Source organism: Pararhizobium sp. (assembly GCF_035497515.1).
In the GTDB taxonomy this organism is placed as follows: domain Bacteria; phylum Pseudomonadota; class Alphaproteobacteria; order Rhizobiales; family Rhizobiaceae; genus Pararhizobium.
The window spans coordinates 1-115,343 of record NZ_DATJDJ010000103.1 but is presented as its reverse complement, the minus strand read 5'-3'; the positions used below and the strand labels follow the sequence as shown (position 1 = coordinate 115,343).

General features: G+C 61.9%; 101 protein-coding genes and 2 pseudogenes (1 of these 103 running past the window's edge). 35 read left to right on the top strand and 68 right to left on the bottom strand.

All coding sequences use genetic code 11. The features are described from left to right. The 16 genes from VL202_RS10760 to VL202_RS10685 form a co-directional block, all read right to left on the bottom strand. Positions 1–576, bottom strand: the 5' portion of a protein-coding gene (locus tag VL202_RS10760) for a transglutaminase family protein (RefSeq protein WP_325464105.1). It extends 342 nt beyond the left edge of the window; only the first 576 of its 918 coding nucleotides appear in the window; the start codon lies at positions 574–576; its stop codon lies beyond the left edge, outside the window. 411 nt (positions 577–987) lie between these two features. Continuing rightward, on the bottom strand, positions 988–2,307 hold the full coding sequence (locus VL202_RS10755) for an extracellular solute-binding protein (protein ID WP_325464104.1): 1,320 nt from the start codon (positions 2,305–2,307) through the stop codon (positions 988–990). 93 nt (positions 2,308–2,400) lie between these two features. Beyond that, positions 2,401–3,246 carry a carbohydrate ABC transporter permease gene (locus VL202_RS10750; protein ID WP_325464103.1) on the bottom strand — a complete coding sequence of 282 codons (846 nt, stop codon included), beginning with the start codon at positions 3,244–3,246 and terminating at the stop codon, positions 2,401–2,403. Next, positions 3,246–4,178 carry a sugar ABC transporter permease gene (locus VL202_RS10745; RefSeq protein WP_325464102.1) on the bottom strand — a complete coding sequence of 311 codons (933 nt, stop codon included), beginning with the start codon at positions 4,176–4,178 and terminating at the stop codon, positions 3,246–3,248. Before VL202_RS10745 ends, VL202_RS10750 begins: the two co-directional genes overlap by 1 nt. A gap of 1 nt (position 4,179) precedes the next feature. Beyond that, entirely contained in the window at positions 4,180–5,271 is a 1,092-nt protein-coding gene (locus tag VL202_RS10740) for a sn-glycerol-3-phosphate ABC transporter ATP-binding protein UgpC (RefSeq protein ID WP_325464101.1), read from the bottom strand. A gap of 210 nt (positions 5,272–5,481) precedes the next feature. Continuing rightward, complete coding sequence (locus VL202_RS10735; protein ID WP_325464100.1) at positions 5,482–6,993, bottom strand: alpha-N-arabinofuranosidase; 1,512 nt, start codon at positions 6,991–6,993, stop codon at positions 5,482–5,484. 116 nt (positions 6,994–7,109) lie between these two features. Continuing rightward, the gene (locus VL202_RS10730) at positions 7,110–8,036 is read right to left on the bottom strand and encodes an ArsR/SmtB family transcription factor (RefSeq protein ID WP_325464099.1); all 927 of its coding nucleotides are present in this window, start codon (positions 8,034–8,036) and stop codon (positions 7,110–7,112) included. A 110-nt stretch (positions 8,037–8,146) separates the two neighbouring features. Next, positions 8,147–9,415, bottom strand: coding sequence for a glycerate kinase (locus VL202_RS10725; RefSeq protein ID WP_325464098.1), 1,269 nt, complete (start codon positions 9,413–9,415; stop codon positions 8,147–8,149). Positions 9,416–9,421: 6 nt separating this feature from the next. Further along, positions 9,422–9,736: a Dabb family protein gene (locus VL202_RS10720; RefSeq protein ID WP_325464097.1), complete on the bottom strand. Its 315-nt coding sequence runs from the start codon at positions 9,734–9,736 to the stop codon at positions 9,422–9,424. Between the two features lie 9 nt (positions 9,737–9,745). Beyond that, entirely contained in the window at positions 9,746–11,401 is a 1,656-nt protein-coding gene (locus VL202_RS10715; protein WP_325464096.1) for a GMC family oxidoreductase, read from the bottom strand. A 124-nt stretch (positions 11,402–11,525) separates the two neighbouring features. Then, a complete protein-coding gene (locus VL202_RS10710; RefSeq protein ID WP_325464095.1) occupies positions 11,526–12,299 on the bottom strand; it encodes a 3-ketoacyl-ACP reductase in 774 nt (257 codons plus the stop codon). Then, positions 12,296–13,795, bottom strand: a complete 1,500-nt coding sequence (locus VL202_RS10705; protein ID WP_325464094.1) for a GMC family oxidoreductase — start codon at positions 13,793–13,795, stop codon at positions 12,296–12,298. The genes VL202_RS10710 and VL202_RS10705 overlap by 4 nt, the downstream gene beginning before the upstream one ends. A gap of 9 nt (positions 13,796–13,804) precedes the next feature. After that, positions 13,805–14,917 (bottom strand): ABC transporter ATP-binding protein, encoded by a 1,113-nt coding sequence (locus VL202_RS10700; protein WP_325464093.1) that lies wholly within the window; start codon positions 14,915–14,917, stop codon positions 13,805–13,807. Positions 14,918–14,921: 4 nt separating this feature from the next. Beyond that, on the bottom strand, positions 14,922–15,803 hold the full coding sequence (locus tag VL202_RS10695) for a carbohydrate ABC transporter permease (RefSeq protein WP_325464092.1): 882 nt from the start codon (positions 15,801–15,803) through the stop codon (positions 14,922–14,924). After that, a complete protein-coding gene (locus tag VL202_RS10690) occupies positions 15,803–16,681 on the bottom strand; it encodes a sugar ABC transporter permease (RefSeq protein WP_325464091.1) in 879 nt (292 codons plus the stop codon). Before VL202_RS10690 ends, VL202_RS10695 begins: the two co-directional genes overlap by 1 nt. Before the next feature lie 84 nt (positions 16,682–16,765). Beyond that, positions 16,766–17,989: an ABC transporter substrate-binding protein gene (locus tag VL202_RS10685; protein ID WP_325464145.1), complete on the bottom strand. Its 1,224-nt coding sequence runs from the start codon at positions 17,987–17,989 to the stop codon at positions 16,766–16,768. 369 nt (positions 17,990–18,358) lie between these two features. Between VL202_RS10685 and VL202_RS10680 the strand changes: the two genes are divergently transcribed. Next, entirely contained in the window at positions 18,359–19,408 is a 1,050-nt protein-coding gene (locus tag VL202_RS10680; protein ID WP_414692839.1) for a LacI family transcriptional regulator, read from the top strand. Between the two features lie 292 nt (positions 19,409–19,700). On the opposite strand, the gene VL202_RS10675 is transcribed toward VL202_RS10680, so the two are convergent. From VL202_RS10675 to VL202_RS10655, 5 genes are read right to left on the bottom strand one after another with little or no spacing between them, the layout of a single operon-like run. Beyond that, positions 19,701–21,209 carry an aldehyde dehydrogenase family protein gene (locus VL202_RS10675; RefSeq protein ID WP_325464089.1) on the bottom strand — a complete coding sequence of 503 codons (1,509 nt, stop codon included), beginning with the start codon at positions 21,207–21,209 and terminating at the stop codon, positions 19,701–19,703. Further along, complete coding sequence (locus VL202_RS10670; protein WP_325464088.1) at positions 21,209–21,988, bottom strand: enoyl-CoA hydratase/isomerase family protein; 780 nt, start codon at positions 21,986–21,988, stop codon at positions 21,209–21,211. Before VL202_RS10670 ends, VL202_RS10675 begins: the two co-directional genes overlap by 1 nt. Further along, on the bottom strand, positions 21,981–23,594 hold the full coding sequence (locus VL202_RS10665; protein WP_325464087.1) for an acyl CoA:acetate/3-ketoacid CoA transferase: 1,614 nt from the start codon (positions 23,592–23,594) through the stop codon (positions 21,981–21,983). The genes VL202_RS10670 and VL202_RS10665 overlap by 8 nt, the downstream gene beginning before the upstream one ends. A 10-nt stretch (positions 23,595–23,604) precedes the next feature. After that, positions 23,605–24,606 (bottom strand): Gfo/Idh/MocA family oxidoreductase, encoded by a 1,002-nt coding sequence (locus VL202_RS10660; protein ID WP_325464086.1) that lies wholly within the window; start codon positions 24,604–24,606, stop codon positions 23,605–23,607. After that, positions 24,603–25,652, bottom strand: coding sequence for a LacI family DNA-binding transcriptional regulator (locus VL202_RS10655; RefSeq protein WP_325464085.1), 1,050 nt, complete (start codon positions 25,650–25,652; stop codon positions 24,603–24,605). The genes VL202_RS10660 and VL202_RS10655 overlap by 4 nt, the downstream gene beginning before the upstream one ends. A 318-nt stretch (positions 25,653–25,970) precedes the next feature. Between VL202_RS10655 and VL202_RS10650 the strand changes: the two genes are divergently transcribed. Both VL202_RS10650 and VL202_RS10645 read left to right on the top strand, forming a co-directional pair. Further along, positions 25,971–27,134, top strand: a complete 1,164-nt coding sequence (locus tag VL202_RS10650; RefSeq protein WP_325464084.1) for a dihydrodipicolinate synthase family protein — start codon at positions 25,971–25,973, stop codon at positions 27,132–27,134. A 366-nt stretch (positions 27,135–27,500) separates the two neighbouring features. Next, the gene (locus VL202_RS10645) at positions 27,501–28,037 is read left to right on the top strand and encodes a hypothetical protein (protein WP_325464083.1); all 537 of its coding nucleotides are present in this window, start codon (positions 27,501–27,503) and stop codon (positions 28,035–28,037) included. A 195-nt stretch (positions 28,038–28,232) separates the two neighbouring features. Here the strand turns inward: VL202_RS10645 and VL202_RS10640 are convergent, their stop codons facing one another. The 17 genes and pseudogenes from VL202_RS10640 to VL202_RS10560 form a co-directional block, all read right to left on the bottom strand. Further along, a complete protein-coding gene (locus VL202_RS10640) occupies positions 28,233–29,081 on the bottom strand; it encodes a TIGR01459 family HAD-type hydrolase (protein ID WP_325464082.1) in 849 nt (282 codons plus the stop codon). Beyond that, a complete protein-coding gene (locus VL202_RS10635) occupies positions 29,078–30,367 on the bottom strand; it encodes an FGGY-family carbohydrate kinase (RefSeq protein WP_325464081.1) in 1,290 nt (429 codons plus the stop codon). The genes VL202_RS10640 and VL202_RS10635 overlap by 4 nt, the downstream gene beginning before the upstream one ends. After that, a complete protein-coding gene (locus VL202_RS10630; RefSeq protein WP_325464080.1) occupies positions 30,364–31,419 on the bottom strand; it encodes a class II aldolase/adducin family protein in 1,056 nt (351 codons plus the stop codon). The genes VL202_RS10635 and VL202_RS10630 overlap by 4 nt, the downstream gene beginning before the upstream one ends. Positions 31,420–31,552: 133 nt before the next feature. Then, positions 31,553–31,721: pseudogene (locus tag VL202_RS10625) on the bottom strand (FAD-dependent oxidoreductase); the annotation flags it as partial. Next, the gene (locus VL202_RS10620; protein ID WP_325464079.1) at positions 31,718–32,374 is read right to left on the bottom strand and encodes a class II aldolase/adducin family protein; all 657 of its coding nucleotides are present in this window, start codon (positions 32,372–32,374) and stop codon (positions 31,718–31,720) included. The pseudogene VL202_RS10625 and the gene VL202_RS10620, both read right to left, overlap by 4 nt. Before the next feature lie 10 nt (positions 32,375–32,384). Further along, on the bottom strand, positions 32,385–33,422 hold the full coding sequence (locus tag VL202_RS10615; protein ID WP_325464078.1) for a 2-hydroxyacid dehydrogenase: 1,038 nt from the start codon (positions 33,420–33,422) through the stop codon (positions 32,385–32,387). Beyond that, the gene (locus VL202_RS10610; protein WP_325464077.1) at positions 33,419–34,996 is read right to left on the bottom strand and encodes an FGGY-family carbohydrate kinase; all 1,578 of its coding nucleotides are present in this window, start codon (positions 34,994–34,996) and stop codon (positions 33,419–33,421) included. Before VL202_RS10610 ends, VL202_RS10615 begins: the two co-directional genes overlap by 4 nt. Continuing rightward, positions 34,996–36,120, bottom strand: coding sequence for an ABC transporter ATP-binding protein (locus tag VL202_RS10605; protein ID WP_325464076.1), 1,125 nt, complete (start codon positions 36,118–36,120; stop codon positions 34,996–34,998). Before VL202_RS10605 ends, VL202_RS10610 begins: the two co-directional genes overlap by 1 nt. Then, the gene (locus VL202_RS10600) at positions 36,117–37,235 is read right to left on the bottom strand and encodes an ABC transporter ATP-binding protein (RefSeq protein WP_325464075.1); all 1,119 of its coding nucleotides are present in this window, start codon (positions 37,233–37,235) and stop codon (positions 36,117–36,119) included. Before VL202_RS10600 ends, VL202_RS10605 begins: the two co-directional genes overlap by 4 nt. A 3-nt stretch (positions 37,236–37,238) precedes the next feature. Further along, positions 37,239–38,096, bottom strand: a complete 858-nt coding sequence (locus tag VL202_RS10595) for a carbohydrate ABC transporter permease (protein ID WP_325464074.1) — start codon at positions 38,094–38,096, stop codon at positions 37,239–37,241. A gap of 9 nt (positions 38,097–38,105) precedes the next feature. Beyond that, complete coding sequence (locus tag VL202_RS10590; RefSeq protein WP_325464073.1) at positions 38,106–39,029, bottom strand: sugar ABC transporter permease; 924 nt, start codon at positions 39,027–39,029, stop codon at positions 38,106–38,108. A gap of 158 nt (positions 39,030–39,187) precedes the next feature. Continuing rightward, complete coding sequence (locus VL202_RS10585; protein ID WP_325464072.1) at positions 39,188–40,630, bottom strand: extracellular solute-binding protein; 1,443 nt, start codon at positions 40,628–40,630, stop codon at positions 39,188–39,190. A gap of 192 nt (positions 40,631–40,822) precedes the next feature. After that, positions 40,823–41,788: a sugar-binding transcriptional regulator gene (locus tag VL202_RS10580; protein WP_325464071.1), complete on the bottom strand. Its 966-nt coding sequence runs from the start codon at positions 41,786–41,788 to the stop codon at positions 40,823–40,825. Between the two features lie 210 nt (positions 41,789–41,998). Further along, the gene (locus VL202_RS10575; protein WP_325464070.1) at positions 41,999–42,991 is read right to left on the bottom strand and encodes an ABC transporter permease; all 993 of its coding nucleotides are present in this window, start codon (positions 42,989–42,991) and stop codon (positions 41,999–42,001) included. A gap of 5 nt (positions 42,992–42,996) precedes the next feature. After that, positions 42,997–43,998: an ABC transporter permease gene (locus tag VL202_RS10570; RefSeq protein WP_325464069.1), complete on the bottom strand. Its 1,002-nt coding sequence runs from the start codon at positions 43,996–43,998 to the stop codon at positions 42,997–42,999. 1 nt (position 43,999) lies between these two features. After that, the gene (locus tag VL202_RS10565) at positions 44,000–45,496 is read right to left on the bottom strand and encodes a sugar ABC transporter ATP-binding protein (protein WP_325464068.1); all 1,497 of its coding nucleotides are present in this window, start codon (positions 45,494–45,496) and stop codon (positions 44,000–44,002) included. 81 nt (positions 45,497–45,577) lie between these two features. Beyond that, a complete protein-coding gene (locus tag VL202_RS10560; RefSeq protein ID WP_325464067.1) occupies positions 45,578–46,561 on the bottom strand; it encodes an ABC transporter substrate-binding protein in 984 nt (327 codons plus the stop codon). Between the two features lie 178 nt (positions 46,562–46,739). Between VL202_RS10560 and VL202_RS10555 the strand changes: the two genes are divergently transcribed. Together VL202_RS10555 and VL202_RS10550 are read left to right on the top strand one after the other, a co-directional pair. Further along, the gene (locus tag VL202_RS10555; protein WP_325464066.1) at positions 46,740–47,816 is read left to right on the top strand and encodes a LacI family DNA-binding transcriptional regulator; all 1,077 of its coding nucleotides are present in this window, start codon (positions 46,740–46,742) and stop codon (positions 47,814–47,816) included. Between the two features lie 102 nt (positions 47,817–47,918). Further along, the gene (locus tag VL202_RS10550) at positions 47,919–48,782 is read left to right on the top strand and encodes an FkbM family methyltransferase (RefSeq protein WP_325464065.1); all 864 of its coding nucleotides are present in this window, start codon (positions 47,919–47,921) and stop codon (positions 48,780–48,782) included. Here VL202_RS10550 and VL202_RS10545 read toward each other — a convergent pair whose 3' ends face one another. Next, positions 48,783–49,265 (bottom strand): class I SAM-dependent methyltransferase, encoded by a 483-nt coding sequence (locus tag VL202_RS10545; protein ID WP_325464064.1) that lies wholly within the window; start codon positions 49,263–49,265, stop codon positions 48,783–48,785. Between the two features lie 220 nt (positions 49,266–49,485). On the opposite strand from VL202_RS10545, the gene VL202_RS10540 reads away from it, so the two are divergent. Beyond that, positions 49,486–50,652 (top strand): DUF3095 domain-containing protein, encoded by a 1,167-nt coding sequence (locus VL202_RS10540; RefSeq protein ID WP_325464063.1) that lies wholly within the window; start codon positions 49,486–49,488, stop codon positions 50,650–50,652. On the opposite strand, the gene VL202_RS10535 is transcribed toward VL202_RS10540, so the two are convergent. After that, a complete protein-coding gene (locus tag VL202_RS10535; protein WP_325464062.1) occupies positions 50,642–51,967 on the bottom strand; it encodes a nucleotide sugar dehydrogenase in 1,326 nt (441 codons plus the stop codon). The genes VL202_RS10540 and VL202_RS10535 overlap by 11 nt on opposite strands. A 232-nt stretch (positions 51,968–52,199) precedes the next feature. Here VL202_RS10535 and VL202_RS10530 point away from each other — a divergent pair, with 232 nt between their 5' ends. The 8 genes from VL202_RS10530 to VL202_RS10495 all read left to right on the top strand — a co-directional run bounded on the left by VL202_RS10530 (position 52,200) and on the right by VL202_RS10495 (position 63,438). Next, entirely contained in the window at positions 52,200–53,549 is a 1,350-nt protein-coding gene (locus VL202_RS10530; protein WP_325464061.1) for an adenylate/guanylate cyclase domain-containing protein, read from the top strand. 256 nt (positions 53,550–53,805) lie between these two features. Then, on the top strand, positions 53,806–55,707 hold the full coding sequence (locus VL202_RS10525) for an ABC transporter ATP-binding protein (protein ID WP_325464060.1): 1,902 nt from the start codon (positions 53,806–53,808) through the stop codon (positions 55,705–55,707). Continuing rightward, positions 55,704–57,596 (top strand): ABC transporter substrate-binding protein, encoded by a 1,893-nt coding sequence (locus tag VL202_RS10520; RefSeq protein ID WP_325464059.1) that lies wholly within the window; start codon positions 55,704–55,706, stop codon positions 57,594–57,596. Before VL202_RS10525 ends, VL202_RS10520 begins: the two co-directional genes overlap by 4 nt. 2 nt (positions 57,597–57,598) lie before the next feature. Next, positions 57,599–58,597, top strand: coding sequence for an ABC transporter permease (locus VL202_RS10515; protein ID WP_325464058.1), 999 nt, complete (start codon positions 57,599–57,601; stop codon positions 58,595–58,597). After that, positions 58,594–59,769, top strand: coding sequence for an ABC transporter permease (locus VL202_RS10510; protein ID WP_325464057.1), 1,176 nt, complete (start codon positions 58,594–58,596; stop codon positions 59,767–59,769). The genes VL202_RS10515 and VL202_RS10510 overlap by 4 nt, the downstream gene beginning before the upstream one ends. A gap of 63 nt (positions 59,770–59,832) precedes the next feature. Beyond that, positions 59,833–61,044 (top strand): glycosyltransferase family protein, encoded by a 1,212-nt coding sequence (locus VL202_RS10505; RefSeq protein ID WP_325464056.1) that lies wholly within the window; start codon positions 59,833–59,835, stop codon positions 61,042–61,044. A gap of 7 nt (positions 61,045–61,051) precedes the next feature. Continuing rightward, on the top strand, positions 61,052–62,299 hold the full coding sequence (locus tag VL202_RS10500) for a glycosyltransferase family 4 protein (RefSeq protein ID WP_325464055.1): 1,248 nt from the start codon (positions 61,052–61,054) through the stop codon (positions 62,297–62,299). After that, the gene (locus tag VL202_RS10495; RefSeq protein WP_325464054.1) at positions 62,296–63,438 is read left to right on the top strand and encodes a glycosyltransferase family protein; all 1,143 of its coding nucleotides are present in this window, start codon (positions 62,296–62,298) and stop codon (positions 63,436–63,438) included. Before VL202_RS10500 ends, VL202_RS10495 begins: the two co-directional genes overlap by 4 nt. A 10-nt stretch (positions 63,439–63,448) precedes the next feature. Here VL202_RS10495 and VL202_RS10490 read toward each other — a convergent pair whose 3' ends face one another. Then, positions 63,449–64,126 carry a class I SAM-dependent methyltransferase gene (locus tag VL202_RS10490; protein ID WP_325464053.1) on the bottom strand — a complete coding sequence of 226 codons (678 nt, stop codon included), beginning with the start codon at positions 64,124–64,126 and terminating at the stop codon, positions 63,449–63,451. A 38-nt stretch (positions 64,127–64,164) separates the two neighbouring features. On the opposite strand from VL202_RS10490, the gene VL202_RS10485 reads away from it, so the two are divergent. The 3 genes from VL202_RS10485 (at position 64,165) to VL202_RS10475 (ending at position 68,075) form a co-directional block, all read left to right on the top strand. Next, the gene (locus VL202_RS10485; RefSeq protein WP_325464052.1) at positions 64,165–64,764 is read left to right on the top strand and encodes a hypothetical protein; all 600 of its coding nucleotides are present in this window, start codon (positions 64,165–64,167) and stop codon (positions 64,762–64,764) included. 8 nt (positions 64,765–64,772) lie between these two features. Further along, positions 64,773–67,490 carry an ABC transporter ATP-binding protein gene (locus VL202_RS10480; RefSeq protein ID WP_325464051.1) on the top strand — a complete coding sequence of 906 codons (2,718 nt, stop codon included), beginning with the start codon at positions 64,773–64,775 and terminating at the stop codon, positions 67,488–67,490. Between the two features lie 120 nt (positions 67,491–67,610). Continuing rightward, positions 67,611–68,075 (top strand): cyclic nucleotide-binding domain-containing protein, encoded by a 465-nt coding sequence (locus VL202_RS10475; RefSeq protein ID WP_325464050.1) that lies wholly within the window; start codon positions 67,611–67,613, stop codon positions 68,073–68,075. A gap of 27 nt (positions 68,076–68,102) precedes the next feature. On the opposite strand, the gene VL202_RS10470 is transcribed toward VL202_RS10475, so the two are convergent. Beyond that, complete coding sequence (locus tag VL202_RS10470; protein ID WP_325464049.1) at positions 68,103–69,899, bottom strand: metallophosphoesterase; 1,797 nt, start codon at positions 69,897–69,899, stop codon at positions 68,103–68,105. A gap of 229 nt (positions 69,900–70,128) precedes the next feature. Between VL202_RS10470 and VL202_RS10465 the strand changes: the two genes are divergently transcribed. Further along, positions 70,129–70,959 carry an MBL fold metallo-hydrolase gene (locus tag VL202_RS10465; protein WP_325464048.1) on the top strand — a complete coding sequence of 277 codons (831 nt, stop codon included), beginning with the start codon at positions 70,129–70,131 and terminating at the stop codon, positions 70,957–70,959. A gap of 18 nt (positions 70,960–70,977) precedes the next feature. Here the strand turns inward: VL202_RS10465 and VL202_RS10460 are convergent, their stop codons facing one another. The 8 genes from VL202_RS10460 to VL202_RS10425 all read right to left on the bottom strand — a co-directional run bounded on the left by VL202_RS10460 (position 70,978) and on the right by VL202_RS10425 (position 79,076). Then, positions 70,978–71,727, bottom strand: a complete 750-nt coding sequence (locus tag VL202_RS10460; RefSeq protein WP_414692836.1) for a polysaccharide deacetylase family protein — start codon at positions 71,725–71,727, stop codon at positions 70,978–70,980. After that, positions 71,724–72,815, bottom strand: a complete 1,092-nt coding sequence (locus VL202_RS10455) for a glycosyltransferase family 4 protein (RefSeq protein ID WP_325464047.1) — start codon at positions 72,813–72,815, stop codon at positions 71,724–71,726. The genes VL202_RS10460 and VL202_RS10455 overlap by 4 nt, the downstream gene beginning before the upstream one ends. A 174-nt stretch (positions 72,816–72,989) precedes the next feature. After that, positions 72,990–74,060, bottom strand: coding sequence for a sn-glycerol-3-phosphate ABC transporter ATP-binding protein UgpC (locus VL202_RS10450; protein WP_325464046.1), 1,071 nt, complete (start codon positions 74,058–74,060; stop codon positions 72,990–72,992). After that, a complete protein-coding gene (locus VL202_RS10445) occupies positions 74,057–74,992 on the bottom strand; it encodes a carbohydrate kinase family protein (RefSeq protein ID WP_325464045.1) in 936 nt (311 codons plus the stop codon). The genes VL202_RS10450 and VL202_RS10445 overlap by 4 nt, the downstream gene beginning before the upstream one ends. Positions 74,993–74,994: 2 nt before the next feature. Next, the gene (locus tag VL202_RS10440; protein WP_325464044.1) at positions 74,995–76,017 is read right to left on the bottom strand and encodes an SIS domain-containing protein; all 1,023 of its coding nucleotides are present in this window, start codon (positions 76,015–76,017) and stop codon (positions 74,995–74,997) included. Then, positions 76,014–76,859: a carbohydrate ABC transporter permease gene (locus VL202_RS10435; RefSeq protein WP_325464043.1), complete on the bottom strand. Its 846-nt coding sequence runs from the start codon at positions 76,857–76,859 to the stop codon at positions 76,014–76,016. The genes VL202_RS10440 and VL202_RS10435 overlap by 4 nt, the downstream gene beginning before the upstream one ends. After that, positions 76,859–77,743, bottom strand: a complete 885-nt coding sequence (locus VL202_RS10430; RefSeq protein WP_325464042.1) for a sugar ABC transporter permease — start codon at positions 77,741–77,743, stop codon at positions 76,859–76,861. The genes VL202_RS10435 and VL202_RS10430 overlap by 1 nt, the downstream gene beginning before the upstream one ends. 94 nt (positions 77,744–77,837) lie before the next feature. Continuing rightward, the gene (locus VL202_RS10425; RefSeq protein WP_325464041.1) at positions 77,838–79,076 is read right to left on the bottom strand and encodes an extracellular solute-binding protein; all 1,239 of its coding nucleotides are present in this window, start codon (positions 79,074–79,076) and stop codon (positions 77,838–77,840) included. Between the two features lie 232 nt (positions 79,077–79,308). On the opposite strand from VL202_RS10425, the gene VL202_RS10420 reads away from it, so the two are divergent. After that, positions 79,309–80,532: an ROK family transcriptional regulator gene (locus tag VL202_RS10420; protein WP_325464040.1), complete on the top strand. Its 1,224-nt coding sequence runs from the start codon at positions 79,309–79,311 to the stop codon at positions 80,530–80,532. Positions 80,533–80,645: 113 nt separating this feature from the next. Here the strand turns inward: VL202_RS10420 and VL202_RS10415 are convergent, their stop codons facing one another. The 7 genes from VL202_RS10415 to VL202_RS10385 all read right to left on the bottom strand — a co-directional run bounded on the left by VL202_RS10415 (position 80,646) and on the right by VL202_RS10385 (position 88,324). Beyond that, on the bottom strand, positions 80,646–81,350 hold the full coding sequence (locus VL202_RS10415; protein WP_325464039.1) for a class II aldolase/adducin family protein: 705 nt from the start codon (positions 81,348–81,350) through the stop codon (positions 80,646–80,648). Further along, positions 81,347–82,831, bottom strand: a complete 1,485-nt coding sequence (locus VL202_RS10410; RefSeq protein WP_325464038.1) for an FGGY-family carbohydrate kinase — start codon at positions 82,829–82,831, stop codon at positions 81,347–81,349. The genes VL202_RS10415 and VL202_RS10410 overlap by 4 nt, the downstream gene beginning before the upstream one ends. A gap of 64 nt (positions 82,832–82,895) precedes the next feature. Further along, positions 82,896–83,744, bottom strand: a complete 849-nt coding sequence (locus VL202_RS10405) for a sugar phosphate isomerase/epimerase family protein (protein ID WP_325464037.1) — start codon at positions 83,742–83,744, stop codon at positions 82,896–82,898. Between the two features lie 4 nt (positions 83,745–83,748). Continuing rightward, the gene (locus VL202_RS10400) at positions 83,749–84,744 is read right to left on the bottom strand and encodes an ABC transporter permease (RefSeq protein WP_325464036.1); all 996 of its coding nucleotides are present in this window, start codon (positions 84,742–84,744) and stop codon (positions 83,749–83,751) included. Then, positions 84,741–85,742, bottom strand: coding sequence for an ABC transporter permease (locus tag VL202_RS10395; RefSeq protein ID WP_325464035.1), 1,002 nt, complete (start codon positions 85,740–85,742; stop codon positions 84,741–84,743). Before VL202_RS10395 ends, VL202_RS10400 begins: the two co-directional genes overlap by 4 nt. Continuing rightward, entirely contained in the window at positions 85,735–87,249 is a 1,515-nt protein-coding gene (locus VL202_RS10390) for a sugar ABC transporter ATP-binding protein (RefSeq protein WP_325464034.1), read from the bottom strand. The genes VL202_RS10395 and VL202_RS10390 overlap by 8 nt, the downstream gene beginning before the upstream one ends. 97 nt (positions 87,250–87,346) lie before the next feature. Further along, complete coding sequence (locus tag VL202_RS10385) at positions 87,347–88,324, bottom strand: autoinducer 2 ABC transporter substrate-binding protein (RefSeq protein WP_325464033.1); 978 nt, start codon at positions 88,322–88,324, stop codon at positions 87,347–87,349. Between the two features lie 247 nt (positions 88,325–88,571). Between VL202_RS10385 and VL202_RS10380 the strand changes: the two genes are divergently transcribed. Further along, entirely contained in the window at positions 88,572–89,633 is a 1,062-nt protein-coding gene (locus VL202_RS10380) for a LacI family DNA-binding transcriptional regulator (RefSeq protein ID WP_325464032.1), read from the top strand. Here VL202_RS10380 and VL202_RS10375 read toward each other — a convergent pair. The 3 genes and pseudogenes from VL202_RS10375 to VL202_RS10365 all read right to left on the bottom strand — a co-directional run. Further along, positions 89,630–89,779, bottom strand: coding sequence for a hypothetical protein (locus VL202_RS10375; protein WP_325464031.1), 150 nt, complete (start codon positions 89,777–89,779; stop codon positions 89,630–89,632). The two genes, VL202_RS10380 and VL202_RS10375, sit on opposite strands and share 4 nt — an antisense overlap. Positions 89,780–89,807: 28 nt before the next feature. Further along, positions 89,808–90,671 carry a MurR/RpiR family transcriptional regulator gene (locus VL202_RS10370; RefSeq protein ID WP_325464030.1) on the bottom strand — a complete coding sequence of 288 codons (864 nt, stop codon included), beginning with the start codon at positions 90,669–90,671 and terminating at the stop codon, positions 89,808–89,810. 126 nt (positions 90,672–90,797) lie between these two features. Next, positions 90,798–91,052 (bottom strand): annotated as a pseudogene (locus tag VL202_RS10365) (RidA family protein); the annotation flags it as partial. 150 nt (positions 91,053–91,202) lie between these two features. Here VL202_RS10365 and VL202_RS10360 point away from each other — a divergent pair. From VL202_RS10360 to VL202_RS10350, 3 genes are read left to right on the top strand one after another with little or no spacing between them, the layout of a single operon-like run. Next, the gene (locus VL202_RS10360) at positions 91,203–91,694 is read left to right on the top strand and encodes a hypothetical protein (protein ID WP_325464029.1); all 492 of its coding nucleotides are present in this window, start codon (positions 91,203–91,205) and stop codon (positions 91,692–91,694) included. Between the two features lie 23 nt (positions 91,695–91,717). Further along, complete coding sequence (locus tag VL202_RS10355) at positions 91,718–93,193, top strand: M81 family metallopeptidase (protein ID WP_325464028.1); 1,476 nt, start codon at positions 91,718–91,720, stop codon at positions 93,191–93,193. A gap of 1 nt (position 93,194) precedes the next feature. Further along, positions 93,195–94,295, top strand: coding sequence for a D-TA family PLP-dependent enzyme (locus VL202_RS10350; protein ID WP_325464027.1), 1,101 nt, complete (start codon positions 93,195–93,197; stop codon positions 94,293–94,295). 277 nt (positions 94,296–94,572) lie between these two features. Here VL202_RS10350 and VL202_RS10345 read toward each other — a convergent pair whose 3' ends face one another. Next, a complete protein-coding gene (locus VL202_RS10345; protein ID WP_325464026.1) occupies positions 94,573–96,099 on the bottom strand; it encodes an ABC-F family ATP-binding cassette domain-containing protein in 1,527 nt (508 codons plus the stop codon). A 340-nt stretch (positions 96,100–96,439) separates the two neighbouring features. Further along, on the bottom strand, positions 96,440–98,062 hold the full coding sequence (locus tag VL202_RS10340; protein ID WP_325464025.1) for an ABC-F family ATP-binding cassette domain-containing protein: 1,623 nt from the start codon (positions 98,060–98,062) through the stop codon (positions 96,440–96,442). Positions 98,063–98,240: 178 nt separating this feature from the next. On the opposite strand from VL202_RS10340, the gene pepT reads away from it, so the two are divergent. After that, positions 98,241–99,473: a peptidase T gene (pepT, locus tag VL202_RS10335; RefSeq protein WP_325464024.1), complete on the top strand. Its 1,233-nt coding sequence runs from the start codon at positions 98,241–98,243 to the stop codon at positions 99,471–99,473. Between the two features lie 9 nt (positions 99,474–99,482). Here the strand turns inward: pepT and VL202_RS10330 are convergent, their stop codons facing one another. Continuing rightward, entirely contained in the window at positions 99,483–100,409 is a 927-nt protein-coding gene (locus VL202_RS10330) for an SMP-30/gluconolactonase/LRE family protein (protein ID WP_325464023.1), read from the bottom strand. A gap of 126 nt (positions 100,410–100,535) precedes the next feature. Between VL202_RS10330 and VL202_RS10325 the strand changes: the two genes are divergently transcribed. Beyond that, positions 100,536–101,570, top strand: a complete 1,035-nt coding sequence (locus tag VL202_RS10325) for a LacI family DNA-binding transcriptional regulator (protein WP_325464022.1) — start codon at positions 100,536–100,538, stop codon at positions 101,568–101,570. Here the strand turns inward: VL202_RS10325 and VL202_RS10320 are convergent, their stop codons facing one another. Continuing rightward, positions 101,571–102,602, bottom strand: a complete 1,032-nt coding sequence (locus tag VL202_RS10320) for an L-idonate 5-dehydrogenase (RefSeq protein WP_325464021.1) — start codon at positions 102,600–102,602, stop codon at positions 101,571–101,573. It lies immediately after the preceding gene. 19 nt (positions 102,603–102,621) lie between these two features. Next, the gene (locus tag VL202_RS10315) at positions 102,622–103,563 is read right to left on the bottom strand and encodes a 2-hydroxyacid dehydrogenase (RefSeq protein ID WP_325464020.1); all 942 of its coding nucleotides are present in this window, start codon (positions 103,561–103,563) and stop codon (positions 102,622–102,624) included. Positions 103,564–103,689: 126 nt separating this feature from the next. Between VL202_RS10315 and VL202_RS10310 the strand changes: the two genes are divergently transcribed. The 7 genes from VL202_RS10310 (at position 103,690) to VL202_RS10280 (ending at position 110,108) form a co-directional block, all read left to right on the top strand. Next, positions 103,690–104,457 carry an SDR family oxidoreductase gene (locus tag VL202_RS10310; protein ID WP_325464019.1) on the top strand — a complete coding sequence of 256 codons (768 nt, stop codon included), beginning with the start codon at positions 103,690–103,692 and terminating at the stop codon, positions 104,455–104,457. Continuing rightward, a complete protein-coding gene (locus VL202_RS10305) occupies positions 104,432–104,968 on the top strand; it encodes a gluconokinase (protein ID WP_325464018.1) in 537 nt (178 codons plus the stop codon). The genes VL202_RS10310 and VL202_RS10305 overlap by 26 nt, the downstream gene beginning before the upstream one ends. Then, complete coding sequence (locus tag VL202_RS10300) at positions 104,965–105,858, top strand: NAD(P)-dependent oxidoreductase (RefSeq protein WP_325464017.1); 894 nt, start codon at positions 104,965–104,967, stop codon at positions 105,856–105,858. Before VL202_RS10305 ends, VL202_RS10300 begins: the two co-directional genes overlap by 4 nt. Before the next feature lie 91 nt (positions 105,859–105,949). Next, complete coding sequence (locus VL202_RS10295) at positions 105,950–107,446, top strand: sugar ABC transporter ATP-binding protein (protein ID WP_325464016.1); 1,497 nt, start codon at positions 105,950–105,952, stop codon at positions 107,444–107,446. Between the two features lie 40 nt (positions 107,447–107,486). After that, a complete protein-coding gene (locus VL202_RS10290; RefSeq protein WP_325464015.1) occupies positions 107,487–108,551 on the top strand; it encodes an ABC transporter permease in 1,065 nt (354 codons plus the stop codon). A 46-nt stretch (positions 108,552–108,597) separates the two neighbouring features. Then, positions 108,598–109,698: a substrate-binding domain-containing protein gene (locus tag VL202_RS10285; RefSeq protein WP_325464014.1), complete on the top strand. Its 1,101-nt coding sequence runs from the start codon at positions 108,598–108,600 to the stop codon at positions 109,696–109,698. 77 nt (positions 109,699–109,775) lie between these two features. Next, positions 109,776–110,108, top strand: coding sequence for a hypothetical protein (locus VL202_RS10280; RefSeq protein WP_325464013.1), 333 nt, complete (start codon positions 109,776–109,778; stop codon positions 110,106–110,108). A 39-nt stretch (positions 110,109–110,147) separates the two neighbouring features. Here VL202_RS10280 and VL202_RS10275 read toward each other — a convergent pair whose 3' ends face one another. Then, on the bottom strand, positions 110,148–110,906 hold the full coding sequence (locus VL202_RS10275; protein ID WP_325464012.1) for an MBL fold metallo-hydrolase: 759 nt from the start codon (positions 110,904–110,906) through the stop codon (positions 110,148–110,150). 428 nt (positions 110,907–111,334) lie between these two features. Between VL202_RS10275 and VL202_RS10270 the strand changes: the two genes are divergently transcribed. From VL202_RS10270 to VL202_RS10260, 3 genes are all read left to right on the top strand, one after another. Further along, positions 111,335–112,174 (top strand): sensor histidine kinase, encoded by an 840-nt coding sequence (locus tag VL202_RS10270; RefSeq protein WP_325464011.1) that lies wholly within the window; start codon positions 111,335–111,337, stop codon positions 112,172–112,174. A 10-nt stretch (positions 112,175–112,184) separates the two neighbouring features. Beyond that, positions 112,185–112,796: a response regulator transcription factor gene (locus tag VL202_RS10265; protein WP_325464010.1), complete on the top strand. Its 612-nt coding sequence runs from the start codon at positions 112,185–112,187 to the stop codon at positions 112,794–112,796. Positions 112,797–112,857: 61 nt separating this feature from the next. Then, entirely contained in the window at positions 112,858–113,244 is a 387-nt protein-coding gene (locus VL202_RS10260; protein WP_325464009.1) for a response regulator transcription factor, read from the top strand. Positions 113,245–113,328: 84 nt separating this feature from the next. Here VL202_RS10260 and ccoS read toward each other — a convergent pair whose 3' ends face one another. Together ccoS and VL202_RS10250 are read right to left on the bottom strand one after the other, a co-directional pair. After that, a complete protein-coding gene (gene ccoS, locus VL202_RS10255) occupies positions 113,329–113,475 on the bottom strand; it encodes a cbb3-type cytochrome oxidase assembly protein CcoS (RefSeq protein WP_325464143.1) in 147 nt (48 codons plus the stop codon). 2 nt (positions 113,476–113,477) lie between these two features. Next, positions 113,478–115,343 (bottom strand): copper-translocating P-type ATPase (locus VL202_RS10250; RefSeq protein ID WP_325464008.1); only part of this gene is annotated, 1,866 nt, incomplete at its 5' end.

Sequence of the window (115,343 nt, the reverse complement as noted above, 5' to 3'; positions counted from 1 at the left end):
GCCGTTGACGTAACGGGCCGGCATGTTCATGCAGCGACAAAACGTGACGGCGAGATGCGCGTAGTCGCGGCAGACGCCGACCCGCTCTTCATGCGCCTCCATGGCGGTGCGCAGCGTGGACGTATAGCCGTAGCTGAACGTCAGCCGTTCGTGAACATAATCGCAGATCGCCTGGACCCGCGCCCAGCCCGGCTCGATATCGCCGAATATCCGCCAGGCCAAGGCGCCGAAGCAATCGGTTTCGCAGTAGCGGCTGGCGGAAAGATAAGGCAAACATTCGGCGGGAAGTTTTTCGACCGCTACCGATCGCGCCGCGAGATTGACCGGGTCGGGCCGGCCGCTGTCGCGTATCACGGCGTCGTAGCTGAGCTTCATGCCGCCTTCCGGAACGACCATGCGCATGCAGGTGTTGCCGAACGGATCGGTGATCTCACCCATCTTGATCACCGGATCGGCGATCGGGCCGCGCTCGCTGACGATATCGGCACGCCTTGCGCGATCCACCGACAGATAAGTCATCATCGGCGTCGGCTGGACGCAACTGACGCCGATCTCGTATCCGAACCGTATGAACATCCCGACCTCCCTCAGACAAAGCCGGAACGGGCTTCCGGCATGTTTGTTCCGGCGTCAGGCATGGAAATTGAGAGACGCAAACAGGTCACTGACACAGGAAAGCATACCGTGACGCGGACGCGGGCTTCGAGCCGCATCAAGGCCCGCATATCGCAGGCCATACGCTTACACAGGAGGCATGGTCACCGCGGGATCAAGCCCGCATGACCGAAGGCTCGACGGCCATAAGCACATTTGGCGAGCGTAACGAAAACAGCCGCAACAAGGATGATTCCAGGCCGATTTGCGGAAACACGCAACGTGACCGATGCAGCCGCTGACGCGATGCGGTCTCCGACAGTTGCTGTCGCGACAACGCAAAAGGCCTGCCGCGTTTCCGCGACAGGCCCTCGTTTTTCCGGCATTCGATTTTTACAGGTTTTCCAACAGCTCGTTGACACGGCTTTCCGCGTCCTTCAGGGCTGCATCGACTTCCTTCTGACCGCTGATCGCAGCGCTCATTTCTTCGCCGATAATGTCCTGGATCGCGAACTGGCGCTGGACGGCAGCGGGAAGCGGCTTGCCGAGATCGGCGACGGCAGCAACCGTGTCACGATGCGGCAGGGCCTTGAACGCATCCGAGGTGATGACGGCCTTGTAGGCCGGCAGGTGACCGGTGCGCGACCATTCGAAATCGTTGTCGGCGAAGAACTTCAGGAATTTGCCGATGCCGGCAACCTCTTCCGGCGTCCGGTCCTTCTGCGACACGGCCCAGGTGTGGCCGTCGGCATATTGCGCATGCGCACCGCCGAAGAGCTGCGGATACGGATAGACGGCATAACCGCCCTTGTTGAGCGCGGTGCCCGCCGTTTCGGACTGGGCATTGTAGTCGCCGATGACCCAGGTGCCGTTCAGCTGAACGCCGCCTTCGCCGGCCAGAAACGCATTGATCGCGCCACCGTAGTCGAGATCCTTGGTCGTATAGTCCTTGTCGAAGATCGCCTTGTACAGCTCGACGACCTTCCTGGCCTCCGGCGTGTCGAGCTTCACATGCGTCGGATCGGCGAAGAAATCGGAATCCTGCTGGAAGAGATAAGTGTAGAGGTTGCGGGTAAAGAGTGCGGTTTCGTTGGCCAGGTTCTGGACGAAATAGGGTTTGCCCGTCTTCTGCTTGAACTGTTCCGCCTGAGCCAGAAGCTCCTCCGGCGATGTCGGCAGGACAGGCTTGCCGTCTGCGCCGACGAGGCCGGCCTGCTTAAACAGGTCCAGGTTGATGTGGTAGAGCATGGTCCAGGTGTCGATCGGCAAACCGTAGATCTTGGCGTCCTTGGTGGCGCCGTTACGGGCAGCGTCCGTAAAACTGTCCGGCGTGATGCCGACCGAATTCAGGACGTCGTCGAGCGGCAGCAGAAGGCCCTTGGACTGATAATCGGAGAGTACCGATTCATGGATGGTGACGACATCCGGCGCGTCGCCGGAGGCAAACTGCGCGGTCAACTGGTCATAACCCGGCCATTCGACGGTGGTCACCGAGACATGCACATCCGGATTGTCGGCGTTGAACTTGTTGATCAGCGAAGTGATGATACCGCATTCGCCAACGGCTTTTGTCACATCGGTATTGGTGCCGAAATCCGCGTCGCAGGCGCCGAAAAAGCGCTGCACCGTCAATTCGGTCGCCGCGAACGACGAACTCGCGACCATCATGGCGCCGGCCGAGACGGCGGCAAACAGTATGTTTTTCAAGCGCATTTCAGTTCCTCCTACTGAGTTCCCGCCATTCCTCCTGGAGTGACGTCATGCTTCTTCAACCGCCCTGGCCTCTCCCGCCGTCGGGCAATGGCTTCATCGGACCGCGGCACCCGAGACGGCGGTAACGATGTATTTCTGGAAAAAGAGATAGACGATCAGGATCGGCGCCCCGGCGAACACGGCCTGTGCCATCAGGAAGCCGATGCCCTGGGACTGGGCGAAATTGACCTGCGTCGATGCAATGCCGACCGTCAGCGTGAACATCTCCTTCTTGGTCGCCGAGATCAGCGGCCAGAAATAGTCGTTCCATGCACCCAGGAAGGTGAAGATGCCAAGTGTGGCTTGCGCAGGCACCGTCAGCGGCAGCAGGACCTTCCAGAAGATGCGAAAGCGGCTGGCATTGTCGAGCATTGCCGCCTCGTCCAGTTCCCTCGGGATCGCCCGGAAATACTGGGTCATCAGGAAGACGCCGAAAGCGCTCGACAGCCCGGGCAGGATCAGCCCGTGATAGGTGTTGTGGAAGCCGATCCAGCTGAAGATCTGGTGGCGGGCGACAAGCACCGCCTGCTCCGGCACCGCAAGGCCGAGAAGCACGATGATGAAGAGGACATCGCGGCCAGGAAAATTCAGCCGGGCAAAACCATAGCCCGCCAGCGACGACAGGATCAGCGTGAAGAACGTCAGGCCGCCCGCGACAATCAGGCTGTTCAGAACCCAGCGGAACACCGAGGACGTGCCGACCGTGTTGACGTAGTTCACCAGGGTGAACGGCAGGCGGAAGACCGAGTTGGGATCGACCATCAGTTCCTGGTTGTTCTTCAGCGACAGCGCCACGACGAAGAACACCGGCGCCACCATGACGATAGCCAGCAGGATAACGAGACCGAGCAGCACGCGATCGCCGAAAGCACGACCCTTGATGGCTGGATTGACGCTCATCAGAGTTCTCCCTTGCGGCGGGTGACGAGGTACTGCGCCATGGCCGCGATGAGGATCAGGATGAACAGGATTTCCGACGCGGCGGCACCCAGACCCAGATCCCAGCGGCGGAAGGCCGTGTCGTAGATATAGAGAACGATCGGTTTGGTGAGGTTGTTCGGACCACCGCGCGTCATCAGCCAGGGCTGTCCGAAAAGCTGGAACTGCAGCACGATCTGGATGATGATCACGAGCACGAAGGTGCGTTTGATCGACGGCAGGGTGATCGACCGCAGCGTCTGCCAGCGGTTGGCGTTATCGAGCGCTGCGGCCTCGTAGATATCCTGCGGGATTTGCTGCAGCGCCGACAGGAACAGCATCATCGGCAGGCCGATGCACCACCAGATCGTCGCGATCGCGATGCCGATCATGGCGAGGTCCGGGTCGGATATGAAGGATGGCGCGGTTGCCCCGAACCAGCCATAGACCAGCGACAACAGGCCGTTGTTCGGAATATAGACGATGCGCCAGATCAGCGTGACGATGGTGACCGAGAGTACCGAGGACGAAAAGAAGATCGTTCGCAGCACCGCCGCCGAGCGTGTCCGCCTGTTGAGGCTGAGCGCCAGGAACAGGCCGATCAGCGCCAGTGCCGGCACGGTCAGGGCGACAAAATAGAAGGTGTTCCAGATGGACTGCAAAAAGACCTTGTCATGAAACAGCCTGATATAATTGCCGAAGCCGACGAATTTGCCTGTCGCGAAAGTATCTGCCTTGTGGAACGAAAGCCAGATGCCCCACAACAGCGGAAACACCAGCAGCGTCGTGAAGAAAAACAGGTAGGGTGCGACGAAAATGAAATTCCGCCATTTCGGCGCATAGATATCGGCGCTGGGAACTCTGACGCCGGCGGCCGGCGTCGCGGTCTGCGCAAGCGTCAGTTGCTCGGCCATGTCAGACCCCTCTCGCATGCCAGGCATGCCCGGCATCGTTGAAGAGATGCGATTTGGTGCCATCGAAGGCGAGGCCGACACGATCGCCGACCACAACCGGGCTATTGCCTGCGGCAGAACCGACGATCTGCTGACCATCGGCAAGGCGCGCGTAAACCAGCGTCCGTTCACCCAACCGCTCGAGCACATCGACCACGCCCTCGGTGGTGCCCTGCCCTGTCGGGGCGACGCGGACATCTTCCGAGCGAATGCCGAACGTGTATTTGCCATCAGCCAACTGATTGGAGCCGATATCGGTCTCGACCGAAACGCCACCGGCGAACCGGGCAATGATGTTGCCGCCAGATCTGTCCAGCGTGGCATCGACGAAGTTCATCGCCGGCGAGCCGACGAAGGTCGCGACGAAACGGGTGGCCGGCCGGGAGTAGATCTCCATCGGCGTGCCGATCTGCTCGATCTTGCGGTTGTTCATGACGACGATGCGATCGGCGAGCGTCATCGCCTCGATCTGGTCATGGGTGACGAAGATCATCGTCGATTTGACGCGGTGACGAAGCTGCGCAAGCTCGACACGGGTGCGAACCCGCAAGGCGGCATCGAGATTGGAGAGCGGTTCGTCGAACAAAAACGCTTTTGGCTCCTTGACGATGGCCCGGCCGATGGCAACGCGCTGACGCTGGCCACCGGAAAGCTGTCCCGGCTTGCGGTCCATGAGATGGCCGATCTCCAGCATGCGGCCGGCCTCAGTGACACGGGCCGAAATGACATCGGCGGCAACACCGATGTTGCGCAGCCCGAAGGCCATATTGTCGGCGACCGTCATATGCGGATAGAGCGCATAGGACTGGAACACCATGGCGATGTCGCGCTGTCCGGGCGGAAGATTGTCGATGCGCTGGCCATTGATGGAAATCGTGCCTTCGTCGACGCTTTCCAAGCCCGCGATCATCCGCAGCAATGTCGATTTCCCACAGCCGGACGGCCCGAGAAACACCATGAATTCATTGGGATCGATGGACAGCGAAAGATGGTCGATGACCGTCACTGCGCCGAAACGCTTGACCACGTCCTTGATCTCGATATGCGCCGTCACGTCAACCTCCCTTGCCGTGATGGAACGGTTCCGGCCTGGTGCAGCGGCGCAATCGCCTGCCAAGACCAGTCCGGCCATTCCTCGGATTCTGCGGTCCTCGACCTGATCTCCCCTCCGGCCTCGGCGCCCTTTCCGTGGCGTCGAGTATCTCCGAAATGAAGCTCAAGTCAACATTCATGATATATATCAATATATTTGATATACTTGTCTTCAGACTTTTACCCGGATGACCTGATAGGACAGCGGCGGCAGGGTAACCGAGACCACGTCGCCCTTGACGGACGCACCCGTTCCCTTGCGCGGAACGACATTGTCAGGCTTTTCAGCCGTGTTGACGGCGCGCAGATCGGCATGCGTCATGATCTGGTGATCGAAAATCTCGGCCTTTTCGAAACCAGCCAGGCTAAACTCCGCCTCGATACTATCAGTCAGATGACGATTGACGGCAAAGAACGTGACGATCCCACCTTCGGCATCATGGACGCCAGAGACATCGACGAAGGGCACCTTGTCGGCGACCGGAGCATCATAGGTCGGCGAATTGACCGCAAGATTGAGCGCCGTGCCACGACCGAAGACCGAGGCGAAATAATAGGGGTAGAAGATCGTCTGCCGCCAGGCGGCACCATTCGGCGCGGTCATGATCGGCGCGATAACGTTGACCAACTGCGCAATGCAGGCGATGCGCACGACATCGGAGCGACGGATGAAGGTGTTGAGGATCAGGCCGACCTGCAACACGTCCTCGAAATTGTAGATGTCTTCCAACAGCGCCGGGGCATGCGGCCAGCCGTGATTGCCGGCGAGCAGCGCCTTGTCCTGTTCCTTGGAATGATACCAGACGTTCCATTCGTCGAAGGAGATATAGACCTGCTTCTTCGAGCGTTTCTTCGCCTTGACATAGTCGATGACCCCGGAAACGGTGGCGATATAATTGTCCAGCTCGACGTTCTGGGCAAGATAGCTCGCCGTGTCACCTGCCCGGTTTTCGAAATACATGTGCAGCGAGATGTAATCGACCTCGTTGTAGGTATGTTCGAGAACGGTCGCTTCCCATTCCGGATAGGTCGGCATATGGGCGTTGGACGAGCCGCAGACGATCAGTTCGAGCGAACTGTCGAACGCGCGCATCGCCTTTGCGGTCTCATGAGCCAGCCGACCATATTCGTCGGCCGTCTTGTGGCCGATCTGCCAGGGGCCGTCCATCTCGTTGCCGAGGCACCAGAGCTTTGTGTTGAACGGCTCGGCGCGGCCATTGGCGATGCGCATGTCGCTCCACTTGCTGCCGCCGGGGTGATTGACATATTCGAGGAAGTTGCGGGCTTCATCGAGACCGCGCGAGCCGAGATTGACGGCGAGCATCATTTCCGTACCGACGCTGTCGCACCAGTCGGAAAACTCGTGAATACCGACCTGGTTGCTGTCCGACGTGTGCCAGGCAAGATCGAGCCGCGTCGGGCGATCCTCCTTCGGGCCGATGCCGTCTTCCCAGTTATAGGCCGAGACGAAATTGCCGCCGGGATAGCGAACGACCGGAACCTTCAATTCCTTGACGAGATCGATGACATCCTTGCGCATGCCGTTTTCATCGGCGGTCGCGTGATCCGGTTCGTAGATACCGGTATAGACGGCACGGCCCAGATGCTCGATGAAGGAGCCATAGAGGCGCTCATCGATCTGCGAAATCACATAGTCCCGGTGCGCGACAACGGAAGCCTTCACGGTCTGCCCTCCCAAAAATGATCGTCTTTTGTGATATTAATCACTTTTGTCGATAATTAAGAGGAACGCGACATGAACGTCAAGTATGATAATTCAGAAAATCGGGTTTATATCCATTATTTCGTTTTCAAGCGCATGACGATGTCCTGATCGTAATTGCCGAAACCGCGACCGAAGATATTGATCCCGCCGGGATGCTTGGCATCTTCACGCACCGCGATGCGCAGCCGGATTGAATGATGCTCCGAAAGCTTGAGATCGCTCAGCGCAATATCGGAAATCTTCAGACCGTCGATATAGGTGCCATCGGCCGCAATGCGCCAGTTTTTCAGCTTGCCATATTGCGAGCCCTTGAGCTTCCACCAGTCGGGCGTGAAGACACCGCGCTTGTCGCCGTAGTCACCCGGAGATGTCCAGGTCGCGGTATCGACGCCATTAACGGAAAGGGTGATGTCGGAGGGCCAATCGGCGCTGGTGCCGGGCACTTCCGAACTCAATTCCATTGCAAATTCAATCTCTTCGATCTGCGTGTTGGTGAGCCGCGCATTGTTCGGGAACTGATATTCGACATAACCGCGGGTGAACCAGATCAGCCCCGCCTTCATCCGGTCGGGATCGAGAAACGTATCCGGCACATCGAGCAGGCCGATGATTCCATCGACGGAACACAGACCGCAGGGGCCGGTAACCTCGCAGCTCGTATAGAGTCCGAGTGGCATCGCAACCTCGATACCGCTGGATTTCAACGCCTTGATATCGTCCTTGAAGACGACCAGAACCTCGTCGAAATTCGAATAGCAGATCTTCTGGTTGCCCTTGCGTGCCTTGTGCGATTCTGTCCGGATCAGCCCCGCCTCCTCCAGAATGGCGACATTTGTCGACACTGTGGACTGCGGAAGCCCAAGGGTTTCGGCGATTTCGTTGACGTTTTGCGGGCCTTTGACATGCAGGAGCTTGAGCATCGCGATCCGGGATGTCGAGGCCAGCCCCTTGAGAACCGCCATTCCCTCTTCCGGATCGATCACTAGAAAATTTCGGCTCATCTTCTATTCCCGCTCAACGCGCAGCTCCACCAGCAAAACCAATTAATATCAAAATGAATGATATGGTCAACGGCGCTGTGTGAGCCGTGGTTTTCAAACCACAGGCTTGATCACAGGATCAGCAAGGCACGCAGATCGTTGACATTGGTGCCGGTGGGACCGGGCACGAACAGGTCGCCGCTGGCGTTGAATGCACTCCAGGCATCATGCCGGGCGAGATGGTCGCGGGGATCGGCGCCAGCGGCGCGCATGCGGGCAACTATGGAGGCATCGGCAAAGGCACCGGCATTGTCTTCCGAGCCGTCGATCCCGTCGGTGTCGGCGGCGAGTGCGTGAATGCCGTCGACACCGTCGATATCGAGCGCGAAGGACAGGAGGAATTCGCTGTTGCGGCCGCCCTTGCCATAGGTGTCGCCCGAGATCGTCACCGTTGTTTCGCCGCCGGACAGGATGACCAGCGGCTTCTGGAATGGACGGTTGCGCAAGGCCGTTTCCTTGGCGATCGCCGCATGCATGCGACCAATATCGCGCGCCTCGCCCTCGATGGCATCAGATAGAATCACTGCTCCGACCCCGAACGTCCGTGCCCTCGCCGCCGCCGCATCGAGGGAGACGCTCGCCGATGCGATGACGTGATGGGTCATATTTGAGAAAACGGAGTGATCAGGGCGCGGAGCGACCGCCTGCTCGGAGGCGAGATGGCGCATGACCGCTTCCGGCAACGCCATGCCATAGCGGGCAACGATCGCCAAGGCGTCCTGCGGCGTCGAGAGATCCGGAATGGTCGGGCCGGAAGCGACGAAGGCGGGATTGTCGCCCGGCACATCGGACACGATCAGGCTGACGACGCGAGCGGGATGAGCGGCAAAGGCCAGCCGTCCGCCCTTGATGCGCGATACATGCTTGCGCACGACATTCATCGCCGAGATCGGTGCGCCGGAGGCGAGAAGCGCTTTGTTGACCGCAATCTCTTCGGCAAGGGACAGGCCTTCCGGTGGCGCGGGCAACAAGGATGAACCACCACCCGAAATCAGCGCGACGACCAGATCATCGGGCGTCAGCCCCTCGACCAGCCGCAACAATTCCGCCGATCCGGCCAAGCCCGCCTCGTCCGGCACCGGATGCGCCGATTGCAGCACGCGGATGCGCTTGCAGTCCGCGATCGGCCCATGCCGCGCGACAACCGCACCTTCCAGCGGTCCGTCCCAGAGGCTTTCGAAGGCGGCCGCCATCTGGCTGGCCGCCTTGCCGGCACCGACGACGATCGTCCGCCCCTTCGGCTTTGTCGGCAGGTGGGCGCGGATTGCCATCAAGGGGTCAGCCGCCTCGACCGCCGCCTTGAACAGGCTTGCTAGGAAGTCCCTGGGATCAAGCGTCATGCGCGGTCAGCCTGCGATGTCGAAATCATAGACAAAGAGGCCATCGACGCCGCCTTCCGCCGCGGCGACGATCCGGCCACCGGCCTTTTCATGCGCGGGATGGACGAGATAGGCATCGCGCGCCGCCGCATCCTTGAAATCGATGATGAAGCCGGAATTGTAACCCTTGCCGAGCCCTTCGGGGCTAACATTCGGTCCGATCTCGACAGACAGGTAGCCCGGGACGAGCGGCTGCAGCGCCGCGATATCGCCGAGGATCGAGGCGCGTTCAGTAGCGGAAACATCGGCCTTGAAGCGAATGAAGACACAATGGCGGATCATGTGGAACTCCTATCGGATGTCGGCGCGCGCACGCGGCCGCTGGTCGTTGCGTTCATGAGAAAAGACCATCGCCGGCAAGGGCTGCCGGTCGCGGATGATGTCGGAGCCCTTCTCGCCCATCATGATCGTCGGCCCGTTGGTATTGCAAGAGGGAACGCGCGGCATGACGGATGAATCGCAGACGCGCAGGCCCTGCAAGCCATGCACCCGGAGATCGAGGCCGACGACCGCGTCGGCACCGGTACCCATCTTGCAGGTGCCGACCGGATGGTGATCGGTCTTGGCATTGGCGCAGCCATAATCGAACAATTCATCATCGGTCATCACCTTCGGTCCCGGCAGGCGCTCGGCCATGATATAGGGTTTGAGCGCATCCTGCTGGAAGATTTCGCGGGCGATCTTCAGCCCCTCCAGCGACATCTTGCGGTCATGCGGATCGCTCCAGTAGTTCGGGTCGATCAAAGGTGCGGCCGCCGGATCGGACGATGACAGCCGCACCGTGCCGCGCGAACGCGGATGCAGATAGGCGGAATTGAGCGTCACGCCGGCATTCTTCAGCTTCTCGACGCCGGCCTCGATGCCGGAGCCGAGCCCCAGATGGAACTGGATATCGGGCGAACGCGCATTCGGATCGGCATACCAGAAGCCGCCGGTCTCGAACAGCGACGACGCGACCGGGCCTGAACGGAACAGGACATATTGCAGGCCAGCCCAGAGCGTCCGGTGAAGCTTGGCGACGCCGTCATAGGTATGATCGCCGGTGCATTCGGAGATGACGAAAAGATCGAGATGATCCTGCATGTTGGAGCCAACGCCCGGCAGATCATGCCTCACCTCGACGCCGACGGAGCGCAGGTGATCGGCCGGACCGATGCCGGATTGCTGCAGCAGTTTCGGCGAACCGATGGCGCCGGACGACACCAGCACTTCGCGCTCGGCCCGGATGATTTCCGGACCTGCCGAGGTAACAACTTCGACGCCGACAGCCCGCGTTCCTTCCAGGACGATCCGCGTGACGCGCGCGCCGAGGCGCACCGTCAGGTTCTTGCGATCGCGGATCGGATTGAGATAGGCGAGCGATGCCGAGGAGCGGCGGCGGTTGCGCTGGGTCAGTTGATAGAAGCCGACACCGGCCTGCTGCCTTCCGTTGAAATCGTGGTTGTAGGGAATGCCGAGTTCCTGGCCAGCGCGTATATAGGCGTCGCAGATCGGCAGACCGGAGACAGGCATGGAAACACCGAGCGGCCCGCCATAGGAATGATAGTCGTCGGCGAAACGCTGGTTGTCTTCCGAGCGCTTGAAATAGGGCAGCACGTTGCGATAGTCCCAGCCGGTGCAGCCGTCTTCGCTGGCCCAGAGATCGTAATCGGCGGCATTGCCTCGCGTATAAAGCTGCGCATTGATCGAAGACCCGCCGCCGATCACCTTGGCCTGCGTATAGCGCAGCACGCGGTTCTTCATGTGCTTCTGCGGCACGGTTTCCCAGCCCCAACTGGCGACACCCTTGGTCATCTTGGCAAAGCCGGCCGGCATATGGAACAGCGGGTTCCAATCGCTGCCGCCCGCTTCCAGAAGCAGCACCTTGACCTCGGCATCTTCCGTCAGCCGATTGGCCAGCACGCAACCGGCAGGTCCGGCACCGGTGATGATGTAGTCGTAGCTCATGTCGCAGTCCTCAAAATCCAAATGTCGAGGGTGGTATGCCCCTCATCCACCCTGTCGCGCACCTTCTTCCCGTTTTGATGGGGAGAAGGGACAAGCGGCAAGCTCAGTCGTCCCCTCGCCCCGCTTAAAGCCTTCCGATCGAAAGCCCGCCATCGGCTGATATCACCGTGCCCGTCGCGAATCCGAAGCTGCCGCTGGCCAATGCCGCGACCATGCCTCCGATATCGTCCGCCTCGCCCCAGCGCTTCATCGGCACCAGCCCGCCATCGATCAACGTATCGTATTTCGCCGAAACGCCGGCCGTCATGTCGGAGCGGATGATGCCTGGACGCAGCTCGAAAACGGAAATGCCGGTCTCGGCAAGCCGCAACGCCAGTCCTTGCGAGAAGGCCGCAAGCCCCGCCTTGCTGATGCAGTAATCCAGACGCTCCGGCGAACTCATGGTGGCCGAGACCGAGGTGATATTGATTACCGAGCGATAACCGCCTGCCCCGCCCGCCAGCATGGCCTTCACCACGGCCTGCGTGAAGAAGACCGTTCCGCGCAGGTTGGTGGCGACGATGGTGTCGAAATTGTCCGGTGCAAGATCGAGAAAGTCGCCGCGCACCACCGATGCCATGCCGGCATTGTTGACGAGGCAATCGATCGAGCCGAACCGCGAAAGAATGGTATCGACTGTCGCCTGATGGTGGGCAAGATCGGATAGGTCCGCCTTGAGGAAGATTGCCCTCGCCCCCAACGTCGCGAGATCATCGAGCACACCGCTCACCTGGTCGGCGTCGCCGATGCCGGTGATGACAATGTCGAACCCGCCTTTCGCCAGCGCCTTGGCGATGCCAAGACCGATGCCGCGACGTCCGCCGGTGACGATGGCAACGGGACGTTTTTTCTCCGTCATGCCGCCAGTTCCTTCGAGATGATGTGATCGGCGACGCGGAGCGCCTGTGCGGCGATGGTCAAGGCAGGATTGACGGCGGCCGAGGTTGGCAGGCAGCCGCCATCGACGACGTAGAGGTTCGAATGATCGTAAGCCCGGCAGAGCGGATCGAGCGGCGCGGAGGCCGGGTCGTTGCCCATGCGCACCGTGCCGCACTGATGCGACGGCGTGCGTTTGTCGAACGGTCGCGACAGCACGATCGGATAGCCGGCCGCCTTGAAGTGTTCGCGCATCTTCATCTCAAGACCGGACAGCGACTCCATGTTCGAGCGCTGCCACTGCATGATGATGCCCTTGCCATCGACCATGATGCGGCTTTCGGGGTTCGGCAGATCCTCCGTCATCATGTACCAGTCGACGGCATGGCCGGCCATGAAGTCGAGGGCGAAGCGGGGCGCATACCACGGCGCATTGGCCTTGAGGATGTCGCCGTTGATCTTGCCGAGCAGTTGGACATTGCCGAGCGGCAGGCCGTCCCGCCCGCCGGTCAGGTAGTAGTCATTCAGCATCAGCGTCTTCTGGTAGACGCTGTCGTTGCGCCGGAACGGGTTGATCGCCAGCATGGCGCTGGAATTGTGGTTCATGAAATTGCGGCCGACCTGATCGGAGCGATTGGCAAGCCCCTTGCCGTCGCCGGAGCGCAGCAGGATCGCGGCGGAATTGATCGCACCGGCCGACAGGATGACCAGCTTCGGCGACAGCCGCTTCCTCTCGCCCTGATGGGTGTAGTGAACAGCCTCGATCCGGCCCCCGGTTCCTGCCTGCAGCGTCTCCACATAAGCAGAGGTAATCAATTCGATATTCGGGTCTTTCAAGGCTGCGGCGAGCGGCGCGGTCTCGGCATCCATCTTGCCCTTGCCGGCGTTCGGAAAACCATCCCATGGCGTCTTTCCGCCCGCCAGCCATGTCTCGATATCGACACCAAGCGGCAGGGTTGCCGGATGCAGCCCCTGCGCCTTCATCTCCGCGCGAGCACGGGCAATCGCCGGCTCGTCCGGCACGGGACCATGGGAATAGGGTGTGGAATGGGCCGGCTCGGTCGGATCCTGTCCAAGCTCGCCGCGCACCGCAAACAGCCGCTCCGCCTTGCCGTACCATGGCTCCAGTTCCTCATAGGCAAAGGGCCAGGCCGGCGAGACGCCACCGAGATGCTGCATCTCGGCAAAGTCCTCGGCACGGTAGCGCAGCAGGACCGCGCCGAAGAGCTTCGAATTGCCGCCGACGAAATAGAAGTTGCCGGGATTGAACGCCGTGCCGTCCGGTTCGCGCCACATCTCCTTTGGTCGGAAGTGGCCATCGACGAAGATGGAACGATAGCTGCGGGTTTCCGGCGTATCGGGAAGACGCTCGCCCCGCTCGAGGATCACGATGCGTGCACCCGAGCCGGCAAGACCGGCGGCGAGGGTCGCTCCGCCGATGCCGGAGCCGATGATGACGATGTCGGGCTGCTGTGTCATGACGCGAACTCAACCGATGCGCTGCTGGCTTTGCGGATCGAAATAGACCGCCTTGTCCAGGTTGAAAGCAAGCCGTGTGTTCTGTCCGGGCGCGATGCGGGCATCGGCGCGAAGACGCGCAACGACTTCCTTGCCACCGAGCTTGGTAACGGCGAACGTATCGGAACCGGCTGGCTCCACCACCTCGATCAGGCAATCTCCCTCGAACACCGATCGGGCGTTGCGGTCGGCGCCATCCGGGTCGGTCAGCGCTTCCGGGCGGATACCGAAGACGATCTGCTTTCCGGCATGGGCGGCAAGCCCGCTTGCCTGCGGCACCGGCAGGCGCAGCGGCTCTGCATCCGGGCGAACCAGCGAGACGCTGAGATCGTTTCCGCTGCCCTCGACCGTGGCGTTCAACAGGTTCATGGCCGGAGAGCCCATGAAATCGGCGACGAACAGATTGGCCGGGTTGTTGTAGATTTCCGCCGGCGTTCCGAACTGTTGCAGGACGCCGTCCTTCAACACCGCGATCTTGGTTGCCAGCGTCATCGCCTCGATCTGGTCATGCGTCACGTAGACGATCGTCGTCTTCATGCGCTGATGCAGGCGCTTGATCTCGGTGCGCATGTCGACGCGCAGCTTCGCATCGAGGTTGGAGAGCGGCTCATCGAACAGAAACACCTGCGGGTTGCGCACGAGCGCCCGGCCCATGGCGACACGCTGGCGCTGGCCACCCGACAACTGGCTCGGCTTGCGCTCCAGCAGATGGCCGATCTGCAGCATGTCGGCGACCTGCCTGATCGCCTTGTCACGCTCGACCTTCGGCACGCCGCGAATTTCCATGCCGAAAGCGATGTTCCCGGCAACCGTCATGTTCGGGTAGAGCGCGTAGGACTGGAAGACCATGGCGATGTCGCGCTTGGACGGATGCAGGCCAGCCACCGACTTGCCATTGATGGCAATCTCGCCCGAGGTGATCGGTTCCAGACCGGCAATCGTGTTGAGCAGGGTGGACTTGCCGCAGCCGGAGGGGCCGACCAGCACCAGAAAGCCGCCCTCGTCGATTTCCAGGTTGATGTCTTTGAGGATCTCCAGAGCACCGTAGGACTTGCGAAGGTTGGTGATTTTCAGAAAGGACATGGCTTTAACCCTTCACGGCGCCGGACATCAGGCCACGGACGAAGTAGCGGCCCGAAACGATGTAGACGACAAGTGTTGGCAGGGCGGCGAGGATCGCGCCTGCAAAATGGACGTTGTATTCCTTCACCCCGGTAGAGGAAGAAACGAGATTGTTGAGCGCGACCGTCATCGGCACCGAATCCGCGCCGGAGAACGAAGCCCCGAACAGGAAGTCGTTCCAGATATTGGTGAACTGCCAGATGACCGAAACGACGATGATCGGACCCGACGAAGGCAGGAGGATGCGCCGAAAGATCTGGAAGAAGCTGGCACCGTCGATCTGTGCCGCACGCACCAGTTCGGTCGGGAACGCTTCGTAGTAATTGCGGAAATAGAGCGTGGTGAAGCCGAGACCGTAGACGATATGCACGAAGACGAGGCCGCTGGTGGTGCCGGCCAGGCCGAATATGCCGAGCATGCGGGCCATCGGGATCAGCACGATCTGGAACGGGATGAAGCAGGACAGGAGCAACATGCCGAAGAAAATGCCGGATCCCGGAAAGCGCCACTTGGTCAGCACATAGCCGTTGAGCGCGCCGAGAATGGTGGAGATCGCCACGGCAGGAACGACCATCAGGATCGAGTTGATGAAGAACGGCTTGAGGCCCGTCGGCTGCACGCCGATCTGCGCCGTCGACCAGGCCGACCGCCACGGATCGAGCGTCCAGGTCATCGGCAGGTTCAGCATGCCGCCCTGGCGGATCTCGTCCAGGGGTTTGAAGGAATTGACCAGCATGACGTAGAGCGGCAGCAGCGAATAGGCCGCAAACAGGATCAGCACGGAATAGATCAGGGCGCGGGTCAAACGGCCGCTGGAAATGGCATTGTCGGGGCTCTGGATGCTCATCAGCGCTTCTCCCCTTTGATTTCGGAATAGAGGTAGGGGATGATGATCGAGAAGATCATCACCAGCATGATGATCGCCGACGACGCGCCGATGCCCATCTGATTGCGGGTGAAGGTGTAGGAATACATGAAGGTCGCCGGCAGTTCGGTCGCCTGTCCCGGCCCGCCGCCGGTGAGCGCGATGACCAGGTCATAGGCCTTGATGGCGAGGTGGGCGAGCACGACGAAAGCAGACAGGAACACGGGCCTCATCAGCGGAATGATGATCCGCCGGTAGATCGTCGTGGTCGATGCGCCGTCGATCTGGGCGGCCTTGATGATCTCGTTGTCGACGCCACGCAGGCCGGCGAGGAACATCGCCATGATGAAGCCGGTGGATTGCCAGACGGCGGCGATCACCACGCAATAGATCGCGTAGTTGCGGTCCTTGATCCAGTTGAAGGTAAAGCTTTCCCAGCCCCAGAGGTGCATGGTGTTTTCGAGCCCTATGCCCGGATCGAGAAACCATTTCCAGGCCGTTCCGGTGACGATGAAGGACAGCGCCATCGGATAGAGATAGATCGGCCGCAGCAGCCCCTCCATCCGGATCTTCTGGTCGAGCAGAATGGCGAGCGCCAGTCCCAGCACCGAGCAGATGACGATATAGAGCGTCGCGAAGATCGCCAGGTTGGAAATCGCGCGCCACCAGTGCGGCAAGGCCCAGAGCTTGGAATAGTTGCTTAAGCCCACGAAATTGTAGGAGGGCAGCATCTTGCTGTCGGTCACCGACAGGTAGCCCGTATAGGCGATAAAGCCGTAAACAAAGACGAGGACAATGAGGAAGCTGGGGGCAAGCACCAGTTTTGGCACAATATCCTGCAGCCGGCTGCGGCTATCCATGGCGAATACCACCGTTTTAAAGACAAATGTCTGTAAGGAATGATGTCCGGAGTGCCTTAAGCACTCCGGACAGGGACAACGGTTTTACTGAGCGGCAGCGACTGCGGCCGGCAGCTCCTTGACGGCTTCTTCAGCGGTGAGTTCACCGTTGAATTCGCGCGTCACAACGTCGTAGATGGCGTTTTTGACGGCAGCCGGGTTGGCATGGCCATGCGCCATGGAACCGAACAGCTTGCCGTTCTTGTCGGCATCGGCGAGATCGGCGATGGCCTTCTTGCCGCAATCGTCAAACGCTTCGTTCGACACGTCGGTGCGAGCCGGAGCCGAACCCTTGACGACGTTGAAAGCCGACTGGAAGGTCGGGCTTTCGATCGCCGCAGCCATCTGCATCTGGGCGGGAACCTTGTCGTCGGCAACCTTGAACATCGCGAACTGGTCGGAGTTGAAGGTGACCGACCCTTGCGTTTCCGGGTAACGCATGCAGACGAAGTCAGTGCCGGGCACCTTCTTGGCCTTCACGAACTCACCCTTGGCCCAGTCGCCCATGAACTGAACGCCGGCCTTGCCTTCGATGACCATGGCCGATGCCAGGTTCCAGTCACGACCCGAGAAGTTGTCGTCGACATAGGAACGCAGCTTGGTCATGCGCTCGAAAGCGGTCTTCATCTTGTCGCCGCCGAGAGCCGCCGGGTCGAGATCGATAAAGGCCTGCTTGTAGAAATCGGTGCCGAGCGAAAGTACGACGGCGTCGAAGATCGTCGCATCCTGCCAGGGCTGGCCGCCATGCGCGATCGGGGTGATGCCCTGCGCCTTGAAGTTGTCGAGCAGGGCAACGAGTTCGTCCCAGTTCTGCGGCTCCTTGCCGCCGGCCTTGTCGAGCGCCGCCTTGTTGATCCACATCCAGTTGGTGGAATGAACGTTGACCGGCGCTGCGATCCAGTGGCCATCATATTTGGAGAACTGCTGAAGCGCCGTCGGGATGACCTTGTCCCAACCTTCCTTGGCAGCGATCTCGTCGAGATTGCCGAGAGCGCCTTCCTTGGCCCAGTCGAGAATGTCGAAGCCGAGCATCTGTACCGCGGTCGGGGCATTGCCCGCCGTGACGCGTGCGCGCAGCACGGTCATGGCTTCCGTACCGCCACCACCGGCAACCGGCATGTCGGTCCAGGAAATGCCCTTGCCTTCCAGATCCTTCTTCAGGACGTCCAGAGCGGCGGCTTCACCGCCCGAGGTCCACCAATGCAGAACTTCGACACTTTCAGCGGCATGAACGGCAGTGCCGCCCACAACCACGCCGCCGGTCATCATTAGTGCTGCGATTGCTGTCGTCGTCATAAACTTGCGCATCGTAATCCTCCCGTTTGCAAGTCTGAAAAGCGGGAAACTCCTCCCCGCCGTTGAATGCCATCCCGTCCCAAAACGGGGAAGCAATTGGCCTGCGGTTCTCAACCGCTGGCCACATTTAAAACGTTATAAACCGTACCAAGTCAAGCACCGCGAACCATCTCCTCATCAATAGCCTTAACATGCTGAATTTGGCCATTTATAAGCCGGACTATCGATTCCGCGCCGCAGCAATCCCAGCGGGAAAAGTATGATTTAAAACGTTTGCACAAACACGTTGCGCCTGCGTTCGTCTGACGTTACAAAGGTGGCCTGCCATCACCGCGAGGGAGTATTTCATTGGCCGACACTCCCAGATCTTCGGCAACGGACGTTCTGCTGAAAAACGGCAAACCGACGCTGCGCACGATCGCCGACCTGACGGGCTTTGCCGTCACCACGGTGTCGCGGGCGCTCAGCAACGCGCCGCAGATTTCCGCGGAAACCCGCCGTCGTGTCCATGAGGTGGCGGCCGAGATCGGCTACCTGCCGGACCGCGCCGCCCAGCGCCTCAAGACCGGCCGGACCAACGTCATCTGCGTCCTGCTCGATCCGCACGAGGAAATCCTCGGTTACGGCATCTCGCTGATGCACGGCCTTGCGCAGGCGCTGCAGGATACCGCCTACCACCTGATCGTCATGCCGAACTTCATCAACGGCGCCAATATCGATGCGGTTCGTCATGTCGTTCGCAACGGCATGGCCGACGGGCTGATCTTCTCGCGCACCGAGCCTTTCGATCCGCGCGTCCGTCTGCTGCTCGAAAACGGCTTTCCCTTCGTCACCCACGGCAGGACCGAGTTCACTACGCCGCATCCCTACGTCGATTACGACAATTTCAGCTTCGCCTACGAGGCCACCAAGCGGCTGATCGCCCGCGGCCGGCGCAAGCCGATGATCATCTTGCCGCCCAAGCGCATGACCTTCTCGCAATATCTCCTGCACGGCTTCATGACCGCCGTGCGCGAGGCCGGCGTCGAATACGAAATTCCCGACGAGATCGACCTCGACTGTCCCGTCGAACAGATCCGCGACTATATGAGCCGGCGCGCCGGCCGGCCGGACGCTCCGGACGGCTTTGCCTGCGGCGGCGAGGTCTCGGCGCTCGCCACCATCACCGGCATGAGCGACCATGGCCTGACACTCGGTGTCGAATACGACATCGTCGCCAAGCGGACGTCCAAGCTGCTGAGCCAGATCCAGCCGAAGGTCGAGACGATCTTCGAGGACCTGACCGACACCGGTCGACAGATGGGCCGCGTTCTCCTTGCCCGCATCGCCGGCGAGGAACCGGCCGCCCTGCAGGTTCTGCTGAGGCCTGAGATTGGATTTGTGGAGGTGTAGGAGGGCAAAAGTCCCGGGCTTTCTCCTTCCGTGACGTACCCCCCTCTGTCCCTCCGGGCCATCTCCCCCACAAGGGGGGAGATCACCGAAAGTGTCGTGCCCGCAAACGAGGCGAATGAGAGAAAAGAACAATCTCCCCCCTTGTGGGGGAGATGTCAGCAAAGTTGACAGAGGGGGGTAAGCGTCCCCGGCCACTGTCATGTCCGTGATGGAGAAGAGAGCAGCGCTCTGCTTCTTAAAATTCAACTCTTGCATCGCTCCCTCCTTTCTCTCCCGGTCTCGCCTCGAAACTTCAGCGCGGCATCCACCAGCCGGTGCGGCCGCCGATATGCATGTTGAGCGTCTTGGTCTCGGTGTAATCCTCGACCGCATGGCGGCCGAGTTCGCGACCGAGGCCGGACTGGCGGTAGCCGCCGAAAGGGAGCTCGGATGCGCCGTCCATGAATGTGTTCATCCAGACCGTGCCGGCCCGCACCTTGCGGCCGATCGTCAGGCAGGTATCGAAATCACGGCTCCAGACGCTGGCGGAAAGGCCATAGTCGATGGAATTGGCGATGCGGATTGCTTCATCCGTCGTTTCGAAGGTCAGCACGGAGAGGACGGGCCCAAAGACCTCCTCGCGGGCCACGGCCATGTCCGGCGTCACGGCCGAGAGAATAGTGGGCGACATGAACTGGCCGGAGCCGAGATCGAGTGCCGCACCGCCATGCGAAACCGTCGCGCCGTTGCCGGAAGCAGCCGAGACGTAGCCGACGATCTTTTCCAGGTGCTGCGGCGTGATGATGGCGCCGACCTGCGTCGACGGATCCAGCGGATCACCGACCTTCACCTTGGCCGACAAGGCTGCGATACGGGCGATGACGTCCTGGGCAATGTCCTTGTGGACGATCAGCCGCGAGCCGGCATTGCAGCACTCACCGGCGTTGAAATAGGCGCCAAACACGGCGGCATCGATGAAATCGTCGAGATTGGCGTCCGGAAAGACGATCTGCGGGTTCTTGCCACCCAGTTCCAGCGACACCTTCTTCAGCGTCTGCGCCGCATTGGTCATCGTCAGCTTGCCGACGCCGGTCGAGCCGGTGAAGGAGACCATGTCGACATCCGGATGCGAAGTCATAAGCGCGCCGACATCCGGACCGGTACCGGTGATGATATTGACGACACCGGCGGGAACACCGGCAGCTTCCAAGATTTCACCAAGAATGAGGGTCGAGCCGGAGGTGAGTTCGGACGGCTTGACCACGGTCGTGCAACCGGCGGCCAGCGCAAACGGCAGTTTCTGGCTGACGATCAGGAACGGGAAGTTCCAGGGCGTGATGATCGAGACGACACCGATTGCCTCGCGCAGGACGACACCAAGCGTGCCGTCGCCGAGCGTGTTATAGCTTTCGCCATGCAGGTCGCGGGCGAGCGCCGCGGCATAGCGCCAGATGTCGGCGGCGCCGCCAAGCTCGGCCTTCGCCTGGCTGATCGGCTTGCCGCTCTCGATGCAATCGAGATAGGCCAGTTCGTCGGCCCGCGCGGCAATGATGTCTGCGGCTTTAAGCAGGACCAGCGAGCGCTCCGACGCGGTCATCCGCGGCCAGGCGCCATCATCGAAGGCTTTGCGGGCGGCGGCAATAGCACGCTCGGCATCAACCTTTTTCGCGGACGGATAGCGGCTGACAGTGACGCCATGCCCGGGCGCCACGCGCTCCAGCGTCTTGCCCTCGGCGGCGTCAACCCATTTGCCGTTGATCAGCATCTTGAAATCGCGCACGGCGATATTGCCGAGCGACTTCGGCTTCACCAGAACCGTCATTACCATTCTCCCTTGAATTCCGCGGGGCGCTTGCCGGAAAAGGCCGCGACACCCTCTTTCATGTCGCCCGTCTTGGCGGCCAGGATCGATCCCAGCGCCTCGACGGCCGTGCCATTGTCTTCACCATTCGCCGAGGCGATCATCAGCTTGCAGATTTCGAGTGCAGCAGGCCCACGCTTGACGATGCGCCCGGCGTAATCCTTCGCTGCCGCCACAACCGTCCCGGTCTCCACCACCGCATCGACCAAACCGTTCGAGCGCGCCTCTTCAGCGGTAAACACCTCGCCACCCAGCACCATGCGCCGCACGATCTGCGCGCCGAAATGCTTGACCAGACGCTGCGTACCCGACCAGCCCGGCACCATGCCGAGGCTCGTTTCCGGCAAGCCGATCTTGATCTGCCGTTCGGCAATGCGGATATCGGCGGCTGCCGCCAGTTCCATCCCGCCCCCCAGCGCATGGCCGTTCATCGCGGCGATCACCGGCATGCGCAGCGTTGCCAGACGCTCGAACACCCGGTGGCCGAAGCGCACCCATTGATGGCCGAACTCCTCCGGACGCATCGCACCCCAGGCCTTGATGTCACCACCGGCGCAGAACGCCTTGCCTTCACCGGTCAGAATGACCGCGCGAATGTTCCCGTCCGCCTCGATCGTATCGCAGGCAGATGCCAGCGCCTTCAGCATGTCGATGTCGAACGCATTGAGTTTTTCGGGACGTGCAACGGTGAGGATGGCAATCGCATCCTCCATATCGATCCTGATGCGGTCGTCAGACATGCGAAGCTCCTTCCAACGTCCGCACCGGCTTTTGCGGCAGCGTCAGCCCGATCGGCGCCTCGTGGAACAGAGCCGCATCCATGACCTTCAGGTCGTCGGAAACGATCAGCGGGAATTCCGACTGGTCGAGGATATGGGTTTGCAGATCGACACCGGGCGCGATTTCCGTCAGCACGATGCCGGCGGGCGTCAGCTTCATCACGCAACGCTCGGTGACATAGGTGATATCCTGGCCTTGGGTGACGGCGCGGCGGCCGGAGAAAGTGACGTGTTCGACCTCGTTGACGAGCTTCTTCAGCTTGCCTTCCTTCTCGATCACCAGCTTGCTGTCGGCCATCGAGAGCTTGGCGCCGGCGTTGAACATGCCGGAGAAAACGATCTTCTTCGCTCGCGCGGTAATATCCACGAAACCGCCCGCCCCTGCCGTCACATGCGGCCGGAAAGAGAGTTTCGAAACATTCACCGAGCCCGACCTGTCGATCTCAAGGAAAGAAAGCAGCGACGCGTCGAAACCCGCGCCCTGAAAATAGGTGAACTGGTAGGGAGACGGCATGAAGGCATCGGCATTCGAGGCGCAGCCGAAGGCGAAATCAAGCAGCGGCACGCCGCCGACAGCGCCCTGCTCAATTACCCAGGTCACCGAACCGTGCAGACCCTCTTCCAAAAGGATGCGCGGCACATTGGCCGAGATGCCGAAGCCGAGATTGACGCAAGAACCGCCCTCAAGCTCCTGCGCGACGCGACGAGCGATGACCTTCTGGATATTGAACTCCGGCACGCGAAAGCTCTCGAGCGGGCGGAAGATTTCGCCGGAAATGGCGGGATCGTAATCCGTCAGCGTTGTTTGCTTCTGGTCGGGGTCGACGATGACGTAATCCACCAGCATGCCGGGCACGCGCACGTCGTGGGGTTTGAGCGATCCCGACTTGGTGATGCGCTTGACCTGCGCAATGACGATGCCGCCATTATTGCGGGCGGCGAGCGCCTGGTCGAGTCCCCCGAGAGTGGCGCCTTCGTGCTCATAGGTGAGATTGCCGCGCTCATCGGCCGTCGTTGCCCGGATGATCGCCACTTGCGGCACGATCGCCTTGAAATAGAGCCAGTCTTCGCCCTGGAACTCCATCTTCTTGACGACCGGCTCGGCCGCAGCAGCAGCATTCATCGCGCATCCCTGGCGCGACGGATCGACGAAGGTGTCGAGACCGATCTTGGTGAGCACGCCCGGGCGCTTGGCGGCGGCTTCGCGGTGCATGTCGAACAGCACGCCGGACGGGATATTGTAGGCGGCAACCTCGTTGCTGCCGATCATCTGCCAGATCAGCGGCGGCTCCGAGGTGGATGGCCCGGAGGGATAGGAACCGCCGATGATCTTCTTCAACAGCCCCTTCTTGGCGATGTGGTCGACGCCCTTGATGCCGCTCATGTCACCGGCGGCGATCGGGTGCAGGGTCGTCAGATCACGCGGATGACCGGTCGCATCGAACCGCTCGCCGATCGCCTTCAGCATCAGATCCGGGCAGCCGAGACCGCTCGACGACGACACGGAGACGGTCGCTCCATCGGGAATCAGGGCGGCAGCCTCGGCCGGGGTGATATGTTTGCTCATGGAAATGCTCTTAAAATCCCGGTTCGATCGCGACGGTTCCGCCCGCCTGCGCTGCCTTGACGACCGCAAGGCCGGTCGCCAGCGACCAGATGCCATCTTCGCCACCGCACAGCGGCTTGCCGTTGCCGGCAATCGCGGCATCGAAGGCGATCAGCGTGTTTTCGTAGAGATTGCGGTGCTCGAGCGGCAGTTCCGTCTCGCCATCGGCATTGCGCAGGGTGACGGTGCCGATCGGCTTCTGCGTCATGCAATTGCGGCCGAACAGCGAACCTTCCGATCCGTGCACCTCAAAGGAAGTGACGGCATATCTGGTGGTAAAGCCATCGTGGAATTGCGCCAGAAGCCCCGACTTGAAGTGCAGGGCGCCCATGGTCGCGTCTTCAAGCCCCGCCTGCGCCATGCCGCCATACTGACCGAACGCGATCGCCTCGACCGGGTCGTCGCCCAGCACATAGCGCAGCGTATCGGTGTCATGCACGGTGATATCGAGGATGACGCCGCCGCCAGCCTCCGGCTTTTCCAGCCGCCAGCCCTGCAGATGCACCGGCAGGTAACCGGCATGGCAGACGCGGGCGGCGAGCGGTTTGCCGATCTTGCCGGCAGCGATGGCGTCGCGCATCGCGCGGTGAGTTGCGGCCCCGCGCAGATGGTGATTGGTCGCCATGACGACGCCGGCATCCTTTGCCGCCTTGACCATGGCATGGGCATCATCGAGCGACATCGCCAGCGGCTTTTCGCAGAGAACATGCTTTCCGGCCTTTGCCGCAGCGATCACCTGATCGCGATGCAGTTCGTTGGTCGTGGAGATATAGACGGCATCGACACCGGGATCGCCGACAAGATCGGCGACGGATGTCACCGACTTGGGAATGCCGTGATCGGCTGCATATTTAGCGCCGCGCTCGGCACTCGTGCTCATCACCGAAACGATTTCGCCGCCAACGGCACGGATCGCATCGATCACCCATTCATGGGCAATCGTGCTTGCCCCGATCAAACCCCAACGTGTCATAACAAGGACAACCTTTCTCTTTTGTCGGTGGCGGAGCCGCAGCTCTGGCGCACGACGAGGCGCACGGAGCCGACGATGGCTTCCGCGTCGGCCTTTCCGGCATTGATCTGTTTCAGAAGAAGCTGCGCCGCCCGCCGCCCCATGCCCTGCGGGTCGACGGAGATCGTCGTCAGCGCCGGAACCGCCGTCTGTGCCTCGATCACGTCGTCGAAGCCAATGACGGCAAAATCCTCGCCCGGATCCAGGCGATGGGCACGAAGCCCGTCGCAGACGCCGAAGGCGACCGCATCGTTGAAGCAAACGGCCGCCGTCGGCCGCTCGTGCAGCATCAGCGCCCGCTCGATCGCCGCGACGCCACCGGCGCGCGACGGCGCGGAGCTGACGACCAACTCGTCATGGACAGCCAGGTCCATGTCGGCGAGCGCATCGCGATAACCCTGCATGCGCTCGTTGAAGACGGCCGTATCAGGAAAGCCGCCGAGGAAGGCGATGCGATGATGGCCGAGCCCGGCAAGATGGCGCACCGCATCGCGCATGCCGGCATGATTGTCCGAGACCAAGGACGATACCTTGGCGCCGGCGACCTGCCGGACGACATTGACGACCGGAATGCCACTTGCCACCAGCGGCTTCAGGTCGGCCGCCTCCGTGCCACGCGCCGGCGACAGGATCAGACCGGAAATGCCATGCTCGCGCATCGAGGCGATGACCTCGCGCTGGCGATCGACACTCTCGCCGCTGTTGGACAGGAACTGCACGTAGCCGGCGGACTGCACGACCATGTCGACCCCGACCGCGAGTTCGGCGAAGAAGCTGTTGGTCAGGTCGTTGACGACGATGCCAATGATCTTGGACTTGGAATTGGACTGGCGCAGGTTGGCCGCGCCGCGATTATAGACATAGCCCAACTCGCGGATGACGGCGTTGACCTTGGCGCGCGTGGCTTCGTTGACAAGCGGACTTGCCTGCAACACGAGCGAGACGGTCGACTTCGACACGCCGGCGGCATGCGCGATATCGATGACTGTCACTCGTTCCTTAACCACGTCGTCCTCCCAGCGAGGTCTGTTGCCCCGGCAATTGCCCTTAGATAATTGGAACGTTCCAATTTTGTCAAGAGGATCTGGCAGAATCGGTCTGCCCTGTGAATATTGTCGTGGCGCACGCCGTCCGAAGCTGCACGAACCGAGCTATAAAATTGATTACAATATAAATTATCGATTTTCACTTGATCACATCGGCAAATTTCGAGGCAGATTTTGATGATTTCCAATGCACCGCAGCAAGGGATCAACAAAAATTATCACTTGAAATTTGGAACGATCTAAATTACTCGGCTTTCAACATCCAAGGAGGAGCTTCTCATGTCCGCCACCCTGTCGCTGCCGCGCGCCGACGGCACGCTTGAGACCTATCGCCTGTCGGGAACGCCGGTCGCGCGGCATGCATCCGTGCCGGTTTTCAACCGTATCGCCTATGCGGCCGCCCATGTCGTTTCCGATCCGCTGCGCGATCTCGAGCCCTGGGGCCGCCCCGCGATCGATTGGGACACGACTATGGCCTTCCGTCATCATCTCTGGGCGCTCGGCTTCAAGATCGCCGAGGCGATGGACACGTCGCAGCGCGGCATGGGGCTGGACTGGGCCGGTGCGCAGGAACTGATCCGCCGCTCGCTGGCGGATGCACGCACGGTACCAGGCGCCGACCTCGCCTGCGGCGCCGGCACAGATCACCTCGCGCCAGCCGACACCCGCTCGCTGGACGATGTCATCGCCGCCTATGAGACCCAGATCGGCTTCGTCGAGAAGGAAGGCGGTCGCTCGGTCATGATGGCAAGCCGGGCTCTCGCCCGCGTCGCCACATCCGCGGATGACTACCGCAAGGTCTATGGCCATATCCTGCGCCAGACCAAGGACAAGGTCGTGCTGCACTGGCTGGGCGACATGTTCGATCCGCAACTGAAGGGCTATTGGGGATCGGATAAGTTCGAGACCGCACTCGATACCGTCCTGTCGATCATCGAGGAGAACAGGGACAAGGTCGAAGGCATCAAGATTTCGCTGCTCGACAACGCTTGTGAAGTCGCTCTTCGCAATCGCCTGCCGCACGGCGTGCTCTGCTTCACCGGCGACGATTTCAACTATGCCGAACTGATCGAGGGTGACGGGCAGAAGTACTCTCATGCCCTGCTTGGCATCTTCGATGCCGTCGCCCCCTCCGCCTCGAAGGCGCTCGCCTCGCTGGCATCAGGCGACGTCGCGACATTCCGGGCGGTGATCGCGCCGACCGTGCCCTTGTCGCGGAAAATCTTCGAGGCGCCGACGCAATATTACAAGGCCGGCGTCGTCTTCCTCGCCTGGCTGAACGGCCACCAGAAACACTTCACCATGCCTGCCGGCATGCAGTCGGCGCGCGGAGTCCTGCATTACGCGGATGTGTTTCGACTGGCCGACAAGGCCAATGTGCTGGACAAGCCGGACTTGGCCGCTGAGCGGATGAAGGCGTTTCTGTTGATGCAGGGGGTTTGACCCGCGACGTTCGAGCTTGAGGTAATCCCCCCTCTGTCGGCCGCGAAATTCTCAAGGGAAAAGAATGATCTCCTCCCTTGAGGGCAGATGTCACGCTGTGACAGAGGGGGGTGAGTTTCCGCGAACTCAATGCCCTGACATTCCGACTCAAAACCGCGCCTGCGCCATCAAGATTTCCCGCGCGATCTGATCCAGCGAGGGAGAGACGCAGGGGAACTCCAGATGATTTCGCCATGCAGTTTCGCATAAGTATTTCCCCAAGGCATAAAGCTAAAAAATATCATGCACTTGACGTAAGGAAGCGATGCCTAAAAAATAAGATTCGCGCTTAAGATGTGCCGCTCGGCGCCTTGGGGGATGCAACGCATGCGAGTCCCGCGCTTAACCAGACATTTTGCCGCCAAGCTGGATGAATCCGCCGACGCCATCGTCAACGGCCTTACCGGTTTTGAAGACGCGGCCGCCGCGATCGCCGCCAGCAACCATGCCGGCGGAACGGGCCTTGCCGAGCGCCTGAGCGCCGCCGTCGGCAATATCCGCTCGGCCGCCAACGCCATGGAAAGCGAGCTTGCGATTCTCTCCGAACACGGCCGCGAAGTGAAAAGCAAGGTCGGCCTGTCGATCAGCAAGCTCGACTTCCAGAATGATCTCGGCGAAGTGATTGCCGCCTGCGCCGACAATCTCTGCGACCTCGCCGGCGATATGCTGCCCGACATCTCTGACCTCGAAGGCACCCTCGGCAATCTCGGCCCGCGCATCTTCAAACTCTATACGATGGCCCAGGAACGCACCGTCCACCAAGGCATCATCCCCGCCGGCGCGCTCACCGCCGTCTCCGCGCCCCAGGCGCCGGCCCCTGCCGCCAACCACGACGACGAACTTTTCGCCGACGCGCTGTTCTGAAGGACGGTTGGGGCGCCGGGATTGTTGCTCGGGCGCCCGGTGCGGCAAATCGGTCAACGGGACGCCGAATTAAAATCCGTATCGATGTGAGCATCCCGGAGTTTCACGGATCCCCGAGCCGTCGTCCGCCTCGGCAAAGCGGCAGGCCGGCGGGCTGGTGTTGAACGGCAGCGTGACCCCATCGACCTGCCCATCCTACCAGATGAATTTCGGCATGATGAAATCGGGCGTCGCCCCGTGCTCGACGAACAGGGCGTGACGCTCATCATCGCCTGCCGTTTCGAGAATACCGGTGGTCACCAGCACGGATTTGAGCCCTGCCCCGACAGCCCCGGCAATGTCGTGCTCGATGCTGTCGCCGATGCAGCAAATCCTGTCCAACGCGATGTCATCCAGAAAATCGAGCGCCGTCCTGTACATGTCGGTAAAGGGTTTGCCGATCCATCGCACCGTGCCGCCCAGTTCCTCGTAAAGCTCGGCAATCCGGCCGGCACCGTAGGCGGTTCCTGTCCGGGTGAGCATGATCTTGTCGGGGTTGGTGCAGAGGCAGGCAATGCCCCGCTTCGCCGCCGGCGCCAGCAGGGCGTCATAGTGGGAGAGCGGATAGACGTCGCCCTCGCTGGCCGCCAGCAGGATAAAATCAGCGTCCTCGCCCCGCTCGGTACGCACGAGGTCCAGCCCGTCAAGCGGCGACGTATCGCCGTCCCGGCTGATCAGCAGGCATTTGCGCGGAACGCCAATCTTTGCCTTCACGCTTTCGGTACCCAATATCCGCCAGGCGACCTCGCCCGACGTGAGAAACCAGTCCCAACTCCGCGGGTCGAACCCGAGCGCCGCGAGGCGCCGGTCGTTTTCCGCCGAGCGCTTGCCGGAATTGGACAGGATGATGATCCGCTTTCCCGCCTGCTTCAGGCGCGACAGCGTTTCGGCAGCACCCGGATAGGGACCGCGTCCATCCCGCAGGACACCGAACTGGTCGATCAGGAAGGCATCGAATCGATCAGCGAGATCGCCCATGCCGGAAACGGTCAGGGGGCCGCTCATAACACGCCCGCCGATCGTGCGCCGGAAAGCGCAAGCCGCGCAGTACCCGCCGCCGCCTCTTCCGAGATCACAGGCAGGAAGGGCACAGGCATCGCGTGATTGCGGATCGCGGTCCAGACCGGGTTCTTCGCTCCGCCGCCGACCGAACGGACAGACCGCAGCGCCGGACTGCCGAGCGAAACAAGCCGCTGGTAGGCGAGCGCCTCAATCCCGGCGATGCCCTCGAAGATCGCCTTCAGGAAATCGGCATCGTTTTCCGGTCGTGGCGTCATGCGTGGTCTAAGTTGCGGATCGTTGATCGGAAACCGCTCGCCGTCCCTCGGCAAGGGGTAATAATCGAGCCCGGTCTGCGTCGACGGATCGATTTGTCCCGAGAGGGCAGAAATCGTCTCATTGTCGAAATGCGCTGAAAGCACGCCGCCGCCGGTGTTGGATGCCCCGCCGGCCAGCCACATGTCGCCGATCCGATGGCTGTAGAGACCATATTCGGGCGCAAACAACGGCCGGTCGGAGAGCATCTTGACCGTCAGCGTCGTGCCGAGCGCGGAGACCGCATCGCCCGGCTGATCGGCGCCGGTCGCCAAAAAGGAGGCGCAGCCGTCCGTCGTGCCGGTAACGATCACCACGTCATCGGGAAGGCCGAACGCATCCGCCGCCTCGGGCGAAATTCCCGCGATCGGCGTGCCGGCCGCAAGCACGTCGGGCAACAGGTCGCGGCGCGCGCCGGTCCGGTCGATCCAGTCCGGCCATTGGCGCTCGACCGGATCATAGCCGGTCTTCAAGGCGTTGTTTTCATCGGAGACATCGTAAAGTCCGGTGAAATGACCGGCGAGCCAATCGGCTTGGTGGATGATGCGGAAGACATCGGAAACGGACTGGAATGCCAGGACCTTCGCCAGACCCGACGTTGCCCCATGGGCAGCGCTTTCCTGCGGCGCATGCGCGGCGATGCGCGACAGGATATCGGCATCGCTCACCGGGTCGTTATACATCATCGGCACGGCAAGCGGCGCGCCATCGGCGCCGACCGGCAGGATCGTGCCCGAGGTACCGTCGATGGCGATCGTCCGCACCCTTGTCCTGTCGATTGCCTCGAGCACCTGCCCCAGCGCCACCTGCAATGCCTCCCACCAGGCAAGCGGATCACGGTGATCGGCGGAAAAATCCGCCATCCTGGACGAGCCTGAGGCGACGATGGCAAAGCCGGCATCCATCGCAACGGCACGGGCGCCGGATGTACCGATATCGATGCCGATCACCAGGGGCGTGTCAGGAGCCGCCGTCATTGCAGCGCCTTTCCGGCCCGGTTCAATTCCTGCCGGTACTTTTCGGCGTCCCAGCCCAGAAGCTCGGCATTCTCCGCGTCCGTCAGGTAGCGCAGCCGCGCATCTTCACCGATACGGCCGAGCACGTCGGACAGGCAACGCGCCATGGCCAGCGCTCCAGCCGTGATCTCACGCGAGACCAGCACGCCCTTGCCCGGAAAGAGTAAAGCGGGCGGCAGCGTCAGATCATCGGCATGATGCTGCTCCTCGATCGACAGGGCGGTATCACCGGGATTGGCGACAAACGAGCCTCGACCAAGAAAGATCACATGGTCCGGATAAAGGCTGCCCCCCGCAGCGATGAGGCAACTTGCCAGATCTGCCGCCGCATCATGAACGAGAGGGTCTTCCGGCAGGACGAAGCTGCTGTTCAGCGCCAACCTTGACAGCGCTGCAAAATCGGCCGGCGGTGCTGAGCGACGCGGCAGGGCAAGCCACCGGGAAACCTCCGCCAGCAGCGCCTCCGCCTCCGCCACGGTATCGCCTGCGACGGCAAGCCCGTGATTGCCCAGAATGAGAACCCGCGTCTCCGGCTGGAGCCGGGCGGCAATCGCCTTGGCCAATGGCAGGCCGGGACGGGCGTAGGGCACGAAGACATGCGGAATGCCGGACAGTTTCGAACCGGCGATGGCCTCGCCATTGACCTGCACCGCCGTTGCGATCGTTTCGACGCAATGGACGTGGATGACCACCTTCTGCGGCATCAGCGCATGTACGGTTGTCTCGATCGAGGGGCGCAGGCCGGACGGGTTGCGGTCCGCGATCACGAAATCCTGCGCCTTTTCCGTCGCCGGATCGTCGCGCTCCAGAGCATCCAGAAGCGCATCCAGCGCCACCGGCACCATAACGTCGCGCTCACGTGCCTGCATCAGCCAGAGACCCGACGCCTTGATCCAGAGCGTGCCACCCTCCTTGATCGAGGTATTGCCGCCGGCCGCCTGCACCAGCGCCGGGTCGGCGCCGACCCGTGCCGACAGATCCAGCAGCGCTTCGAATTCAGAACTTCTCACCATCGTCTCCGATATGCTTCTTCAGGCCGCTTGCCATTGCTGCTGATACCAGGATGCCAAGGCATCCCGTTCCGCCTGCGTCATGTGCAGGCCATGTTTTGTGCGCCGCTCCAGAATATCCTGCGGCGTCCGCGTATCCTCCATGGACGAGCTTGCCGGAACGCGAAGCTGGTGCCCTGCGCAAGGTCGTCCTTCTCGCAGAGCACGACGGACATGCCTCGCCCCGCCGCGCCGCGGGCGATGCCGGCGCCATCGACGCCGCCGCCAATGATGAACAGGTTAACCACGCCTGTCCCGGTGCTCACGATCGTTTCTCCTGCAGTCCGTAGCTCGCGAACCCTTTTAGCACGCCGGCAATTTCCGCCTCCGGCAGAATGACCGGACCGCCGATCAGCAGGGAATGGTAATATTGCTTGGCGATCGTCTCGAGTTCGACCGCCGCCCACATCGCCTTGTCGAGGCCCGGCCCCGTGGCGACCATGCCGTGGTTGGCCATCAGGCAGGCGGAGCGTCCTTCCAGCGCCGTGATGACGTTGTCCGACAATTCCTTGGAGCCGTAGCGCGCGTAATCGCAAACCCGCACATCATGGCCGCCGAATGCCGCAATCATGTAGTGACAGGCGGGAATCGGCTTGCGGGCGATGGCGAGTATGGTGGCGAAGGTGGAATGCGTATGCACCACCGCGCCGATTTCCGGCCGCGCCCGCAGAATATCGCGGTGAAACCGCCATTCAACGGAGGGTTTTTTCGGGCCTTCCCAACTCGAGGCATCGCCGTCGATCGGCATGGAAACGATCATCTCCGGCGTCATCTCGTCATAGGGAATGGCCGAAGGCGTGATCAGCATGTGGTCGCCGTGACGCACGCTGATATTGCCGGATGTGCCCTGGTTGAGGCCGCTGGCATTCATCGCGCGGCATTGGTCGATGATGCCCTGGCGCAAATCGCATTCACTCATCATCATGACCTCAGCACGGATTGACCGGCGGCAGGCCGGCAATGTAGCGGCGCACTTCCTCCGCAGCCATTTCAGCGGCATAGGTGACGGTGCGCACGGAAGCGCCGGCGATGTGCGGCGTCAGCGTCACATTGGGAAGCTGCAGCAACGGCCAGTCGGCCGGCACCGGCTCGATGGCGAAAGTCTCCAGCATGGCGGAGGACAGCGGGCCGTTCACCAGAGCTTCGTACAGCGCATCATAATCGACCAGTGGGCCGCGCGCCGTGTTCACGAAGATCGCGCCGGGCTTCATCCTGGCGAAGGACGCTGCGTTCATCATCCCGCGCGTTTCCTCCGTCACCCGCGGATGCAGGCTGACGATATCCGACCGTGAGAGAAGCTCATCGAAACCGACATGCTCGACACCTGAATTGCGGTCGTCCGCCGAGAGCTGCACATAAGGATCGTGCACCAGAACCCTGGTGCCGAAGGCGCGCAGCAGGCGCACGACCTTGGTGCCGATATTGCCGTAGCCGACGACGCCAACGGTCATTTCCGACAGTTCGCGGCCGGTCTTGTCTGCCCGGTAAAGCTCGCCACGCCATTCGCCCTTGCGCATCGATTCATGCCCGGTGCGGATCAGCCGGGTTTCGGCAAGGATCGCTCCCAGCGTGAATTCCGCCACAGCACTTGCATTGCGGCCGGGCGTGTTGACGACAAGGACACCAGCGTCGCGCGCGGCCTGCATGTCGATATTGACGGGGCCGCCGCGCGAAACGGCGACGAATTTCAGGCCCGGCAGACGCTCGAAGATGCCGCGGGAGAACGGCGCGAGCTGGGTGATCGCCAGTTCGGCATCGCCGATGAATTCGACGATATCGTCGGCCTTGCCCATATATTCCTTCAAACCGTCCATGCCCTCGATGGCGTAGCCGTGTTCCATGGGCTCGTCCGGCCACGGCTGTTCGAGCAGGCGGATGTCATGCGCATCGCCGCAGGCTTCGACGATCTTGTCGCGGAAGACGGTCGGCAGCATGAACCGGTCCCCGATGATGGCGATTTTCTTCATTGCGGTTTTTCCTGTTCAGGGGGCCGGCCGGCGCCTTGGGAGAGGGAATGCCAGACCGGTCGAAGTGCCAGGCGCGATTGCCTGTAGGCGGGAAAGAGGGATTCGAAACGTGCTGAGAGGCCTGCGTCGGCCGGTTCTGCCTGCCGCTGATAAGGCGTCACCCATTCCCCGACACAGTCCGACATCGAGCCATATATGCCGAGCGACACGGCGGCAATCATCGCGGCACCGGCAGCGCCCGCCTCTTCCCGCTCGCTGGTCTGGACCGAACAGCCCAGGGCTCCGCCGAGTATGCGACGCAACGACGCGCTGCGCGCCGCACCACCGGTCAGGCGGATGCGCGACGGCAAAGGCCCCATCTCGGCATAACAATCGCGCGCGGCCATGGCGAGGCCGTCGAATACGGCACGCACCATGTCGGCAAAACCGTGCCCCGCATCGAGGCCGACGAAGGAGGCGCGCGCCGTGGCATCGACGAATGGGCCGCGTTCGCCTGCCTCGGAAATATAGGGGTGGTAGAGCAGCGACGTTTCTTTCGCTTCAGTCAGCCAGCCTTCGACATGAGCAAGCAGTTCCGATTTGGTCTTCTCGACCCCCACGCCTTTCAGGACGCTCGCCGCAAGCGACAGGATCCAGTCGATATTGAGCGTCGCTGCCATGTTCGACTGCATCTGCGCATAGGCGCCGGGGACAGGAAGACACATCGTATATCCGGTCAGGTCCCGGTTGAGCGTCACGTCATCGGCGCTGGTGGCCAGCCGCATGTGCATGCCGGTCGAGCCGATGACGGTGCATCCGGTGTCGATCCCAGGCTCGTAGAGGCCTGCACCAAGGGAGGTGCAGACGACATCGACATAACCGAGAACCACCGGCGTGCCAGCAAGCAAGCCCGTCAGTGCCGCGGCGCTGTCGCTGAGCGCATGCTGCGTCACCGCGCCATCGACGATCTCCGGCAGCAGATACCGTTGCCTGCCGAGATCAAGAAAATCGATGACATCATCGGAATATTGACGGGTGCGAAAATTCCCGAAGGTAAAACACGCCTCGGACGGATCGGTTGCCCGCTGCCCGGTCAGCTTGAAATAGAGCCAGTCCTTGCAGTGGAATCCGGTGGTCGCATCCTTCAGCCGCTCCGGCTCGTTTTCCAATATCCACCGCAGTTGCGATCCCATCTGGCAGGCGGCAAGGCCGGAGCCCGTATGGGAAAACCGGGCCGCATCGCCGCTGCCGGCACGCAGCCGCTCGACGGTGCCGCCGGCACGGGCATCGAGCCACAGCCAGCCCTTGCCGACGGGACCACCGTTTTTGTCGATCAGCCATGTGCCGTCGCCTTGGGCGGTAACGGAAATTGCCGCCACGCGGCTTGCCAGGTTCTCGACCTTGCCGGCAAGATCGGAAAGCGTCGTTGCGGCATCGGCCCAGGTTCTGGCAAGATCCTGGACGACGCCCTTGCCGCCCTCGCTCTCATAGCTGTTCGGCACCGCGCAAGCCGCAATCTGGCGCCCGCCGAGGTCGAAGGCAACCGATTTGATGACGGACGTTCCAGCATCGATCCCGATCAGAATATCGCGCATCAGGCAAGCTCCTGCCCATGGCTGATCGCCTTGCCGCTGTCGCCGTCGAAGACATGCAGGCTCGACGGATCGAGACGAATGGCGATGGTCTCGCCGATCGCCAGACTGGTGCGATCGTGCTCGACCAGCACCATCGTGCCGCCGGCAAAATCGGTGGCGATATGCGTCTGGTCGCCGAGCCATTGATTGACCGCCACCCGGGCGCCGACATTGCCTTCGCCCCGGCGAACGGCATAGGGACGGATGCCGATCAACACCTTGTTGCGCTTCATCAACTCGGCCCGAACCACATGCGAGAAATCCGATGCCCGATATTCGAGCTTCACACCCTCGTTGAGGCTGAAGCAGACGGTATCGTCCGCGCCGGAAACACCGGCGGGAAATACATTCATCGGCGGCTCGCCGACGAAAGCACCGGTAAAGAGGTTGGCCGGGCGCTCCTTGATCATCTGTGGCGTATCGAATTGTTGCAGGACGCCGCCTTCCATCACGGCAATCCGGTCGGCAAGTGCGTTTGCTTCCGTCTGGTCGTGAGTGACGAGGATGGCGGTCAGGCCGCGTTCCTTGATGAAGTGCTTGATACGCCCGCGCAGAAGGGCACGCAATTGCGGCTCCAGCTGCCCCATCGGCTCGTCGAGCAGATGCAGGTCTGCATCGCGGATCAGCGCCCGGCCAAGCGAGGCACGCTGCTGCTGTCCGCCCGAGATCGAACTCGGATAACGACCCATGATATCCTCGATCTCCAGCAGCTTGGCGATGTTCGCTACCTTCTCGTCGACGATGCCCTGGGAGAGTTTCGAGGCCTTCAGCGCGAAGGCGATGTTTTCCCGTACTGTCAGCGGCGGGTAGAGCGAATAGCCTTCGAAGGCCATGGCGACGTTGCGCTTGACCGGTGCGAAGGTCTGGACCTCCCGGCCTTTGAGCGCAATCGTGCCGCGCGACACCGCCTCGAAGCCGGCGACCATACGCAGGGTCGAAGTCTTGCCGCAGCCGGAGGAGCCGAGAAGGGCGATGATCTCGCCTTTCTTGACGTCCATGTTCAGGCCCTTGACGGCATGGACGCCATGGTCGATCGGGCCATAGAATTTATCGACGCCGTTGATGAACAGTGCGGTCTCGCTCATGCCGCTTCTCCGTTGCGGGTCATTGACGTGGCTGTCGAGCGGATCAGCGCGCCGCTCTCCTTGTCGAACAGGAACGCGGCCTTGCCGTTGACGGCGATATGGGCGGGACCGGATATCGGCCCGGGCGTGCCTGCCGGACGCGACACGAGGATTTCACGACCGCGCACCGTCAGTACCAGCGTCACGGTCTTTTCGTTGAGCGGCGTTTCCGCCTCCACCGTCACCGGAATGGCACCGGCTGTTCCGGCCTCGGTAAAGGTGATGGATTCCGGCCGCAGGCCGATCACGCAGGTTTTGCTGACCACGTTTGCCGGCATATCCGGCAGCGCGACCTTGACGTTCGAGAGTTCGACATAGACGCCCTCCGGTCCTGATTTCGGCGTCACGTCCAGAAGGTTGATCGTCGGGTCGCCGAACAGCCGGGCGATCTCGATATCCGCCGGCATGTTGTAGATATCTTCCGGCGTGCCGATCTGGCGGATGCGCCCCTGCGACATCACGGCGATCCGGTCGCCCAGCGCCATCGCTTCCTTGTAGTCCTGCGTCACATAGACGACGGTTGCGCCTTGTGCCGCCAGGAGGCGGGGCAATTCAAGCCGCATCTCGAAACGCAGCTTGGCATCGACGTTGCGCAGCGGATCGTCCAACAGGAGCAACGGCGGCGAGCCCACCAGAGCCCGCGCCAGCGCCGTGCGCTGCTTCTGCCCGTTCGACAAGGCTTTGGGATGATGCGTCAGCACATGGTCGATCTTCAGGAGTTTTGCCACCTTCTGCACGCCGGCCGAAATCGCATCCTTGGTCGAGCGGGTGGCGGTCAAGGGGCTGGCAATGTTGTCGAAGGCGCTCATATGCGGAAACAGGGCAAAGTTCTGGAAAGCCATGCCGATGCCCCGATATTCGGCATCGATGTCGCTGACATCCTCGCCGCCAATGAGAATCTGGCCTTCATCCGGCTCGATCACGCCTGCCACGAGCCGCAGCAGGACTGTCTTGCCGGCGCCGGAGGGGCCGAACAGGACCAGCGTTTCCCCGTCGGCGACATCAAGGGAAAGATCGTCGAGAACCGCATTGGTCTTGTAGCGCTTGGTGATGTTTTTAAGCTGAAGCGTTGTCATGAATTATCCCTTCACCGCGCCAAGCGACAGGCCTTCGACGAGATAGCGCTGCGCGTAGAGTGCGAGCGCAAGCGTCGGCGCAACGGAAAGCACGATCGCAGAGGCAATCTGCCCGTACTGGATACCCGACGAGGTGATGAAGGCGAGCGCGCCCACCGTAACCGGTTGCTTGTCGGCAGAGGCCAGCACCAGCGCGAAGACGAAATTGTTCCAGGCGAAGATGAAGGCGAGCAGGCCGGCGGCTGCAATCCCGGGACCTGCGAGCGGCAGGGCGATCTTGCGGAACGTGGCGAACCAGGAATGCCCGGCGATGCGATAGGCATATTCGACATCGGCGGAGATATCCTCGAAATAGCCACGCACGATCCACAGAATGAGCGGCAGGCAGATCAACTGATAGACCCAGATCAGGCCGAAATAGGTGTCAGCCAGGCCAAGCCACTGGAAATATTGGGTCAGCGGCAGCAAGACCAGGAGCGGCGGCGCGAACCGGAAGGACAGGAGCGTGAAGGCGATATCTTCTGAGCCCTTGAACTTGTGGCGGGCAAAGGCATAGGCCGCCGGGACGCCCAGCACGAGAGACAGTGCAACGGAGGTCACCGACAGGAAGACCGAATTGCCGAGATTGCGCATGAAGGCGATGTCGAGTGTGCCGGCCGCCGTCGTCAGCTTGCCGGTGATCAGCGCCGCGTAATTGGACAGGGTCGGCGTGAAGACGATCGACGGCGGGATCGCCAGGATCGTCTCGTTGGTCTGGAACGACATCAGGAAGATCCAGAGGATCGGAAACATGAAGAAGACGACGACAAGGGTGAGCGCGACAAGGCGCAGGGTGCGTTCGAGCGTGGATGTGTTTTCCATGTCTTTTCCTCACGCCTCGCCACGGGCGCGCTCGCGCAGCCGCAGCCAGTTCTTGATGAACATGTTCGACAAAAAATATGTGATCGCCCAAAGGATGACCATCAGCGCCGCCGAGCGGCCGACATTGGTCGACTGGAAGAAGTTGAGATAGGCCTCGACCTGGAAGACCGTCAGCGTGTTGCCGGGTCCACCTTGAGTCATCGCATAGATGATGTCGAATTGCTGGATCGAATCGAGCAGGCGAAACAGGGTCGCCGTCAGGATATAGGGCGTCAGCATCGGCAGGGTGATGCGGAAGAAAACGAAAGTGCGCGGCACGCCGTCCAGCGCCGCAGCCTCGAACGGCTGGGTCGGCAGCGAGCGCAGACCGGCCAGCAGCAGGATCATGATGAAGGGCGTATAGACCCAGATATCGACGAGAACGACCGTCAGGAGCGCGGTGCTCGGCGAGGATGCCCAGCGGAAATCATGCAGCCCGATCAGGCTTGCGAGATAGCTGAGGATGCCGAAGCTCGGATTGGTCATCAGCTTCCACATCAGCGCGGCCAGCGCCGGCGCGATCATCAACGGCAGGAGCAGCATGATCGAGATGAAATTGTTGACGGTCGAGCGCCGCTGAAGAAGCAGCGCGATGCCGAGACCGAGCAGCAATTCCAGCGTTACGGTGAGCCCGGCATAGAGCAGCGACACTTTCAGCGTGTTCCAGAAGGCCGGGTCGGTGAAGAAATTGAGATAGTTCTCACCCCAGTTGAACTGCCGTGCCCAGGGCTGGCTGAGCCGGTAGCGCTGGAAGGAATAGATCACCGCCGTGATGAACGGGATCAGGATGCCGATGCAGACGAGCAGTGCTGGCAGGCTGAGCACGTAAGGCAACATTTTCCGGCTGATGCGGAACCCTGAGGCTGGCTTGCGGAGGGTTGCTGTGGAAGCCATGTCGAGCTCCGTTCCTTGTCGTTGAGGAAACCACGTGTGGCTCGAGCGGTAAAGCTCCATCACCAGCCATCGGCATCTCGATCTGTCTTGAATTGGCCATGGGCCGATCCGTAAGGTCGCCCGGCGCCGGAGCGCCGGGCGTCTGCTTGGGAGGCAGATCAGCCGAGGCCGGCTTCCTTGAGCTGGCGATTTATGCTCTCGGCCAACTGGTCGAGGCCTTCATCGACAGGCACTTCCTTGGCAACCATCTTCTGCAGCGTGGCGGCCCATTCGGTCGTTACGTCGAAGAACAGCGGCTGTGGCGTGAACTTGATCGACGCGCCATCGGCGGATGCGTTGAACATATCGACATAGCCCGGATACTTGGTGTTGAGCTTTTCCTGGAAGCCTGGATCCTTCCAGATCGATTGGCGGACCGGATCGACGAAGTCCATTTTCGTCGCGCCGAACAGGGCATGCTCCGGACCGGAAGCCCACTGCAGGAAGTACCAGGTGGCATCCTTGTCCTTCGAGAAATTGGACATGGCAAGCGACCAGATCCAGATGTTCGGCGTCGAGGCCTTGGCATCCGGATTGGCGGCGAAGGCGGCGTAGGACAACTGCCCGGCCATCTTGTTGTCGCCACCGTTCATGAAGTAACCGAGGCAATCGGCATCGAAAATCATGGCCGAGGCGCCGGCGCCAAGGTCGGTGCCGACCTGATACCATGTATAGGTCGACCAGTCCTTCGGGCCGCTTTCCTGGACGAGCTTCACGAACTTCTCGTGGTAAGCCCTGGAGCCGGCGGTGTTCATGGCAGCCGAAAGCTTGCCGTCGCCGCCGACGTTCAGGTCTTTTTCGTTGAAGTTGGCATAGCCGGACAGGAAGCCCGGATGGATGGTGGCCCAGGAACGCGAGCCGCGCAGACCGATGCCGTAGATGCCGCTGACATCCTTCTGCAGCTTGGCGGCGACGTCGATCATGTCGTCCATATTCTTCGGCACGGAAACGCCGGCCTTGTCGAACATCGCCTTGTTATAGGTGATGTTGTTCTGCTCGAATGCCCACGGAATGCACCACTGCTTGGCATCGTCCGAACCCAGCGCACCGCCAGGCTGGCCATTCCAGGCGCAGGAGTTCTTCACGCCCGGCAGGAAGTCGTCCCAGGCATAATTCGGGTTGGTCTTCTCCGGATCGTTGATCCATTCCTTCAGGTCGGTGATCCAGCCGGCCGGACCATAGGTCCAGGTCATGTAGGCACCGGTCATGAACGCATCATATTCGGTCGAGCCGGACGACAGGGCAGCCGTCACCTTGTCGAAATAGACGTCTTCCGGGAAGACGTCATAGGTCACCTCGATGCCCGTCAGGTCCTTGAAGTTCTGCAGGTTGGCAATCATGGCATCGGCATAGGGGTGCTTGTTGAGCAACAGCTTCAGCGATTTGCCGGAATGTTTCTTCCAGTCGAAATCGGCGGCAAGCGCCCTTGTGGACATCATGTTGAGCAAAGTCCCGGCGGAACCCGCGGTGATCCCCATGGCGCCCAGGCCTTTCAGCATTCCGCGCCGGTCCACCTCTCCACGCAGGAAAGCACTGATGAGGTCTTTCTCTTTCTCATGCATTGGTCTTCTCCTCCTTCACGGGCAAAACATGCTCGATTGAGCCGTACCGGCTTACCCGACCGGTATGTTCTCCAGATCGCAGCCCATCAGCTCCGCGGCTGATCGCCGGTCCGGATGGTGCTGCTCCAGGCTGCGAACCGGCCTCCTCCTCGAGGTCATGTCCCAGCCGTCATGGTCGTCAGTGGAGTTCCGTCAGGCGGTGTCCTCCATCAGCGTATGTGCAGTCTTCTCGTCGGTGATCAGGCCGCTCAACAGGCGGCTTTCGAGCACCGCGCGGATGGCACGCGCCTTGACCTTGCCGCCAGCGACGGCAACGATCCTGCGGTTGCTCAAATCCGCGCGGCTAAGCGTGAAGGTCCGGTTGGACAGCGACGTCTCGATCGGCAGGCCCTTGTCGTCGAAGAAATGGCCGAGCAGTTCGCCGGCGCCGCCACCCTTCTTGATTTCCTCGAGTTCACTCTTCTCGATCATGCCGGTGGCGACCAGTGATGCCTCGCGTTCGACCGTGCCGATACCGACCAGGAGCAGGTCGGCGCTGCTGGCGAGATCGAAGACTTCGCTGACACCGCGCTGGTTGAACAGCACGTCGCGGTCCTCGATGGTGTTGGCGAAGAACGGAACCGGCATGACATAGGCTTCTGCGCCGGTGCGCTCCGCCAGGCGGTGGATCACGTCATGCGGATTGGCCGAGAACTTGCGCGTCAGACCGCCGAGCAGCGACACGAAGCGGACACTGTTGTTGGCAGTGCGCGGCAGATATTCGACGCAGGCAGCCAAGGTCCGGCCGTGGCCCATGCCGATCAGCACCGGACCTTCCCTCTCGATCTCGCGCTTCAGGAATTGCGCGCCGGAAATGCCGAGCGCCTTCAACGGCAGATCCTCCGGATCGAAATCCGGCACAACCTCGCAATAATCCAGGCCATAGCGCGTCGATAATTTCTGCTCGAGCTCGACGCATTCGGAAACTTCACCGTCAATATAGACCTTGACCAGGCCTTCCTGGTTGGCCCGCTGGATCAGCCGATGCGCCTTGAGCGAGGAAAGGCCGAGGCGCTTGGCGACTTCGGACTGCGTCAGACCACCGGCATAATGCAGCCACGCCGCACGTGTCGCCATGCTCGTTTCGTCGTCCCGCAGGGAGCCGCCATTCACCGCCATGTTCCGCCCTCGCGATGCAATTTTTATCATCTCCTGATATTTTTATCTTTCGTGAAAGAACTTTCACTCCATGAAAAACTTTGTCAAGCGAGGTTCGATGCGGCGTTGCACCAATTCGACTTGCGCTTGCGGTATGACGCATGCCGGGCAAACGAAAACGCGCCCGGTTGCCCGAGCGCGTCATGTCATCAGCGAATGGGAGACGAAGCCCTAAGCCTCGGTCTTCTTCATCAGCCGCGCCTGCAGAACGACGACGATCAGGAGGAAAGCGCCGCGGATGACGGATTGCCAATAGGCTGACAGCGAGATCCAGCCGAGGCCATTTTCGAAATTGAGGATGTTGAAGACCATGGCCAGCAGCAGCGCACCGGCAAGCGTCGCCCCGACCGAGCCGGAACCGCCGGTCAGAAGCGTGCCGCCAACCACGACGGAGGCGATGGCGAAGAGTTCCCAGCCCACGCCCTCGGTCGGCTGCCCTGCCCCGAATTGCGAGGCGAGAATGACGCCGGCGAGGCCAGCCAGCACGCCCGACAGCGCATAGACGGCGAACAGGGTACGGTCGACCTTCAGACCCATCAGGTTGGCCGTCGCCTCGCCGTCGCCGATCGCCAGCACATGCCGGCCGGCCGGATGCCGCTCCAGGAAAATCCAGCCGAGCACATAGCAGACACCGGCAATCCAGGCGGGGATCGGGAAGCCGAGGAAGTCGTCCTGGCCGATGGTCGTGAAGCCGGTGTCATAGGAGACCGAGACGGACTGGTTGTTGGCGAGCAGAAGCGCCGTGCCGTAGGCCGCCAGCATCATCGCAAGGGTCGCGATGAAGGGCTGGATGCGCAGTCGGGTGATGATGACGCCATTGATCGAGCCAGCCACGAGACCGGCAAGAATGCCGCCGGCAAGACCGGGAAACCAGCCATAGGGCGACAGGTAGGCCGCCACCACGCTCGCCATCGCCGCCACGCCGCCGACCGACAGGTCGATGCCGCCGGTGATGATCACGAAGGCCATGCCGAGCGCGATCAGCGCGAACATCGAATTGTAGCGCAGGAAGCTGAGGATGTTGAACGGCGAGATGAAGTTGTCGTAGCGCAGCGCGCCGAACAGGATGAGACCTGCCAGCGCCAGCAGGACGCCAAGGCGGGCGAAATCGCCGGAGGATTTGGCAACGAACAGCCGGGAAAGTGTTTTCAGCATGGAGGTCATGTCCGTTACGCCTTGTCGGCGCGTTGCTGGATGAAGACGGCGACGATGATCAGTCCCGCCTTGACGATGAGGGCCGCCGCATCCGGCACGCCATTGGCCAGCAGCGTATAACGCACCAGCTGGATGACGAAGGCGCCGAGCACGGTGCCAAGAATGTTGGCGCGCCCGCCGGTCAAAAGCGACCCACCCACGGCGACCGCTGCGATCGCATCCAGTTCCATGCCGAGACCGACCAGGTTGGCGTCACTGGCGGAGTTGCGCGCCACGACGATCAGGCCGGCAAGGCCGGCCGTTGCGCCACTGATCACGTAGACGAAGGTCTTGACCCGACGCACCGGAATACCGGTCAGCCGTGCCGCCTTCTCGTTGCCACCGACGGCGATGATCTGCCGGCCGATGACGGTGTAGCGGATCAGGCAATGGGCAAGGATGGCAACGATGATCATGACGACGACCTGCGCCGGGACGCCAGCGATGCGGCCCATGGCGATGAACTGGAAGTCCGGATTCTTGAAGACCTGCAGGTTGCCGTTGGTCGCCACCTGGGCAAGGCCGCGACCGGCGATGAACAGCACCAGTGTCGCGACGATCGGCTGGATCGAGAACCTTGTCACCAGGAAGCCGTTGAACCAGCCGAAGGCCATGACGAGCAGGATCGGCAGAACGAAGGACAGGATGATCAGGACGCCCATGTTCTCGATCGGCAGCAACTGGCCCATGAAGATCATCGGCGCGGCCGTACCGGCAATCGCCATCAGCGAACCGACGGAGAGATCGATGCCGCCGGTCGCAATGACCAGCGTCATGCCGACGGCGACGATGACGATGGTCGCCACTTGGGTGAGATTGACGTTGAGCGTCTGCCAGGACAGGAAGTTCGGCGTTACGATCAGATTGAACAGCAAAAGCACTATGAATGCGGCAAATGTTCCGTATCGGCTGAGAAGCTGTGCGGCGTTCAGCCGATTGGCGCGCCCTGCGGGAGCGGATGTATCGATCGTCGTCATGTCAGTTCACCTGATGAGCCATGGCGGACAGAAGCGCCGTCTCGCTGAGTTCGTTTCTCTTCAACACCGCAACGGATCGTCCATCGCTCAGCACCGTCACCCGGTCGGCCGCAGCCAGAAGCTCCTCCAGTTCGGAGGATATCATGAGAACGCTCAATCCTTCATCGGCGAGACTGCGCAGGAGCTTCAGAATTTCCGCCTTGGCGCCAATATCGATGCCACGGGTTGGTTCATCAATGATCAGGATACGCGGGTCGGTGCACAGCCAGCGGGCAAGCAGAACCTTCTGCTGGTTGCCGCCCGACAGTTCCTTGATCGGTTGATCCGGCGAGGCGCATTTGACGCCGAGCGCCTTGATGTAGCGCGTGACGATCTCCTGCAGGCGGGCGCGGTCGACGATGCCAGCCTTCTTCAGCTTGGGAAGAAGCGCCAGCGTCATGTTTTCACGGATGCTCATGTCCGGCACGATGCCGTCGATCTTGCGGTCTTCCGAAACCAGGCCGATACCATCGGCAATGGCGTCGGCCGGCTCGGCGTAGGTGCGCTCCTTGCCGTCGATCCGGATTGCACCCTTTTCCAGCCTGTCGACGCCGAAGACGATCCGGGCGGTTTCCGTCCGGCCCGAACCGAGCAGACCCGCCAGGCCGGAAATCTCGCCTTCGCGGACGGTCAGGCTGACATCGCGGACCCGGACACCCGAACCGACGGCCTCGGCCGAAAGCCGAACCGGCTTGCTGTCATCATTGCCGACATCGCGCGCGATCGCCTCGAAGGCAGCGAGCTCCTTGCCGAGCATATGACGGACCAGTTCCATCTTCGGCATGTCCTGCATCGGGCTTTGCGCCACCGTCTGTCCGTCGCGCATGATGGTGACCCGGTCGCAGATCTCGTAAAGTTCATCCAGCCTGTGGCCGATGAACAGCACCGAAACGCCGTTCTTCTTTAGCGTCCGGATCGTGTCGAACAGGATGCCGACTTCACGCTCGTCAAGCGACGAGGTCGGCTCGTCCATGATTACCAGCCTGGCCTTCTGCGTCACGGCGCGGGCGATCGCGATCATCTGACGGGTCGCGGCATTGAAATGCGCCACCGGCATGTCGACGTCGATATCGAGGTTGAAGGTCTTGAGGACCGCAGCCGCCCCTTCGCGCATGGCGCGCCGGTCGAGCAGCCCTGAAAATTTCCGCGGCTCGCGGGAAAGATAGATGTTTTCGGCGACCGACCGCTGCGGCGCCAGGTTGATTTCCTGGTAGATCGTCGCGATCCCCTTCGCCTGGCTGGCGCTGGGGGTTGCGAAGACGACATCTTCATCCCGGAACCGGATCAGGCCGGTATCGCGCTGGTAAACACCGGTCAGGATCTTGATCAGTGTCGATTTTCCGGCCCCGTTCTGGCCGACCAGCGCCATCACCTCGCCTTCGGCAATCGACAGCGAGGCCAAACGCAACGCCGGAACGCCGGAAAACGCCTTGGAAATATCCTGCATGGACAGCAGCATGTTCCCTCCACCCTATATTTTACACATGAAAAGCCGGCCGGTGCGGCAAGCCGCACCGGCCGGAGCCACTGTCCTGGAAGATCAGTAGGCGCTCGACAATTCCGCCGCTGCGTTGGACGCATCATAGAACTTATCGGTATTGATGACCCATGGCTCGATCTTTTCGCCCGCAGCGAAGCGCGCCATCGTTTCGAAGGCCTTCGGTCCAAAGCGCGGGTTGCACTCGACGACGGCGTTGATCTTGCCGTCAACGACAGCCTGCACCGCTTCCTTGCCGCCGTCGATCGACAGAACGAGGATGTCCTTGCCCGGAACCTTGCCGGCTGCCTCGATGGCAGCAATGGCGCCGATCGCCATTTCGTCGTTGTGGGCGTAGATCACGTCCGCGTCCGGATGCGCCTGCAGCAGGGCTTCTGCGACCTGGCGGCCCTTGTCGCGCGCGAAGTCGCCGGTCTGGGATGCGACGATCTCGAAGCCGCCGGCAGCGGTGATCGCTTCATCGAAGCCCTTCTTGCGGTCATTGGCCGGCGACGAACCGGTCGTGCCTTCCAGCTCGATGATCTTGGACTTGCCGTTGGCGTTCTTGGCCAGCCACTCGGCAACGCGCTTGCCTTCGTCGATGAAATCGGAACCAATGAAGGTGACATAATCTTCACCAGCCTTGGCCAGGGCCTGATCGACGTTACGGTCGAGCAGGACGACCGGAATGCCGGCCTTCTTGGCAGCCATGACGGCCGGTATCAGCGGCTTTTCTTCGCGCGGCGCGAGGAAGATGACGTCGACGCCCTGGGCGATCATCGAGTTGACGTCAGCCACCTGCTTTGCGGCAGATCCGGCAGCATCGGTATAGACCAGCTGATAGCCGAGCTTTTCAGCTTCGGCCTTCATGCTTTCCGTCTGGGCAATGCGCCAGGGATTGTTGGATTCGGTCTGCGCGAAGCCGACCTTGTACGTGTCTTTCTTTGCAAGCGCAGGCAATTCCGCATAGGCGACGGAACCAGCAAGCGCGAGCGCACCCATGGCCGTTGCAGCCATCATGAACGTGCGACGTGAAATCATAGACATCGGTGTTTTCTCCTCCGAAATTTACCGGTACTCCACTACCGGGCAGTGAGCATTTTTCTGCTTCACATATGTAAATCTTGCGCTAATAATATTATCAGTCAAGCGCTAATTTTATGAGCAGGCGCAAAAAAATTATTCTGCAGTGCAGCAGAATTGGGAACGGAAGCGAGCAAGGGTGATGGCAAAGGCAAACGGTCGAAATAAAGCCCCGGATAAAGCTGGGGAAGCTGGGCGGCCAACCATGACGGATGTCGCCAGGATCGCCGGCGTGTCGCAATCCAGCGTCTCTCTCGTTCTCAACGAAATGTCCGGTGCCCGCATTTCAACCGAGACGCAAATGCGTGTCCGGGAGGCTGCTCATAAAATTGGTTATAAATTACCAGCTGTTCGCAACGAGGTGGATGTCGCGCCTGTCGTCGAGAAGGATACGATCGCCTTCATCGTCGACGAAATCTCCACCAGTCCCCATCCGGTCGTCAGCCTCGACGGCATTCGCGACTATGCGTTCGAGCAGGGCCTGCTGGTATCCGCCCATGCCACCCGCTCCAATCCCGACCTGCAGGATGCCGTCCTGCGCTCCGTGCTGCGCGACCGTTCCATCGCCGGCGTCATCTATGCGACGATTTTCACTCGCAAGGTCACGGTTCCGCCGCAGCTCAAGAACATTCCGACCGTGCTGCTCAACTGCTATTCGGAACCGCGCCAGCACATGGCCATCATTCCCGGCGAAGTTGCCGGCGGCTTCACAGCGACAGCGCACCTGACGAGCCTCGGCCACAAACGCATCGGCTTCATCAACGGCGAACCGTGGATGGACGCGGCGATCGACCGTCTGAAGGGATACAAGCAGGCTCTCGCCACCGCCGACATCGCCTTCGACGAAACGCTGGTGCGCGACGGTGACTGGCTGCCCCTGCGGGGCTACGAGGCCGGCCTCGACCTGCTGTCGCTCGACAATCCGCCGACGGCAATCCTCTGCGGCAACGACCTGATGGCGATCGGCATGATGGAAGCAGCAGCCGAAAAGGGCCTGCGGGTGCCCGAGGATCTCTCGGTCATGGGCTATGACGACCAGGAACTGGCGCGCTATACCCACCCGCCCCTCTCCACCCTCGTCCTGCCGAACTACGAGATGGGCCAGAGGGCAGCCGAAATCCTGATCGACATGGCCATTCACGGCAAGCAGCCACGCCCGATGACCATCAAGGTCGACGGCCCGCTGGTCCGGCGCGGCACGACGGCCAAGCCGCGCTGATCGGCTTTCGCTCAATCAATCCGCGTTTTCCGAAGAAACGCCTTCATTTCCCGCGCAATGTCGTGTTGAAGGAACGGGACGACACCTGGAGACGGCGAAGGCATGCTTGCGATGAAATCCTGGAAGCGCTGGCTGCGCAAATGGCGCATTCGCACTGCAAGGCGCCTTCTCGGCACGCGCATCGGCCGCGAGCTTCTCGTCAATTCCGTCAGCCCGAAGATCCTGTCGATGACCGCCGATTGCGGCGACCACCTGATGACCTTCTCGCCGCACGACTACATCGGCCGAAAAATCTACCGCAAGGGCCATTTCGAGCGCGAAAACGTTGACCGCCTGCTCTCGGTGCTGCGGCGACACGGCCTGCTGCGCGACGGCGCGGTCCTGCTCGAACTTGGCGGCAATATCGGCACGCAGACGATCTATTTCGCCCTGAGCAAGGCCTTCCGTCGCATCGTCACGGTCGAGCCTGATCCGCGCAATTTCTCCCTGCTGCAAACCAATATTGCCCAGAACCGGCTCGGAGACGTGATCACCACGGTCAACAGCGCGGCAGGCGAGAGCCAAGGAACCCTCGATTTCTTCCTCCACCCCGACAATCACGGCAAGAGCAGCGCGCTGCGCCAGAGCGATCGCGACATCGAGATCAAGGTGCCGGTCAAGCCGGTCACCGCCATTCTCGCTGATGTCGGGGTCACGCCGGAGGAGATCGGCCTGATCTGGATGGATATCGAAGGCTATGAGCCGGTCGCCGCCCGTTCGATGCAACCGCTGCTGGAGCGCCGCACGCCATTCTACATGGAATTCTCGCCGGTGTTCTATGGCGCCGCCGGTTCACGGGATTTCGTCGCTCATCTCGCGCGGTTCTACGAAAACTGCATCGTCTTCCTGGAAAGCGGCCCGATCGAAATGAAAGTCATCGACATGCCGATAGATCTGGACCAGTTCGATGTCCTGCTTCTGCCCTGATCACCGCTTGCGGTAGAAATAGGTCCGGCCGGGATCGGCGTCGGCGGGCAGCGGCAGGGGCTTGAGATCCGGATGGTCGAGCGGCAGGCCGCTCGCCGCGATGCCTCCGGACATCAGCGCCGCCGCCATCGATTGCGGCAGCCAGGTCAAAGTCTTCGCATCCTTTTCCGGATAGGCGGTGCCGATATCGGCGTGGGCGAAGGCGACATTCTTGCCCGCGAACTGCTGGATGGTCTCGCGGATATCACCGAGGATGATGTTGTCTTCCGACGGAGTCGAATCGGGATGAGAGCCGATGGCCCGGTCGAAAGCGATGATGCGATTTGCCGGAAACAGCTCGCGGATATGATCGTAGGTGCGGCCATTGCCGAGACCGATTTCCAGGATGATACCATCCGGCGCGATCATCGCTTCATCCTTGATGTGATTGAGCACAGCGCGCTGCGATTTCATCCGGGAAATAAAACCATCCAGTCGGCTCATAAAATTCCATCCATTCATTCAGATTCATACGGGCTATTTCATGCGTGGCGACCCCGCTTAACACGGCGTCCCCTGCGGGGTCGACCACGGCTGCGAGAATTTTATGGGTAAACTCAACCCGACGGCGGCAGTATCAGGCACAAATTCGTTGCCGGGATTCTGACCGAATGCTTCATCCAACGGCGTCGCCTGCCCACATCGAATGTGTTAGCGTCGTTTCATGAACCATTTGTCGATCGAAACCTTTTTCAAGGCCCTGCCCGTCTTCGTGGATTTCGAGGGCGTCGCCGACACCAGCAATTACCACCCCCTGCCCGCCGACTGGGCACTCGCGACGGCCGACATCGTCGATTCGACCGGCGCGATCGAGGCTGGGCGCTACAAGGCGGTCAACATGGCCGGCGCCAGCGTCATCTCCGCCATTCTCAACGCGCTCGATCAGCAGGACCTGCCTTTCGTCTTCGGCGGAGACGGCGCGCTCGTGGCCGTGCCGCCGGCGGCTGTCGCCAAGGCGCGCGACGCGTTGGGCGCCGTTCAGAACTTTGTGGCGGAAGAGCTGGAACTGAAGCTGCGCGCCGCGCTGGTCCCCGTTGCCGATATCCAGGCCGCTCGGCTGGAGGTTCGCGTCGCCAGGTTCCAGGCCAGCCCCGATGTCTCCTACGCAATGTTTTCCGGCGGAGGCGCCAGTTGGGCGGAAGCGCGCATGAAGGAAGGGCTGTTCAGCGTGCCGCCGGCACCGGCGGGGACACGGCCGGACCTGAAGGGACTGTCCTGCCGCTGGAACCCGATCCAATCCCGCCACGGTAATATCGTCTCGATCATCGCTGTCCCAACGACGGGCACCGGCGGACCGGCCTTTCAGGCGCTGATCTCGGATATCATCGCGCTCGCCGCCGGAGTAGAGCGTGACGGCCATCCGGTCGCCGCCGAAGGACCGCAGTTGGGCCTGTCCCGGTCCGGCATGGCTGCTGAAGCGAAGGCCGCCGCGCCGAAGGGAAAGAGGCTGCTGCAAAAGGCGATCATTCTCGGGCAATATCTGCTGACGGTCGGGTTGTTTCGGCTCGGCATGACGCTCGGGCGCTTCGATCCGAAGGAGTATCGCCGCGACGTGGCTCGCAACTCCGACTTTCGGAAGTTCGACGATGGTCTGAAGATGACGATCGATGTCGATGCCGAACGTTTGGCGAAAATCGAGGCCCGCCTGGAAGATGCAACGAAGGCCGGCATTGGCCGGTATGGGTTGCATCGCCAGGATTCCGCACTGATGACCTGCATCGTGCCGACCCCGCTCAGCCACGATCACATGCATTTCATCGACGGCGCCGCCGGGGGCTACGCGATGGCGGCCAGCCGGATGAAGAAACAACTCCTCGCCGCTATGCCTTGAGGATCGTGCCGCCTTCGATGTTCCGGCGGGAAAACGCATTGCGCGTGTCGACGATCAACGGCGCGAAGCGGGCGAGCGCCGCATAATCGACCGCATCATGATCGGTGGCTATCAGGACGGCATCGAAGCGCCTGATCGACTCTTCGTCGAGCGGCACGGATTTCCGGCCCTTCAGCGCCATGTATTCCCGCGTCTTCGGAATTTCCGCGACATGCGGATCGTGGTAGGCGGCGCTGCCGCCGCGTTCCTCGATCAGTTCGATCAGTTTCAATGACGGGCTCTCGCGGATATCTGGCACATTCTTCTTGTAGGCGAGCCCGATCACCAGAACGCGCGACCGACTGAGCGCCTTGCCCAGATGGATGTCGAGCGCTTCGGCCAGCCGTCCGACGACATGGCGTGGCATGGCCGAATTGATCTCGCCGGCAAGCTCGATGAAGCGGGTCGGCAATTCGTATTCGCGCGATTTCCAGGTCAGGTAGAACGGATCGATCGGGATGCAGTGACCGCCCAGACCCGGACCTGGATAGAACGGCATGTAGCCGAAGGGCTTGGTCTTGGCGGCGCCGATCACCTCCCAGATGTCGATGCCCATCGCCTCATAGACGACCTTCAATTCATTGACGAGCGCGATGTTGACGGCGCGGAAAATGTTCTCCGTCAGCTTGACCGCCTCGGCCGTCGCCGGCGACGAGACCGGCACCACGGTCTGCACGACCGCCCCGTAAAAGGCCATCACAAGGGCCGAGGCCGCTTCACCATCTCCGGCGACAACCTTTGGAATGCTCGACGTGTGGAAATCGCGATTGCCGGGATCCTCGCGCTCAGGAGAGAATCCCAGGAAGAAATCCTGTGCCGACTTCAGCCCCGTCCGCTCCAGGATCGGGCGTACGACTTCATCCGTCGTACCGGGATAGGTGGTGGATTCCAGGACGATCAACTGCCCCGGCTTCAGCGTCTCGGCGATGCGGTCGCAGGTGCGGGTGATGAAGGAGAGATCGGGATCGCGATGCTTGGTCAGCGGCGTCGGCACGCAGATGACGATGATATCGCAATCGGCAAGCCGGGCGAAATCGGTGGTCGCCCGGAACCGCCCCTGCCTGGTCTCGGCGGACAGAACCTCATCCGGCACCGCCTCGATATAGGAACGTCCCGCTTCGATGGCGACGATCTTCTGCGGATCGATATCGAAGCCGATGGCGGCGAACCCGGCGCGGGCAACGGTGATCGCCAGCGGCAGGCCGACATAGCCGAGCCCGATGACGGCGACATGGGCCTCGCGGGCCTTGATCTTCGAAAGAAGGGTGTCGCTCAAGGAAGAATGGACATTCAAAGGACTATTCCCGACTGGTCGTGATGCGCGGATGCGGCTTGGTCGATGCAGGTCAGTTGAGGATAAATTGGCCCGGTGTCAAGGACTGCGGTGCCCGGGGGTTTCGCCAAAATCGTGAGGGCCATCACATTTTTATTGGCCATCAATCTGGTTTTGCCGAGATCACCCCTTATATCCCTGAAGGTAGCTGCGTTGGGAAAGCGACAGAGACACGATGAACATCCACAAGGCGAATGTTTCCAATCACCTGCTGGACCGCGTATCCCACTGGCTCCAGCAAGCCGCGCTCAACGGTGAAAATCTCGAGACGGTGGTGACCGGCTTCTGCGAGCGGCTGGCCGCGTCGGGGATGCCGCTCAACCGGGTCCATCTGAGCTTTTCGATGCTCCACCCGCTTTATGACGCCCTGGGCTTCACATGGTTGAGGGGACAAGGGGTCACGGTCGAGGGATACCGCGCCGACCCTTCCGACGACAAGCCTGACCGCTTTCTCCTCAGCCCCTATTATTATCTGCTGAGCAACAATCTCGAACATCTGCGCCGACAGATCGACCCGGCTTTGCCGTCAGAATTCCCGATCTTCGATGAACTGAAGGAGATGGGCTGCACGGATTATATCGCCTTTGTCCAATCCTTCGGCGAAACCTCCGGCCAAGGCATGATCGGCTCATGGTCGACTGATGCCCAGGGCGGGTTCAGCGATGCAGTCATCGAGGCCCTGTTGCGCATCCAGAACAATCTGGCCGTGGCGGCGAAGATGGCGGTGCTCGGCAAGCTCGCCGACAATATGCTAACCACCTATCTCGGCGAAAATGCCGGCAAACGCGTGCTCTCCGGCCAGACCCGGCGCGGCGACGGCGAAACCATTCGCGCGGCCCTTGTCATGGCCGATATGCGCCAATCGACCGTGCTTGCTGAAAAGGAAGGCCGGCAGGTCTATATCGACACGCTGAACGAATTCTTCGACGCCATCGCCACGCCCTTCAGTCGCAATGGCGGCGAAATCCTGAGCTTCGTCGGCGATGGATTCCTCGCCGTCTATCCCTGCGGGCGCCACCGCGAACCGTCGCAGGTTGCTGCCCTCGCCGCGATGGCTGCAACCCGCCAGGCGGCGGCGCGCATGGAGGAACTCAATGCCGGTCGTCAGAAACGCGGCCATCCCGATGTCCGCTACGGCATCGGCCTGCATGTCGGCAATGTGATGTTCGGCAATGTCGGCCTCAACGATCGCCTGACCTTCTCGGCCTTCGGCGCCGCCGTCAACGAGGTGGAGCGGCTGCAGGGCCTGACGAAGAAATACACCCAGCCGATCGTCGCCAGCCAGGCCTTTGCCACCTATTGCGGCGGCAACTGGGTGACGCTCGGCCAGGAAAAGCTGCGCGGCGTGCGCCAGAAGGTGACGGTGCTGCTTCCGGGCGAGGACAATATGAGGCTCGACAATGCAGAGGCGGTGAAGAGCCGGACGCTCGAAACGCGCTCCGAAGCCGAACAGGTCATGCTCCTCTACCGCAACAACAGAAAACCACAGCCCCGCGACCTTATCTGGAACAAACTGCTGCAGTAGATCAGGGGTGACTGGCGGGCCGCGAGCCGCTGCTGCCCTGACGGGACGCTGAAAGGCACGATCCCGTTCGAAAGATTACAGTTTCTCATGCCCGGCACGCGACGTGGTCCGGGCTATATCCGTGTGCACTTTACCAGCCATGGGTCATGGACAGGCCAATTTCGGTGGGATAGTCTCCCCGCGATGGAGCCGGGCGTACACCCGGAAGGATATTCTGCCGATTGGCCGGCAGCTCTGAAACAAGGGACCTGCTGGCATGAATTCAGGCGCGGACCTGTTGCGGATCGAGGATCTGAGGATCTCGTTCGCGATGTTCGGCGGGCAGCTGGATGCCGTTCGAAAGGCGAGCCTGCGCGTCCTGCCGGGCAAGGTGACCGCCCTGGTCGGGGAGTCCGGGTCGGGCAAATCGGTCATCAGCCAGGCGGTCATGGGCATCCTGCCGAAGACGGCAAGCTGCAGCGGCCGCATCCTCTTCTGCGATCCCGCCACCGGGCAAAGGCCGGCCGATCTTCTGCAGATGCCGCGCGACGGGCGCGAAATCCGCAGCCTGCGCGGCAATCGCATGGGCAAGATCTTCCAGGAGCCGATGACCTCGCTGTCGCCGCTGCATACGGTCGGCAACCAGATCAGTGAATCCTTGAAAATCCACACCGAACTCTCTGCCCGCGAACGGCGCGAACGCACCGAGGAAATGCTTGGCATGGTCGGCTTTTCCAAGCCGTCGCGCGCCTATGACATGTATCCGTTCGAACTGTCGGGCGGCATGCGCCAGCGTGCCATGATCGCCATGGCGCTGATCTGCAATCCGTCGCTGCTGATCGCCGACGAGCCGACAACCGCGCTCGACGTCACCATCCAGGCCCAGATCCTGCAGCTGCTGCGCAGCCTTCAGACCAAGCTCAACATGGCCATGCTGCTGATCACCCACGATCTCGGCGTCGTCGCCAATGTCGCCGACGAGGTCGTGGTGATCTACCACGGCGAAATCATGGAAGCCGGACCGGTGGAGACGATCTTCCGCAACCCGTCGCACCCATATCTCAAGGGCCTGATGGCCGCCGTTCCGCATTTCGACATGAAGCCCGGCGAGCGGCTGAAGGCGCTCCGCGAGGTTCCCGTCAATACGAGCAGCCTGCTCGGAAAGACCGTGATCTCCCCCCCGGATGCCGGCCAGAAGCAGGATGTCCTCCTGTCCGTGCGCGATGTCGGCAAGACATTCACCACGCGCAAATCACGCTGGTTTACCAAGGATACGGCGGGCGCAACCCGCGCGGTCGATAGCGTCAGCTTCGACATCCTGCGCGGCGAATGTCTGGGTCTCGTCGGCGAAAGCGGCTGCGGCAAGACCACGCTCAGCAAGATCCTGATGCGCGCCGTGACGCCGGATCAGGGCGCGGTCATGCTCAACAGCAGCGATGGCCCGATCGATGTGCTGAAAGCCGAAGGTTCCGGTCTGCAGACGCTGCGCACCAAGGTTCAGATGGTCTTCCAGGATCCTGTTTCCTCGCTGTCTCCGCGTATGACGGTTCAGAACATCCTCAGCGAACCCTTGGAAATCCACAGCCGCGGCAATGCCAAGTCGCGCCCGGAAACAGTCAAGGCGTTGCTCAAGGCGATCGGCCTCGACGAGCGCCATCTCAACCGCTATCCCCACAGCTTCTCCGGCGGCCAGCGCCAGCGCATCGGCATCGCGCGCGCCCTGGCGCTCGGGCCCGACCTCCTGATCTGCGACGAGCCGGTCTCCGCGCTCGATGTGTCCGTCCAGGCGCAGATCCTCAACCTTTTGAAGGATCTGCAGAAAGAACTAGGCCTCACCTACCTGTTCATCTCGCACAACCTCGCCGTCGTCGATTACATGGCCGACAGGATCGCGGTCATGTGTGGCGGCAGGATCGTCGAGATCGCTCCGCGCGAAGTCCTGATGCGGACGCCGGTGCATCCCTACACCAAGTCGCTGCTTGCAGCCGTCCCCTTTCCCGACCTCGATCGCCCCCTCGATTTCGATGTACTGAACCCGAGCGGCGGCGCCGACACGCGCAGTTGGGGCAGGCAGTTCTCCAATGAGGATGATGAAGACGCTCTCTCGACCGCCGACCTGGGTGGCGGCCATCTGGTTCTGGCCCGGCGAAATGCCGATATAAGGGAGTTGAGACCGTGATTAAGCGCCGTACGACCCTTGGATTGCTGGCTTCCACCCTGATACCCGGCCTCGCCCGAGCGACGGCAACCAAGCAGCCGGCGGCCGCAACTGCGGTCCCTGCCGACGCAGTAAGCCGCCTGCCGACCAACCCGCGCCTCGTCAATGTCGCTGCGATGGGCCGCGAGCCCGGCGTGGCGGGCGGCACCGTGCGCATGCTGATCGGCAGCCAGAAGGATATCCGGCTGATGACGCTGAACGGCTATGCGCGGCTGGTCGGCTATGACCAGAAATTGCAGCTGCAGGCCGATATCCTCGAGAGCTTCGACGTCCAGGAGGGCCGGATCTTCACCTTCAAGATCAGGCCGAACCATCGCTGGTCCGACGGCAGCCTGCTCACCTCGAAGGATTTCGAATACTGCTGGAACGACGTCGTTCTCAACAAGAAGCTGCGCAAGGGAGGCCTGCCGACCTATTTCCTCGCCGACGACAAACCGCCGGTATTCGAGGTCATCGACGATCTGACCGTCCGTTATACCTGGGAAACGCCGAACCCCGACTTCCTGCCCAACCTGGCAGCGCCCCTTGCCGCGTCCATCGTCTTGCCGGCGGCCTACCTGAAACAGTTCCATGCGGATTACCAGGACGAGGCGAAGCTCGAAGAATTGATGAAGAAGTACAAGGTCAAGAAATGGGCCGATCTTCACATCAAGATGTCGCGTAGCTACCGTCCGGAAAATCCCGAACTGCCGACGCTCGATCCCTGGCGCAACTCGACCGCACCGCCGGCCGACCAGTTCGTCTTCGTGCGCAACGACTATTTCCACCGGGTCGACGAGAAGGGAACGCAGCTTCCCTATATCGACAGATTCGTGCTGAACGTCAGTTCCTCGGAAATCATCGCGGCCAAGACCGGCGCCGGCGAAAGCGACCTGCAATCGACCGGCATCGACTTTGTCGATTACAGTTTCCTGAAGGATTCAGAGAGCCGCTATCCGGTCAAGGTCAACCTATGGAAGCGCACGCAGGGTTCCCGCGTCAACCTTCTGCCGAACCTCAATTGCAGCGACGAAGCCTGGCGCACGCTGTTCAAGGACGTCCGCTTCCGCCGCGCCCTGTCGCTGGCCATCGACCGGCACGAAATCAACATGGTGGCCTTCTACGGCCTGGCGACGGAAGCCGCCGACTCTGTCCTGCCGGAAAGCCCGCTGTACAAGGAAGAAAATGCCAATGCCTGGGCCGCCCATGATCCCGACCAGGCCAATGCACTGCTCGACGAGATCGGCCTGACTGAGCGCGACAGCGACGGCCTGCGGCTGTTGCCGGATGGCCGCGTCGCGCAGATCGTGGTCGAGACGGCCGGCGAAAGCACGCTCGAAACCGACGTGCTCGAACTGGTCACCGATCACTGGTCGAAGATCGGCATCAAGCTCTTCATCAAGACCTCGCAGCGCGATGTTTTCCGCAGCCGCGCCATGGGCGGGGACATCATGGTGTCGATGTATTCCGGCATGGAAAACGGCGTTCCGACCGCCGACATGAACCCCGGCCAATTGGCGCCGACCTCCGACGACCAATTGCAATGGGCCGTCTGGGGCATGTACTACCTCTCCGGCGAAACCAAGGGCGACCCGCCGGATATCCCCGAGGTCAAACAACTGCTAAAGCTGCTGGACGACTGGCACCATGCCTCCGATCTCGACCACAAGACCCGGATCTGGACGGAAATGCTGGACATCTATGCCCAGCAGGTCTTTTCGATCGGCATCGTCAATGCAACCCTGCAGCCGGTATTGCATTCCGCGCGCCTGCGCAATATTCCGGAAAAGGGCCTCTACGGGTTCGATCCGACCTGTTATCTCGGGGTCTACATGCCGGATACGTTCTGGTACAGCGGTGAGGTCAGCTAAGCATGCTGCGGTACATCCTTTGGCGCGTCGCGGCGATGCTTCCGACACTAGTGATCATTTCGGCGCTGGTTTTCACCATCATCGAACTTCCGCCGGGTGACTATTTCGAGAGCTATATTTCGGAGCTGCGCGCCCAGGGCGAAGACGTCGATATGGCGGAAATCCAGGAACTGCGCGCGCAGTACGGGTTCGACCGTCCGCCGATCATGCGCTACTTCCATTGGATCGCAGGCATGGTCCAGGGGGACTATGGCTATTCCTTCGAATACCAGCTGCCGGTCAGCGACGTGGTCGGGGACCGGTTGTGGCTGACGGTGATGGTTTCCTTCGTGACGATCTTGTTCACCTGGCTGATTGCCTTTCCGATCGGAATCTATTCCGCCACCCACCAATACAGTTGGGGCGATTACGGGCTGACATTCCTCGGACTGATCGGCATCGCGATCCCCAATTTCATGTTCGCGCTGATCCTGATGTATTTCGCCAATATCTGGTTCGGCACGACGATCGGTCATCTCATGGACCAGAAATATCTGGCGGAATCCATGAGCTGGGACAAATTCAAGTCGATCCTGGAGCATCTCTGGATTCCGGTCGTGATCATCGGCACGGCCGGCACCGCGGGCATGATCCGGCGGCTTCGCGCCAATCTGCTGGACGAACTGCAGAAGCAATATGTCGTCACCGCCCGCGCCAAGGGCCTGCATCCCTTCCGTGCGCTGGTCAAATATCCGCTGCGCATGGCGCTCAACTTCTTCATCTCGGACATCGGATCGATCCTGCCCGCGATCATTTCCGGCGCGGAAATCACCGCGATCGTGTTGTCCCTGGAAACGACCGGACCGATGCTCATCAAAGCGTTGCAAAGCCAGGATATGTATCTTGCCGGATCGTTCCTGATGTTCCTGGCGTTCCTCACGGTGATCGGGGTGCTGATATCGGATATCGCGCTGGCATTCCTCGACCCGCGTATCAGACTGCAAGGCGGTAGCACCAAGTGACGGTATCCCTTCCCGAATCCGGCGCACCGCTGGCGCATTACGTATCCCCCGCCCCCTTCGATCCGCACGCCGTCGATGTCATGACGGAGAAGCAGTCGCAGGTTTACCAGGCATCGCAACTCCGGCTGATGTGGTGGAAATTCAAGAAGCACAGGATCGCCCTGTTCTCCCTGTATTTCCTCGCCTTGTTTTATGCGATTATCGCCATCGTCGAATTCCTGGCGCCCTATAATCTGCATACGCGCAATGTCGATTACATCCATTCGCCGCCACAGCGTGTCCATTTCTTCCATGAAGGCAGCTTCGTCGGGCCGTTCGTCTACGGCCGGACCATGACACTCGACATGAACACGCTGCGCCGCGTCTACACGGACAACACGGAGAAGGTCGAGCCGATCCGCTTCTTCTGCCGTGGCGACGCCTACCGTTTCTGGGGCCTTGTCGAGAGCAATGTCCGTCTCTTCTGCCCGGCCAAGGACGGCCAGCTCTTCCTGCTCGGCAGCGACCGTCTCGGCCGTGACGTGCTCTCGCGCATTCTTTATGGCGCTCGCATATCGCTCACCATCGGCCTGCTCGGGATCACGATGAGCTTCGTGCTCGGCATCACGATCGGCGGCCTGGCAGGCTACAAGGGTGGCGTCTTCGACCTGATCGTCCAGCGCATCATCGAGGTGCTGCAGTCGATCCCGAGCATTCCGCTGTGGATGGCGCTGGCGGCGATCATGCCGGTGACCTGGAGCCCGATCTTCATCTATCTCGGGATTACCGCCATTCTCGGGCTCATCGACTGGACGGGGCTTGCACGTGCCGTCCGCTCGAAACTGCTCGCCCTTCGTGAAGAGGATTATGTCCTTGCCGCCCAATTGATGGGCGCCGGCACCAGTCGCATCATCGGCCGGCACCTCGTGCCGGGCTTCATGTCGCACCTGATCGCCACCGCGACCATGTCCATTCCCGGCATGATCCTCGGCGAGACGGCGCTCAGCTTCCTCGGCCTTGGCCTGCGCCCACCGATCACCAGCTGGGGGATCCTGCTGACGGAAGCCCGCAGCGTCAGTGTTATTGCCTTTTATCCCTGGCTGTTGTTTCCAACCATTCCGGTCATCCTGGTGATTCTCGCCTTCAATTTCCTTGGCGACGGTCTCCGCGATGCAGCCGACCCGTACAAGTGAAGTGGATACTGAGATGCTAAGGACACTCCGGAAGGGGTTTGACCGCACCAAGGGGCTCCGCCCATGACGCGTCGAATCGAGGATGCCCGCATCCTGATGTACAGCCACGATACGTTCGGACTTGGTCATCTGAGACGATGCCGCACCATCGCGCATTCGCTGGTCGAGGACTATCGCGGCGTCAACATCCTGATCATTTCGGGGGCGACGATCGCCGGCGCCTTCGACTACCGGGCGCGCGTCGATTTCGTGAAGATTCCCAGCGTGATCAAGCTGCGCAACGGCGAATATACGTCGATGGACCGGCATATCGACCTGCACGAGACGCTGAAGATGCGCAAGTCGATCATCCGCCACACGGCCGAAACGTTCCAGCCCGACATCTTCATCGTCGATAAGGAACCGATGGGCCTGCATGGCGAGGTCGAGGAGACGCTGGCCTACCTGAAAAAGCAGGGAACGACCCTGGTGCTCGGCCTGCGCGAAGTGATGGACGCGCCGCACCTGCTCGAGGCAGAATGGAAGCGCAACGATGTCATGCGCAAGATCGGCCAGTTCTACGATAGCGTCTGGGTCTACGGCCCGCCGGATTTCTACGATCCGCTGGTCGGGCTGGAGGTACCGCCGATCGTCCGCTCCAAGATGGATTTCGTCGGCTTCCTGCAGCGCAGCGTTTCTCACGACATCAAGGAATCCGAGCATATGCCGAAGGGCGACTATATCCTGGTCACCACCGGCGGCGGCGGCGACGGCTCCGATCTCGTCCATGACGTGATCGACGCCTATCAGGAAGATGCGACGCTGACCCACAAGGCTCTCGTCGTGCTTGGCCCCTACATGCCGGCCAAGCAGCGCCAGAAGCTGATCATGAAATGCGCGAAGATCCCCTATATCGAAGTCATTGAATTCGATAACCGCATGGAAGAACTGATCGCCGGCGCCAAGGCCGTCGTCGCCATGGGCGGCTACAACACCTATTGCGAAATCCTCTCCTTCGACAAGCCGGCGCTGATCGTGCCGCGCGTGGCGCCGCGCGAGGAACAGCTGATCCGCGCCACCCGCGCTGCCGAACTTGGGCTGATCGACATGCTGCTGCCAGAAGAGGCGGCCGATCCCATGCGCTTTGCCGCCGCCCTCAAAGCCCTGCCCGAACGCCATCCGCCATCGAAAAGCGCAGCCGGCCTGACGCTCGAGGGCCTTGCGAACATCTCGCAGATCGTCGGCGAATGGCTGGGTCGCCGCGAGCAAGAGCACCTGACCGTGGTGAAGGGATAAGCCGGCGGTGACGCAACATCGCAAGATCATCGTGGTGCTGAAGGGATATCCGCGCCTGTCGGAAACCTTCATCGCCCAGGAACTGCTGGGATTGGAACGAGCCGGTTTCGAGCTGACACTCGTTGCGCTGCGCCGTCCGACGGACAAGAAGCGCCACCCGGTTCACGACGAAATCCGCGCCCCGGTCCATTACCTGCCCGAATACCTGCATGAAGAGGTACCGCGTGTCCTGCGGGCGCTCGCCACCTGCCTGCCGAAGCCGGGATTTTGGCGTGCGCTTCCGGCACTCATCACCGATTTCCGGCGCGACCGCACCCGCAATCGCATTCGTCGCTTCGGCCAGGCCATGGTGCTCTCAGCGGAATGGCCAAAAGGCGGCGAATGGCTGCACGCGCATTTCATCCACACGCCCGCCTCCGTCGCCCGCTATGCCAGCATCATCAGCGGCACGCCCTGGACCTGCTCGGCCCATGCAAAGGACATCTGGACTTCGCCGGACTGGGAGCTGAGGGGCAAGCTCGCCAGCACGCGCTGGACGGTGACCTGCACGCAGACTGGATATGAACATCTGCGCCACCTGTCGGGCGGCAAGCCGAATGTGCACCTGAGTTATCACGGCCTCGACCTCACCCGCTTCGGCGAATTCGATGACGAGCGCCCTCCCTTCGACGGATCGCGGCCGGAAGCGCCGGTGACGATCGTCAGCGTCGGCCGCGCGGTCGAAAAGAAGGGTTTCGACATCGTCCTGCGTGCGCTCAGCCTGTTGCCGAAGGATCTGCACTGGCAGTTCGAGCATATCGGCGGCGGCGAACAACTGGCGAAACTTCAGACGCTGGCGAAGGAACTGGGCATCGCGGACAACGTCTCCTGGCACGGATCGATGTCGCAGCAGGAAGTGCTGCAGCACTACCGCAATGCCGACATCTTCGCGCTTGCCTGCCGCATCACCGCTGACGGCGATCGGGATGGACTGCCCAACGTGCTTGTCGAAGCTTCCAGCCAGAAGCTGGCCTGCATTTCGACCAATATTTCCGGCGTGCCGGAACTGCTTGTCGATGGTGAAAACGGTTTTGTCGTGCCGCCCGAAGATCCGCAGGCCTTTGCCGCGGCGCTGGAACGGGCGATCCGCGATCCGGCCCTGCGCGCGCGGCTTGGAGAAGCTGCGGAACGCAAGGTGCGCCGCGAATTCGACCATCAAACCAGCATTCGGCAGTTGAAACAGCTGTTCGAAGCCGAATGGCAGAAAACCCGATGACCGCTCCAGCGACACAGAAACGCGTCCTCTTCTACGTCCAGCACTTGCTCGGCATCGGCCACCTCGCCCGCGCCAGCCGCATTGCCAGCGCGCTTGCCGAAGCGGATTTCGACGTCACGGTCGTGACCGGCGGCACGCCGGTAACCGGTTTTCCCGGTCCGCGGGTTCGCCATGTTACCCTGCCTGCCATCACATCCGGGGACGCCGGCTTTTCCGGGCTGACCGATATCGATGGCAATCCGGTCGACGACGCGTTCAAGGACAATCGCCGCGACCTGCTGCTCTCGGCCTTCCGCGAATGCCAGCCCGACATCGTCATCATCGAGGCCTTCCCCTTCGGCCGCCGCCAGGTTCGGTTCGAGCTGCTGCCGCTCCTCGATGCGATCGCGGCGACCCAGCCGAAGCCGCTTGTCGTCACCTCGCTCCGCGACATCTTGCAGGAACGCTCAAAGCCCGGCCGCGACGAAGAGACGGTGGCGACGATAAAGCAATATTTCGACCGGGTGCTGGTGCATGGTGATCCGGCCTTCGCACGGCTGGAAGACACATTTCCGCTGGCCGCCGAGATCTCCGACAAGGTCGTCTACACAGGCCTGGTGGCGGCACCGCCGCCTGCCAAGCCGCAGGAGCAATTCGACATTATCGTCTCGGCCGGCGGCGGCGCCGTCGGCAATGCGCTGATCCGGGCGGCGCTCGAGGCGGCAAAATCGATCGACGGCACGCTGTCCTGGGCCCTGGTCACCGGCCCCAACCTGCCGCAATCCGATTTCGACGAGATTTCGGCCGGCGCTCCGGCGCATGTCAGCGTCTTCCGATTTCGCCCGGATTTCGCCAGCCTGCTTGCCGGGGCGAAACTCTCCGTGTCACAGGCGGGTTACAACACCGTCTGCGATATCCTGCGCGCCGGCTGCCACGCGCTGCTCATCCCGTTCACCGCCGGCGGCGAAACGGAGCAGACGGTTCGGGCGGAGCGTCTGGCCAGGCTTGGGCTGGCCCATGTCCTGACCGAGAACGACCTCTCAGCGGAGAGCATGGCGTCGGCGATCCGCTCCGCGCTTGCTGCAAACGGTAAACCACCCCACGGCCTTGATCTCGACGGCGCCGGTCGCACTGCCGAAATCCTGCGCGGCCTTCTCTGAGACAAGCTGCTCAGACCGTGCCGATGACCATGAAACGGGTATATTTCTTCATTTTCAGCGATCCGGCGAAGGCCAGATGCGCAAGCGACGTCTGCTCCCGGAACGCCTCCAGCGACGGCACGCAATTGATATGGGTCGGCTCGCTGAAATAATCGTTGGACTGAAGGAGGACCTTCGTGCCGCGCGGCAGGAGTGCCAGCCAGGCCGGCAGGTCGGCAATGTGCTCGCAGCTGGTGTTGATCACCAGGTCGGCGCCGAGCGAACCGTAATCGAGCGCATACATGTCCTGCGTGACAGCCTTGAACCGCTCGCCCGCCTTGGCATTCAGCGTTTCGGCGACGGCACCGACCTCCGGGTCTATGTCGATGCTCTCGATCAGATCGATATCGAAGCGCCTGTCGTCAAAAAACATGCCCGGCAACACGCCATACCAGCCGCCCAGCAGTATGATATGTTTAAATTTTCCGCCAAGGCTTTCAACCAGCTTGTCGCGTGCCCATATCTTGCTTCCAACCTGCTTGTGGTTGAAGGCCGTGCCAAGGTCCGCGTCCGGATATTTGGCAACAACTTTCGCAAGGCCCTCGATCAGGGAGCTTCCAGTATAGGCGGACAGACCGCGGATGATATCGAAGGCACTCTCGTGCCAATCTGTTGTGTTTGCTTCGTTTGTTCGGGTGGTTTTCGTCATGCGTGTGTTGTAGTCTGGACTTTTCTGGAGTGCAAGGAATGCAAGTCAACCTGAAGGATGTCTCCTCCGTTTCGCCGCCTCAGGAGGACGGAAAGGACATCCCGCATCTGGCAGGGCTGGGCGCGACCATGCGACAGGTTTTTGCCGCCCATTTCATGCGCGATTGCCCGCATATCCTCGAAATCGGCGGCCATATCCGGCCGATCACGCCCTATCTCACCCATCATCCGCTGTCCGTTACCTCCGTCGATCCGAAGACCGAGGCTTACGAGGCCTCCGAGCTGAACGGGCAGCCCTGTATCGTCAGGCACATCCCTGCCAAATTCCAGCAGATCGACTACGATTATGCGCCGGGCAGCTACGGTCTCGTCCTGCTCGGCTACTCGCTGAAACCGTTCGGCCGCCGCGATCCGCTCGGCGACCTGTTGTTCTCTCTGATCGACAATGCCCACACCGTCATCATCGAATACGCCCCCGAACTGGAGCGCGCCGCATCGCAGGTGCCGCATATCATCAGCCGCCCGTCCGTGACGGTCAGGGGACAATTCGATCTTCATTTGCATGACCCGGAGATCGCCGGCACGCCATACGCCGCCAGACGCTTCTACGTCCTCGACACCCGCAGCACGGCTGGTTGAATTCGCCCATGGAAAAAAGTATCGCCCGTTACATCTGGACTCACACCCGCGCTCAGCAGTTGTGGATCCTCCTCGTCGTCGCCGTGTCGATGATCCCCTACTTCCTCTCGTTCGACCTGCCCAAGCAGATCGTCAACGGCCCGATCCAGGGTGGCGGTTTCGATCAGCCGGGTGCGACCCAGACCTTCATGAACATCAATTTCGATCTGCCATGGATCGGCAATGTCGCGCTGTACGACGGCATGGAGCTGACGCGCATGCAGATGTTGTTCGCGCTCAGCCTGGTGTTCCTGCTGCTGGTGATCATCAACGGGCTCTTCAAATTCTACATCAATACTTTCAAGGGCCGGCTTGGCGAGCGGCTGTTGCGGCGCATGCGCTTCGAGCTTGTCGATCGCATCCTGCGTTTTCCCCCCAGCCAGTTCAAACGCATGAAGGGCGCGGAAGTCTCCAGCATGGTCAAGGACGAGGTCGAGCCGCTGGGCGGCTTTACCGGCGATGCCTTCGTCCAGCCTGCCCTGCTTGGCGGACAGGCGCTAACGGCGCTGTTCTTCATCTTCATGCAGAATACCTGGCTCGGCCTGATCGCCGCGGTCATGGTGGCGGTCCAGGCGCTGATCATCCCGCGCATGCGCCGCCGGCTGCTGGTGCTGGGCCGCGAACGCCAGATCACCGCCCGCGAGCTTGCCGGCCGCGTCAGCGAAATCGTCGATGGGATCGGCACCATCCACGCCTATGACACGTCAAACTACGAACGCGCCGACATCGCCTCGCGCCTGGGGCTGATCTTCAGGATTCGCTATGACCTCTACCAGTGGAAATTCCTGGTCAAGTTCATCAACAATTTCCTCGCGCAGCTGACGCCGTTCCTGTTCTATTGCATCGGCGGTTATCTCGCCCTGCAGGGCCGTCTCGACATCGGCCAGCTGATCGCCGTCATCAGCGCCTACAAGGACCTGCCCGGTCCGCTGAAGGACCTGATCGACTGGGACCAGACCCGCCAGGACGTGCAGGTGAAATATGTCCAGGTGGTCGAGCAGTTCAGCGTCGATCAGACCATCGATCCCGCCGTGCAGGCCATCGCCATCAAGAATGCCGGCCCGCTGAAGCATCCGCTGGCAGCCGTCAACCTGTCGCTGGCGGACGATAGCGGTGCGAAACTGCTGGAGCGTGTCTCGGTGCAGATCCATCCGGGCGAGACGGTCGCGATCGTCGGCGGCGCGGCTGGCGGCGGCGACATGCTGGCGGAAGCTTTCGCGCGTCTCGTCTGGCCCGAAAGCGGCAAGGTGACGCTCGGCGGCGACGACATCCTCGAATTGCCGGAATCGGTGACCGGACGCGGCATTTCCTATGTCTCGGCCGATACCTATTTCTTTTACGGAACCCTGCGCGACAACCTGCTCTATGGCCTCAAGCACGCGCCGCTGAAGGATGCCGTCTATGAAGGCAGCCGGGCAACACATCGCAAATGGCAGATCAACGAGGCGCGGCTCGCGGGCAACCCGCATCATGACGTCAACAGCGACTGGATCGACTACGAGGCAGCCAACGCGACGAATGATAGCGACCTCTTTGCCCCGGTCCTTTCGGTTCTCGACACGGTCCAGCTGTCCAAGGATATCCTCGACCTCGCGTTGCGCACCACGGTTTCGCCGGAAGACCATCCGGGACTTGCAGAAGGCATCGTCGAGATGCGCCATGCCCTGCGCGAAGAACTGGAAGAGGCAGGATTGAGCAGCCTCGTCATGTCGTTCGAGCCGGGCGCCTACAACACCGAAGCGACAGTCGGCGAAAACCTGCTGTTCGGCACCGCGACCGGCCCCTCGTTTGTCGGCAAGGCTATCGGCAAGAACGCCTATTTCCGCTCCGTCGTCGGCGGCACCGGGCTTGATCACATCCTGTTCGACATGGGTTACAGCATCGCCGAGAACGCCGTCGAACTGTTCTCCGACCTACCGCCGGACCACCCGTTCTTCCAGCAGCTGACCTTCATGACGGCGGACGATATTCCGACCTATCAGCTGCTGCTGCAGAAACACAAGGGCAAGGGTTTCGACGTGGCATCGGAAGATGATCGCGGTGCGTTCATCCGCCTGGCCTTCCGCTATATCGAGCCTCGCCATCGTTTCGGTCTGCTGACCGAGGAACTGATGGCCAAGATCATCGATGTGCGCCGGCAGTTTCACGACGGCATGCCGCAGGAGATGCGCGACGAGATCGAGCGTTACGACCCCAACCATTACAACGCGTCGGCAAGCCTGATGGACAATATCCTGTTCGGCCGTATCAGTCACAAACATGCCGATGGCGCCAAGCGCATCCGCACGATTGTCAGCTCGCTTCTGAATACGCTGGGCCTGCTGGAACAGGTTCTCGATATCGGCCTCGATTTCAATCTCGGTGCCGGCGGCAAGCGGCTGACCTCGGTCCAGCGCCAAAAGCTCAATCTGGCGCGCGCGCTGGTGCGCCGATCGGACTATTATATCCTCAACCGGCCGCTGCCCGGCCTCGACCACCGCCTGCAGGACGAGATCGTTCGCGATGTACTGAAACTGGTGCGTCGCGACGGACGCGATCCGGCTGTCGTCTGGGTGCTATCGAACACCTCGCTTTCAAGCCTGTTCGACCGCGTCCTGGTCTTCGACCGGGGCATGCTTGTGGAAGAAGGCACACATGCGGCGCTGGTCAAGAATAACGGTATCTTTAAGGAACTTGTATCATCATAATGTCAAAGGCAAAGTCCATGCGCGCAGGACAGGCGGGTATGGATGCTCTTCCGGACGGCAGCGCGGGTGAGGTCACCGGCAGCTGAACCGGGGAGGCGGAAAATGGGGACGGGCTCGAACATGCTTCTGAAAGACGAAGTTCAAATGCTGCGGCGGGTGCCGCTGTTTTCGAATGTGGAACCGGGAAAGCTGAAACTTCTCGCGTTCACCTCCGATCGTGTCAGCTATGACATTGGCGAGGCTCTCTTTCACCAGGGCGACACGGGCGACGCGGCGTATGTGGTTCTGGCCGGCAAGGCCGATATCCTGGTTGATTCTTCCACAGGTCCGATCAAGATCGCCGAAGTCGAAACCAATTCGATCGTCGGCGAAATCGCCATCCTCTGCGACGTGTCGCGTACCGCTACCGTCCAGACGACGACAGCGCTCGAAGCCCTGCGCATCCGCAAGGATCACTTCCTCAAGCTGCTCACCGATTTTCCGGAAATCACCATCGAGATCATGCGCGTGCTGGCGGATCGCCTGAGCCATACGACCAGCGAGCTTTCCGAAGCCCGCAGCCGTGCGGCGCGCGCAGCCGATTGAGCCGATGGAAATTGCGTATGGCAAGCTTTAGCGGGCTTGCCGCATGCCCTGCTCTTCTTCCACCATCGGCGTGATCGAACCCGTCTCCCGGTCGATGCGAAAATCGCCCGACGGCAGGCCGGCGGCATATTTGCCGTACATGCGGAAGATCAGGGCAAGCTGGCCTTGCATCGATCCCGCATCCGTCCATCCGGCTTCGGCATAGAGGCGTTCAACGGCGCCATAGGCGACAAGACGCTCCCGGCTGATCCAGTCGAAAGCCAGTTCGCTGCCCATCCGCAGGCGATACCAGTCCGCCAGGAAATCCAGCGCCTTGATCCCGGAAAGAGCCGTCGGCTCCAACCGTTCCGCCGAAAGCCAATCGGCCAAGCGCGCCCGCATTGGGGCATCGTCACGGGCGGCCATCGCAGCCGTCGCCGCATCCGGCGGAGCCAGGGGTTCCATCAGCGCCAATACCGCCAGATCGGTGAGATCGAGACCGCGGAACAGTGCCGCAAGTTCCTTCGGCCATTCGCGCTTGAGGTAACGGCGGCCAACCAGATGGCCGATATGCTCGGAGACGAAGCCACCATAATCGGCCACGTCGAGCATGCCGCCGGCATCGAGCCCGGACGGCACGACTTCCTTCTCATAGGCCCATTTCAAATCCGCATCGATCGGCATCGCGTCGATGCCGATCGTCTCGACGTCGATCGTCCGCTCGTCGATGGTGATCACCTTGTAGGCGCAGGGGAAGGCGACGAGCGACGGCATGGCGATATTGATCAGGAACCGGCCATCTCGGGCATGACGGGCGGTGTCGTTGACATGGAGATGGCCGCTGAAATGAATGTCGATTCCGGCATCGATCAGCGCTTCGGCCACGGCTGCCTGAGGAATGCGCTCCACCATGCCCGTCCGGCCAAGCAGCGCCATCTCGTCCTCGACGGTCGCATCCAGCGGATCGACCACCGGATAATGCGAAAACGCGAGAAGGCTTTTGCCCTCACGGCGCGCGCGCGCCGCGACGTCCCTCATCCAGTCGAGCACGAACCGCTTGTGCCGCAACATGGCGTTCCAGCCGGCGCTGGTGGAATCGGCAAGGTCGCCAGGCTCGCCCGGCGCTATGCCGTCGACGGGAACAAAGACATTGGCATCGATCATCAGCAGCCAGACGCCGGCAAAGGGTTCGACGAGATAGGACGCATCCATCAGCGAGCGGGTGGTCCAGCCATCGGGCGAATGGACATCATAGAGCCGCGCCGCAGGGTCGCCATCGCGGCCGAAGGGCGTTTCCCAATGAATGTCGTCAGGCCGTGGGTAGAAACCGAAATCGGCCATTTCCTTGAGGCCGTCAGGATACCCCTCGCAGTACATCAGCGAACTCGCGACCACCTCCCGCGCACCGCGGTCGCGCACATTGGGATCGCTGCTGACGACGCTGTAGCTGCCATCCGCATTCAGAAACCGCTTGGCGCGATGGCGGCCGGCGGCGCCAAAAATATCGTGATTGCCGGTGGTGGCGTAAAACCGCATGCCGAACCGCGCGGCATAATCGTCGAGCACCCGCCTGACGCTGCGAACCGTCTCCACCTGCCCGTCATCGGAATAGTCGCCCAGCAGCACGACGTGGCGGATGCCGCGCGCCGCGATGTCGTCGAGCGTATGGAGAAGCGCGAAATAGCTTTCGTTGAACACACGGGTCGAACGGGCCGTATCGGCCAGGAGCCGGAACGACAGGCGGCGATCGCCATGCGCAAGACCGGGAAAGCCATAATCGGCATAGAGGTCATGAAAATGCGCGTCGGCGATGACGGCGATGCGCGGAGGCTTGGAGGACGGCATTCTCTCGATGTTTTCCATCAAAGGTTCAAACAGAATTCATTTGCCGTGGTCTCTGGCACAGATGCAAAGAAAAAGCGAATTGGCGTCTCGCTTAAGCCGGGCAGTTTGGCTAACATGGCGGAAATGAGGCTTGGTTAATCAAGCCCGTCAAAAAGACGACTTTAAGAAATAGATGGGACAGTTGCAGATGAACGGAACGCAGGCGGCTGGCCGTGACTGAGGCAAAAGAGTGAACGACAAGTTGTTTCGTGTACGGCTATGGGGAGTTCGAGGCAGCCTCCCCGTATCGGGGGCCGAATTTCAGCATTATGGCGGCAATACCATCTGCATCGAAATGCAATGCGGATCGCACCGACTATTGTTCGACGCCGGCTCCGGGCTGATGCCCGCCGGCCAGGCCTTGAAGTCCGAAGGTGTCTCCGATTTCAATCTGTTCTTCACCCACTGCCACTATGACCATATCGTCGGCTTGCCTTACCTGCCCGCGCTGTTCGATCCGCTCGCGTCGGTCACCATCTGGTCGGGACATCTGGCCGGACGCATGTCCACTCGCCAGATGATCGGCGAATTCATGCGACCGCCATGGTTTCCCGTCGAGCCGGACATCTGCCGCGCCTCGATCAACTGTCGCGATTTTCGCTCCGGCGATGTGCTTGTTCCCCATGATGACATTGCGGTGAAGACCGGCAGCCTCAACCATCCCGGCGGCGCCATCGGCTACCGCGTCGAATGGGGCGGCCGCGCCGTGGCGCTGGTCACCGACACCGAACATCGCCCCGGAAGTCTCGACCCCGCCGTGCTCGACCTGATCGAAGGCACTGATCTGTTCCTCTATGACTGCATGTATACCGACGACGAGATGCACCGGCATGTCGGCTACGGCCATTCCTCCTGGCAGCAGGCCATTCGCCTTGCCAAGGCCGCCGGCGCCAAGCAGGTCGCCTTCATCCATCACTCGCCGCTACGCACCGATAGCGAACTCGACGCGATCCAGCGCCTCGCCGCCCAGCAATTCAACGGCGCCTTTACCGCCCGCGATGGCCAGGTGATCGACGTTTAAGATAGATCGCTACTGCTTTCAGAGGTCGCGCAGGATATCGGCGACCGGCTCCCAGCGGGCAGACGGATGGCGTGTCGTCACCTTGAACAGCGCCGTCAGGAAATCCCGCACGGCCTGGTCATGCACGAGGTGATGGGTCAGAACGCCCGTCACGCCACCATGATCGAATGTGTACCGCAGCCGCGCAACGATCTCGATAGCAAGCTCCAGAGCATTGCGCCCTCCCCGCGTGCCGTGCCAGTCCATCACGTCCACATGCGAATTGATCGCCTCAGGCACCACCGGTTTTTCCGGGCCGTACACCGACAGGGCCTTGAAACCGAGATCCGGCAGATGCGGCACGAGGGCCTTGTCGATCCGGTTCCATGGCGGAACGAGCATCGGAACGAAGCGGGGTGCATGCAACCCCGCCAGCTTGTCGAAACCCGCGCGCAGTTCGGCGAGCACGTCGGCGACCGGCCGATGGCTGCCCAGTTCCTGTTTCTTCTCCTGCGGGCCGGCATAATTCCGGTGCGACCAGCCATGGACGGCGATGGAGACCTGCGGCTCTCGCTCCAACCGTTGCACGAGCGGCGCGCCGGTATGGGCCGGGATGACAGCCAGCGTCACCGGAACCGAAAATTCGCTGACGGTCGCCAGAAAATCGTCGAGCGCGGCTGTCGGCTCAACCGCGTCGTCATCCCGTAGCCAGAAGCAGGCGACCTTGCCTGCCCGTTGCCACCGGTCCAGTTCTTCGCCGATCAGGTTGTCGAATTCTGTCATCATCATGCCCGCTTCACATATCGATCGAGGATATCCGCAAGCCGCACTGCCGCCCGGTCGATCGAGCGTTCTTCGCGGGCGAACACCCGCGCTCCCGACGCAAGCCGCGCGCGCAATCCGTCATCGGTCAAAAGCCGCTCGATCGCCTGCGCATAGGCGGCGACATCATCCGGCGGTGTCAGCAACCCGGTTCGGTCATGAACGACAACGGACGGCACCCCGGCCACGGCCTGTGCGACCACCGGCAGCCCCGCCGCCTGCGCTTCCAGATAGGCAAGACCGAAGGCTTCGCCGCAGCCGGGCCAGAGATAGAGGGAGGATGTCGACAGCAGATCCGCGATTTCTGCCGCCGTCCTTTCGCCATGCCAAAGGATGCGATCCGCCTCAAAGCGTGAAAACAGCGCGCGCACTTCCGCAGCCTGCGGCCCGTCGCCGACGATCGACAGCGTCCAAGGCAGGTGCGTCAGACGTGTCAGCGCCTCCGCCAGCATGACATAGCTCTGCATCTTGTCGCCGGGCCGCATCATGGCCACGGTGATCAACCGGTTTGGCTGGGGTTTTGGGTGTCGTTCCAGCATCAGTATTGGGTCGATGAAGGGCGGCAAGGGTGTTAGCCGGGCATCGGGTGCCGCTGCCGCAAGCCCGTCACGGTCGCGCTCGGTCAGGCAGATGTTGACATCCGCCAGTCGAACCGCGTCCAGCACCCGATCCTGCATTTCCGCTGACGGCCCGGTATTGCGCCGCTTTGAATAGGACGCCTCCGCCGTGAGATAGGCGATACCGAATTCGCGCGCGAGGCCCGGCCCGATGAGATCGGGCGCCTTGTAATAGAGGTGGTAGCAGAACCAGACATCCGGTGGCCCCGATACACGCCAGAGTGCCGCGATCCGCTCCTTCTCCGCTTCGGCCTTTCCAAAGAGATCGGCGATCTCAGGCATCGATGGTTCGCGAAGAAAAGCACGCAGTTCAGAGACGACATGCACCTCGTGTCCTGCCCGCTCGAGCGCCGAAATCAACAGCCGCGCCATCAGCCTATCGCCGGAGGGAACCGGATGGTTGGGCGACTTCAGCGGGGAATAGAACGCGATCTTCATGCAGTTGTGGTTCTACTGCATAATTCCTCAAACCGGAATCGGTTTAAGGATGAAATTATGCAGCAGGTATAAAGTGCGACAGCGAACCTGAATGCGTCATATGACGCACGGCGCTGTAGGACATCGGACTGAAGAAGGGAACCGCCGGTGGGCGGATTCGCTTCCCTCCGCGGATCAGCGCAACGCCTGTCCCGTCTCGGCGTCGAAAAGATGTAGCGCGTCCTCATCGAACGAAAACAGTTGCGTCATGCCGACGTCAAGCCGGGCGCGCGGCGGCAGGCAGGCGGTCACGCGCTCGCCACCCACGCGTCCCGTCACCACCAGTTCCGGGCCTGTCAGTTCGACGACCTCGATATCAACCTCAAGCGCCGTGGTCCCGGTAGCAAGCCGCAGGGCCTCCGGCCGGATGCCGATCTTGACGCGCCGGCCCATTCCGGCCGCGCCCTTCAAATGTTCCGGCAGGGTGATCACCTTTCCCAAGCCATCCAGACGCAGGCCATCCTCACCGACCGTGGCGGACAAAACGTTCATCGGCGGCGAGCCGACGAAGCCGGCGACATAGAGCGTGGCCGGGCGGTTGTAGACCTCCTCCGGCGTGCCGAGTTGCTCGATCCGGCCGTTGCGCATGACGGCGATGCGGGTCGCCAGCGTCATCGCCTCGATCTGGTCGTGGGTGACGTAGACGATCGTCGTGCCCAGCATCTGGTGCAGGCGCTTCAACTCCGTGCGCGTTTCCATGCGCAGCTTGGCATCAAGATTGGACAGCGGCTCGTCGAACAGGAAGACCTGTGGCTTGCGGACCAAAGCCCGGCCGATCGCCACGCGCTGGCGCTGGCCGCCGGACAGTTGGCTCGGCTTGCGATCGAGCAGCGCCTCGATCTGCAGCAGTTTCGCCGTTTCCTGCACGGCCTTTTCCCGCTCCGCCGTCGGAACCTTGCGCATCTCCAGACCGAAACCGATGTTGCGATGCACCGACAGGTTCGGATAAAGCGCATAGGACTGAAAGACCATGGCGATGTCGCGATCCTTGGGATGCACTCCGAGCACCGAGCGTCCTCCGATCTTGACATCGCCGCCCGATGCCTCTGCAAGGCCGGCGATGATGTTGAGCAGGGTGGATTTTCCGCAGCCGGAGGAGCCGAGAAGAACGAGAAACTCGCCGCTTTCCAGCGAAATATCGATGCCCTTCAGCGTTTCGACCGCGCCATAGGTCTTGCGGACATTCTGGATTTCCAGCGCGCTCATGATGCGGCCTCTTCGTTTGCGGCAGGGAGCGGACCGCCATAGCTGCGGGGCAAGGTGGAAATCGCGCGCGAGGCAACGCTGGTGCCTGCCGTGAGGCAATCGGCAAGCGCCCGCCCGTCGGCAAAGGCCGCGAGGAAGGCAGCGTTGAAGACATCGCCCGCGCCGATGGTATCGACGACCTTGACGGCGGGTGCCTCGACCGAAACAAAGGTTCCGTCCGCGTCGATGCCGATCGCGCCATCCGGCCCGCGCTTGACGACGACGACGGCACCCTGGGGCATGTGATCCTTGAGGTAGCGGGCAGCCTCCAGCGGATCGGATTGGCCGGACAGTGTCGTCGCCTCGACTTCGTTGAGCAGGGCGCAGCCGCAACGCGCCAACCAGTTCCGCGTCGCCTGCCGGTTCGCATCTGTCCAGCCATCGAGCGGCCAGCCAGTATCGAGCGCAATCGTGATATCGTGCGCGTCGGCCCAGTCGAACAGGGCGGGATAGTCACGCGTCAGGTCGTCGGTCAGAAAGCAGCCGCAGAGCAGCGCGATACCGCCGGACAGGCGCGCGCCATCCAGAACGGCGAGTGTATCGGCAAGAGAAAAACGAGGCAGATGGCCGCGCGTCGTGAAGAAGGTGCGCTCGCCGTCGGGATGAGTGATGCCGACCGACAGCGTCGTGCCTTCAGGATGCACGGTCCATTTTTCAGCGCGATTGCCGAACGATTGGCGCAACCAGCGCCCAAATTCGTCGGAGCCGATGCTGGCGGCGATCTCGAACTCGACACCGAGCGCCGCCCAGGCGAGCGCGCTATTGCCCGCAGCACCGCCGACCCGCAACTCGTCATGATCGACGATGATCTCGGTCCCTGCCTTCGGCCACGGTTCCGCCGGCCCGAGGATCAGGTCGATATTGACGTTTCCGATTACCGCAAGCGTACGCATCGTCATTCGCTCCGGGTGATCTTGGTGGAGCGCACGGGCGTGCCGGCATTGTCCACGCGGGCATCTGCAAAAGCGATCATGAAACGCTGTGCGACCGGCAGCATCGAAAAGATCGCCGCGAGCCCCGTGGCCGGCTCGAACCCGAGCGTCGTCGCGCCTTCCACCGGCGGCTTGCCCGAGGCATCGAAGACAAGAACCGGCGATCCGGTCTCGACCGCCGAAACGGCCATGGCGGTCACGAGATCGGCCGTTTCGTCATTGCCGCGAAACAATACGACGCCGACCTTCGGCCCAAGCATTTCCATCGGGCCGTGCCGCAACTGCCCGCCTTCGAGAGAGAAGCAGGGATAGCGGGAGAGTTCGGTCATCCCCAGCGCCAAGGCTTCGGCGAGTCCCTGCAGGCGGCGACCGGAGGTCACAACGGCTGCAACACCTTCAAACGCCGCAAGCGCCGCATCGAAATTATTGCTTGCCGGTGCCGCAAGGGCAGCGAGCGCCGGTGAAGCATCCTCGCCGAGTGCAGAAAGGATCGCCAGATGTAGCGCAAAACTCACAGTCAGGCTGCGGGTTGCAGCAAAGGCAAGCTCGGTGCCACCGGCACCAACGAGGCTCGGCGCCGCCTTGGCGAGGAACGATGTCCCTTCGAGCGTCAGGCCGAATGTATGTTCCAAACCGCCGGTTTCGGAAAACCAGCGATGAACTTCGGCGCTTTCGCCCGATTGGGAGGTGATCAGCACAGTACGGCCCTCAATGGCCAGCGGCATGCCGAGTTGTTCGGATAGCGGCACGGCAATCGCCTCGATATCGAGCGCACGGTAGAGCGGCTCGACGGCGCGATTGACCGCATGCGATCCGCCCATCCCAAGCAGCAGTAGCCCCCCGGTTTCTCGCAGAGAGGCGGCGATCACCTTGGCTCGTTCGCCGGCGCTCTCGAAGGAGGCGATGGCATCGGCATTCTGGCGTGCCATTTCGCGATCGATGGCTTTCAAGCCATCCGGACGGATTTTCTCTGAAGTCATGGTCATCCCTTGACGCCGCCGCTGGTCAGCCCGGAAATCAGGGCCCGTTGCATGACGAGACCGATCACCACCGGCGGCAAGGCGGCAAGCACACCCGCGGTCGCGATCAGCCCATAATCTGAGACACGCCCGCCCGCCAGATCGGCAATGGCGACGGTCAGTGTCTTGGCGCGCAAGTCCGAGGTGAACAGCAGCGCATAGAAGAATTCATCCCAGGCCAGCAGGAAGGCAAACAGCGCCGAGGTGGCCATGACCGGCGCGGCAAGCGGCAGGGTGATGATGCGCAAGGTTGCGAACAGCCCGGCGCCATCCATCATCGCCGCCGCCTCGATTTCGCGCGGTATGGCATCGAATCCGGATTTCATCAGCCAGGTGGTGAAAGGCGCGAGGATGGTGAGGTAGACAAGCGCCAGGCCGAAGACATTGTTGAGCAGGCCGAGATGCGACAGGCCGAAATAAAGCGGCACGGCCAGCGCCACCGGCGGCAGCATATAGGTGGCGATCACCATATAGAGCGACCAGCCGACCGAGGGCGTGCGCGACACCGCCCAGGCGGCGGGGATCGCCAGAGCCAGAGCGGCAAGCGTCGCCAGCCCGGCAACGACGACGCTGTTGATCAGCGAGGCAACAAATGCCGCGCCGGCGCTGTTTTCGACATCCGAGAGCAAGACCCCGTAACGCGAGAAATCGACCGTCTGAGGCCACCAGTTGAGCGGCTTGGCGGTGAGATCGGCAGCCGGCGAAATGCTCATGACGAACAGCCAGACCAGCGGCGCCAGGATGACGACGGCAAGCAACAGCGCGCAGGCATGGATGAAGACCGAAAACAGCAGGCTCTTGCGTTCCATCAGGCGTTGCTCCCTGCTGTTTTGCGCACGAGGGCGGCATAGGCGGCGGCCAGCACCGCGACCAGAAGTGTGACGATCAGGGCAAGCGAGGCGCCAGAACCGGCCCGCTGGAACGAGAAGGCTTCCTGATAGACGAGGATCGACAGGGTGCGCGTGCTGTTGGCCGGACCGCCACGCGTCATCACCCAGATGATGTCGAAAACCTTGAAGGCCTCGATCGTGCGCAGCACCAGCGCCACCACCAGCGGGCCGGCGAGATAGGGAAGTGTGACGAAGCGGAAGCGATTAAACGGGCCGGCGCCATCGACCAGCGAGGCAGCGGTAATGTCACGCGGCACCGCCTGCAGGGCGGCAAGGGCGATCAGCGCCACCAGTGGAAAATTCTTCCAGCAATCGGCGATGATCAGCGAGGCCAGCGCCGTACCGGGTTCGCCGAGCCAGGAACGATAGGCATCGAGCAGACCGATCTGCGTCAGTGCCGCGTTCAGCGCGCCATATTCCGGATTGTAGATCAGCCGCCAGAGCGTGGCATTGACGACGGTCGGCAAGGCCCAGGGCAGGATCAGCAACCCGCGCAGCAGCGCACGTCCGCGAAATTCCTGATTGAGCAGAAGGGCGGCAAGCACGCCCAGGACCATTTCGGCAAAAACGGAAATGACCGCGAATTTCGTCGTGGTGACCAGCGTCCGCTGGAAATTCGAGCCGGTGACCGTCTTCACGTAGTTGTCGATGCCGACGAAATTTCCCGCCGTGCCGACCAGCTTGGCATCGGTGAAGGACAGGTGGATCGTATCGACGAGCGGCCAGCCAATGACGGCGATCATGACGGCGAGCAGTGGCAGCATCAGAAGCCATGCGCGTGTGGTCATCGATGTCCCGAACATGGGGCAAGTCTTCCTGAAAGGATCATGGGATGCAAGGTGTCGGGCGGCACGGAGGATGCCGCCCGGAGATCGGTGAATGCGAGACCTTGAGACCTTAGAGACCGCTGTTCTCGGCGGCGGTCTTCAGCGCATCCTCCGGAGATGCCTGGCCGAGCAGCGATTCCTGGATGGCCTGCTGCAGGGCGACGGAAAGCTCCTGGTATTTCGGCGTCGTCGGGCGCGGATACATGGCGGCGAGCGCCAGCTTGGCAGCTCCGATCAGCTCTTCCTGATCCTTGGTAACGGCCGGATCCTCATAGGACGAGGCCCAGATCGGCAGGCTCAGCTTGGCATACTGGTTCTGCACCGCCTGCGAGGTCATGAAGGTGATGTAGTTCCACGCTTCGTCCGGATGCGTGCTGGTGGCAGTGATGCCGAGGCCCATCGACCCGTTGACGGCCGAAACCTCGCTCTTGCCGGAAACGCCCGGGGCCGGCACGACGCCGACCTTGCCAGCAACCTTGCTGTCCTTGCCGGCATTGGCCAGATTGTACATGTAGGTCCAGTTCAGCGCAAAAGCCGCCTCGCCGTTTTCGAAGACCTTGCGGACGTCTTCCTCGAGAAACTCCTTGGAATTCGGGTTCGAGATGCCCGACGTGTAGCTGGAAACCATGTAGTTCAGCGCATCGAGACCGCCGCCGGTCTGGAAGTCCGGCTTACCGTCCTTCAGGAAATCACCGCCGAAGGCACTGACCAGTGTCGTGTAATCGCAGATCGCGGCTTCGGCCTGCGACCAGCTCCAGGCGATCGGGGTTGCGAGCAGGCCCTTGTCCTTGATGATCTTTGCCTGCTCGGCAAGCTCGTCCCAGGTCTTCGGCGGCGTCTTGATGCCGGCCTTTTCGAGGATTTCCTTGTTGTAGAACAGGTATTTCGTATCGAGAATCCATGGCATGCCATAGGAGGCGCCATCATACTGGACCGTCGTCCAGGCGCCGGGCAATACGCCCTTCTTCATGTCTTCGGTGATGCGCGGGGTGACATCGACCAGAACCTTGTTGCTGGCATATTCGGCCGGCCAGATCACGTCGAACAGCACGACGTCATAACCGCCGCCGGAGCCCTGCGCCAACACCGTCTTGTCGTGCAGGCCTTCATAGGGCACGAACTCGACATTGACCTTGATGTCCGGATTGGCCTTGGTGAAGGCATCCGTCATGGCGCGCACATCGGCCTCGCTATAGGCGGCCTGCGCCATGAACAGGGCGTTGAGCGTCGTTTCCGCATAGGCATTGGTGGCGAAAAATGCGCCGATCAGGGTGGCGCCGAGGAGCGCATTGCGCTTGGATTTCAACATGTCTTCCCTCCAGTGATTGACAACAATCGTTTCGTTGGGCGCGGTCGCCCACGCCTTTCCGATCTCCGCGTTTCTGCGGCGTTCGGCATGCCTTGTCGGAGTGTCGCACGGCGGTTAGGAGTGCTCCGGTCGCCGTTTCGTTCCCTTGGAGCTCTTTCGGCTCCTTATTAAGTCAATTGCTTTGACTTATTTCTTGTTCAATATTCTAATAGTGTCAAGAGGAATTTGCGGGATGAACGAGATGCGGCCGATCAGGGCCAAGAGCGGCACCAACCAGGAAGGCACGAGCGCCCATAACCGTCGCGTCATGATCGACGCGCTGCGGCTGAACGGCCGGCTGTCACGCGCCGATCTCGCCCGGGCGACGCGACTGACCAAGCAGACGGTCTCGAACATCATCGAGGATCTGGAACTTGACGGGCTGGTCGTTTCGCTGACGGCCGTGCGCAACGGTCGAGGCCAGCCGTCCACGCCCTACCGGCTGGTGCCGGACGGCGCCTTTGCCATCGGGCTGCAGATCGACCGGCATGTCACCCGCGCCATCGCCGTCGATCTCGTCGGCACGGTTCTGGTGCGCGCCCAGGCAAACCTGCCGCCGGGCGGGCCGGCCAATGGCGCCAAGGTGATTCTCGATCTTATCGAACATGTGCGGACGGAACTCGCTGGCATCGCTGATCAGGCCGAGAAGCGGCTGGTCGGCCTCGGCGTCGCCATGCCCGGACCATTCGGGCTTGCGACCGACAATGACGACCAGTGGATGATGGCCGCCTGGCAGAATTTCCCGCTGCTGGAAACGCTCGCCGCCGGCACCGGGCTTGAAGTCGCCCTGCAGAACGATGCCGCCGCCTGCGCCACTGCCGAGCGCATGGTCGGAGCGGCGCATGGCGTCGATCACGCTGTCTGCCTCTATGTTGGATACGGGATCGGCGCGGGCCTTATCCTCAATGGCGAACTCTATGCCGGCGGCAACGGTAATGCCGGCGAAATCGGCATGGCGCTGCTGCCGCCGACGGCCCGTCGGCCGGAGCAGACATCGCTCGAACACAGCGCTTCGCTGGCCTCGCTCTACCAGCATCTCGGCGCCGATCCGGCAAACCCCGGTCTCCACGATCGGCTGAACATGCTGGTAGACAAGAACGATCCGTCGGTCATGAGCTGGATCGAGACGGCGGCGGAGGAACTGCGCTGGGGGGTGCAACTGATTGAAACGATCTTTGATCCTCAGACCGTCATCCTCTGTTCAGGCGCCCCCGAAAAGCTGACCCGAAAGCTCTTCGATGCCATCCATCCGCTTTTGCCCTCCAATGCAAACCGGCCCGGCCGAACCATTCCGCGCCTGCAACTCGGCATCACCGATCCCTGGTCGGTGGCGCTTGGAGCAGCGGCCGAGCCGATCAGCCGCGCCTTCGATCCGCGCTTTTCCGCGATCCTGAAGACCCGCGCCAACGCGCTTTGACAAAAGGGTGGCAAGCACCGGGCCGTCGAACGCACGCCGCAACGGCCGCCACGCCGTTGAACGATCGTTCTTTACCGCAGCCCGAAAGCGGCTTGTTCACGCTTTCGGCAATCTCAGGATTGCGCCTTTCGCGGCCGCGCCACATCGTTGATCCCCTCGGCATCCGGCGCATGACCATAGCTCATCTTGCGCATCTGCTCGATCACCCGCGCCATCTCGTCGTCGGGCAGCACCGGCGGTTCGCCGAGCGTCAGGGCCTGCACATACATGCGCGACAGGGTCTCGATCTCGATCGCCAGCCACAAAGCCGATTCCAGCGTCTTTCCGAGTGATATCTGGCCGTGCTGGCCGAGCAGGCAGGCCAGCCGATCCTTCAGCGCGGTGAGCGCATGGTCCGACAAAGCCTGCGTGCCGAAGGTCGCATATTCGGCGCAGCGGATCGTCGTGCCGCCGGCAATGCCGGTCATGTAGTGGAAGCTCGGAATGGTCTTGTGATGGCAGGCAAGCGTCGTCGCGTAGACCGAATGGCAATGCAGCACCACGTCGATATCCGTACGGTTCTTCAGGATATCGCGATGGAACCGCCATTCGGAGGAAGGCCTGCGGCCGACATAGGTGCCGTTAAAATCCATTTCGACCAGATCGTCCGGCGTCATCGTGTCATAGGGCAAGGACGATGGCGTGATCAGGAAACCGCTGTCGGTGCGTACGGACAGGTTTCCGGCCGTGCCCTGATTGATGCCGCTTGAATTCATCCTTCGGCAGATATCGACCATTTCGCGCCGAAGCGCCAAGATGTCGGTGGGGGTGTCGTTCATGAGATGGACCTTTCGTGTCGTGATGAAAACAGAGGTTGTGATTGCCGCGCCAGCCCCTGCCAGCGGTGGAGATAGGCGGCCAGTTCGGCGGGCGGATGATCAAAGGCCGGCGGCTTTTGCAGGGCGATCGCAGCCCGGCTAAGCCTTGTGCCGTGATGGGCCAGAAGCGCCGTGCCCGAAGCGACGCCATAGGTGTCGAGATTGGCGACGGTGTCGCCGCGCGGTCGCAGGGCCGAGACGAGAGACGCATAGAGCGGATCCCGCAGGAAACTGCCGTCGAGAATGACCCGGCCGCTGCTGTCGAGCGCATCGAGGCATTCGACCGTCAGCAGCGCGGTATAGAGCACCGCCATGGCCTTGCGTTCGGCGGCATCCTTTGGCGCAGGACCCGCGAATTGCCCCTTGCCGGCGCTCCCCGGAAACAGGCCATCGTCGCCACCGAAGGATGGCAGCACCATGGTGCCCTCAGCGATCATCCGGCTGACGATCGTCGGATCGGCGTTGAGATAGCCGTCATCCCTGCCGACGATATGGGTGAATTCCCGCCCGCCCATTGTGAGGACGCCGCCGACCGGACGTCCCTCGACATCGCTGTTGCAGGTCATGCCGCGATGCTCATCGAGATGCCCGAGCGGCGTTCTGCCGCTGAGCGCAACGATCCAGGTGCCGGTGGAAACGACGGTCGCCTCGTCGAAGCCGGCAGCCTGGTAGCGATAGAAATTGGCGCTGCTGTCGTGGATGCCGGCGAGAACCGTCATGCCTTTGGGCAAACCATAGCGCTCGACAAGCGCGGATCGAACGGTGCCGAGCACCTGCCAAGCCTTGGCGAAGGGCGGCAACAGATGCGCCCAGCCCTGCGTGGCGACGATCGGCGACCAGCGGCCTTCCGCGACGTTCCAGAGATGCGACTGGGCACCGAGCACCGTCGCCTCGGAGACCGCGACGCCGGACAGACGCCAGGCCCAGTATTGCGGCACGCCGAGAAACCACCGCGCCCGTGCGAACGCTTCCGGGGCAGCCTGCTGCATCCAGAACATCTGGCGCGCCTGATGCGTGGCTGCGTGCATCATGGCGCTGCCACGATCGAAAAAGGAACCTGATAGCGGCGTGTAGCGATCGCGGATGTCGTCGGGCAAGTGCTGCTCGTAATCAATCATCGGCAAGGCGGTGCCGTCACCATCGTCCGGATCGGCCCCGACGAGAACGCCACCGGAACCGTGGCCCGACGAAATGAAGGTTTCCAGCGGATGACGCTTCGCCAGACCGGCGAGACTGTCGAACACCCAGTCGCTCAAGGTCTTCAGGTCATGATGTTTCCATGGACCTGTCGCCAGCGCCGGGTTCGGAATCGAAAGGGTTTCCGCAATCGCGCCGGATGCCGTGACAGCATTGAGCTTCACATTCGTCTTGCCGACATCGAGAACGGCGACAGTCGCCGACTGCGCAGTTCCCATCCGGTCGAAGATACGCCTTTCCGCCATTTCAATGCCCTGAACTTGCCTGCGATATGGCTGTCCCCGCCGGAGCGGAAACAGCCCTGCCGTCTCAGATCAGGCCGTATTGCCGCGCCTTGTTGCGCAGGAACGGCAGTCCGTTGCCCATCACCTCGGCCTCGTCCTTGGCGACCGGCCGCCAGACCGCGAGCCCGTAGGCCACCTGCGGCGGCATGTTGATGAAGCTTTCCATCGCCAGACCGCCCTTGAAGCCGATCGCCGCGAGCGCCGCGTAGATCGCATCCCAGGGAACGTTGCCATAACCCGGCGTGCCCCGGTCGCTTTCGGACAGGTGAATGTACTTGATATGGTCGCGGGCGATCAGGATGCCGTTTGCCGCGCCCTTCTCCTCGATATTCATGTGGTAGGTATCGAGATGCACGAAGACATTGTCGGCGCCGACACGTTCGACCATGTCGACGGCCTGCTGGGCGGAATTGATCAGGTGGTTCTCATAGCGGTTGACCGCCTCGACGCCGAGTTGGATACCGCGCGTCCTGGCGTGCTTGGCGGCGGCCTGCAGGGCCGTGGCGATATTGTCGTATTCCTTCTGCGTCGGCGGTACGCCGGTGCGCTCGCCGATACCGCCGAAGATGACGCCCGACAGCGCCTCGGCCCCCATGTCCGCCGTCTTGTCGATGGCAACCTTCAGGTGTTCGACGGCCTTTTCCGGATGGATCGAAGCCCATGCGTGTTCCGGCAAGCCAAGCGAGCAGACCGAGCGCAGCTTGTGCTTTTCCAGAAGCTTGCGGCTATGTTCCGCATCGACGGCCGGTGCGTTGAGAAGCGCGATCTCGATGAAATCCATCTCGTATCTGACGGCGGCGGCAATCGCCTTTTCCGCGCCGGCGCGGTCCCAGTTCATGGTCCACATGCTGGTGTGAACGCCAAAACCTTCCATGGCTCTATCCTTTTTTTCGCTTGAGAAATCTGACATGTCCGGCGGCGTAGCGCAGGATCATCACGGCAATGAGCAGGATACCCCAGACGGCGGTTGCCAGGTGCTGGTTGGCGCCCATGATGTTAAGGCCCGACGAAAGCAATTGCAGCACGACGAGGGCAACGAAGACGGGGATGACGCGGCCGAATCCGCCGAACGGATTGACGCCGCCGAGGAAGCAGGCAAGCACGGTGATCAGCAGGTAGGATTCACCATGGCCGACGCGCACCGAGTTGAACCGCGCCAGCATGATGATGCCGGCCACCGCGCACATGGCGCCCGACAGCGCGTACACGAGCACGATGACCTTGCGGGTGTTGACCCCAGAATAGCGAACCGCCTCGATATTGGAGCCGATCATGTAGATGTTGAAGCCGGGCTTCATCCGCGTCAGCAAAACGTGCCAGATCAGCACGCAGCCGATGAACGCCATCAACGGCACCGGAAAACCCAGAATGCTGCCATGGCCGAGCGGCTGCAGGAAGGCAGGAAAGCCGGAAATATCGCCGCCGCGCGTGAGGAATTCGCCGAGCCCTCGCAAAAAGATCATCATCGACAGCGAGACGAGGATCGGGTGGGCGCGGGTATAGGCGATGACGAGCCCCATCACCACGCCGCTGAGCGCACCGACACCGACGGCCAGGATGCTGCCGAGCAAGAACGCGAACGGCCCGGCATCGGCGCCGCCGTTCTGCTGCAGCACCCAGGCCGTGGTCAGGCCGGCGAAATTTGCGGTGAACGTGATGGCGAGATTGAGCCCGCCGGTCAGCACCGGCAGAAGCATGGCAAGCGTCAGCAGGCCAAGTTCAGGCAGTTGGAAGGCGACGGCGCCGAACGTCGCCGAACTCAGGAACTGCGGCGACGCCAGGCTGAAGAAGACGAGGACGGCCAGCAAAGCGAAACCGGGCCCAGCCATGTCCGGCCCGAGCAGCGCCTTGAGACGATTGAAGATCACGGTCATTTGCAGCCGTCCCCCTGACGCATGAACGGCAAAAGCTTTTCGATGCTGGTGTTCGACAGGGTGATGGCGACGAGGATGATGGCGCCGACGATCATCTTGAAGGCGTAGGGCGAGACGCCGGCGAGGTTCAGCCCGTTCTGCGTGATCGAGATCAGGAGTACCCCCAGCACGCAGCCGAGCACCGATCCCTTGCCGCCGCCGAGCCGCGCGCCTCCCAGCACTACCGCGGCCAGTACGTCGAGTTCACGGCCATAAAGCGCATTCGGCACGACCTCCTGCGCATAATGCGCCTGGACGAGACCGGCGATGCCGGCCATCAGCCCCAGCCAGCCGAAGGCGATGAACTGCATGGCGCCGATATTGATGCCGAACCGGCGCGCACCCTCCGGATTGTCGCCGAAGGCATAGAGCTGGCGGCCGGTAGTGGTGCGGGTGATGAACCCCCAGGTGGCGGTCACGCAAATCAACATCACCAGAACCGGCAGGGTGATCTCGATCCAGCTGCCATCCGTCATCTCGTGTTCGAACAGGATGACCCGCGTGGTCAGCCAGTCCGGCAGGGTGTAGATCGACACGCCGCGGGTGAAGAACATCAGGAGGCCGAAATAGATGTTGAAGGTGGCGATGGTCGCGACGATCGAGATGATCTTGAATTTGTGGATCAGGAAGGCATTGATGGCGCCGAGCGATATGCCGAGCGCGCCGGCGATCAGAAGCCCGCTGATCCAGCCGCCGCCACCCATCCAGCCGAGTATCAGCGCCGCGACATACTGGACGACGGAAGCCGCGACCGCGAAGGAGATATCGATACCGCCGGCGATCAGCACGACGAGCAGGCCGACCGCGAAGATGATGTTGACGGAGCTGGTATTGAGCAGATCGAACGCATTGCCGAGCGAGAAGAAGCGGTCGGTGACGAAAGACAGAAAGAGGCTGATAATGGCGATGACCGCCAGAAGCGCGAATTCCGTCGCGTGGGATTGAACGATCTTACGCATAGACGGCTGCCTCGATATCCGCGAGCGAGCATTCCGCCGGCATAAATTGATTGACGACGCGTCCCTGCGCCATGTGCAACACGCGGTCGGCATTGAAATAGACTTCCGGCACCTCGTCGGAGATCAGGATGATGGCAAGCCCGCTATCGGCGAGCTTGGCGACGATATCGAAAATTCCGGCGCGCGCGCCGACATCGACGCCGACCGTCGGCGCATCGAGGATCAGCAGTTTCGGATCGGTCGCCAGCCATTTGGCGATCGCCACGCGCTGCTGGTTGCCGCCCGACAGAGTGGAAATCGCATCGTCCTGCCCGCCGATCTTGACACCGAGATCGGCGATCCAGCGGGCGACGAGGTCGCGCTTGCGCCGATCCGACAGCAGCCCGCCGGACATGACCCGGTCGAGCGAGGCGATCACCAGATTGTCGGCGATCGATTGCGGCTGGATCAGGCCGAGCGACAGGCGATCTTCGGAGAGATAGGCAATGCCGGCCTTGATGGCGTCGCGGTTGGTGGAAAAGCGAACGGGTTTGCCTTCCAGCCTGATCGTGCCGGCCCTCGGCCTCAGCATTCCGAACAGCGACAAGGCCAGTTCGGTGCGCCCTGCCCCCAGCAATCCGGTGATCCCCAGCGTCTCGCCGCGCCGCACGGTAAACGAGATATCCTCGAACTGGCCGGGACGGCTCAGGCCTTCGACCTCGAGCACGACCGGATGGTCGCCAATATCGCGGGCGCGGACCGTCTGGTCGAAGGTCTTGCCGGTCATCAGTTCGGTTATGTGGGATTGCGTCATGCCCTTCGTGGGATAGACGCCGACCAGCGCGCCGTCCCGTAGCACCGTCAGCCGGCTGGATATGTCGAGCACCTCCGCCAGGCGGTGGCTGACGAAGACGACGGCAACGCCGGAGGCGGAGAGATTGCGGACGATGCCGAGCAGGTAATCCGTCTCCGACTGCGTGAGCGAGGCGGTCGGTTCGTCCATGAAGACGAGCTTCGCGTCACCGACCAGCGCGCGGGCGATCGCCACGATCTGCCGCTGGGCGATCGGATAATCCTTGAGCGGCCGGTCGACATCGAGCGTGACGCCGAGGCGGGCCAGAGCCTCAACCGCCGTTTCGCGCATGCTCCTGTAGTTGACGAAACGCGGCCAGCGGCCGAGCAGTGTCTGGAAGGCAATGTTTTCGGCCACCGTCATTTCCGGAAACAGGGCCAGATCCTGCCAGATCACCTGGATGCCGGAATTTTGCGCCGTCACCGGCGACATGTGGGAATAGGTCTGTCCGTCATATTCGATGACGGCGCCGTCTGCGGGGCGATAGACGCCGGTGATGATCTTGATCAGCGTGCTCTTGCCGGAGCCATTTTCGCCAGCGAGGCAGTGGACTTCGCCCGGCAGCACGTCGAAGCTGACATTCTTCAGCGCCTTGACGCCGCCGAAGGTCATATTGATGTTGCGCAGGGACAGGAGCGGCGTTTGACCGCCCTCCACGTTCGCACGTATCGTCATCGTATCAACCTGTGAGAATGCAACCGGAGAACGTTCCAGGGCACCGCCGAGCCGGCCGAAACCAGCCCAGCAGCCCGGGAGAAAACGTTCGCGGACGTTACAGGCCCATGCCCGCGAGTTCGTCCACGGTGTCCTTGTTGATCGGCAGCAACTGGTCGACGATGATGTCGTTGCCCACCGGCTTGATCACGCCGAGACCCGGAATGTCGTCGCCTTCCTTGACGCTCTCGCCCTTGATCAGGCGATCCGCCATGGTGACGAAGACTTCGCCGGCCTGTTTCGGATTCCACATGAAGCCGCCGGAAATCGCATCCGACTTGATCAGCTTCTGGCCCTGGCCGGGCGAGAAGGGACCGAACACGAAGATTTCGCCGGTCTTGCGGCGCTCCTCGACCGCGCGGCCGGCGCCGATCGGGCCCTGACTGCCGAAAGCGAGGAAGCCCTTGAGATCGGGATGGGCGGAGATCAGGTCGAGCGCGGTGGAGCGGCTCTTGTCGACATCCTCGGCCACGCCGTAGCGTTCACCGACCAGCGTCATGTCGGGATGGTTGGCCTTGAGATAGGCGACCGCCGCATCGGCCCAGGCATTGTGGAGCGGAACGGTGAGCGAGCCGACGAACACGGCATATTCGCCCTTGCCACCCGTCCTTTCGGCCAGAAGCTTGGCATGCGCTTCGCCGAAACCGGTCGATGAGGCCAATTCGAAATTCCAGTCGGCGCCCTTCTGGCCGGGCGATTCATGGGTGATGACAATGATCCCGGCTTCCTTGGCCTTGGCGAGGACGGGCTCCAGCACCTTGGCGTCGTTCGGAACGACGCCGATGACCTTGACGCCCTGGGCGATCAGGTCCTCGATGGCGCGTACCTGCAGCGCCGGGTCAGCGCTGGTCGGGCCGACCATGAAGGCATCGACGCCGAGCTTGGCGCCCTGCTCCTTGATTCCGGCCTCCATGGCGTTGAACCACGGAATGCCGCCGATCTTGACGACGACGCCAACCTTGTCGGCGGCCATCGCCGCAAACGAAACGCCGAACGACAACGATGCGGCAAGTGCCGCGATCATGAACTTCTTCATCGTAAATCCTCCTCCAAACGTTTCCGCGCAGGAAACACGGCAAGCCGTCCGAATGACGGATTGCAAGACCTCAGATCAGAGTTGACGCGGAATTCGCATCCTCCCACTCCCCACCTCCTCAAGCGGGACCATCCTCATCGGCACAATCGATATTTCTTATTTGCACAATCGATGGTGCAATTAATATCTTTTAGAATTAAACTTTCGTCAAGTGGGGATTGCCAATAAGCAGGCAGAAGGAGGCAGCGTGAAAAACCAGGTCAAGAAAAAAGCGACGATCTATGATCTCTCGATCCTGTCAGGCTGTTCCGCCTCAACCGTCAGCGCCGTCCTGAATGGCACCTGGCGCAAGCGGCGCATCAAGGAAAGCACCGCCGAACTCATCCAAAACCTTGCCGAACAACATCAATACACCGCCAATCTGCAGGCACGAGGCCTGCGCAGTTCGCGCTCCGGCCTGGTCGGGTTGCTGCTGCCGGTACACGACAATCGCTATTTTTCGTCAATGGCGCAGACCTTCGAGGCGGAAGTGCGCCGCCACGGCAAATGCCCGATCGTCGTCAGCGCCTGCCGCGATCCGCAGGAAGAACTGGCGACGGTCGAAACCCTGATTTCCTATTCGATCGACGAACTGTTCATCGCCGGCGCCACCGACCCCGACAGCGTGCATACGCTATGCGAGGCAGCCGGCATCAAGCATATCAATATCGACCTGCCCGGCACCAAGGCACCGTCCGTCATCAGCGACAACTACGAGGGCGCGCGCATGCTGACGGAGGCGATCATCCGCAGCTTCGGCGCCGACAATCCTTTACGTCCGGAGGAGCTCTACCTGTTCGGCGGCCGCAACGACCATGCCAGCCGCGAGCGTATCAAGGGCTTTCGTGATACCAAGACGGCGATGCTCGGCTCCGATCCGGAAGAATGCATCCAGCCGACCGGTTACTCGCCGAATATGACGCAGACCGCCTTCGAACGGTTTTACGAGCGCGAGGGAAAACTGCCGCGCGGCCTGTTCATCAACTCGTCGATCAATTTCGAAGGCCTGCTGCGCTTCATGGCGCAGCATCCGCACGAAACCTTCGCCGATATCGTCGTCGGCTGCTACGACTACGACCCGTTCGGTTCCTTCCTGCCCTTCCCGGTCATCATGATCCGCCAGGACATCGAAAGCATGCTGGCCAAGGCCTTCTCGATCATGGAAGAACACCGCCCGGCCATCAGCGTTCACCTGATCCAGCCGGACCTCGTCCATCCGCGCACCGCGCTCAAGGGGCCGCTGGATGCGATCAAGGATATCGACACCTAGGCCGCAAAGACGCGTGCGCTGGCGGGATCGAAGCCGAGCGAGATCCCATCTCCCCGGCTGATGCGCGACGCTGCCCCATGGCCGAAGGGCAGACGCACGGCCGATTTCGCCGGCGGCCCCGTGACGATGGCGACGGGTGATGTCATGCCGGTGTCTGTCTGGACATGCTGTGCATCAATCCCCGAGAAGCTGGCGATCGTCGCCGTCACGATGGGCGACAAGCTGCTGCTTGATGCGCCGCAGCGTCACCGTCGCCTGCGGCTGGATGTGATAGGCGACGAGACTGGCGAGGATATCGACCAGCGCGAGATAGGCGATACGGGTCGAAGTCGGACGATAGATGTTGGTGCCCTCGGGCAGATCGACCGGCACGGTGATATCGGCGGCCCGGGCGACGGGGCTGCCGCTCTGCGTCAGCGCAATCGTCGTCACCTTCTGCTCGCGCGCCAGCGTGAAGGAGCGCACCAACTCGGCATTGCGACCGGAAAACGAAGATCCGATCACCACATCGCCCGGTCGCACGGCTGCGGCCAGCATCAGTTGCATGCTGTGATCGGAACTGGCGGTGACGCGCAGGCCGAGACGAAACAGGCGGTTCTGCAGCTCGCTGGCGATCATCGAGGAATTGCCGCCGGAGCCGAAGGCATAGATCATCTCAGCGCCGGCCAGTCGTTCCGTCGCCTGCTCGATCGCCGCGAGATCGAGGCTGCGATGCAGCATGAACAGCGCGTTCTGTGCCTTGGAGACGATGTCCTGGCCAACGTCCGCCGGCTCCCGGCTTTTTGGCTCCGGCTTCAGGTAGCGCATACCGACATAGGCCGTGCGCGCCAGTTGCACCTTGAAATCGGAAAAACTGTCGCAGCCAAGCCGCCGGCAGAAGCGCGTCACGGTCGGCGGCGAGACGTCGGCCTTGCCGGCCAATTCGATGATTGACGCGTTCACCGCGAATTCGAAATCGGTCAGGAGAATATCGGCGATCCGGCTTTCGGCTTGGGAAAGCTTGTCCTTCTCCTCCAGGAGCGTAGAGAAAATATCCATTAGAAAACACCTTCGATGACATCGCGCGGCGGTCTTTCGGAGGCCGCCCGAAACCGCTGCAATGCTGCGATCCGGGACACGATTCTCAACCGGTGTCCATCCCTGCTCCCAATGCCACCGCTCCGCTCAGGCCATCTTTGCCCTGCAGGCGATGCAGTCGATCCCGACCTTGCAATCGACCATCATCGACGCCTGCACGCAGGCGCGCGCCGGCGGTTGACTGCCGAAATAGTCCTGATAGATCGTGTTGAAAGTCCAGAAATCCCTCGGATCGTCCACCCGGACTCCGACGCGGACGATATGTTCGGCGCCGTAATCGGCCTCCGTCAGGACATCAAGCAAATTGGCGATGGTCTTGTGCGTCCGCGGGATGATGCCGCCCGCGCCACCTGTTCGGCTCCGTAACGTTTGAACGACATTGCCCCACCATGCAAATTATTTTCTTAATCCGTTGACAGGAAACCATAGAAAGCGGAATTTGACTGGAGAAAAACACCATTTATGAAAATAATTTCAGCATCAGGAGCAAGCGTGCGCGATCCGTTTCGCAATCCGTTTTCCAATTCCGACACCGCACGCCACGCAATCTGGCAAATGCTGGTCGAGCGCGACATCGACGCTTTCCTGACTGCAGACTGGTCGAAAGTTGCCGGCGATTTCGTCGAGGACGGCTTTATCGGCATCGATGGAAAGCGCTCGATCAGCCCCGACAAATGGCGCCTTGCTTTCCCTTCCTTGACCGCCTATCGCGACGAATGGCTGCGCCAGGCTGAAGATTTTGCCGCGCAGTCCTTCGCCGAGGATACCCGCAACGCCATCTTCACCACCACGACGCTCGAGGATATCGAGATCGAGGGCGACATGGCGCTGGCCCGCAAGAAGTTCGACGGCACGTTGAAAAAGTCGGATGGCAGCATCGACGTCCTGAAATGGCAGACGCTTTATTATTGCAGGCTGCATCAGGAGCGGTGGAAAATCTCCGGCTTTACCGGTTATCTGCCCAATCCGATGGACGACGCCTGAGCGGCAAGCAAGAGGCAAAGGCATTGCGCATATTCACCGCCGTCCTGGCGACCGAGACAAACACCTTCTCACCGATCTGCGTCGATCGCCGCGCCTTCGAGGCCTCGCTTTATGCAGCACCCGGAGAGCATCCGGAAACGCCGACCCTTTGCTCCGCGCCGATCACGGTCGGCCGCCGGCTGGCCGCCGAAAAGGGCTTTGACCTGATCGAGGGCACCGCCGCCTGGGCGGACCCGGCCGGCCTCGTCAATCGCCTGACCTATGAAAACCTGCGCGATGAAATCCTCGGCCAGTTGCGCGCCGCCCTGCCGGTCGATGCCGTCGTGCTCGGCCTGCACGGCGCCATGGTCGCCGATGGCTACGAAGACGCGGAAGGTGACTTCCTCGCCCGCGTGCGCGCCATCGTCGGGCCGGATATCCTCGTCTGCGCGGAACTCGACCCGCACAGCCACCTGACGGCAAAGCGTCTCGCCGCCGCGAATTTCTTCGTCTATTTCAAGGAATTTCCGCACACGGATTTCGTCGATCGCGCAGAAGACCTGTGGCGCATCGCGCTCGACACGCTGGCCGGACGCGTCAAGCCGGTCATGTCGGTGTTCGATTGCCGGATGATCGATGTCTACCCGACATCGCGCGACCCGATGCGCGCCTTCGTTGACAGGATCGTGAAGATGGAAGCGCATGATCCGGATATCCTATCGATCTCCATCGTCCACGGTTTCATGGCCGGCGACGTGCCGGAAATGGGTACCAAGATGGTCGTGATTACCGATGGCAAGCCTGAAAAGGGCGTGGCACTTGCCCGCGAACTCGGTCTCGACCTGTTTTCCAGGCGCGGCACCTTCATCATGCCGCAGATCGACGAGCGGGAAGCCGTTTCCCGCGCGATGGCCGCAACGAGCGGCCCGGTCGTCATAGCCGACGTCTGGGACAATCCAGGCGGCGGCACGGCCGGGGACGCGACGGTGCTTCTCGCCGAGCTTCTAGCCCAGGGCGCGACGGACACGGCGGCCGGCACGATCTGGGATCCGATGGCCGTGCAAATCTGCATGGCGGCCGGTGAAGGTGCCGAGATCCAGTTGCGTTTCGGCGCGAAATCAGGGCCCGGCACCGGCAATCCGATCGATGGTATCGTCAAGGTGATCCGGCTGGTGCGCAATGCCGAAATGCGGTTCGGCGAGAGCTTTGCCCCTTTCGGCGATTCCGCCCATATTCGTCTCGACGAGATCGACATCATCCTGAACTCGACCCGGGCGCAGAGCTTCGATCCCAGCCTGTTCTCGGCCATGGGCATCGATCCGACGGTCAAGAAGATACTGGTCATCAAGTCGACCAACCATTTCTACGCGTCCTTCGCCAGGATCGCGGCAGAAATCCTTTACTGTTCAGCCGGCACGCCTTATCCGAACAATCCGGCCCGCACGGCCTATCGCCGCGCACCGCGCAATATCTGGCCGATGGTGGACAATCCCCACGGAATGGAACAGGGAGCAGCCTGAGATGACGCAGAGCGATCCGGCGATGATGCCGACACCGGGTGATGCCCTTTCCTCGGTTTCCACCCCGCGCCCCGTCATCGACGAGGACCGCATGGCGCGCAACATCGGCCGCGTTCAGACCTATATGGACACCCACGGACTTTCCTTCCGTCCGCACATCAAGACCCACAAGATTCCGGCGCTGGCGCAGGCTCAGGTCGCCGCCGGCGCAAAAGGCATCAACTGCCAGAAGATCACCGAGGCCGAGGTTTTCGCGGATGCGGGGTTCGAGGATATCCTCATCACCTTCAATATTCTGGGCAGCGACAAGCACGCCCGGCTCTCCGCTTTGAATGACCGGGTGTCTAGCCTCAAGGTCGTCGCCGACAGCATGGTGACCGTCGATGGACTGTCAGCCTGGTTCGCAAGCCGCAAGCCGCTGACGGTCATGGTTGAATGCGATACCGGCGGTGGCCGATGCGGTGTCCAGTCATCACAGGACGCCGTTGCGCTCGCCCGGCGGATCAACACCGCTCCCGGCCTCGTTTTTGGCGGCCTGATGACCTTTCCGAAGACCGGAGCCGCCGAGGCTGTCGAGGCCTTCTTCGCCGCCGCCGTCTCGCGGCTTTCCGCCGAAGGCATTGCCTGCCCCGTGGTCAGCAATGGCGGCACGCCCAGCCTGTTCGACGCCCATCTCGTTCCGTCGGCAACGGAACACCGCGCCGGCACCTATATCTACAACGATCGCTCGCTGATCCGCGCCGGACACTGCACCGAAGACGATTGCGCCATGCATGTTCTGGTCACCGTCGTCTCACGTCCGAACGAGGATCGCGCCGTCATCGATGCCGGATCCAAGACGCTGACTTCGGATCTCCTGGGTTTTGCCGATCATGGCCTCGTTGTCGGTTATCCCGACGCCGTCATCACCGGTCTTTCCGAAGAGCATGGCGTCATCGACCTCAGCCGCTGCAGGGGTCCGCGACCGGCAATCGGCGACAGGCTGCGGATCATCCCCAACCACACCTGCGTTGTTTCCAACCTGTTCGACGACATGGTGTTTCACCGCGACGGCATCGTCACCCGCGTCGAAAAAGTCGCCGCACGCGGCCTCGTCTGGTAGGCAGGGGCCATATCGTCTTTCTCGTATCGTACGATTACCAGTGGATGGGTTCACTATATCGAAATCCAAGCCGATCAACTGGAACCCTATCAGGTCGCTCCGGCCGATAGCAGCGTCATGTCGACATCCGTCAGTTCCACCCGACATTCCCAGCGCCATCCCGGACGCATCGAACAGGTGGAACTGCTGTAAAACGGCAAAACCCCACCTTTAAGGCGGGGTTCTGCAAATTTCGACACCGGGCTTTCATCCGGCCGGTGGGTGCGATTGCGCAATCTCAGCCGTGATTTGCCGCCGCGGCGAAAAAGCTTTCCGGCGTTTCGACGTCGATCAGCCTGTGTTTCTCGATCAGCCAGAAGCGATTGCCGACCGATCGAACGAAACTGCGATCGTGCGAGACCAGGAGACAACTGGCCTGATGTGCCATCAGTTCACCCTCCAGCGCCTCCTGTCCGTCGATATCCAGGTGGTTGGTCGGCTCGTCGAGCAGGTAGAAATTGGGATTGATGAGCCGCAGCACCAGCATGCCCAATCGCGCCTTCTGCCCGCCCGACAGCTGGCCGATCGGCCGTCCCTGCATCTCGATCGACATGCCGGCGCCCGCCAGCAGCGAGCGAGCCCGCTGGTCGCCAATGTCGAAGCGACGGGTGACCGCATGCATCGGCGTATCGGCATTGTCGAGATCGGCAAGAGCCTGGTCGCCATAGCCGAGAACCAGCGACGGCGTCGCCTTGATGCCGTCCTGCTGCATGTCTGGTTGCTCGATCGCCTTGCGCAGCATGGAGACAAGCCGGGTCTTTCCGGCTCCGTTGGCGCCGAGCAGGACAATCCGGTCGCCCTGGCAGATGAACTGCTTGCCGGTCTTGAACAGCAGGACGCCATCCGGTGTCTCGACCCGAGCATCCTCCAGCGTCACCAGCACCTTGGCATGGGTGCCGCGATTGGCGAGCCGAATGGCTCCGGCCGACCGTTCGAGATGCGCGGGCTTGGCCGCATCCTCCAGCTTGTCCGCCCGCTGCTTCAGTTGCTTGGTCTTCACCACCAATAAATCGCTGCCGGAATTGATGCCGATATTGTTGAGCTTGGCCGCCTGCCGGCGAAGCTGCTCGGCAACCTTCATGTCGCGCTGGTAACGGTTCTCGTCCGAGGCATCGGTCTCGTCGAGCGCTTGGCGTGCACGGCTATATGGCAACGAAAAGACCTGCGACTGCTCCGGGCGCAGGAACAGCGTCCGGTTGGTCACGGCATCGAGAAAAGCGCGGTCGTGGCTGGACAGGATGACCGGAACGTCCCGAGGCAGGGCGCTCAGCCAGGCCTCCAGCATGGCGATCTTGCCGAGATCGAGATGGTTGGTCGGCTCGTCGAGCATCAACACAGCCGGCTCCATCACCCAGACGCGGGCGAGAAGCGCGATCCGCTGCCAGCCACCGCTCAACTGGTGCATGGGTCGCTCCCTCAGCGCATCGGGAACCTCAAGCGATTCCAGCACCACATCGGCGCGCCAGCTTTCGTGTTCCCGCTGGTCGGCCGGCAGCGCATCCAGAACGGCGTCGCGGAAGGTCATAGCAAGCAAGGCGGGTGCTACATCCTGCTCGACATAACCGATCGTCAGGCCGCGCGCCCTGGTGATGTCGCCATCACTTGGCTCTAGCGCGCCCGCAAGGCAGCGGAACAGGGTGGATTTACCCCGGCCATTGGCGGCAACGAGGCCGATGCGATCACCGGCACTGACGACGAGATTGAGGCCGGAGAAGAGCGGTGCGCTCAGCGTGATGCCGAGATTGCGGATATTGATGAGGGTCATGATCGTTCTCTGATCTTGCCGCGCACGTCCACCGGGGGCACTCAGCCATCACCGATGAGATGCGTAAGACGCGGCGAATTTGAAAAGGCAGCCGCCCAAGCCATCAGGCTCGGCGCTGCGGTGCCACGAAGGGCAGACCAGAAAGCGGTTTTGAAGAAACTGTCTCGGGTCAGCCCTGCAAACGCATTTGCAGGGCATTGACGGGGCCGCGCTGGCGATGGTGCCGGAAAAATGTCTTCATAACGCAGCCCTCCTTTCTCGATCAGATGGATTAAGCGAATAGCATCCCTCGGCCGGAATTACAACCGGCCGCCGAGAACCACGCCCAGGACGTGTCCGTTCAGCCCCGAAGACCCGGCGCCTCGTGGCCGGTGCGCGCCACATATTCCGTGTAGCCGCCGCCATATTCGTGGATACCGTCGGACGTCAGTTCGAGAACCCGATTGGACAAGGCGCCGAGGAAATGCCGGTCGTGGGACACGAACAGCATCGTGCCTTCATATTCCGACAGGGCCTTGATCAGCATTTCCTTGGTGTCGATATCCAGATGGTTGGTCGGCTCATCGAGCACCAGCAGGTTCGGCGGGTCGAACAGCATCTTCGCCATCACCAGCCGGGCCTTCTCGCCACCTGACAGCACCCGGCACCTCTTCTCCACATCATCGCCGGAAAAACCGAAGCAGCCAGCGAGCGCCCTGAGCGGGGCCTGCCCGGCCCGTGGGAAGGACTCTTCCAGCCATTCGAGAATGGTCAGGTCACCGTCGAGGATGTCCATAGCATGCTGGGCGAAGTAACCCATCTTGACGCTGGCGCCGAGCGCAACGCTGCCCTGATCGGGATCGGTCGAGCCGGTGACGAGCTTGAGAAGCGTCGATTTTCCGGCACCGTTGATGCCCATGATGCACCAGCGCTCCTTGCGCCGCACCATGAAGTCCAGGCCTTCGTAGATGGTTCGACTGCCATAGCTCTTGTGGACATTCTTCAGGTTGATCACATCCTCGCCGGAGCGCGGGGCCGGCAGGAAATCGAAGGCAACGACCTGGCGGCGCTTGGGCGGTTCCACCCGCTCGATCTTGTCGAGCTTCTTCACCCGGCTCTGCACCTGGGCGGCATGCGAGGCGCGCGCCTTGAAGCGCTCGATGAACTTGATTTCCTTGGCCAGCATCGCCTGCTGACGCTCGAATTGGGCAAGCTGGTGCTTCTCGTTCAGCGCCCGCTGCTGTTCATAGAATGTGTAATCGCCGGAATAGCTGTTGAGGCCGCCGGCATCGATCTCGATGATCTTGTTGACGAGGCGATTCATGAACTCGCGGTCGTGCGAGGTCATCAGCAGCGCACCCTCGTAGTTCTTGAGGAATTCCTCAAGCCAGATCAGGCTTTCCAGATCCAGATGGTTGCTCGGTTCGTCGAGCAGCATGACGTCGGGACGCATCAGCAGAATGCGGGCAAGCGCCACGCGCATCTTCCAGCCGCCCGACAGCGCGCCGACGTCGCCATCCATCATCTCCTCGCTGAAACTCAGGCCCGCCAGCACTTCGCGGGCCCTGCCCTCGAGCGCGTAGCCGTCCAGCTCCTCGTAGCGCGCCTGAACCTCGCCGTAGCGCTCGATGATCGCATCCATCTCGTTCATCCGGTCGGGATCGACCATGGCGGTCTCGAGTTCGTGCAGTTCGGCGGCAACGATGCTGACCGGGCCGGCACCGTCCATCACTTCGGCAACGGCACTGCGCCCCGCCATCTCGCCCACATCCTGGTTGAAATAGCCGACAGTCACGCCCTTTTCGACAGCAATCTGGCCTTCGTCCGGCTGCTCTTCGCCGGTGACCATCCGGAAGATCGTCGTCTTGCCGGCGCCGTTCGGGCCGACGAGGCCGATCTTCTCGCCTTTGTTGAGCGCGGCCGAAGCCTCGATGAACAGGATGCGGTGGCTCAGCTGCTTGCTGATATTTTCGATGCGGATCATGTGCGTGCGGTATCCAGGAGAGTTGCGGCGCCCTTATGCCACGTGTCCGCTTGAATGTCGCAGTTTTTTCGCAGCGCAATATAGGACTTTTCGAAGCGGTTTTTCCCGCAGGCATCTTCACGGGCCTGACGACGGAGACTACAGAGGGTCACCTGCCGTCACCGCAATGGAGCCTGCCATGACCGATACCGTTCTCGATCGCTTCCTTCGCTATGTCGTCATCGACACGCAATCCGATCCGACATCGACGGCGCAGCCCTCCACCGAAAAGCAGAAGACCCTTGGACGGTTGCTGGTCGAGGAACTGCTGGCCATGGGTCTGGCCGACGCCCATCTTGACGAACACGGCTATGTCTATGCGACGCTTGCCGCAAATACCGACAAGGACGTTCCGGTCATCTGCTTCTGCTCGCACATGGATACCGCACCCGATTTCACCGGCACCGATGTCAAGCCGAATATCCTGCGCAACTATGCCGGCGGCGACATCCAGCTTTCGGGCGACCCGCGGCAGGTGATCCGCGTCAGCGAACATCCGGCGCTGCGCGACCAGATCGGCAACGACATCGTCACCACCGACGGCACGACGCTGCTCGGCGCCGACGACAAGGCCGGTCTTGCCGAGATCATCAGCGCCGCCCAATTCCTGGTCGACAACCCCGACATCAAACATGGCACGATCAAGCTGCTTTTCACCGTGGACGAGGAAATCGGCCGCGGCGTCGACAAGGTCGACCTGAAGAAGCTCGGCGCACGATTTGCCTATACGATGGATGGCGAGACCGCCGGCCATATCGAGGACGAGACATTTTCGGCCGATGGCGTCGAAATCACCATTCAGGGCGTGGCCATCCATCCGGGCTTCGCCAAGGGCAGGATGGAAAATGCCATCAAGATCGCCGGCGCCATCATCGATCGCCTGCCCAAGCATCTCTCGCCCGAGGCGACGGCCGGCAAGGACGGCTTCATCCACCCGACCGGCGTCACCGGTTCGATGGAAAAGGCAACGATTGGCCTGATCGTCCGCGACTTCGACGATGCCGGGCTTTCGGAGAAGGAAGCGCTGATCGAGGCGATCGTCGCCGATGTCATGCCGGATTATCCGGGCTCCTCCTGCCAAGTCACGGTCAAGCACCAGTACCGCAACATGAAGGTCGTTCTCGACCGGCATCCGGACATCATGGAAAACGCCCTGGAAGCCGTGCGCCGCGCCGGCATGATGCCGGTGCGCGGCAGCATCCGGGGCGGCACCGACGGTTCCCGCCTCTCCTTCATGGGCCTGCCCTGCCCCAACATCTTCGCCGGCGGCCATGCCTTCCATTCGCCGCTCGAATGGATCAGCCGGCAGGATATGGAAAAGGCGGTCAGGACGATCGTCGAGCTTGCGAAAATCTGGGAAGAGCGGGCCTGACGGCTCTGCTCACCCGAGCTTAGATCCGTTGGCGGTGACATAGACGGCATACAGCGACGTGGTTCCGGTGATGAACAACCGGTTGCGCCGCGCGCCGCCAAACGTCACGTTCGAGACGATTTCGGGAATGTGGATCTTGCCGATCAGCGTTCCGTCCGGATCGTAGCAGTGCACGCCATCCGCAGCACTTGACCAGATCCGCCCCGTCCGGTCGATCCGGAAGCCATCGAACATGCCGTTGGTGCAGGTCGCAAAGACCTCGCCGCCGGACAGTGTTCCCGTGTCTGAAACCGCAAACCGCCGGATATGGCGCGGGCCGTTCTCCAGATGACTGGCGCCAGTATCGGCGATATAGAGGTGCCGCTCGTCCGGCGAAAAAGCCAGACCATTCGGCTTCTCGAAATCATCGGCTACCTTGGTGATGGCCCCGGACGTCGGATCGACGCGATAGACGTTGCAGGCGCCGATTTCCTCGTCGCCATACTCGCCTTCATAGTCGTGCATGATCCCGTAGGAGGGATCGGTAAACCAGATGGAATCGTCGGATTTCACCACGACGTCGTTGGGGGAATTGAAGCGCTTGCCCTCGAAGCGGTCGGCGATGACCGTCACCGTGCCGTCGAATTCGGTTCGTGTCACCCGCCGCGCCAGATGTTCGCAAGTCACCATGCGCCCCTGGTTGTCGACCGTATTGCCATTGGAATTGTTGGACGGCTGGCGAAAGACGGAAACCGCTCCACTGGTCTCATCGAACCGCATCATCCGGTTGTTCGGAATATCCGAGCAGACGAGATAGCGGCCAGCCGCGAACCATGCCGGCCCCTCAAGCCAGCGCCCGCCCGTCCATAATCTTTCTACATGGGCATGGCCGACGAAACAGGCGGCAAAGCGCTGATCCAGAACCTCGAACCCGGTTCCCTCGATTTTCCCGAACATGCTCACTCCCCTTGATGATTCCCGGCCTGCATCATGATCGACGGGCGGTTGTTTCTTCATGATGATAGCGATAACATATCCGGCAATAAACAGGTTTTTGCGACGAGCCTGGGACGGGAACACAGAATGACGAAAACCCCGGATAACAAGGCAAGTGATGCGCCGACGATGAACGACGTCGCCCGCCGCGCCGGTGTTTCGGCCATGACCGTATCACGCGCGCTGAAGGAGGGCAGCCATGTTTCCAAGGCGACCCGCGAGCGAATCACGCAGGCCATCAACGAACTCGGCTATGTGCTCGACCAATCGGCCGGCAGCCTCTCCTCACGGCGCACCGGCTTTGTCGCCGCAATCATTCCGTCGATCAACAACTCGAACTTCTCCGACACCGCGCGCGGCATCACCGATGCGCTGGAAGGGACCGGACTGCAGCTGCTTTTGGGCTACACCGACTACTCGGTCGAGCGCGAAGAGGAACTGATCGGATCGATGCTGCGCCGGCGCCCCGAGGGCATCATCCTGACTGGCGGCTCGCATACGGATCGCGGCCGACGGCTCCTGCAACAGGCGGGCATCCCGGTGGTCGAAACCTGGGACACGCCGCCGGATCCGATCGACAAGGTCGTCGGCTTTTCCAACGGTGCGGCGATGGAGCTTTTGGTCGAGACGCTGGCGGCGAAGGGTTACCGGCGCTTCGGCTATATCGGCGGCACCACGGGGCGCGATACGCGCGGCAGCCAGCGGCGGGCGGGATTTGTCCGGGCGCTGGATCGGCTCGGCCTGCCGTCCGATCGGGTCATTTCCTTCGGCGTACCGCCCATCTCGATGGAACAGGGCGCGCAGGCGGTGGTCAGCATGCTCGACCACTGGCCGGATACGCAGGTGGCACTCTGCGTGTCCGACCTTTCGGCCTTCGGCGCGCTAATGGAATGTCGCCGTCGTGGCATGCGCGTTCCCGAGGATATCGCCATTGCCGGATTCGGTGACTACGAGATCGCCGCCTGCTGCCACCCGCGCATGACGACCGTCAATGTCGATTGCTACGGGATCGGCCGGCAAGCGGCGCTGAAGCTGACCCAGTCGATCCAGGGGACACCGGCGGAAGAGCCGGAGCGGATCACGCTCACCGGCTTCCGCGTCGTCGAGCGCGAAAGCACCTGATCAGAACGACAATTGCACCTTCATCGACCGGCTGCGATCACCGGCCGTTTCGAATGCCGCCACGGCATCATTCAGGTCAAAAATGCCGGTCAGCAACGGTTTCACATCCACCCGGCGGCGGTTGATGAGATCGACCGCCAGCGCGAATTCCTCGTGAAACCGGAAACTGCCGCGCATGTCGATTTCCTTGGCCACGATCACATTTTGCGGCAGCGAGACATCGCCACCCAGCCCGAGTTGCATGAGAATGCCGCGCGGCTTCAGGACCTCCAGCCCGGCACGGACGGCCCGCTCGTTGCCCGAGGCCTCGAACATCACGTCGAAATATCCCTTGTTGGCGGAATAGGCGGAAAGCTGGTCAGCATGCTCCACGACATTGATGGTGCGGTCGGCGCCGACCTCCAACGCTTTAAAAAGGACCGCATCCATGACGTCGGTCGCGACGATTTCCTGGGCGCCATGGGCTCTGGCCGCCAGGATGCACAGCGCGCCGATCGGGCCGCATCCCGTCACCAGCACGCGCTTGCCAAGCAGCGAGCCGGCGCGGTTGACGGCATGCAGCGTCACCGAAAAGGGCTCGGCAAAGGCCGCCTCGTTGATCGAGACGCCATCCGCCACCTTGTGGCACTGCCAGCTTTCGGCGACGAGCCGCTGCCGGAACGCTCCCTGGATATGCGGCATCGGCATGGCGCTGCCGTAGAAGCGCATGTTCAGGCAATGGTTCTGCATTCCTTTGAGGCAATAGTCGCAGGCATTGCACGGCCGGCTCGGGGAAACAGCAACGCGGTCGCCGACCGCAAGGCCGGATACCCCGCTGCCGAGCGCCTTGATCGTGCCGGCGATCTCATGTCCGAGGATCATCGGCTCGCGCAGCCGGATCGTGCCGAAACCACCGTGATTGTAGTAGTGCAGGTCGGAGCCGCAGATGCCGCCGGCCTCGATGGCAATCTCGACCTGCCCCGGCCCGACGCTGCCCGGATCGGTCTCCTCGATGCGCAGGTCCTTGGTTGCATGGATGACGACGGATTTCATGACGTTCTCCTCACCGCGATCAAACAACCGGCGTCAGAAGCGGCCGGCCGGAAAAATGCGCTGCCAGATTGTCGCGCACCAGTTGGCCCATGGCTTGCCGGGTTTCCAGCGTGCCGCTGCCATGGTGCGGCTGCAGGACTGTATTTTGCAAGGCCGCGAATCGCGGATCGATCGCGGGCTCGTTCAGGAAGACATCCAGCCCGGCTCCCCGGAGCCTGCCCTGCTCCAATGCATCCAGCAAGGCCCCCTCGTCCACGGTCGTGCCGCGCGAGATGTTGACGAGGATGCCATCCGGTCCCAGCGCCCCGATCACATCGGCCGAGACGATGCCACGCGTTCCCTCGCCGCCGGCCAGCGTGATCACCAGGAAGTCCGACTGCCGGGCAAGCGTAACGAGATCGTCGACGAATGCATAGTCGAGTTCCGGTTTCGGCATCCGAGCAAAATAGGAAATGACGCAGTCGAAAGCCGCCGCGCGCCGGGCAAAGGCAGCACCGATTCGGCCCATGCCGACGACGCCGACACGCTTGCCGCAAACACGCGTGGTGAGCGCCATATTGCCCTGCCTCCAGCGTCCATCGCGCACATGGGCGTCGCCTGCCGGAAGCTGACGAGCCGCTGCCAGCATCAGCGCCATGCCCAGATCGGCCACGTCCTCGGTCAGCACACCCGGTGTATTGGTGACGCGGATATTGTTATCCCGTGCAAACTTCAGATCGATCGCATCGGTGCCGACACCGTAGCAGCTGACCACCTCGAGCTTCGGCAGCGCCCGCATCAGGTCCGCTGAGGCGCCCAACTCTCCCCGCGTGGCAATGGCCCGGATATTTCCCCCATGGCGCGCCAGAAACGTCCCGCGATCCCCCGCTTCCCAGAGGCGGTGAATGAGGTAATGATCGTCGAGGTCATCCATATCCCAGGCTGGGTAAGGCCCGATCATCAACACTTCCGGCTTCGACATGTTTTCCTCCCGAATTTTCTTGCTTGACTTGATATGTTATCGATAACATATGTGTCAAGCGAGGCCGGGCGCTGTAAACAGACAACGAAAAACATTGATACGGCAGGAAAGCTGGGAGGCATTTGCATGGGATTTCCGTTGTTCGACCTCAGCGGGCTGAGAGCGCTGGTCACCGGTTCGAGCCAGGGCATCGGCTACGCGCTGGCCGAAGGGCTGGCCGCGCACGGCGCCGAAATCGTGCTGAACGGGCGCTCGGCGGACAAGGTCGAGGCCGCCGCCGAAGCCCTGCGCAAGGGCGGATACACCGCCCATGCCGCCGTCTTCGACGTGACGGACCGGCAATCGGTCGCGGATGGCGTGGCAAAAATCGAGGCCGAGATCGGGGTGATCGATATCCTCGTCAACAATGCCGGCATGCAGTTTCGTACCCCTCTGGAAGATTTTCCCGCCGAGAAATGGGAGCTGCTGCTCGCCACCAATATTTCCAGCGTCTTCTATGTCGGCCAGGCGGTTGCCAGGCACATGATCGCGCGCGGCCAGGGTAAGATCATCAACATCGCATCGGTGCAGAGCGAACTCGCCCGCCCCGGCATCGCGCCCTACACCGCAACCAAGGGTGCCGTAAAAAACCTGACGCGCGGCATGTGCGCCGATTGGGCAAAACACGGTTTGCAGATCAACGCCATCGCGCCGGGCTATTTCAAGACACCGCTCAACCAGGCCCTGGTCGACAGTGCCGAGTTTTCCGGCTGGCTCGAGAAACGCACGCCGGCGGGCCGGTGGGGCAATGTCGACGAACTCGTCGGCTCGGCCGTTTTTCTTGCCGGCAAGGCATCCTCTTTCGTGAATGGACACACACTCTATGTCGATGGCGGCATCACCACCTGCCTTTAACGGCCCGATCATCGTCATGGGCGTCAGCGGCTGCGGCAAATCGCTGATCGGCGAAAAACTCGCCGCCCATCTCGGCCTGCTCTATGTCGAGGGTGACAGCCTGCATCCGCCGGCCAACATCGCCAAGATGTCGGAAGGCATTCCGCTTGACGACGGCGATCGCTGGCCATGGCTCGAGATCATCGGACAGCGCCTCGCGGAAGCGGATCCCCAAGGCATCGTCATTTCCTGTTCGGCGCTGAAGCGTATCTATCGCGACCGGTTGCGCCGGGCGGCGGGCCGACCGCTTGCCTTCGTCTACCTCAAGGGCTCGCGCGATATCCTCATGCAGCGCATAACGGAACGCCCGGGGCACTTTTTCAAGACACCGCTGCTCGACAGCCAGCTTGCGACCTTGGAAAGTCCCGAAGGCGAAGACCTCGTCGTGACGGTCGATATCGCCCCCGCGCCGGATGCCATCACCGCAGCCGCCCTCGAACGCCTGGCCGCACTCAACGGAGCCGAAGCATGACCGACGACATCACGTCCTGCAAGGTCGCCGTCATCGGTGCCGGGATCATGGGATCGGCCATCGCGACGCGCCTGATCGAAACCGGCCAGGCCGTCACCGTCTTTGATCTCGACCCGGCGAAGGTCAAGGCATTGACAGACAAGGGTGCGCTTGCAGCCGCCTCCGTTGCCGACGCTACACGGTCCAGCGACTTCGTCATCCTCAGCCTCAACCATGCCAATATCGTGCGCGCCGTTGTCTTCGGCCCCGAAGGCGTCAGCACCGCCGGGGACACGACGAAAATGCTGATCGACATGTCGTCGATCGATCCCGCAGACACCGCCGACATGGCAGCGCGGCTGGCGGCCGAGACCGGAATGAAATGGGTCGATTGCCCGCTGTCGGGCGGCGTGCCGGGGGCGCTTGCCGGACGGTTGACGATCATGGCCGGCGGCGAGGAGGCCGATATCGAGCGCGCCTACACGGTCATGCGCCATCTCGCTCGCAACTATACCCGCATGGGACCGAGCGGCGCCGGCCAGACCACCAAACTGATCAACCAGTTGTTCTGCGCGGTGATCTTCCAGGCAGTGGCGGAAGCGACGAAACTGGCCGAGGCCGGTGGCGTCGATCCTGCCTCCATTCCGGCAGCCTTGGCCGGCGGTCGCGCCGATTCCAGCATTTTGCAGGAATTCATGGGCAAGTTCGCCGCCCGCGACTACACGTCCACAGGGCGGATCGACAACATGCTGAAGGATCTGGATTCGCTGCAGGCCTTCGCGCTGAAGACGAAGACCCCGCTGCCGATGACCGGCCAGGTCGTCGAAATCCACCGGCTGCTCTGCGCGGCGGGATTGGGCGGGCGTGATTCCGCCGAGATGATGCGCCTGCTCGACGGCGCGCTTTCCTGACAAATTCGGGACAGAAACCAATATCGGTCCTTGACTAACCAGATATGTTATCGATAACATATCTGCATTCGACGCTTTGGGAGGAGCAGAGATGGACAATCGCACACTCATCGAGTTCCAGGGGATCACCAAGGTCTTTGGCGGCACCCGTGCGCTTGAAAACGTCTCGATCGATCTGCGTCCCGGCGAAATCCTCGCCCTCCTCGGCGAAAACGGCGCGGGAAAGTCGACACTGATCAAGACACTCGCCGGTATCTACAGGCCGGATGGCGGCCAGATCCTCTTTCGCGGCGAGCCCTATAGCCACCGTCCGCCCAAGCCCAACACACGCCAGCCGGTCGCCTTCATCCATCAGGACCTCGGCCTGATCGAATGGATGACGGTCGGCGAGAATGTCGGCCTGGCCCAGGGCTTTTCGCTGCGCTCGCGGCTGATCGACTGGCGCCGGACGGAAGATCGGGCGCGCGAGGCGTTGAAGCTCGTCGGATGCGACTTCGACCCGAGCACCCGCGTCCAGGATCTCACCCGCACCGAAAAGTCGCTCGTCGCCATCGCCCGCGCGCTTGCCGTCGAGGCCGACGTGTTGGTGCTGGACGAACCGACTGCCAGCCTTCCCGCCGATGAGGTGGAACGGCTGTTCGACGCCATCCGCCCGCTGAAGGAACGCGGCGTCGGCATGATCTATGTGTCGCACCGACTCGACGAAATCTTCCGCATTGCCGACCGCGTCGCCGTCCTGCGCGATGGCAGGCTGGTCGGCCAGCGTCCCGTCAGCGAAACACGGCCGGACGATCTGATCGAGATGATCGTCGGCCGCCCTGCAAATCAGCTTTTCGCCAAGGCCGCCTGCACGCCCGGCAAGATCGTGCTCGCGGCAAGGAACCTGACTTGCGCCGGCACCGGCCCGGTTTCGTTCGATATCCGCCAGAACGAGTTGCTGGGTCTTGTCGGCCTGCGCGGCGCCGGGCAGGAACTGATAGGCCGCGCCCTGTTCGGCTGCGGGGCTTTTGGCGGCACGCTCCATCTCAACGGAGAAACCCCGGACCTTTCGAACCCGGTCGCGGCGATGAAATCCGGCATCGGGCTGATCGCCCGCGACCGCACGGAAGAATCCGTCGCCATGTCACTGTCGCTCAGGGAAAACACCTTCATCAATCCCGGCGCCTCCGGTCGCGGCCTGTTCTCTTTTCTCTCGCCCACCAACGAGGCAGAGCAGGCACGAAAGATCGGCGAAACCGTAGGGCTTCGCCCGAACGACCAGAGCCTGCCGATCGAGGCTCTGTCGGGCGGCAACCAGCAGAAGGTCGTCGTCGGCCGATGGCTGGTCACCGGCCGCAAGCTGCTGGTTGCGGAGGATCCGACTGCCGGGGTCGATGTCGGCGCCAAGGCCGAAATCTACAAGCTGATCGCCCGGGCGCTCGAGGCGGGACTCGCCGTGGTGGTCGTTTCCACCGATTTCGAGGAAATCGCCCATATCTGCCATCGCGCGCTGGTGTTTTCACGCGGCCGCATCGTCGCCGAGCTTGAGGGCGAAGCGCTGACCACATCCGCCGTGATTTCCGCCGCCTCGGCCTCGGAAGCCGCCTGATACGGACGACAAGACTGACAAGACCAAGGGAGCCAAGACCATGCAATCGATCGAATCCACCGCCCTTGAGCCGACGCGCAGCGAGTTGGCCGGCCTGACTAGCGGCCAGAAGATCGCCCGTTATATCCCGGTTTACGGTCTCGTCATCCTGACGGTCCTGCTGATCGTGCTGTTTTCATTGCTATTACCGGGCACGTTTCCGACGCTTCTCAACCTGCGCTCGATCATCTCCGACAAGGCGATCATCGCGCTTCTGTCGCTTGCCGCGATGATCCCGATGGCATCCGGCCGCATCGACCTGACGGTCGGTTATGGCATCGTGCTCTGGCATATCCTCGCCATCAGCCTGCAGACGATGTTCGGCGTGCCATGGCCGATCGCGGTTGTGATCGTGCTGGCGCTCGGAGCGCTGACCGGCTTCCTCAACGGGCTGCTGGTCGAGGTGGCGCGCATCGACAGCTTCATTGCAACGCTTGGCACCGGTACCATCCTCTATGCGCTGGCGCTCTGGCACACCGGCGGACGGCAGGTGGTCGGCGTGCTGCCGGACGGTTTCTATGCGCTGAACGGCACCATGGTCTTCGGCCTGCCGATCACCGGCTTCTACGTGATCGCCATCGCCGTTGCGCTGTGGGTGATCCTCGAATATTTGCCGATCGGCCGCTACGTCTATGCGATCGGCGCCAATCCGAAGGCCGCCGCGCTGAACGGCATTCCGGTTCGCCGCTTCGTCATCGGCGCCTTTGTTTCCTCAGGAGTTCTGGCGGCACTCGCCGGTGTCCTGCTCGCTTCGAAGCTGCGGATCGGCCAGGCGAGCGTCGGACTGGAATATCTGCTGCCGGCGCTGGTCGGCGCCTTTCTCGGATCGACCACCATCAAGCCCGGCCGCGTCAATGTCTGGGGCACGATGACCGGCGTCATCATCCTCGCGGTCGGCATTTCCGGCATCCAGCAGATCGGCGGATCCTTCTTCGTCGAACCCCTCTTTAACGGCGTCACCCTGCTCGTGGCCATCGGCATCGCCGGTTATGCCCAACGCAAACGCGGCGCCGCCGGCAAGGCCGCAACCCCCGGTCCGCTGCCCACCGGCACACAGCAAAACTGACGAACCAATCCATTTACATCGGACATTTTCAAAGTGAGGAAGAACCATGAAACGCAGAACGTTGATAAAGGCCTCGGTCGCCATGCTGGCGCTGACGCTGGCCGGCCCGGCGCTTGCCGACGCGATGGCGGACGCCAAGGCCGTCGTCGACAAATACGCCACCAAGGTCACCGGCTGGGATGGACCGAAGACCAGCCCCAAGGCTCAGGAAGGCAAGACCATCGTCGTGCTGGCCGGCGACCTGAAGAACGGCGGCATCCTGGGCGTGACGACCGGCGTGGAGGAAGCAGCCGCCGCCATCGGCTGGGAAGTCAAGGTCCTGGACGGCGCAGGCTCGATCGGCGGTCGCACGGCGGCCTTCGGACAGGCACTGGCCCTCAAGCCCGCCGGCATCATCATCAACGGCTTCGATGCCATTGAGCAGGCTCCGGCCCTCGAACAGGTGAAGGCCGCCGGCATTCCGCTCGTCGCCTGGCATGCCGGCCCGGTTATCGGCCCGGATGAGAAGACCGGCCTGTTCGCCAATGTCAGCACCGACGCAATGGAAGTGTCCAAGGCCGCTGCCGACTACGCCTATGTCGACGCCAAGGGCAAGCCGGGCGTGATCATCTTCACCGACTCGACCTACACGATCGCAATCGCCAAGGCCGACAAGATGAAGGCCGAGATCGAAGCCCTTGGCGGCACGGTACTCGAATATGTCGATACCCCGATCGCCGAGACCTCGCAGCGCATGCCGCAGCTGACCACCTCGCTGCTGCAGAAATACGGCGACCAGTGGACCCACTCGCTGGCCATCAACGATCTCTATTTCGATTTCATGGGCCCGTCGCTGGCGGCCGCCGGGAAGAGCGGCACCGACGCGCCGATCAACGTCGCGGCCGGTGATGGCTCGGAATCGGCCTATCAGCGCATCCGCGCCGGCCAGTTCCAGAAGGTCACGGTTGCCGAGCCGCTGAACCTGCAGGGCTGGCAGCTGGTCGACGAGCTCAACCGCGCCTTTGCCGGTGAGGCCTGGTCCGGCTATCTCTCTCCGCTGCATGTCGTCACCTCGGACAATGTCGAGTTCGACGGCGGACCGAAGAACAGCTTCGATCCGGACAACGGCTACCGTGACGAATACAAGAAACTCTGGGGCAAGATGTAGCAGCAACCGGAACGGGGCATCGCCAATGATGCCCCTTCCCTCACAGACGCAAAATCCCCTCGGATGAAAGCAGCATCATGATCATTCGCTATGCCCTCTTCGAGGGCGAAATCCACGCGGGCCGGGAAACGGAATTCCGGGCCTACGTGAAGGAAAAACTCGTGCCGCTCTGGACGAGATTTCCAGGCGCGCAGGAAGTGCGCGTACTGGACGGAACCGAACGCGACGACGGTGCGCCGGTCTATGCCATGGCGCTGGCCATCCGTTATCCCGACATGGAAACCTGCAACAGGGCACTGCAATCGGACGTGCGCTTCGAGAGCCGTTCCGTCACCGGCGGTCTGCTCGAAATGTTTTCAGGCCGTGTCCACCATCACGTCTTCGACGCGAACGAATATCCGACCGCCTGATCATCGGCTGGCGGCACGTCGTCATGCCGCCGCTCATCTTTATGCCCGGCCTAGCACCAGGACGTCGCCGTCGGCCGGAATCAGAAGTTTTTTCTTCGAAACCCCACGGGCATCCACGGCCTGGCGCAGGTCCTGTCGAGTGACCGTCGCGTGATCGAGCGCCTCCATATGGGTGGCAATGACGATGGCTTCAGGTGCCGATGCCTCGCAGACGTCAATCGTCTCCTTGTCGTCCATGAGGATCAGGTCGCCATCCCAGCGCGCGCCGCAGGAATGGGTGATGATGATGTCCGGTCCCGTCTGGCGGATCGTGTCCGCCACCGGCGGATAGAGCACGGTATCGCCGGCCCAGTAGATCGACGGTTCGTCCTGCGCCTCGATGCTGACACCCATGACGGACCCCATCAGATCGACCACTGGACCAAGTCCGTGGCTGCCCTCCTGGCGCGTGAGGGTAATACCGTTCCAGGTCGCATGATCCTCAAGCGGCGTCACATCGGTGAAGCCCGCGCCCCGGATTTCGCCTTCGTCACCCGGCTGGCAGAAGATCGGCATGTCCTTGCGCAGCCGCTCCTTGGCGACACTGTCGAAATGATCCTCGTGCAGATGCGACACGATGACGAGTTCGACCCCATCCAGAATTTTCTCGATATCGACAGGTAATTCCACCATCGGGTTCGGGGAACGGCCGGTGAAGGACGGAAGACTGTGCTTCGGCGCCAGATAGGGATCGATCAGCAGCGTGCGGCCGGCATAGTCGAGCTTCAGGGTCGCGTTGCGGATCAGCTGGAGTTTCATACACTTATCCTTTGAAACGAGTTCCGGCGCGTCAGGGATGGCCGCCGCCTGTCCGGCTCGGCTTTTTACTTGCGGCGGCAAACTTTCCCCGATTGCTCGCCCTTGGCAAGCCTCTCGCCGAAGAAATTCTGCAGACAACAGCGACCGGTATTTCGTCGCATCTGAAACAGTGGAAAGCAAGCCGCCCGTTACGTCTTGTAACCGTTACGTACTTGCGCGCAGACCGGCCGGTATGGTGCTCTCACCTGTATGGAGGCGATTTTTTTTGAAATTCGTGGATGCTGATTGGGTGAAATGATTGCTAAACTCTCGACAGAAGGCTGGAAAAACAACCTGCAGGCCACATCGCGTGGCTGCTGCTTTTTCTTGCCAGCATCACGCCAAGGCTCGTCCTTGCCCACACGGCCCCCGAAACGGTCAGTCGCGCCGTGACCATCTGGCAGGAATACTGGCTGGAAATCACCCTGACTCTGATCGTCGTGGTGCTCCAGACGGCCACTATTGTTGCGCTTGTGCTGCAGGAGCAGCGTCGGCGACGGCTACAGGCGGAGCTTGCGCTGGAGCGACTGGAGCTTGCCTATCTCTCGCGGACCGCGCAGATGGGCGCTCTTTCCGGCGCGCTGGCCCACGAACTGAACCAGCCGCTGACCTCGATCCTGGCCAATGCGGAAGCCGGACGACGGCTACTCGATATCGAGCCGGTGGATCTGCGCGAACTGCGCGACATCATGGACGACATCATCCTGGACGACCGGCGAGCGGCAACGGTGATCAGCCAATTGCGGCGTCTGATGCTGCGGGGCGAAACCACTCTCGAATGCATGGATCTCAATCAGGCGGTGACGACGACGCTCGGACTGGCACGCAGCGAATTGCTGGCCCGCCAGACCAGCGTCGACGTCATGCTCGACATGCCGGACGTTCCGGTGCGCGCCAACCTGCCGCAATTGCAGCAGGTCATCCTCAACCTGCTGCTCAACGCCGCCGACGCCATGGCGCACCTGCCGCCCGCGATGCGCGAGATTGCCATCAGGACGCGAAAGCGTGACAATGGGATGTGTGAACTGACGGTTGCGGACCGCGGCATGGGCGTATCGCCGGAAAAGCAAGCCGAGGTCTTCAAACCCTTTGTCAGCACCAAGAAGGCGAGCTTGGGCCTCGGACTGGCTATCTGCAGATCGATCGCACAGGCCCATGGCGGGACCTTGGCCTTCGATGAAAACTTTGACGAAGGCGCGCGGGCGATTTTTACGCTGCCGTCGGCATAGGGGGTGCGTGATGAGCAACATAGATCCCATCGTCTATCTGGTCGATGACGACGAACGAATCCTGGTTGCGTTGAGGCGACTGCTGATCTGCTCCGGATACAATGTGCGGACGTACCGCACGGCTGAGGATTTCCTCACGATGCATGATCCCGATGCGCCGGGCTGCGTCGTGCTCGATATTGCCCTTCCTGGCATGGATGGTTTCGGCATCCAGAACGAACTCTGGTCCAGGCATCACGCGCGTCCGCTGATTTTCCTCACCGGCTGCGGCGACATCCCAACCACCGTGCGGGCGATGAAGGCGGGTGCAGTCGATTTCCTGACCAAGCCGGTCGATGCCGCCTCGCTGCTGGCAGCGATCGAGCAGGCTCTCCAGTTGGACGAAAAAAGCCGGCAGAAGGCCCTGCAGCGCCGGTTGGTCGGGCAGCGCCTCGCCTCCCTGACGCCGAGGGAGCGCGAAGTCTTTGGCTGCGTCGTCGCCGGTCAGTTGAACAAGCAGATCGCCGCCGAACTCGGCACCGTCGAGAAGACCATCAAGGTTCATCGCGGCCGGATGATGGAAAAAATGTGCGTGCGCACCGTCGCCGATCTCGTTCGCCTGGCGGCCGTCGCCGCCGGGTAGAAAGTGGCATTGGACCCAAGGCCAATACCGGCGCCTGCCGGCATTGTTATAGAACAGTGGCATGGACGAAACGGAACTGACAGTTGCGATCGTGGACGATGACGAGGCCGTTCGCCGCGCGTTGCGCCGCATGGTGTCGTCCCTCTCCTATCGTGTCGCTGATTTCCCGTCCGGACAGGCCTTCCTCGACGAGTTGCAGAAGGAACAGTTCGCCTGCGTCCTTCTCGACCTGCACATGCCCGAATTGAACGGCATCGAAGTGCTCGCCAGGCTGCGCATGGCGGGCCACAGGCTACCCGCCATCATCATCACCGGCGGCGACGAGCCGAAGATGCGGGACCGTTGCCTTAGCGCCGGCGCGTCGGATTACCTGATCAAGCCGCTGGAGCGCGACGCCACCTCCGCCGCGATCCAGGCGTCGTCCTCCCTGTCAGGCTCGGTATTTTGAAGGAAGACACGCCCTGATCGTCTGCGCCTTTAAAGGCGCGCGCCCGGTTCCGGAAATTCCATCTGATCCAAATTTACACCAGGCTCATTCAGCGTCATCATCCAGCAGGATGCGCGCGGCCGCTCCCTCCAGGTCGTCATATTGCCCGGATCGCAGGCTCCAGAGAAAGGCGCCGAGCCCGGCAACACCGAGGAGGATGGCGATCGGCACCAGGAAGGCGAGATAGTTCAGGCTCATGCCGCCACCTCCATCGGCTCCTGCCCTGAAAGGCGGGTTCGTGATGGAGCGGACGTTTTGCCGAGCGTGCTGTTTCGAAGCCGCAGGGCATTGGCCACGACCATGATCGACGAGAGCGACATGGCGATCGCCGCCAGCAGCGGCGTGACGGCGCCGAGAACGGCAAACGGCACGGCAATGGCATTATAGGCGATGGCAATCGCGAAATTCTGGCGGATCAACCGCCCGGCATTGCGGGCGATCGCAATCGCCCGCGTCACCGCCGAAAGGCTTTCGTGCAGGAAGACGATGTCGGCGACAGTACGGCCGATATCGGCGGCCGAGGCCGGCGCCATCGAGACATGGGCGCTGGCAAGCGCCGGCGCATCGTTGAGGCCATCCCCCACCATCAGCACCTTGCGGCCGGACGCGCGAAGACTGTCGATTCGCTGCGTCTTGTCGGCCGGCAACAGGCCTGCGCCATAGGTATCGATCCGCAGGGTGGCGGCAAGCGCTTCCACCGCGGACGCCCGGTCGCCGGAGATGATTTCCGTCGGGATACCGGTTTTCTGGAGGGCAGAGACTGTGTGCGCGGCATCGGGGCGGACACGATCGGCAAACATGAACCGGCCGAGCAGATCGCCATTGCGCACCAGCAGCGACACCGAATGCGTTTCGTCGCTTTGATCGGTCTCACGGCCGAGCGCCCATTCGGAACGGCCAAGCCGGTAGACCGTCTCTCCCGACCGCGCCTCGATGCCAAGGCCGGGCTGCTCGCTGACGCTATCGAACACCAGCGGACCGGAGAGTTCCTGTCCCGTTTCGGCGGCGATGGCGAGCGAGGCGGGATGACGCGAATGCAGCGCCATCGCCTTGGCAATGGCCATGGCCTCAGGCTTGACGTCCGCCACGTTGATCAGGCGCGGCTTGCCAAGCGTCAGGGTGCCCGTCTTGTCGAACAGGACCACATCCACCTCGGCCAGTCGCTCGAGCGCCGAACCATCCTTGACCATGATGCCATTCTCGAACAGAAGCCGGGCGGCAACGACCTGAACGATCGGCACCGCAAGGCCGAGCGCGCAGGGACACGTGACGATCAGCACGGCAATGGCGATCGTGATCGACCGGTGCCAGTCGCCCGTCGCCAGCATCCAGCCGAGGAAGGAGAGGAAGGCGACGCAATGCACCACCGGCGCATAGAGTGCCGAGGCCCGATCGGCCAGCCGGCGATAGGTCGCCCGGCCACCTTCCGCCGCTTCCATCATGCGCACCATGTCCGCCAGGAAGGAATTTTCGACGTTTGCGGTCGTGCGGATCGTCAGCGGTCCCGTCAGGTTCATCAGGCCTGCCTGCAACAGAGTGCCGGGGCCTGCATATTTCGGCGCCGCTTCGCCAGTGACCAGCGAATAATCCAAGTCAGACGATCCCTGAACGATCGTCCCGTCGATCGGGATGCGGTCGCCGGCCGCGACGAACAGCAATGTTCCCGGCATGATCTGCGACACCGGTACATGACGGCGCGTGCCATCCGCGTCGAGCACCGTTGCTCCCTGTGGAATGAGCCGCGCCAGACCGGCAACGGCGGAACGGGCCTTTTCCCGCATCACATGATCAAGTGTGCGGCCGATCAGCAGGAAGAAGAGCAGCGACGTCGCCGCATCGAAATAGGCATGGTCTCCGCCCTGGGCCGTGTCGTAAAGGCTGAGCCCGAAGGCGAGCAGGACGCCGATGGAAATCGGCACGTCCATATTGGTGCGGCCATGACGAAGCGCGCCCCAGGCCGAGGCAAAGAAGACGCGCCCGGAATAGACGATCGCCGGCAACGCGAGCACGGCGGAAATCCAGTGAAAGGCCTGCCGTATCCCGCCATCGGCACCGGACCA

Bases quoted from the DNA above. Each gene is read 5' to 3' on its own strand.
- VL202_RS10755 (WP_325464104.1), bottom strand. From the start codon at position 2,307: ATGCGCTTGAAAAACATACTGTTTGCCGCCGTCTCGGCCGGCGCCATG.
- VL202_RS10750 (WP_325464103.1), bottom strand. From the start codon at position 3,246: ATGAGCGTCAATCCAGCCATCAAGGGTCGTGCTTTCGGCGATCGCGTG.
- VL202_RS10745 (WP_325464102.1), bottom strand. From the start codon at position 4,178: ATGGCCGAGCAACTGACGCTTGCGCAGACCGCGACGCCGGCCGCCGGC.
- VL202_RS10730 (WP_325464099.1), bottom strand. From the start codon at position 8,036: ATGAGCCGAAATTTTCTAGTGATCGATCCGGAAGAGGGAATGGCGGTT.
- VL202_RS10725 (WP_325464098.1), bottom strand. From the start codon at position 9,415: ATGACGCTTGATCCCAGGGACTTCCTAGCAAGCCTGTTCAAGGCGGCG.
- VL202_RS10720 (WP_325464097.1), bottom strand. From the start codon at position 9,736: ATGATCCGCCATTGTGTCTTCATTCGCTTCAAGGCCGATGTTTCCGCT.
- VL202_RS10715 (WP_325464096.1), bottom strand. From the start codon at position 11,401: ATGAGCTACGACTACATCATCACCGGTGCCGGACCTGCCGGTTGCGTG.
- VL202_RS10710 (WP_325464095.1), bottom strand. From the start codon at position 12,299: ATGACGGAGAAAAAACGTCCCGTTGCCATCGTCACCGGCGGACGTCGC.
- VL202_RS10705 (WP_325464094.1), bottom strand. From the start codon at position 13,795: ATGACACAGCAGCCCGACATCGTCATCATCGGCTCCGGCATCGGCGGA.
- VL202_RS10700 (WP_325464093.1), bottom strand. From the start codon at position 14,917: ATGTCCTTTCTGAAAATCACCAACCTTCGCAAGTCCTACGGTGCTCTG.
- VL202_RS10695 (WP_325464092.1), bottom strand. From the start codon at position 15,803: ATGAGCATCCAGAGCCCCGACAATGCCATTTCCAGCGGCCGTTTGACC.
- VL202_RS10690 (WP_325464091.1), bottom strand. From the start codon at position 16,681: ATGGATAGCCGCAGCCGGCTGCAGGATATTGTGCCAAAACTGGTGCTT.
- VL202_RS10685 (WP_325464145.1), bottom strand. From the start codon at position 17,989: ATGATGACCGGCGGCGTGGTTGTGGGCGGCACTGCCGTTCATGCCGCT.
- VL202_RS10675 (WP_325464089.1), bottom strand. From the start codon at position 21,209: ATGACGGTTCTGGTGAAGCCGAAGTCGCTCGGCAATATCGCCGTGCGC.
- VL202_RS10670 (WP_325464088.1), bottom strand. From the start codon at position 21,988: ATGTCTGACGACCGCATCAGGATCGATATGGAGGATGCGATTGCCATC.
- VL202_RS10665 (WP_325464087.1), bottom strand. From the start codon at position 23,594: ATGAGCAAACATATCACCCCGGCCGAGGCTGCCGCCCTGATTCCCGAT.
- VL202_RS10660 (WP_325464086.1), bottom strand. From the start codon at position 24,606: ATGACACGTTGGGGTTTGATCGGGGCAAGCACGATTGCCCATGAATGG.
- VL202_RS10650 (WP_325464084.1), top strand. From the start codon at position 25,971: ATGTCCGCCACCCTGTCGCTGCCGCGCGCCGACGGCACGCTTGAGACC.
- VL202_RS10645 (WP_325464083.1), top strand. From the start codon at position 27,501: ATGCGAGTCCCGCGCTTAACCAGACATTTTGCCGCCAAGCTGGATGAA.
- VL202_RS10640 (WP_325464082.1), bottom strand. From the start codon at position 29,081: ATGAGCGGCCCCCTGACCGTTTCCGGCATGGGCGATCTCGCTGATCGA.
- VL202_RS10635 (WP_325464081.1), bottom strand. From the start codon at position 30,367: ATGACGGCGGCTCCTGACACGCCCCTGGTGATCGGCATCGATATCGGT.
- VL202_RS10630 (WP_325464080.1), bottom strand. From the start codon at position 31,419: ATGGTGAGAAGTTCTGAATTCGAAGCGCTGCTGGATCTGTCGGCACGG.
- VL202_RS10620 (WP_325464079.1), bottom strand. From the start codon at position 32,374: ATGAGTGAATGCGATTTGCGCCAGGGCATCATCGACCAATGCCGCGCG.
- VL202_RS10615 (WP_325464078.1), bottom strand. From the start codon at position 33,422: ATGAAGAAAATCGCCATCATCGGGGACCGGTTCATGCTGCCGACCGTC.
- VL202_RS10610 (WP_325464077.1), bottom strand. From the start codon at position 34,996: ATGCGCGATATTCTGATCGGGATCGATGCTGGAACGTCCGTCATCAAA.
- VL202_RS10605 (WP_325464076.1), bottom strand. From the start codon at position 36,120: ATGAGCGAGACCGCACTGTTCATCAACGGCGTCGATAAATTCTATGGC.
- VL202_RS10600 (WP_325464075.1), bottom strand. From the start codon at position 37,235: ATGACAACGCTTCAGCTTAAAAACATCACCAAGCGCTACAAGACCAAT.
- VL202_RS10595 (WP_325464074.1), bottom strand. From the start codon at position 38,096: ATGGAAAACACATCCACGCTCGAACGCACCCTGCGCCTTGTCGCGCTC.
- VL202_RS10590 (WP_325464073.1), bottom strand. From the start codon at position 39,029: ATGGCTTCCACAGCAACCCTCCGCAAGCCAGCCTCAGGGTTCCGCATC.
- VL202_RS10585 (WP_325464072.1), bottom strand. From the start codon at position 40,630: ATGCATGAGAAAGAGAAAGACCTCATCAGTGCTTTCCTGCGTGGAGAG.
- VL202_RS10580 (WP_325464071.1), bottom strand. From the start codon at position 41,788: ATGGCGGTGAATGGCGGCTCCCTGCGGGACGACGAAACGAGCATGGCG.
- VL202_RS10575 (WP_325464070.1), bottom strand. From the start codon at position 42,991: ATGACCTCCATGCTGAAAACACTTTCCCGGCTGTTCGTTGCCAAATCC.
- VL202_RS10570 (WP_325464069.1), bottom strand. From the start codon at position 43,998: ATGACGACGATCGATACATCCGCTCCCGCAGGGCGCGCCAATCGGCTG.
- VL202_RS10565 (WP_325464068.1), bottom strand. From the start codon at position 45,496: ATGCTGCTGTCCATGCAGGATATTTCCAAGGCGTTTTCCGGCGTTCCG.
- VL202_RS10560 (WP_325464067.1), bottom strand. From the start codon at position 46,561: ATGTCTATGATTTCACGTCGCACGTTCATGATGGCTGCAACGGCCATG.
- VL202_RS10555 (WP_325464066.1), top strand. From the start codon at position 46,740: ATGGCAAAGGCAAACGGTCGAAATAAAGCCCCGGATAAAGCTGGGGAA.
- VL202_RS10550 (WP_325464065.1), top strand. From the start codon at position 47,919: ATGCTTGCGATGAAATCCTGGAAGCGCTGGCTGCGCAAATGGCGCATT.
- VL202_RS10545 (WP_325464064.1), bottom strand. From the start codon at position 49,265: ATGAGCCGACTGGATGGTTTTATTTCCCGGATGAAATCGCAGCGCGCT.
- VL202_RS10540 (WP_325464063.1), top strand. From the start codon at position 49,486: ATGAACCATTTGTCGATCGAAACCTTTTTCAAGGCCCTGCCCGTCTTC.
- VL202_RS10530 (WP_325464061.1), top strand. From the start codon at position 52,200: ATGAACATCCACAAGGCGAATGTTTCCAATCACCTGCTGGACCGCGTA.
- VL202_RS10525 (WP_325464060.1), top strand. From the start codon at position 53,806: ATGAATTCAGGCGCGGACCTGTTGCGGATCGAGGATCTGAGGATCTCG.
- VL202_RS10515 (WP_325464058.1), top strand. From the start codon at position 57,599: ATGCTGCGGTACATCCTTTGGCGCGTCGCGGCGATGCTTCCGACACTA.
- VL202_RS10505 (WP_325464056.1), top strand. From the start codon at position 59,833: ATGACGCGTCGAATCGAGGATGCCCGCATCCTGATGTACAGCCACGAT.
- VL202_RS10495 (WP_325464054.1), top strand. From the start codon at position 62,296: ATGACCGCTCCAGCGACACAGAAACGCGTCCTCTTCTACGTCCAGCAC.
- VL202_RS10490 (WP_325464053.1), bottom strand. From the start codon at position 64,126: ATGACGAAAACCACCCGAACAAACGAAGCAAACACAACAGATTGGCAC.
- VL202_RS10485 (WP_325464052.1), top strand. From the start codon at position 64,165: ATGCAAGTCAACCTGAAGGATGTCTCCTCCGTTTCGCCGCCTCAGGAG.
- VL202_RS10480 (WP_325464051.1), top strand. From the start codon at position 64,773: ATGGAAAAAAGTATCGCCCGTTACATCTGGACTCACACCCGCGCTCAG.
- VL202_RS10475 (WP_325464050.1), top strand. From the start codon at position 67,611: ATGCTTCTGAAAGACGAAGTTCAAATGCTGCGGCGGGTGCCGCTGTTT.
- VL202_RS10470 (WP_325464049.1), bottom strand. From the start codon at position 69,899: ATGCCGTCCTCCAAGCCTCCGCGCATCGCCGTCATCGCCGACGCGCAT.
- VL202_RS10460 (WP_414692836.1), bottom strand. From the start codon at position 71,727: ATGATGATGACAGAATTCGACAACCTGATCGGCGAAGAACTGGACCGG.
- VL202_RS10455 (WP_325464047.1), bottom strand. From the start codon at position 72,815: ATGAAGATCGCGTTCTATTCCCCGCTGAAGTCGCCCAACCATCCGGTT.
- VL202_RS10450 (WP_325464046.1), bottom strand. From the start codon at position 74,060: ATGAGCGCGCTGGAAATCCAGAATGTCCGCAAGACCTATGGCGCGGTC.
- VL202_RS10445 (WP_325464045.1), bottom strand. From the start codon at position 74,992: ATGCGTACGCTTGCGGTAATCGGAAACGTCAATATCGACCTGATCCTC.
- VL202_RS10440 (WP_325464044.1), bottom strand. From the start codon at position 76,017: ATGACCATGACTTCAGAGAAAATCCGTCCGGATGGCTTGAAAGCCATC.
- VL202_RS10435 (WP_325464043.1), bottom strand. From the start codon at position 76,859: ATGGAACGCAAGAGCCTGCTGTTTTCGGTCTTCATCCATGCCTGCGCG.
- VL202_RS10430 (WP_325464042.1), bottom strand. From the start codon at position 77,743: ATGTTCGGGACATCGATGACCACACGCGCATGGCTTCTGATGCTGCCA.
- VL202_RS10425 (WP_325464041.1), bottom strand. From the start codon at position 79,076: ATGTTGAAATCCAAGCGCAATGCGCTCCTCGGCGCCACCCTGATCGGC.
- VL202_RS10420 (WP_325464040.1), top strand. From the start codon at position 79,309: ATGAACGAGATGCGGCCGATCAGGGCCAAGAGCGGCACCAACCAGGAA.
- VL202_RS10415 (WP_325464039.1), bottom strand. From the start codon at position 81,350: ATGAACGACACCCCCACCGACATCTTGGCGCTTCGGCGCGAAATGGTC.
- VL202_RS10410 (WP_325464038.1), bottom strand. From the start codon at position 82,831: ATGGCGGAAAGGCGTATCTTCGACCGGATGGGAACTGCGCAGTCGGCG.
- VL202_RS10405 (WP_325464037.1), bottom strand. From the start codon at position 83,744: ATGGAAGGTTTTGGCGTTCACACCAGCATGTGGACCATGAACTGGGAC.
- VL202_RS10400 (WP_325464036.1), bottom strand. From the start codon at position 84,744: ATGACCGTGATCTTCAATCGTCTCAAGGCGCTGCTCGGGCCGGACATG.
- VL202_RS10395 (WP_325464035.1), bottom strand. From the start codon at position 85,742: ATGCGTAAGATCGTTCAATCCCACGCGACGGAATTCGCGCTTCTGGCG.
- VL202_RS10390 (WP_325464034.1), bottom strand. From the start codon at position 87,249: ATGACGATACGTGCGAACGTGGAGGGCGGTCAAACGCCGCTCCTGTCC.
- VL202_RS10385 (WP_325464033.1), bottom strand. From the start codon at position 88,324: ATGAAGAAGTTCATGATCGCGGCACTTGCCGCATCGTTGTCGTTCGGC.
- VL202_RS10375 (WP_325464031.1), bottom strand. From the start codon at position 89,779: ATGACATCACCCGTCGCCATCGTCACGGGGCCGCCGGCGAAATCGGCC.
- VL202_RS10370 (WP_325464030.1), bottom strand. From the start codon at position 90,671: ATGGATATTTTCTCTACGCTCCTGGAGGAGAAGGACAAGCTTTCCCAA.
- VL202_RS10350 (WP_325464027.1), top strand. From the start codon at position 93,195: ATGACGCAGAGCGATCCGGCGATGATGCCGACACCGGGTGATGCCCTT.
- VL202_RS10345 (WP_325464026.1), bottom strand. From the start codon at position 96,099: ATGACCCTCATCAATATCCGCAATCTCGGCATCACGCTGAGCGCACCG.
- VL202_RS10340 (WP_325464025.1), bottom strand. From the start codon at position 98,062: ATGATCCGCATCGAAAATATCAGCAAGCAGCTGAGCCACCGCATCCTG.
- pepT (WP_325464024.1), top strand. From the start codon at position 98,241: ATGACCGATACCGTTCTCGATCGCTTCCTTCGCTATGTCGTCATCGAC.
- VL202_RS10330 (WP_325464023.1), bottom strand. From the start codon at position 100,409: ATGTTCGGGAAAATCGAGGGAACCGGGTTCGAGGTTCTGGATCAGCGC.
- VL202_RS10325 (WP_325464022.1), top strand. From the start codon at position 100,536: ATGACGAAAACCCCGGATAACAAGGCAAGTGATGCGCCGACGATGAAC.
- VL202_RS10320 (WP_325464021.1), bottom strand. From the start codon at position 102,602: ATGAAATCCGTCGTCATCCATGCAACCAAGGACCTGCGCATCGAGGAG.
- VL202_RS10315 (WP_325464020.1), bottom strand. From the start codon at position 103,563: ATGTCGAAGCCGGAAGTGTTGATGATCGGGCCTTACCCAGCCTGGGAT.
- VL202_RS10310 (WP_325464019.1), top strand. From the start codon at position 103,690: ATGGGATTTCCGTTGTTCGACCTCAGCGGGCTGAGAGCGCTGGTCACC.
- VL202_RS10305 (WP_325464018.1), top strand. From the start codon at position 104,432: ATGGCGGCATCACCACCTGCCTTTAACGGCCCGATCATCGTCATGGGC.
- VL202_RS10300 (WP_325464017.1), top strand. From the start codon at position 104,965: ATGACCGACGACATCACGTCCTGCAAGGTCGCCGTCATCGGTGCCGGG.
- VL202_RS10295 (WP_325464016.1), top strand. From the start codon at position 105,950: ATGGACAATCGCACACTCATCGAGTTCCAGGGGATCACCAAGGTCTTT.
- VL202_RS10290 (WP_325464015.1), top strand. From the start codon at position 107,487: ATGCAATCGATCGAATCCACCGCCCTTGAGCCGACGCGCAGCGAGTTG.
- VL202_RS10285 (WP_325464014.1), top strand. From the start codon at position 108,598: ATGAAACGCAGAACGTTGATAAAGGCCTCGGTCGCCATGCTGGCGCTG.
- VL202_RS10280 (WP_325464013.1), top strand. From the start codon at position 109,776: ATGATCATTCGCTATGCCCTCTTCGAGGGCGAAATCCACGCGGGCCGG.
- VL202_RS10275 (WP_325464012.1), bottom strand. From the start codon at position 110,906: ATGAAACTCCAGCTGATCCGCAACGCGACCCTGAAGCTCGACTATGCC.
- VL202_RS10265 (WP_325464010.1), top strand. From the start codon at position 112,185: ATGAGCAACATAGATCCCATCGTCTATCTGGTCGATGACGACGAACGA.
- VL202_RS10260 (WP_325464009.1), top strand. From the start codon at position 112,858: ATGGACGAAACGGAACTGACAGTTGCGATCGTGGACGATGACGAGGCC.